Genomic DNA, 115,343 nt, shown 5'->3' on the forward strand with positions numbered 1-115,343 from the left:
GCGGTACCGAAAGCGCCGGCGGCCGCGCCGCTGTCGCTCAACAGCGGCAACTTTGTCGCCCGTTTGTCGATCCCGGCACGCGTCGCCAGCCAGCAGAGCGGCATTCCGCATCAGCTGATTGTGGCGCAGGCGGCACTGGAATCCGGTTGGGGCCAGCGCGAGATCCCGACCGCCGACGGCTCGCCGAGCTACAACCTGTTCGGCATCAAGGCGGGCGGCAGCTGGAACGGCCCGGTGACCGAGATCACCACCACCGAGTTTGAGCAGGGGGCGGCGAAGAAGATCAAGGCACGGTTCCGGGTTTATGGTTCTTACGTCGAGGCGATTGCCGACTACGTCAAGTTGCTGACCAATAATCCGCGTTACGCCGATGTGGCCGCCGCCCGCAGCCCGGAGCAGGCGGCGCATGCGCTGCAACAGGCCGGATACGCCACCGACCCGCAATACGCCAACAAGCTGGTCAGCGTGATCCAGCAAATGAAGAGCGCCGGCGAGCAGGTGGTAAAAGCCTATACCCACGACCTGAAGGATCTGTTCTAGTTTTCGGGTGCGGCATGTAACGCCCCTACGCGATAAGCAGCATTAAAACGTAGGAATTCAGCATGCTGAACCCGGTTTTTCCTCTCAAGTTTCCCCCGTTTTTGCCGATAACACAGACAGGCTGGGCGAACGGCTCGGCAGATTCATTGACTCCTGTGGGCCACCGGCACCGCAGCAAAAGGAACTTCTATGTCCAACAGCTTAATCAATACCGCCATGAGCGGGCTGAATGCGGCGCAGGTGGCGCTCAGCACCGTCAGTAACAACATTTCCAACTACAACGTGGCGGGCTATAACCGGCAAACCGCGATCCTGGCGCAAAACGGCGGCATGAGCACCATGAGCGGTTTTATCGGCAACGGCGTCACCGTCACCAGCGTTAACCGCGAATATAACCAGTTCATCACCAATCAATTGCGCGGTGCACAAAGCCAGGCCGGAGCGCAGAACGCCTATTTCGAAAAAATCTCGCAGATTGACAACCTGCTGGCCAGCAAGACCAACACCTTGTCGACCAACATGCAGGATTTTTTCAGCAACCTGCAAAACCTGGTCAGCAATGCCGGCGATGACGCCGCGCGGCAAACGGTGTTGGGCAAAGCCAATGGCCTGGTCAATCAGTTCAACAATACCGACAAATACCTGCGCGATATGGACAGCGGCGTGAATCAGCAGCTCAGCGACAGCGCGCAGCAGATCAACAGCTACAGCCAGCAGATCGCCAAACTGAACGAAGAGATCACCCGTTTGCGCGGCAGCGGCGGCGAGCCCAATGCGCTGCTGGACCAGCGCGATCAACTGGTTACCGACCTGAACAAAGTGGTTGGCGTGCAGGTGACCCAGCAGGACGGCGATGCCTACACCGTCTCGTTCGCCAACGGCCTGACGCTGGTGCAGGGCAACAATGCTTATCAGGTCGCGGCGGTGCCTACCAGCGGCGACCCTTCCCGCCTGACTATGGGTTATGACCGCGGCAACGGCGCCAGCGAAATACCCGAAGGCCAAATCACCAGCGGCAGCGTCAGCGGCGTGTTGAAATTCCGCAGCGAATCGCTGGACAGCGCCCGCAACCAACTGGGGCAGCTCGCACTGGCGATGGCAGACAGCTTTAACCAGCAGCACCGCGCCGGGTTCGATCTCAACGGCGACGCCGGCACGGACTTCTTCAGCTTTGGCGGCGCCCGCGCAGTGGACAACAGCCGCAATACCGGCGATGCCGCGCTGTCGGTGTCCTACACCGACACCGGCAAGGTGAAGGCCAATGATTACCGGGTGGAATTTGACGGCAGCAACTGGCAGGTGAGCCGCCTGCCGGACAACGTCAAAGTTAACGCCACGGCGGGCACTGACGCCGCCGGCAATCCGACGTTGAGTTTTGATGGCCTGAAAGTCGGCATTGACGGCACTGCGCAAAAGAATGACAGCTTTACCGTCAAGCCGGTCAGCGACGTGGCGGGCAGCCTGAAGGTCGCCATCACCGATTCTGCCAACATCGCTGCTGCAGGCAAAGATGACAGCGGCCGTGGCGACAATGAAAACGCCAAGAAGCTGCTTGATCTGCAAACCCAGAAGCTGGTGGATGGCAAGGCTACCCTGAGCGGCGCTTACGCCAGCCTGGTGAGCAGCGTCGGCAATCAGACAGCGTCCGCCAAGGTGAGCGCCACCTCGCAGGGTAACATCGTCAAGCAGTTGGAAAATCAGCAGCAGTCGATTTCAGGCGTTAACCTTGATGAAGAATACGGCGAATTACTGCGTTTCCAGCAATATTATCTGGCTAACGCGCAGGTAATTCAGACCGCCAGCTCGCTGTTTGATGCGCTGCTGAATATCCGTTGATTTTCACTTTAACCGGAGCCCTGGCGGCTCCGGTCGCTGATTTTGAGGAACCTGCACCATGCGTATGAGCACCAGCATGATGTACCAGCAAAACATGACCGGCATCACCGGTAACCAGTCGTTGTTTATGAAAGCGGCAGAACAGCTTTCCACCGGCAAAAAGGTCAGCAACCCGTCCGACGATCCGCTGGCGGCGTCGCAGGCGGTGATGCTGGCCCAGTCCCAGTCGGAAAACACCCAATATGCGCTGGCGCGCACCTTTGCCCGCCAGAGCGTATCGATGGAAGAGACGGTGTTGGCCGGGGCGACCAGCACCATCTCGGACATGAAAGCGTTGATCGTCAATGCCGGCGGCACCAAAAGCGACAACGATCGCGATTCGCTGGCTACCCAGTTGCAGGGGTTGAAAGACCAATTGCTTAACCAGGCCAACAGCACCGACGGCAATGGCCGCTTTATGTTTGGCGGCTTTGAGAATGATAAACCGCCGTTTGCGGACAATGGCGGTTCGGTCGGCTATGTGGGTGGCAACACGGCGGTCGAGCAGAAAGTGGATGCCAACCGTACCATGACGGTCGGCCATACCGGCGATACGGTATTCATGTCGTTGACCAGCAACCCCAAGCCGGAGCCGGACGGCAGCGCACCGGTGTCCAACGTGTTTGAAAGCATCGATATCGCGCTGAAAGCGTTGAAAACTCCGCTCGATGGCGCGGACGACGCCACCAAACAGCAGGTCAACGACGCGCTGGCCAAAGCCAATCGGGGGCTGGACAACTCCTATAACAAGGTGCTCAGCGTGCGTGCCGAGTTGGGTAACCAACTGCAGGAAATGGATACGCTGGACAACATCGGCAAGGATCGCGACATGATCAACAAAACGCAAATGAGTGCATTGGTGGATGCCGATCTGACCGAGTCTATTTCGAACTACTTTATGCAACAGGCGGCCTTGCAGGCATCGTACAAAACCTTCGGTGATATGCAGGGGATGTCGCTGTTCCAAATGAACCGATAATTCCCGTCGATACCCGTCGTCTTTCAAGCCGCAGCGTTGTTGGCCGCACGCATGCACTCCAGTCACTTACTTGAGTAAGCTCCTGGAGATGCACGCGTTTGCCGCCTGGCTGCAACTCGAAATCCATAGGGTAGGGTAATAACAAGTTCCGACTCATTCAGCGTCCCTAAAATGCTGAGGGTGAGTTAGCCGGGCGCCTGGCTGCGCTGTACAGGGATGTACAAATACCGTGAGCGCATGGATGCGGCTTGAGCGGCCACTCGAAATCCATAGGGTAGGGTAATAACAAACACTCGTCGTGGAGATATGGCGGGTACCTGGTTGGGTGTGCTTAGAGGACGTTATTGCGCTAAGCCGCGGTAGGGAACGCTTGAAACCGGGCGCACTTTTTTGGCACGTCACTCTTTTCACCCCACGAAGGTTTGAGTGACGTGCTTTTTTTTCGGCTGACGTAAAGTGATGCCTGCCGATATCCGTCTGAGTTAACGTAGGGAAACGTCTGAATATTCAGACGGGATGGGGTAAATAACACCAGAGGTTATATTTTGGATTTATTTATAACATCGTCGTTATTTTTTCTTTTTCACCATGGCCCATTTTTCACCGTTCGGCGAAGGGGATAATGCAATTTGAATGCGGTTGGTTGCCCAGTGTGCCAGGCCCAAGGCTCTGCGTGCTCTTCGGTTGGTTTTGGCTTTCATTTCCATGCTCCTGAGAGTAGAGGTAAACACTGCAAAGAATAACTGTGTTTGTCTCGCCGGCTGACCCCAGAGAGCAAATACGTTTATCCTTGCAGATGACAGATGGATAGAATCTACACTTCACTTTCCGGTGTGTTATTTTATATTTAAACATTCTCCTTTATTTTGCGACGACAAATATTGGCGGTTATTTACTGATGGCTTTTTATTTAACAAGGCCATTCTAAGGGGGGTAATTTATTATTCAAGTCGATAAAGTTAATCGAAGCCAAATAGTGTTAATTTGGCTTTTTCGACTTTTTATAGCGAGAAAGGGATTTTACTGCCCGTTTGTCCGGCGAGGTGCGGTTGCTAAGCCGCATTGATGAGAGTAACGCTAAGGGGTCATGCTGCCGATGACATCGGCCAGACGATCGAAGAACTCACCGAACAGGTGCTCGCAGAACGGCGCCAGCATCGGCATCATCATGCCGAGGGTCATAATGCCGATAGTCATGGTGACCGGGAAGCCGATGACGAATACCGACAGCTGCGGCGTCATGCGGTTGAGCAGGCCGAGCGCCATGTTCAGCGTCAGCAGCAGGCAAATCAGCGGCAGCGCCAGCATCATGCCGTTGATGAAAATCAGCGACCCCACCTGGGTCAATGCCAGAAAACCGTTGCCGTTCAACGGTTCGGGCTGGATCGGCAGAGTATGAAAACTGTCGGCCAGCAGGGAAATCAGCCACAGGTGGCCGTCAAAGCTCAAGAACAGCAGCATGGCCAGCAAGTTGAGCAAGCGTGCCAGAACCGGCGTGTTCGGCCCGCCGCTGGGATCGAAGAAGGTGGCGAACGACAGGCCCATCTGCATGCCGATCACTTCGCCGGCCAGGCGTATCGCCGCAAAGGCGAACTGCATGGTCAGCCCGAGCGCCACGCCAATCAGGATTTGCTGGGCCGCCAGCCACAACCCGGCGGCGGAGAAAATGGGAACGGCGCTGGTGGGTAGCCCAGGGGCGATCAGGATGACAATCAGCCCGCCGAGGCCGATTTTCACCTTTTTGCCGATCTGTTTTTCGCTGAACACCGGCGCGGTGCTGATCAGCGCCAGAATGCGCAGCAGCGGCCAGAAGTAGTGGCTAAGCCAGACGCCGAACTGTGCACTGTCAACGGTGAGCATGGCTAACCAATCAAATTCGGCAGGTTGCTGAACAGCGTGCGCATATAGTCCAGCAGCAGGTTCAGCATCCAGGGGCCGGCGATCACGATGGTGGCGACCACCGCCAGAATTTTGGGGATGAACGACAGCGTCATTTCATTGATCTGAGTGGCGGCCTGCAACAGGCTGACCACCAGGCCGCTGATAAGCGCGGCGAGCAGCAGCGGGGCGGCCAGAGCCAGCGCCACTTTCATCGCCTCGGTACCCAGCGCCATGACCGATTCAGGTGTCATCATGTTTCCTTTGAGGCGGGTTACGAATAGAAACTCTGCGCCAGCGAGCCGAGCAGCAATTGCCAGCCGTCCACCAACACAAACAGCATCAGTTTGAACGGCAGCGAGATGGTGGCGGGCGGTACCATCATCATCCCCAGCGCCATCAGCACGCTGGCGACCACCAGATCGATAATCAGAAACGGAATAAACACCGTGAAGCCGATTTGGAACGCGGTTTTCAGCTCGCTGGTGACGTAAGCCGGCAGCAGAATGCGCATCGGCACCGCTTCCGGCCCGGCCAGCGGCGGCTGGTTGGCGAGCCTGGCGTACAGCGCCAGATCGGTTTCACGCGTCTGGCGCAGCATAAACTCGCGCAGCGGCTGGGAACCTTTATCCAGCGCCGCGTCGAGGCTGATTTTGTCCTGGCTGAACGGCAGATAGGCGTCCTGATAAACCTTGTCGAATACCGGCGACATGATGAAAAAGGTCAGGAATAGCGCCAGGCCGAGCATCACCTGATTCGGCGGCGCCGAAGGGGTACCGAGCGCGTTGCGCAGCAACCCGAGCACGATGATGATACGGGTGAAGCTGGTCATCATCAGCAGCATGGCGGGCAGGAAGCTGAGTGATGTCAGCAGCACCAGCGTCTGTACCGGCAACGACCAGCTTTGGCCGCCATTGGCCAGCGGTTGGCTGATCAGGCCGGGTAACTGCGCCAACGCCGTCGGGCTGACGAGCAGCAGGGCTGCAGTCAGCCAGGGAAGGGCCTTGCCGCCTCGGTAACGCGAGGCGACGCAATAAACGATGGGTTTCATACCGATTTTTCCGGACGTTTCAGAACTTTTTGCATCAACTGGCGAAAATCAGTCGGTGGTGTGGCGTCGGCCGCGCTGCTGTCCTGTGCGGGAACCGGCAACTGGTGCAGCGGGGTGATTTGCTGTGCGGTCACGCCCAGCACCAGCAGGGTATTATCCACTTCAATCACCACCACACGCTCGCGCTGCCCGACCTGGCAACTGGCGCGCAGATTGAGCAGTTTGCTGTTGCGTGCCTGCGGGGCAAACCCCAGGCGACGAAACAGCCAGCCGGCCAGCAGGATCAGCAGCAAAATGCCGCCAAGTGCGCTGCTGACCTGCGTCAGCACTGAACCGGCAGGCAGTGCCGGCTCGGTGGATTGCAAGGTGCCCGCGGTGGGCGTGGCGGCGCCTGGGTTCATCAGCGGCTCAGGCGGCGCATGCGCTCGGAAGGGGTGATGATATCGGTAATGCGCACGCCGAATTTGTCGGCCACCACCACCACTTCGCCCTGGGCAATCAGATAACCGTTGATCATAATATCCAGCGGTTCACCCGCCAGCCCGTCCAACGCCACGACAGAGCCCTGCGACAGGCGCAGCAGTTCCTTGATGGTCATCTTGGTGCGGCCCAGTTCAACGGTCAATTTGACCGGGATATCCAGGATCAGATCAATATCCTGCAGGCTGCCGCTGGTATCCTGCGCCTCCAGCGATTTGAACACCGCGTCGGTTGCTGACGTGCTGTCGGTCGCTTGCTGCTCGTTAAACGCATCAGCCCACAGATCGTCCACGGATTCCTTTCCTTCGCCAGACGGTTGCTTAGGATCACTCATTTGGGCTGTTCCTCACTCAGAGCATTCAAAATAGGGTTAATCAAATGTTCGACACGCAGGGCGTACTGCCCGTTTAACGTGCCATATTGGCTGGTCAGAACCGGTACGCCGTCAACGTGGGCGATCAGGCGTTCCGGTTTATCAATCGGTAATACGTCACCTGGCTGCAGCTTCAGGATTTTTGACAGCCGCATCGGGATATCGACGAAGTTGGCAATCAACTCCAGCTCGGAATGTTGTACCTGTTTCACCAGCGTTTCACGCCAGTGGCTGTCTTCCTGCCGCGAGTTTTCCAGCGGCGGGTTGGTCAGCAGTTCGCGCAGCGGTTCGATCATCGCGAACGGGATGCAGATGTTGAATTCACCGCTCAGCGCACCGATTTCCACCTGGAACGGGGTGGTGACCACGATGTCGTTCGGCGAGGTGGTGATATTGGTGAATTTCACCTGCATTTCGGCGCGCACGTATTCCACATTGATCTTGTAAATCGCACTCCAGGCGTCGCCATAGGCATCCAGCGCCAGGCGCAGCATGCGTTTGATCACCCGCTGTTCGGTTGGCGTGAACTCGCGGCCTTCCACTTTGGTCGGAAAGCGGCCGTCGCCGCCGAACAGGTTATCGACGGCGATAAACACCAGGCTCGGCGCGAACACGAACAGCGCGGTGCCGCGCAGCGGGTTCAGGTGCACCAGATTGAGGTTGGTGGGCACCGGCAGGTTGCGGGCAAATTCGTGATACGGCTGGATCCTGATCGGGCCGACGGTAATGTCCGGGCTGCGGCGCAGCAGGTTGAACAACCCCATGCGGAACTGACGGGCAAAACGTTCATTGATGATTTCCAGCGCGTGCAGCCGTTCGCGCACCACTCGGCGCTGGGTGGTCGGATCGTACGGCTTGACCTCGCTCTCGTTGCTGACCACCGCTTCGGGTTCATCACCCGCGCTGTCGCCGTTGAGCAAGGCGTCGATCTCTGCCTGTGAAAGAATGCTGTCGCCCATAGTGATTACCGCAATATGAAGGCGGTGAACAGCACGTCGCTGACCACCTGCTTCGGTTGTCCCTTAACCAGCGGCGGGCTAAGCACGTCCTTAATCTGCGCCACCAGTTGCTGTTTCCCTTGTTCACTGCTCAGTTGGCCCGCTTCCTGACGGGAAAGCAGCATCAGCAGACGGCTGCGCACTTCCGGCAGAAAATCGTTCAACTGGCGGCGGGTGTTTTCGTCCGGCAAGCGCAACGTCAGGCCGATATACAACACGCGATCCGGGTTGTTGTCCGGCGTAACCAGATTGACGGTAAAAGTGTCCAACGGCATAAACACCGGCGCAGCCGGCGGCAGGGCTTTGGCGACGGGCTGAGCGCCGTCTTTGTGTTGTTTCAGTTGCCACCAGCTGTAGCCTGCCGCGCCGCAGGCGGCGACGGTAATCAACACCAGCAGGATGACCAGGAGGGAGCGTTTCGGTGCTGCCGGTAGGGTGTTTTGAGACATAGCTAAATCAAATTCCTGTAGTGACATACCCTTCGTCTTTCAGGCCGCAGCGTTGTTGGCTGCTCGCACTCACCCCAGTCACTTACTTGAGTAAGCTCCTGGGGACTCATGCGCTGGCCGCCTGGCTGTGCTGTACATGGATGTACAAATGCCGCGAGCGCATGGACGCGCTAGAGCGGCCGACTTGAAATCCATAGGGTATATATCCTTTATTTTTCAAGCTGAAACCTAAGATCTCGTAGGTATTTAGCGTGTGTAAAAGCCGCACGCACGACATATTTACCCAAAATAATTGGAGTGGCATCGCGACGGCAAGTTTGTAAGTCCCCAGGAGCATAGGTAACTATGTGACCGGGGCGCGCAAACGCAGCCAACACAGATGCAGCTTCAAGTATGACGGGTAAAGGTATTATCGCGCCTATTCCGGCGTGCAATAGCCAGAATAGGCGGGGAAAAGCGTGCCAGCTTGGACGTTTGCCGCCGCTCAGGCGAAAATATCGACGCCGCTGACGGCGCGGGCCATCGCCTGCAATTGTGCCGGGGCGATGAGGGTTTCGGTGGCCGGATCGCTCTCGCCGTGGCCATTGCGGTAGGCCGGGCGGCCCTGTTCATCCGGGGCTTGCTGCTGTGCCTGTTGCCACTGCGGCGTGGACTCGCCGCCAACGCTGCTTTGCCCCAGATTGATGCCGCTTTCCGCCAGGGCATGGCGCAGTTGCGGCATGGCGGCTTCCACGGCGGCACGTACCTGGCCGTGCGCGGAAGCGATGTGTAGCTGCGCCTGGTTATCGTCCATTTTGAGGGTGATTTGCAGTGCACCCAGCTCCTGCGGGTGCAGACGCAGTTCGGCGCTTTGCTGGCCGTTGCGATGGAACATCAGCACCTGTTGGTTCAACGCCTGCTGCCACTCCGGGCTGCCAAGCTGGGCGCTTAATTGCGGTGTCGGCGGGGCTGTGACCAGGGAAACGTTCGGCGTTGTCGCCACGACCGGGCTGGCGACCGGCGGCACTATCAGGTGATTGACCGGTGCCTGAGGCTGGGTATCGGCGCCGAATTTAAGCGTTGTTGCATCCGGCTGGTCATGGGGGGCCGCGGTTGGCTGCTGGCCGTCGGTGCGAGCGTCAACGTTCAGCGGTTTTTCGGTCATTGGCGACGTGGCCTTTGGGGGCGGCGTCATTGGAGTGCCTGCGGTATTGGGTTGTTGGTTCAGCGCGGTGCTCAGCAGGGCGGCAGGGTGCGCCGGGTCCGGTTCGTCTTTAAGGTTTGGCCCCGTTGCGCCCGTGATTGGCGTAGCTGGGGTAACGGCCAGCGGCAGCATGGCGAACAGCGCCTGCAACGTGGCGGCGTCGATTTCCCCTGCGGGGCGAAGGGCGGCGGTCTCCGATGTTTCATCCTGCAGTTTGTCATCGCCGATCGACACCGTCGGTGGCTGAATACCGTTCGACAAGGCAGGCGACAACAACCCATCGCGTTTGCCGAAGGCGGCCAGCAGTGGGTTTTGCGAGGAGCGGCTCAGCACCGGTGTGCTGTCATCTTCTGTGTTCAGCAACGTCGGCGGCAGCTTGCCCTCGTCTTTGTCGGCCGGCAGTGTGCGGGCACCGAGCAGCAGGGCAAAGGCCGAGGACAGCGTCGAGTCATCCATTGGCAACTGCGCGTCCGACAGCACGCCGACGTCGCCAGGCGCTAAGCCGCCCGGCACGGCATTCAGATTCATGGGTGTAGATTCCTTTGTGAACTGCGTTGAGCGAACTCATCCATCAGTTTTTGATCCCGTTTGTTCTCCCTCTGCCGTTCCGCGCTTTGGGCGCGGGTATGCAGAGTGTCGAAGGCGTTCAGCCGTTGCTGTTTGTCCTGCCACTGCTTCATCGCGTGGTCCACTTTCTGGCCCCACTGCATCAGTTGGTTGCGATGTTGTTCGATGGCCTGCTCCAGCGTACCGATAAACTGCTGGTAGTTTTGCCAGTGCGAAGAGTCCATGCCGTCGCTCAACTGGTGATTCAGCTTCTGACGGTACTCGTCTTGATAATTGAGCAGCATGGAAAGCTGCTGCTCAGCCGCCTGTTGCGCTTTGCGCACCTGGCCCAACTGTTGCGTAGCCTGTTCCACCGCATCCTGCGCCAGATCGCGCAGGGTAATCAGAGGTGACTGTGGTTTCATCGGGTTCAGCCTTTTGTGACGTTAAACGATCAACTGCTGTAGCTGTTGGCAGGCGTCGTCGTAGGCGCTGCGTTCAAAAATGCCCTGTAGCAGATAGGCCTCCATTTGCGGATACAGCGTCATGGCCTTATCCAGCAGCGGATCGCTGCCCGCTACGTAAGCGCCGACGCTGATCAGATCGCGGTTACGCTGATAGCTGGCCAGCATCTGTTTGAAATTGCGCACCCGGCGGTAGTGTTCTTCGTCGATAAGCGAGGTCATGGCGCGGCTGATAGAGGCTTCAATGTCGATCGCCGGGTAGTGACCCGCTTCCGCCAGCCTGCGCGACAGCACCACGTGGCCATCGAGAATGGCGCGCGCCGAGTCGGCTATCGGATCTTGCTGGTCATCGCCTTCGGTCAGTACGGTATAAAACGCGGTGATCGAACCGCCGCCGCTGATGCCGTTACCGGCACGTTCCACCAGCGCCGGTAATTTGGCGAACACGGAGGGCGGATAGCCTTTGGTGGCCGGCGGCTCGCCGATAGCCAGTGCGATCTCACGCTGCGCCATGGCGTAACGGGTGAGGGAATCCATAATCAGCAGCACGTGTTGGCCGCGATCGCGGAAGTCCTCGGCGATGCGTGTGGCGTAGGCTGCACCCTGCATGCGCAACAGCGGCGAGACGTCCGCCGGGGCGGCGATCACCACCGAGCGCGCTCGCCCCTCGGCACCGAGGATGTTCTCGATAAAGTCTTTGACCTCCCGGCCACGTTCGCCGATCAGACCGACGACAATCACGTCGGCCTGGGTGTAACGCGCCATCATGCCTAACAAGACGCTTTTACCGACGCCTGATCCGGCAAACAGCCCCATGCGCTGGCCGCGGCCGACGGTCAGCAGGCCGTTGATGGTGCGCACGCCGACGTCCAGCACCTGTTCGATCGGCGTACGTTGCAGCGGGTTGAACGGGGCGGTGATCAACGGTGCGCGATAGCCGGTTTCCGGTGCGGGCAGGCCGTCGAGCGGTTTGGCGCTGCCGTCCAGCACCCGGCCCAGCAGCGCCGGGCCGAGCGGCAGTTGCTTGCCGGCGCTTTGCCCTTCCGGCGCAATGCGGGCGTAAACCCGTGCGCCGGGCACGATGCCTTCCACTTCTTCCAGCGGCATCAGGAACAACCGCTGGCCGTTAAAACCGACCACTTCGCTTTCCACCTCCTGCACGTCACCGCCGTTGTGACGTTCGATCAGACAGGTGGCGCCGATCGGCAATTGCAAGCCGGTGGCTTCCAGCACCAGTCCGGTGGCGCGCGTCAGGCGACCGTAGCGGCGAACCGCAGGCGTGCGAGCGATGCGTTTTTCCAGCGTATCCAGCGAGGACAGCCAGCGGCCGAGGCGAGCGGTCATTACACGTCTCCCGGCGCAGCCAGGCGGCAGAGTTCGTGCCAGCGCGTCGCCAGGCTGGCATCGAGATCGCCTTCTTCGGCGCTGACCTTGCAGCCGCCGGGGTGCAGTTGACCGTCCGCCAACAGCCGCCAGCCGTGCAGGCTGAGCGTGGCACCCAGTTGCTGTTCGATACGCTGATAGTCGTCCGGGTGCACGCGCAACTGCGGCTTGCCGCTGAACATCGGCTCTTGCTGGATCAACTGCTGGATCTGCGCCAGCAGGGCGGTACCGTCGCATACCGGCGGTTGACCGAGCACCTGTTTGGCGGCGGTCAGCGCCAACTGCATCAAACGCGAAGCGATCACGCTGTCGAGCGCATCGAGCGTGTGCTGAAACTCGGTGATCAGTTGCTGCCAGTGTGCGGTCAGCGGCTGTTGTTGCTGCTGCGCCTCCAGCAAACCCTGCTGGCGACCTTCTTCCATACCGGCCTGGAGACCCGCTTCATAGCCTTTTTGCTGGCCGTCGGCATAGCCCAGCTGTTGGCCTTGTTGCTCCGCTTGCAGGCGCAACTGGAGCAACTGCTGTTGCCGCTCGGCGCCGTCGTCCAGCGGCAGGGCGTCCGTTTCAACCGGCAGCAAAGGCTCGATTGCCGGTTTCAGCTCCAGCAGATCGTTGAGCGACCAGGGCTGCCACGGCAGGGTGTTGATGCGATCAGACATAGGTGTCCTCGCCACCGCCGATAATCATTTCGCCGCTCTCCGCCAAACGGCGGACAATCAGCAGGATGGCTTTCTGTTCGTTCTCCACCTGCGACATGCGCACCGGCCCGCGGTTGGCCAGATCGTCGCGCAGAATGTCGGCGGCGCGTTGCGACATGTTTCTGAGGAACTTCTCGCGCAGCGGCTGTTCCGCACCTTTGAGCGCGACCAGCAGCGATTCGCCTTCCACTTCCTGCAACAGGCGCTGGATGCTGCGATCGTCGACTTCCACCAGATTTTCGAACAGGAACATCTCGTCGATGATCTTCTGCGCCAGCTCGCCGTCGTATTCGCGCATGGCGTCGATAACGGCTTCCTCCTGCTGGGTTTTCATCAGGTTGATAATCTCGGCTGCGGTGCGTACGCCGCCCATCTTGCTGCGCTTGAGATTCTGGCCGTCGAGCAGGTTGTTCAGCACCTCGGTCAGTTCCGCCAACGCCGCCGGTTGCACACCGCCGAAGGTGGCGATGCGCAGCATCACGTCGTTGCGCAGGCGTTCGTCGAACAGCGCCAGAATGTCTGCCGCCTGGCCGCGCTTCAGGTGGACCAGGATGGTGGCGATGATCTGCGGATGCTCGTCGCGGATCAGGTCGGCGGCGCTCATCGGCTCCATAAAGTTGAGGGTTTCCATGCCGGTGGTGGTCTCGCGCGATTCGAGAATGTCCTCCAACAGGCTGGAGGCACGCTCTTCACCCAAGGCTTTGACCAGCACCGAGCGCAGGTAGTCGCTGGCATTGACGCTCAGCGCCGCGTACTGTTCGGCATCGTCTTCGAACTCGCGCAGGACTTCGCCCAGCTGTTTGTGCGAGACCTGGCTCATGCTGGCCATGGTGCCGCTGAGCTGCTGCACTTCACGCGAGGAGAGGTGTTTGAACACCTCGGCGGCGCGATCTTCGCCCAGCGTCATCAGCAGGATGGCGCTTTTTTCGGTTCCGGTAAGACTCATAATTCGTTACTCATCCATTGGCGGATTACCAGAGCGACCACGCGCGGGTCTTTATCAGCCAGATCGCGGATCCGCTGGCTCTGGACTTCTGCACTGACGCGCTGCTGCGATTTCCGGTGCTGCGCCAGCTCCTCATTGCTCGGTTTATTGCTGTCAACCGGCTTGGCCATCGGCGCGTTGGCGGCGACAAGCGCGGCCTGTTGCACTGCCTGGCGATTTTGCAGTTGCGGGCGTACCAGCTTGCGCCACAGCAGCCAGGCCACCAGCAACACCAGCAGATAGCGGCCGGCGTCGAACAGGCGATCGACAAAGCTCTGGGTTTGCCAGAACGGCAGTTCGCCACCGGTGGCTTCGGTATCGGTAAACGGCGTGTTGACCACGTTCAGGGTATCGCCACGGCTGCTGGAGAAGCCCATGGATTCACGTACCAGCGATTCGATCTGCGCCAGTTGCTCTTTGCTCATCGGCAGCGGTTTGCCGTCTTTATCTACGCCGCGATAGTTGACCACCACCGCCACCGACAGCCTCTGTACCGTTCCTGCTTTCTGCTGGGTATGGCGGATGGTGCGATCGACCTCATAGTTGGTGGTTTCATCGCGACGGGTATTCTGCGGCCCGCTGCCGTTGGCCGCGGTACTGCGGGCGGTGGTGGCATTGGGTTTGGCGCCGTTGGCGTTATTGCCGGCGGCGTTGGGTTTGGCGGTTTCGATCGGCGCGGTAGCCGGTGCGCTGGGTTGATTGGATAGCGCGCCCGGTACGCCGCCGACCTGCGGCCCGCCAAGCTGCTCGCTTTGGCTCATTTGTTGAGAGCGCACGGCGGCCTGATTCGGCAGTTGGTTTGGCTGGTATTCTTCGTCGGTTTGCTCGCGGGTGGCGAAATCGATCTGCGCGGTGACCTGGGCACGCACGTTATTGCTGCCGACCATCGGTGCCAGAATCGCTTCGATACGGCGCTGGTAGCGGTTTTCCACTTCGTTGGCGTACTTCAGCTGCGCCGCATTCAGATCGCGGCCGGTGCCGTCAGACTGGGTCAGCAGGCGACCGGCCTGATCGACCACAGTGACGTTGCCCGGCGGCAAGCCGGCCACGCTGCTAGAGACCATATAAACGATAGCGTTGATCTGGCCGTCATCCAGCGCTCGGCCGGGTTGCAGCGTCAGGGTGACGGAGGCGGAAGGGGATTTCTGCTCGCGGACAAACAGCGAAGGCTTTGGCAGTGCCAGATGCACGCGCGCGTTCTGTACTGGCCCCAGAGACTCGATGGTGCGTGACAGCTCTCCTTCCAGTGCCCGTTGATAGTTGATCTGCTCGCTAAATTGGCTGATGCCGAATTTTTCCTGATCCAGCAATTCGAAACCCACCGCACCGCCTTTCGGCAATCCCTGCTGCGCCAGACGCAGGCGGGTTTCATGGACCTTATCGGCCGGTATCATCAACGCCGCGCCGTTCTCGGCAAACCGATAAGGGATATTCATCTGCGTCAATTGGGTCACTATGGCACCGCCGTCGCGATCGTTAAGATTGCTGTACAGCACGCGGTAATCCGGGCTCTTCGCCCATAACAGCAACGCGACCACGATGGCGATTGCAGCGGAAGCGGCCACCAGCAGCGGAATTTTCGGGTTGGCGCGCAGGCGGTTCCACAAAGCTTGCAGGCCATTTTCGCGGTTTTCGGTGGCGGTTATTGAAGCACTCATTTTATGCCGTGTCCTTCAATGTCGCTCAGGATCCGGTGCAAGCCACGGCGTAGCTCCCTGCCAGGCTGATGGACGATGTGGTTAGCGTTGTGTGGTGACAAAACAGACTCCCTGATACACATATCTTCTAAATAGCGGCGCTCCCATTTCTGGGCGTGCCATTATTTGCCCTTAAGGGTAATTTCGATGGCCCGATAAGCCGGGTTTTTTGCAGTTAATTAGCCGCTTTAGGATAAAAAGGCTGTGGTAGGCTCCTCAGCATCAAAGTAGTGCCTGATGAAAACACGTCCGGTACAGAAGTCTTTATTGAGGTCACAATGGCAATTCAGGGGATTGAAGGGGTATTGCAGCAGTTGCAGGCCACGGCGATTCAAGCGGGGCAGATTAGCCAGGGTTCAGCGACGCAGGGCGTCAGCTTTGCCGGCGAGTTGAAAGCGGCTATCGGCAAGATCAGCGATACCCAGCAGGCTGCACGCAAACAGGCGCAAGATTTCGAGCTGGGCGCGCCGGGCATCAGCCTGAACGACGTGATGGTCGATTTGCAAAAATCGTCCATCTCACTGCAAATGGGCGTGCAGGTGCGTAACAAGCTGGTTTCCGCTTATCAGGAAGTGATGAACATGGCGGTGTGATGAGACTGGCCTAGTACCCGCGGCCAGAAATGAAAGCCTGAATTCTCTGCTGAATAGGGAAAGGCCGCTTAATAACTGACCCTAAATCCACCCACGGTGATTTTTTGCTTTTTAGCGCAAGGTAAATATGGGCTTCGGATTCTGATATGCAGAGTTTTTCTGACGCCGAGACAAGTGTCTGGCCGGGAAGGGAGTCAGTGTGGATATCGAAAATTATTGTACGTTAAGGCTATTTTCTGACCTTCCGACTTTAACTGGTCTCAGACGCCGAAACTTTCTGGAAGCAGGTATCCGGTTGCTTTTCCAGATATAATCACCTGTCAGATTGATGTGCTCCCAGCCTAACGGGGACAAATGCGAGAGTGGTTTCTCGTTGATTTCCATCCCATTACGCTTCACGGCATCGACCGCCCTTTCCATATACACGGTATTCCACAGTGAGATTTCCGCCGCCAGCAAAGTCAGCCCACTGGCCCGATAGCTCTGATTTTCGGTCCCTGATTTCACCCAGTCGATGCATGAATACAGCACGTTTCAGCGCGTAATGGAATTCTCCTTTATTCAGCCCCGCCTGAACCCGCCGACGCAGTGCTGGATCACGGAACCTGTCGAGTATAAACAGGGTTCGCTCGATGCGGCCAATTTCTCTCAGTGCTTTGGCAAGTCCGTTATTTTGCCTCACGGAAACCAAACAACACTACGGCTAACGGGTCAATTCGGTGTATCGGTTCAGCCTTTTAGTCGCATGGCGGCCCGCTTTTCGCTCACCAGAAATAACGAGTTGACGACGATCGCGGTGAGTGTACCCGCTGCCATACCGTTACCCAGTATCATCTGCACTCCGACGGGGAAATTCTGGTACAGACCAGGCACAAGGATCGGCAGCATCCCCATAGCCAGACCAGTGGCTAAGGCATAGGTTTTTCCCGGCTTGTGTAGCGGCTCGCGGGCAATCATATCGATACCGATGACCCCGATGATACTGAAGACAATCACCGCCGTCCCGCAGACTACCGGACCGGGTAGACAGGCGGCAAGGCGCACCAGCGGCGAGAATAGCGCAATCAGGATTAACAGCAATCCGGCAATCGCCGTGACGTGGCGTGATTTGACGTTAGTGGTCCGAACCACGCCGATATTTTCGCCGGAGGTGATGATCAATGAGGTACCGAAAACGCCGCCCAGCAGCGAAATAACGGCGTCGCCGCGGATGGTTCGGGGAATGGCCTGATGGACGTTTTGTGTCGATTTGACGATCTCTGCGGTGGCAATCGTTTGCCCAGTCGCTTCAGCCATAGAAATCACCGCATAAATCAGCAGCGGCAGTGACGCTGACAGATTGAATATTGGCAAGCCAAACGGAAACAGCTGCGGCAGGCTGAACAGCGGCCCGTGGCTGACGCCGCTAAAATCGGCGATGCTCAGCAGCATTGCTAGCAGCGTGCCCGCAAGCAGGCCGAACATGACCGACAGCTGACGTAGGATGCCGCTGAACGCCAGGGCGAAGATCAGCGTAATCAGGATGGTGACCAGCGCCAGAATAATGTTGGTGGGCTGCGCAAAGTGGCTACTGCTCGGCTGACCGATAATGAGTCCGCCATACAGACGAATCAGGTTGATGGAGACCAGCAGCAGCATAATCCCGATAATAAACGGCGGGAAATGGTGCAGAAAACGGCGAAAAACGGGTAGGGCAATAAAATAAAACAGCGATGTTAAGATCACTGCGCCAATTGCCGTCTGGATATTGGTCTGTAAAGCGATAGCGATGAAGATCGCGATAGGCGCGCCGCCCGGCACCATAATAAACGGCAGGCGCGCGCCGAAGCTGCCGATACCGAGGCTTTGCAGGATGGCCCCCAGCCCGCACATTAGAAAGGTGGCGCTTAGCAGCGATGTGGTGACGCCAGAGCTAAAGTGAAGCGCCTGAGCAATAAGAAAAACGGCGGTGATCGGCGTAGCGGCCACGACCAGCACGTGTTGAAGGGCCAGCAGCAGTTTAGTTTGCCAAGGCAAGGCTTCGTTTTCCGGTACGGCGGAGTCAGAATACGGCATAAATTCCTCCCAAAGACGTGAGAACCTCCCCGCCGACCCGCGCCGGCGAAGAGCGATTATTTCAGCCACGGCAGCGCATCGGCCGCGTAGCGGTGCGCGCGGAAGGTGCTGTTCTGCTTACCGGGGATGATCCCCTTGCTAAGATGGTCCGGATATTCATTGAAGTAAGGAATAATGTATTCCCATACCGTTTCTCCCTGCGGAGTCACTTCAAACAGTCGGCCGAAGGCGGACTCGCAGATAAAGGTATTGCCGTTGGCCAGGCGCTGAGCGCTTCCCATATAGGGTGAGAAAAAGGCCGGCGGGAAAATATCGCGATATTGCCAGCGAATAGCCTGGGTGTGCGGGTCGAACTCCAGCACCGTGGAGTGTGGCGAGGTCACGCCGGGGCGCAGGTTGCCGTTATCGAACACCAGAATAGAACCATTTTCCATCTCAATCGGGGTGTGCTGTTGGGCGACGACATCCGGCCCTACGTGCCATACCACGCTGCCGCTCTCTTTATTGACGGCAATCACCCCGGAGGTGGTGCGCAGGCTCATCAACACCAGGCCCTCGCGGGTGACCGACAGACCGTTTATCATCGGCCAGTGGCAGCGGTCGAAGATCTCATGAATCGGGAAATCTTCCGGGGCCAGATGCTCCCAGACGCGCCATTCCCATACCACTTTACCGTCGCGATTGACCTCTTTGACGACATCGCTCTGTATGACGCCGTCCGGCGCATCGCGGCGCGGATCGCCGCCGGTAACGCGAGCGGCAATTTCCGCCGGCAGTGGCACCGCCGCGGTATACAGCAGGTTACCGTTCGCCAGCCACTGCGCGTCGTGGTGATGGAAGATATCCTCATAATGCCAGACCACTTCGTTATCCGGAGTGACTTCATAAAAATCCCCGCCGTGCCAGAGATCCCAGGCCGGATAGAGGTTGGCTGACGTGCTGTGACTACCGTTATAGCCGAGGTTACCGTTAGGCAGCAGCACCGCATCGCGTCCGGCACGAACCGGGAGTTGCCACTGGTGCGCCACTTTTCCAAGCTCATCAACCAGATATACCCGGCCTTCGGCAGTTTGTGGGGCGAAGAGCGTATAGCCGCCGAAGCTTTTCTCCAAATCGGAGAAGATCAGCCCGCTCGGTCGACGCCCGAGGGTGAATGCAGGATCCTGATATAGTTGTGTCACGTAGCCTCCTGAAGCGATTAGTTTCTTGCAAAATATGCCATTAAAACGTTTTAATTAAACACCATTAGACAGGAATGCTTGCCAGTGAGCTACGGTAAATGGCCACTTTCTTCATATGATTTTGTTATGTAATAGCGCCGAAATTCATACACTGGAAATGTGCTAACCTGAGCATAAACTCTCGGGAGGGAACGCCAGCCAGATGACTGCTCAAGATAAAAAACGCGCCAGACTCATTGATGTTGCAAGCCTTGCTGGCGTATCGCCTGGCACTGTATCTAATGCGTTACATCATCCCCGTTTTGTCGAACCTGAGACCCGGCAACGTATTGAGGAGGCGATTCAGACACTGAACTACACGCCGAATATTCGCGCCCGTCAGCTGCGTACCGGCAAAACCAACACTATTGCACTGCTTTCTTCCTTGCCGCTGACCATTGCTTCCGGAGCATCGAAGCTGGGTTTTATGATGGAGGTCGCGCTTACGACGGCGATTATGGCGCTGGAGAAGCAGCATGCGCTGATCCTGGTCCCACCCGGGAAGAACCCGCTGGACATGGTGACCTTTGATGCCGCTATTCTGCTGGAACCCGCCGAAAACGATCCACTGCTGCAGGCTTTGCAACAGGCGGGGATCCCATGCATCACTATTGGCCGCACGCCGGGAACACCGACGCCGCTACCGTGGGTGGATTTGCATTCGGAAGCGACGGCGAAAATGTTACTGACCCACCTGCAGACTGAAGGCGCCGATTGTTGCGCGCTCTTTGTCGGGCATACGCCGCGGACTTCCTCGCTGGAAGCTGAGGCAGCTTATCACCGCTGGTGTAAAGGAAGGCAGGCGCCGGTGATCTATTACCTTGATGAGCAGGAAGGGGAAGCGGCTGGCTATCAGGCTGCGTGTCAGATGTTGCAGGAACATCCCGAAGTCAATGGCGTCCTGGTACTGGTTGATACTTTTGCCTGTGGCGCCGTGCGCGCTTTTCACGATGCGGCGATCGCCATACCGCAGCGGATTCGCTTAGCCACCCGTTATGACGGTATTCGCGCCCGGGAATCTTTGCCGCCACTAACGGCGGTGAACATGCACCTCGATGAGGTTGCCCGTCAGGCCGTCACGCTATTGTTTGAAGTGCTGGCCGGACATAACGTGATCGGCAGTCGCGGGCAGATGCCGGAACTGGTGGTCAGAGCCTCGAGCAAATTGTCGTAAGGGTCAACAAATAGCTTTCACGTACAATAATTTCCGTTTCCCAAACGGATCCCGGAAACGTCAATCACCGGAGGAAGAGGGTAGAAACTACGGTTAAACTCACATTGCCACGGTATTCACGGGGTTATAATTTCCGGGTTAAGGCCGTTTCAATTACCGGATAAGATAATGTGTAGCAAAAGTGAACGCAGATGGCGGTTGTTCAGTATTTTAATTCTGATCGTTTTGGTTGTATTAATAAGCGTTTTAATTAAAGAAAGCTAAAATAACCCGGGCTACTGCGCGTGGCCCTGCCGGCTTATTTCCCCGCCAGCATCCGCATAGCGTCTTCTTCGTACAGCAGACCCAGCAGCCAAAGGCCGATCAGCAACACGGCAAGGGAAAACAGCCATTTTTCGTTGAGCACCGTTGATTCGCCTCTGGCGGTATTAAGGTTCGACGATGCTATCTTACCGGGCTGTTTTCCGCTAACGCCGGGTGCATAAACGGCGAGTTCATTGTGCAACGATTTAATTTGCCGGCGCAGGCATCACTCCGGCACCTCCATCAGACTGAGGCGATAGGGTTGGATCGCACCGGGCTCCATGATCCGCTGATGCCCGCGAATGGCGGTTGGCGCAAAGCCGAAACGTTTGCGGAAACGCTCGGCAAACCGCGAAGAACTCTCATATCCTACGTGTTGAGATATGGCGGATATAGGCCAATCGGTAGATTGCAGCAGCGTCAGAGCGCTGCTCATGCGCACGTCGATCATCAAATTGCGCAACGCGGTGTTCTCTAACGAAAGCTTGCGCCTAAGCACGACTTCGCTCATCGACAGACTTTCCGCCACCTTGGCCGCCGTCCAGATGTTATGCGGGTCGGTCGCCAGGCAGCGGCGCACCCGTTGCGTTAAATCCCGCGCCTCGTTATGAATAAAGCTGATGTTGAATTGCTTTAGCCAGAGCAGGATTTCCAGCATCTTGTGACGGATGATGATGGGAGGGAAACGCTGTTTAAGCGCCAGCGCCAGGCTGGTGGTTTCAAAGCTGTGCATCAGTGCGCAGGGCAGGTTGCGTAAGGCCAACACCGCGTCGAACGGGGCCGGTGGGGCGTTTTCATCGGGAGTGTGCTGCACGTGGAACAATTGCGGATCGCAGATAAGCAATTGACAACTGAATACGCCTTCATCGGAGAGGCCATTAATAATATCCACGGTTTGCCCCCCGTCGATAATCAACAGTTCTCCCGCATGGGCTACCACTTCATGCTGTTGCCAGCGCACGCGTTTGTGGCCTTGCTGTACCAGATACAGATGGGGTTGCTCAAAATAAACTGAAGGGAATAATAATTCAGTATGCTGAATGATGTGCGCAGAGGCACCAATCCCAGGACAAAGATTAATTGTACGTTCCATCGATATTCATTTCGCAGCCATTATCTGGGAATATCTTTACGCTTTGATAGGCGTTGGAGCAACATTTTTCCATCCGTTGTGAAGCACAACGACGTGTTTTATCTATCAAAAATCAATTTCCTGCTGAACAGAAAACGTCCGTGTCGGGGTGATATTTATCCGTATCCCAAGGGCGCTGCATGCTACGCCCGCGTCAGCCGGGGCGAATATATTCACCCCTACGGGCCTGGTGGAAAATATGATGGGCGTGAGCAATTCAAATATCATGGATAAATATCCTGACTTAATTAGGGAAAAATAGCGTATGGTGCTATTTATCCATAAAATGTCGTTATTATAGCCGGGTCACCTGGTTTGCGGTTCTCCTAATAGCAGGGCGCGATCGTGAAACTGACCGTAGGTGCTGTTGACCACGCTTTGGCGCGTCGATTGGCCAATCAATTCTTTCAACTGGTCCATGCGGCGTTGCAACAGACGCTTCAGCTCGTTTTCGTTGTCCAGGATTTGCTGCAGCTTATTGCGCAACAATTCCTGCAGCGCCATTGATGGCCCTGCGTTGCCGGTAAAGTCGGCGGTTTTCTCAACCGCCTGAACGTAGGCAAGCTCCAGCTCGACCAGGTCTTCCCATCTTTCCGTTTGCGCCAGTGCGATCATTTGGCTGCTAAGGGTATAAATTTGCTGATACGCTGCTAGCAGTTGCTGTTGACGTTCCATTAGACGGCGTCCTGCGAAGGGTGATAATTGGGACCAATCTGGCGCCAGGCGTCAGCAATATTTTCCAGCAGCTTGACCACTTCGGCTATCGCCGCTTCGTCGTTATGCAAATTAGCCTGCATCAGGCGACGCTTCATATAGTCATACAGCGCGGCAAGATTATCGGCCATCTCACCCCCTTGCTCGTGGTCGAGGCCGCTTTTCAGGCCGTTATCGATAATATTGATGGCCTTTGACAGAGCCAGTCCTTTGCCGGCGATATCACCCTGATTCATCAGTATCCGTGCGCGTAACAGGGCGCTAAGCGCCCCGTCGAACAGCATCACGATTAACTGGTGCGGGCTGGCGCTCATTACGCCACTTTCCAGACTGACCTGGGCGTAGGCCTGAGTTCCGCTACGGTTATACATGTGATTTTTTACCTGGTTAAAAAGTTCTTACTTGAACTGTTGTTTTAAATAATCACCGGTGCCACTCAGCTTGGACATCATGGTATCCAGTTGGACGAATTGTTGTTTATAGCGATCGATAGTGCTTTGAATGCTGGCTGTCACGGTGGTGATCTTGCTGTTCAGGCGGTCAAGGCTGGTATTGATGCTTTTGGTTGAGTTCTCAATGATGCCGCCGGCCTTGATGTAGCTTTGGATCTCATTGTGGATCTCGGTAGCCATGCCGGTATCTTTGCCGTTGCCGGCGAAGAAGTTGGCAACCTGCTCCGGTTTTTCATCGATGGCTTTGTTGAGCTTGGTGCTGTCGATCTCCAGCTTGCCGGTTTTGGTGTTGGTGGTGATCCCCAGGTTACCCAGCCCCTTCAGTTCCGGGTTGTCCTGCGCGCCGCTGAGCGCACTTTTAATCGAAGACTGAACACCGCGCAGGGTGTTATCCCCTAACAGTGCGCCGTTTTTGGCATTCTGCGTCTCGCCGGTTTTGACCGGGGTATATTTGGTCAGCGAGTTAAAGGTATCCAGCAGCGAGTTATAGTTGTCGACCCAGTCTTTGATTTTGTCGGCGGTGCCGGTTTTATCGGTGCTGATCACCAGGTTCTGCGGCTCATCTTTCTTGGTGACGGTTTTCAGATCGATGGTCACGCCCTGCAGGGCATCGGCAATTGAGTTGGTGCTGCGTTTGATTTTCGTGCCGTTAACCAATACTTCAGCATCCTGACCGGCCACGGTTTGCTTCATTGCGTTGCTTGTGGCAGTGGGGTCGTAGTTGAGGATGGCGCCCAACTTATCGTCATTGCTGACCTGCACCGAAACGGTGTTTTTCTCGCCGGTGGCCGTGGAGCTGATCGCCAATTGATAGTCGTTGTCACCCACCCGCATGATACTGGCGTTGACGCCGGCCTTGGCATTGTTAATCGCATCGCGCATTTCCACCAGCGAGGTTTGATCATCGCTCAGTGGGATCTTCACTTCTTTTTGCGGATCCCCTGCGGTGATGGTGATTGAGCGGTCAATGCTGCCGGGCGTGCCGAGTTTTTCCGTCTGATTGGTAATCGACGCCTGAGTGGTCAACGTTTGCGGCTGTGCCAGTTTTTGAACTTCGACAATGTAGTTACCCGCCACGGCCTTATCGGTAGTGGTGATGGCAAACTGATCGTGTTTGCTGGCGGTGGTGTTATTGAAAAACGTCGGTTTCGCCAGCTCTTTACTGAGGTTATCGAACTTTTCCAGCGAGCCTTTTAACGTGCCGTAGGCGGTCAACTGGGCATTATAGCTGGTCTGCTGGGTCGTGTAGGGCGTCAGACGTTGTTGTTCCGCTTTGGTCAGCTTGTCCAGCAAGCCGTTGAGGTCGAGTCCTGAGCCGATGCCTAATGAACTGATCGATGCCATTCGTAATTCTCCTTAATAATGACTTTATTCGCTTTACGCGTTTATCGGCCCAGTGGAGAAAAAGTTTACCGAAAAGTTTAAAAAACGATGGCGCAATAGAGGAAGGAAAAACCGCGTTATTTCTGCCATTGCGGCGAAGCGAAAAAAAAACAAAAAATTTCTAAAGGTTGCAGGGGGAGGGCCGATACCTGATGGGACGGTGGTTGACGCCGTGGGCAAAGCAGCCCGAACCTTTTAACTACGTTGCGAAAATCGCAACTGACACGTAAGGAAAGCATACAATGGCACAAGTAATTAATACCAACAGCCTGTCGCTGATGGCGCAGAACAACCTGAACAAATCTCAGTCTTCTTTGGGTACTGCGATCGAGCGTCTGTCTTCCGGTCTGCGTATCAACAGCGCCAAGGACGATGCCGCGGGTCAGGCGATCTCTAACCGTTTCACCGCTAATATCAAAGGCCTGACTCAGGCTTCCCGTAACGCCAACGACGGTATCTCTCTGGCGCAGACCACTGAAGGTGCACTGAACGAAGTCAACGACAACCTGCAAAACATCCGTCGTCTGACCGTACAGTCCCAGAACGGTTCTAACTCTTCCAGCGACCTGAAATCCATCCAGGACGAAATCGGCGAACGTCTGGCTGAGATCAACCGTATCTCTGAACAAACCGACTTCAACGGCGTGAAAGTGCTGAGCGGCGACCAGAAGCTGACCATCCAGGTGGGTGCCAACGACAACGAAACCATCCAGATCGATCTGAAAAACATCAACTCTAAAACTCTGGGCCTGGATAAGTTCAGCGTGGCAGACGGTGTTGATACCACTAAAGTTGGCGGAGCAGTAACTACCATTGCAACCGGTAAAGATCTGACTATCACCAATACCACGAACAAACAGGCTAACGGTGCTGCACCAGCCAGCTACCTGAAAGACAACACCACTGGTGACATTTACGCTGTAGGTACCGATGGCAAGAACTACAAAGCTACCATCGACAAAACTTCTGGTGACATCACCGCTATCGCAGCAGCAGAAACCACTGGTTTGACCGATACTGCGGCTACCACTACCGTTAAGGAAGAAGTCACTGCAACGGGCGACACTACGGGTCTGAAATCTTATGACGGCGGCAAATCTTACCTGATCCAGGAAGGTACCGGTGCAGATGCCAAATACTTCAAGGCTACTGCAGACAGCGCAGGTAAAGTAACCAAAGGCGCTGAAATGAGCACCACGCCTAAAACTGCCGATCCACTGGCAACCCTGGACAAAGCGCTGTCTCAGGTTGACGGTCTGCGTTCTTCTCTGGGTGCGGTACAGAACCGTTTCGATTCTGTTATCAACAACCTGAACAGCACCGTGAACAACCTGTCCGCTTCCCAGTCCCGTATTCAGGATGCCGACTACGCGACCGAAGTGTCTAACATGAGCCGTGCCAACATCCTGCAACAGGCTGGCACCTCTGTTCTGGCACAGGCTAACCAGTCTACCCAGAACGTGTTGTCCCTGCTGCGTTAATCGACTCTCCCCGATTAACCTGTCGCAAAAGAACCTCGCTTCGGCGGGGTTTTTTTATGGTCGCGCGCCCGGAAGTTAATGCATGGCGCAAATAAAGCCTATTTTGTACGACTGTTCAGCCGATTGGCATTTTGCCCCCTACGGATAATAGCGCTGACTCTCTTATCCGCAGGTTTTAGACATAGTGAGCGATCTGTATACCGCCGAAGGCGTGATGGACAAAAATTCTCTCTGGCTGCGCTATGTACCCTTAGTGCGCCACGAGGCGTTGCGCCTGCAGGTCAGGCTGCCCGCCAGCGTGGAGCTTGACGATCTGCTGCAAGCGGGGGGAATCGGGTTGTTGAATGCCGTTGAGCGTTATGACGCCCTGCAGGGAACCGCCTTTACCACTTACGCGGTGCAGCGCATTCGCGGCGCCATGCTCGATGAGTTGCGCAGCCGCGACTGGGTGCCGCGCAGCGTACGTCGCCATGCGCGAGAAGTGGCGCAGGTGATGCGGCAACTGGAACAGCGGCTCGGCCGCCCGGCCAGTGAGGTGGAGGTTGCGCAGACGCTGAATATCCCACTGGATGAGTACCGTCAAATTCTGTTGGACACCAATAACAGCCAGCTTTTCTCCTACGACGAATGGCGCGAAGAGCATGGCGAAAGCGCGGAACCGCTGCTGGAAGGGCACGAAGAGACCAATCCGTTGCATCATCTGCTGGAGGGTAATCTCCGCCAGCGGGTGATCGACGCTATCGAAGCGTTGCCGGAGCGCGAGAAAATGGTGCTGACGCTGTATTACCAGGAAGAGTTGAACCTCAAAGAGATCGGCGCCGTGCTGGACGTGGGGGAATCGCGCGTCAGCCAGCTGCACAGCCAGGCGATCAAGCGGCTACGCGCCCGTCTGGCGGCCGAAAACTGAGGCGAATCAACCCTTATTCTTCAACCTGATTACCGTTGCGATAACCGGACAGCTCTTATGCCAGGAATATTATTGAAAAAGCGGCCGCTGAGCCGTTATTTGAAAGATTACAAACACAGCCAAACCCATTGTTCTCAGTGCGGTAAGTTATTGGATCGCATGGCATTGGTGTTCCGAGGCAAGATCATCAACAAAGACGCCATTGCACGCATGGACCAGCCGATTGACGATAACGTCTGGCTGAATGTGCAAAATGAGCTGGCCGCGCTATGCCGTTTTTGCAGTGAGATTTCCTGCAACAGCCACCCGAGCTATTTCGATATTATGGCCTTCAAACAGTATTTGTTTGAGCAAACCGAAATGAGCCACAGCACGATCCGCGAATACGTGGTGCGCCTGCGCCGGTTGGACGAAATGCTGGTGGCGCGCAACTATCCGGCGGACAAATTTGCCAGCAGCAATAACCATCAGCGTATTATCGAGGATTTACCCGGCGCCGCGCACAATAATTACCGCATTGCCCTGCGTAAATACGACCAATACATCGCCTGGCAGAAGAGCTACTGATCCCGTCTCCCCGGCTTGCCGGCCGGGGATTCACCGTTTCCCGCCTCATCAAAAAGAGTGATTAATCAGCTTACATCTGATAAATCTATGCTTTGGATGTTGATACCTGTTCCCTGGGGGACGTTGTGAATCTGCAACAGCAACTGGCGCCATTCCCGCGCCTCGATTTAGTCGGCTCTGCCACACCGCTCGAAAAACTGTCTCGCCTTTCAGACTACCTTGGCCGTGAAATTTACATCAAACGTGACGACGTCACGCCGATGGCGATGGGCGGCAACAAGCTGAGAAAACTGGAATATCTTGCTGCCGATGCTCTGCGGCAGGGCGCGGACACGCTGGTGACGGCCGGTGCCATCCAATCCAATCACGTACGCCAAACTGCGGCGGTAGCGGCCAAACTCGGCCTGCACTGCGTCGCATTGCTGGAAAATCCGATCGACACCCAAGCGGAAAATTACCTCACCAACGGCAACCGTCTGTTGCTCGGGCTGTTCAACGCCGAGGTAGTGATGTGCGAAGCGTTGCACGATCCGCAGCAGCAGTTGGCCGAACTGGCGACGCGTCTCGAAGCGCAGGGTTTCCGGCCTTATGTGGTGCCGGTGGGCGGTTCCAACGCGTTGGGCGCGCTGGGTTACGTGCAGTGCGCATTGGAAATTGCCGAACAAAGCCGACGCAGCGGCGTCGCTTTCAGCTCGGTGCTGGTGGCTTCCGGCAGTGCCGGCACGCACGCCGGGTTGGCGGTCGGCATGCAGCAACTGCTGCCGGAGACGGAGCTGATTGGCGTTACGGTTTCGCGGAAAGTGATCGACCAATTACCCAAGGTTGAGCTGATTCAAAAAGCGTTGGCCTGCTCGTTAGGCATTGAGGCTCTGGCACCAATCCAACTGTGGGACGACTATTTTGCGCCGCAGTATGGCATGCCGAACGAAGAGGGCACGGCGGCGGTGCAGCTGCTGGCACAGCAGGAAGGGGTGTTGCTGGATCCGGTCTATACCGGCAAAGCGATGGCCGGCCTGATCGACGGCATCGCCCAACAGCGTTTTTGCGATGATGGCCCGATACTGTTTATACACACCGGCGGTGCACCGGCGCTGTTTGCCTATCACCCGCAGGTGTGACAGCGGCTTGTTATTCCATTTTGAACTATATTTATAATGTTATATTCCTTTGTGCGACCAAACGCACTGGTAAAGTGCTGATATCAAAAAAGATAAACAACAGATGGGGTGTTTATGATCTTTTCCAAAGTTCGTCGTCAATTGCTGCTGGGCGTGATGACCGTGGCGTTGACCGCCGGTTTAAGCGCACAAACCTATGCCGCCGACAATCTGCTCCAGCAGGTCAAGCAGCGCGGTACGCTGATTGTCGGGCTGGAAGGCACCTATCCGCCATTCAGCTTCCAGGGCGAAGACGGTAACCTGACCGGTTTCGAAGTGGATTTCGCCAACGCGCTGGCGCAGCACCTCGGCGTGAAGGCCAAACTGAACCCGACCAAATGGGACGGAATGCTGGCATCGCTGGAATCGAAACGCATCGACGTGGTGATCAATCAGGTGACGATCTCCGACGAGCGCAAGAAGAAATATGATTTCTCAACGCCTTATACCGTGTCCGGTATTCAGGCGTTAGTGAAGAAGGGCAACGAAGGCACCATTGCCAAGCCGGAAGATCTGAAGGGTAAAAAGGTCGGTGTTGGCCTGGGTACCAACTACGAGCAATGGCTGCGTGAAAACGTGCAGGGCGTTGACGTGCGTACCTATGATGACGACCCGACCAAGTACCAGGACCTGCGTATTGGCCGTATCAACGCCATTCTGGTTGACCGTTTGGCGGCGTTGGATTTGGTGAAGAAAACCGGCGATACGCTGGCGGTCGCCGGCCCGGCGTTCTCTCGTCAGGAGTCCGGTGTTGCGCTGCGTAAAAACAACCCGGAACTGTTGGCCGCGATTGACCAGGCGATTGCCGAGATGCAAAAAGACGGCACGCTGGCGAAGATTTCCGAGAAATGGTTTGGCGCGGACGTAACTAAATAATGCACGAAAGTATTCAACTGGCGCTGGATTCAGCGCCATTTTTATTGAAGGGCGCGATACTTACCCTCCAGCTTAGTCTGGGGGGGATGGCGCTCGGTTTACTGCTTGGTTTTCTGTTGGCGCTGATGCGCCTTTCGCCATTATGGCCGCTGTCGTGGCTGTCGCGCATTTATGTGTCGCTGTTTCGCGGCACGCCATTGATCGCACAGCTGTTCATGATTTACTACGGTCTGCCGCAGTTCGGCATAGAATTTGATCCTTTCCCGGCGGCGCTGATTGGCCTGTCGCTCAACACGGCGGCCTACACGTCGGAAACGCTGCGTGCGGCGATTTCGTCGATTGAGAAAGGGCAGTGGGAAGCGGCAGCCAGCATCGGCATGACGCGCTGGCAAACCTTGCGCCGGGTGATCCTGCCGCAGGCGGCGCGCACCGCCTTGCCGCCGCTCGGCAACAGTTTCATCGGCCTGGTGAAAGACACCTCGCTGGCGGCGACCATTCAGGTACCGGAGCTGTTCCGTCAGGCGCAGTTGATCACCTCGCGTACGTTGGAAGTGTTTACCCTGTATCTGGCGGCATCGTTGATTTACTGGGTGATGGCGACCCTGCTGTCGGCACTGCAAAATCGCCTGGAAGCCCACGTTAATCGTCAGGATCAGGAGTAACGCATGAGTGCCATCGAAGTGAAACAACTGATCAAGCAGTTTAACGGCCAAAGGGTACTGCACGGGATTGATCTTGAGGTTAGCGCCGGTGAAGTGGTGGCGATTATCGGGCCGAGCGGCTCGGGGAAAACCACTTTGCTGCGCAGCATTAATCTGCTGGAGGTTCCGGATTCCGGCACCATTCGCGTTGGCGATATTCAGATCGACGGGTCGAAGTCGCTGAGCAAACAGAAGAAACAGATACGGGCGTTGCGTCAGCAGGTGGGCTTCGTGTTCCAAAACTTCAATCTGTTCCCGCACCGCTCGGTGCTGGAGAACATTATTGAAGGCCCGGTCATCGTTAAAGGCGAGAGCAAAGCCAGCGCCGAACAGCGCGCCCGTGCGCTGCTGGCCAAAGTCGGGCTGAGCGGTAAAGAATCCGCTTATCCACGCCGTCTTTCCGGTGGGCAGCAGCAACGTGTGGCCATTGCCCGCGCGCTGGCTATGCAGCCGGAAGTGATCCTGTTTGATGAACCCACCTCGGCGCTCGATCCAGAGCTGGTGGGCGAGGTGCTCAACACCATTCGCTCGCTGGCGGAAGAGAAGCGCACCATGGTGATCGTGACGCATGAAATGAGCTTTGCCCGCGACGTTGCCGACCGTGCCATTTTTATGGACCACGGGCGCATCGTTGAACAGGGGCCGGCCAAAGATCTGTTTACCAACCCGCAACACCAGCGCACTCAGCAATTCCTCGACAAGTTTTTGAATCAATGAAAAAGGGGGGCGTTTTGCCCCCTGACTCTCGACTAACCGGCTTTCAATAATTCGTTACGGGCGGCGGCGGCCAAAAAGGCGCTGCGGCTTCCATAGCCGGGATGCTGTTGCACCAGTGAATCAATGCGGTTCAGCAAGCGGTGCGGCAGGGTGATATTTATCCGTTCTGCACGGCCATCGAACTTATCCATATTGATATCGACCAGCAGCCACTGCCCGCCGTTCAGGGTGTCGCTTGCCTGTGCCAGGTGGAAGGAAACGGCCTGCGGGCGCGGGATGGCCTGGTTGTCTTCGCTCAGCAGTTCGAAATGCGCGTCCAGCGCGCTTTTGGCGTCTTCAAAGGCGAGATCGAGGGTATCGCCGGCAAAATAGCAGCCCGGCACATCGGGGAAGAAACCGCTGGCGCTGCCGTCGTGGTCTGAATGTACATAAGCAGGGTAGAACATAATTTCTCCTGTTAACTCATGGCACCGGGTCAGCACAGCCCGGCATCTCTCATGATTTGGCGCAGCGTTCCCGGCTTCAGATCTTTACGCGGATGTGGAACGGTGATCACCAGGCGTGATCTCGGGTGTTTAAACTGATGGTGACTCCCCTTTATCCGCTCTAAAACCCAACCTTCCCGCTCTAACAGCCTGATCGGTTCTGCACTTTTCACGCACTTATCATCCCTTTATGATACACATCATACACACTTTATGGCGACGAGATTAATACGCTAGCGTGCCGCTTTTGTGCAGACAATAAAAAACCCTGCACGAGTGCAGGGTTTGCGAGGCTGATAGCAGAGTGGATTACAAACGGCTGCAATCCCTCTTTAAAGGTTAACCGATGGTCATCAGGCTGGCGTTACCGCCGGCGGCAGCGGTGTTGACGCTGAGCGAACGTTCGATCAACAGGCGTTCCAACAGGATGTTGGTTTCACCGTGGGCAAAGCCCTGCACCGAGACGATCGCGCCGCTGCGTTGGGCGATCTGCTCACACAGGGTACGCAACTGATCGGCATCGCCGTGGTAAATGGCGGCGTCGAACTCCACCTTATCCTGCTGCCAGTCCTTGCTGAAGCTGATACGCGCCTGAACCGCGGCCGGCAAGCGGCGGTACAGGGTGCGTTGCAGCTCGGCTTCCGGCCACAGCACGCTGCTGCCAACCGCCAGTACGGCTGCCAGTTGAGTCAGCGCATCGGCCTCGTTGTCCGCCAGGCACAGTACGCGCTCGCGCGGCAGCAGGGCGTAGGTGTTGCGTTCACCGGTAGGGCCCGGCAGCGGTCGAACGGTACCGCCCTGGCCGAGCTCGGCGTAACGTTGCGCCAACTGAACCAGATCGCTGTGTTTCTCGGCAACCGCCCACTGTTCGAGTGCGTGGTGGGCATTGAGCAGCAGCGGCCGCGCAGTGGCCTCCAGCGGGCGTTCGTCGTCCTGGCGGTTCAGCGTGCGCAGGACGGCGTCGTCCGGCCGGTTGGCCAGCAGGCGGTACAGATACAGCGGGCCACCGGCTTTCGGGCCGGTGCCGGACAGGCCTTCGCCGCCGAAGGGTTGCACGCCGACGACCGCGCCAACCATGTTGCGGTTAACGTACAGGTTGCCCACTTTGGCGCGTTCGGTAACGCGGGCGATGGTTTCATCGATGCGGGTGTGAATGCCCAGCGTCAAGCCATAGCCGGCGGCGTTGATCTGATCGACCAGCGACTCCAGATTGGTACGCTGGAAGCGGACCACATGCAGCACCGGGCCGAAGATCTCTTTTTGCAGCTCGTCGAAGCTGTCCAGTTCGATCAGCGTCGGCTTGATAAAGGTGCCGCGTGACCACTCTTTCTCATCCTGCGCATTGCCTTTTGCCGCCTGATAGACTTTGCGGCCCTTGGCGCGCATCGCCTGGATATGACGTTCGATGCCGGTTTTGGCTTCGGCGTCGATCACCGGGCCAATGTCGGTAGACAGGCGTTCCGGGTTACCCATGCGGCATTCGGCCATCGCGCCGCGCAGCATTTGCAGCGTATGTTCCGCCACGTCTTCCTGAATGCACAGGATACGCAGCGCGGAGCAGCGCTGGCCGGCGCTGTCGAAGGCTGAAGCGACGACGTCGGTCACCACCTGTTCGGTCAGGGCGGAAGAGTCGACAATCATGGCGTTCAGGCCGCCGGTTTCGGCGACCAATGGCGTTGGGCGTCCCTGCGGATCCAGGCGGCCGGCGATGCTGCGTTGCAGGATACCGGCAACGTCGGTGGAACCGGTAAACATCACGCCACGCACGCGGGCGTCGTTGACCAGCACCGAACCGACGCTCTCACCCTGGCCCGGCAGCAGTTGCAGCACGCCCTGAGGAATACCGGCTTCCAGCAGAATGCGCACCGCTTGTGCGGCGATCAGCGGGGTTTGCTCTGCCGGTTTGGCCAGCACGCTGTTGCCTGCCGCCAATGCCGCGGCAATCTGGCCGGTAAAGATCGCCAGCGGGAAGTTCCACGGGCTGATACAGACCACCGGACCCAGCGGGCGATGGCTGTCGTTGGCGAAGTCATCGCGCACCTGGCCGGCGTAGTAATGCAGGAAATCGACCGCTTCGCGCACTTCGGCGATGGCATTGTTAAAGGTTTTACCCGCTTCGCGCACCAGAATGCCCAGCAGGCTTTGCAGTTGGCCTTCCATCAGTTCCGCGGCGCGCTCAAGAATGGCGGCACGTTCGGAAGGCGGAGTAGCGAACCAGATTGGGCCGGCGGCTGCGGCGGCGTCGAGCGCCCGGCTGACTTCCGCTTCGGTAGCTTCACGCACGTAACCGACCACATCGCCCGGCTCGGCCGGGTTAATCACCGGCTGTTCCGCGCCCTGATCCAGTTCGGCGTCGATAATAGGTTCTGCGCGCCATGGCTGGGTGGCGCTGGTCAGCAGTGCGCTGGACAGCGAGGCCAGACGCTGTTCGTTGGACAGATCCAGGCCGCTGGAGTTGATGCGTTTCTCGCCATACAGCTCACGCGGCAGAGGAATGCGCGGGTGCGGCAGGCCAATCTGGCCTTCGTTGGCGGCCAGGGCCTCGACTGCGGTGACCGGATCGGCAACCAGCTCGTCGAGCGGCAGGGTGGCATCGGCAATGCGGTTAACGAACGAGGTGTTGGCACCGTTTTCCAGCAGGCGACGCACCAGATACGCCAGCAGCGTTTCATGGGTGCCGACCGGCGCATAGATGCGGCAAGGGCGGTTCAGTTTGCCGTCGGCCACTTTGCCCACCACTTGTTCATACAGCGGTTCACCCATGCCGTGCAGGCACTGGAACTCATACTGGCCCGGATAGTAGTTATTGCCTGCCAGATGATAGATCGCGCTCAATGTGTGAGCGTTATGGGTGGCGAACTGCGGGTAAATCAGGTTGGGTACCGCCAGCAGTTTGCGGGCGCAGGCCAGGTAAGACACGTCGGTGTAGACCTTGCGGGTGTATACCGGATAGCCTTCCAGCCCGTCCATTTGGGCGCGTTTGATCTCGCTGTCCCAATAGGCGCCTTTCACCAGGCGGATCATCAGGCGGCGGCGGCTGCGTTGTGCCATGTCGATAACCGCGTCGATGGCGAACGGGCAGCGTTTTTGATAAGCCTGGATCACGAAACCAATGCCATTCCAACCGGCCAACTGCGGCTCAAAGCACAGCTTCTCCAGCAGATCGAGCGAGATCTCCAGACGATCGGCCTCTTCGGCGTCGATATTGATGCCGATGTCATACTGCCGTGCCTGCAAGGTCAGCGACAGCAGGCGCGGGTAAAGCTCTTCCATTACGCGCTCGTACTGCGCGCGGCTGTAGCGCGGATGCAGCGCCGACAGCTTGATGGAGATGCCTGGGCCTTCATAGATACCGCGGCCGTTAGAGGCTTTGCCGATGGCGTGGATAGCCTGCTGGTAGGACACCAGATAAGCCTGCGCGTCGGCTTCGGTCAGCGCCGCTTCACCCAACATGTCGTAGGAATAGCGGAAGCCTTTGTCTTCGAGTTTGCGTGCGTTGGCCAGCGCTTCGGCGATGGTTTCGCCGGTCACAAACTGCTCGCCCATCAGGCGCATCGCCATATCCACGCCTTTGCGGATCAGCGGTTCGCCGCTTTTGCCGATGATGCGGTTCAGCGAAAGAGACAGATTGGCTTCGTTATGGGTCGATACCAGCTTGCCGGTGAACAGCAGGCCCCAGGTAGCGGCGTTAACGAACAGCGACGGGCTGCGGCCGAGGTGGGAATGCCAGTTGCCGTTGCTGATTTTATCGCGGATCAGCGCATCGCGAGTTGGCTTGTCCGGAATGCGCAGCAGGGCTTCCGCCAGGCACATCAGCGCCACGCCTTCCTGCGAGGAAAGCGAGAATTCCTGCAGCAGACCTTGCACCATGCCGGCGCGGCCGTTCGCACTCTTTTGGTTACGCAGCTTCTCGGCAATATCGTAAGCCATCTTGTGGGTAGCTTTGGCAAGATCGGCAGGTAATCGCGCCTGTTCGAGCAACATCGGCACCGCTTCGGTCTCCGGGCGGCGATAAGCGGCGGTAATGGCGGCCCGGTTGACCGACTGCGGCAAAATTTGTTCTGCAAATTCAAGGAATGGCTGGTGGGACTCTTCCGGCGCTTGCGGCATAATGTCGTCCGCTTCGGCCTGGGCCGCGGCGGCAAGTGCTGGAATTTCAGGAATATCGGAACCGTTCTCGAGACGCTCGAGGTAATTGAAAATGGCCTGCTTGATGAGCCAGTGCGGCGTGCGATCGATACGCTGTGCCGCGTCTTTAATCCGGTCGCGTGTTGCTTCGTCGAGCTTCACGCCCATTGTGGTAGTGCCCATGCCAATCCAACTCCTGTGTTAAAGAACCTATCCCATCAGGCTATACAAACTCTGGGCCACATAGGCTGTTGGGATAGGTTCGTACGTTATGCGGTGTGAATAATGCAGACAATATCCAGCATGTTGCAACTTTGTGCAACCGTGTTAAATCAGGCCGATGAGCGAAGTGTGAGTTCCATCGATTTTTTAACATCGGCAACCGGCACGATTCTTGCTGGGTTCTCTGCCAGGGAGTGCAGAGGTTGGCTGTTTGAGTCTGTTATCCCCAGCAAAATAAGGGATAAACGCAGGGTTGTTGGAGGTGCAACTCGATTTGGGAGTGAATGGTGCAACCGTAAAAACGGTTAAATGTGACGCAGGGTAAACTTTGTGTAACTTTGTTGTTAAATATCTTGTTGAATAACGAACGGGTCATCTAGGATAGCCGGCGGTCAGACAATTGCGGGAGGAAACTATTTTCACTCGCGGCCTGTTCGTCATTTCGCCTCGTTCCGGCGGATCGGCAAGTAGCAAATATCGCAATACAGCGCGAAATAATAATGAGAGTGGAGAATTTCATGACAATGAGCACACCTATGCTGGTGACCTTCCTGGTGTATATCTTCGGGATGGTGTTAATCGGGTTGCTTGCCTACCGGGCAACCAATAACTTCGACGACTATATTCTGGGCGGCCGCAGCCTGGGTAGCGTGGTGACCGCGCTCTCCGCAGGCGCATCGGATATGAGTGGCTGGTTGCTGATGGGCCTGCCGGGCGCCATCTTCCTGTCCGGCATCTCGGAAAGCTGGATTGCCATTGGCCTGACGATCGGCGCTTACCTCAACTGGAAGCTGGTGGCGGGGCGGCTGCGTGTACATACCGAAGCCAATAACAACGCCCTGACGCTGCCGGATTATTTCACCAGCCGCTTTGAAGACAAGAGCAAGTTGCTGCGGGTGATCTCCGCCATTGTTATCCTGGTGTTCTTCACCATCTACTGTGCATCCGGCATCGTGGCCGGAGCGCGCTTGTTTGAAAGCACCTTTGGCATGAGTTACGGCACGGCGTTATGGGCCGGTGCGGCAGCCACGATCATTTATACCTTCATCGGCGGATTCCTGGCGGTGAGCTGGACCGATACCGTGCAGGCCAGTCTGATGATTTTCGCGCTGATCCTGACGCCGGTGTTCGTGATCCTGGCGGTAGGGGGTATCGACACCTCGATGCTGGTGATTGAAGCGAAGAACCCGGCCAACATCGACATGCTGAAAGGCCTGAATTTTGTGGCTATCCTTTCGCTGCTGGGTTGGGGATTGGGTTACTTCGGTCAGCCGCACATCCTGGCGCGTTTCATGGCGGCGGATTCCCACCGTACCATCCGCAGCGCACGCCGCATCAGTATGACCTGGATGATCCTGTGCCTGGCGGGCACTATTGCCGTCGGTTTCTTCGGTATTGCCTACTTCGCCAACAATCCGGATCAGGCGGGTAACGTATCGCAAAACGGCGAGCGCGTATTTATCGAGCTGGCGATGATTTTGTTCAACCCGTGGGTGGCGGGCATTCTGCTGTCGGCGATCCTGGCGGCGGTGATGAGCACCCTGAGCTGCCAATTGCTGGTGTGTTCAAGCGCGATTACCGAAGACCTGTACAAGGCTTTCCTGCGTAAGGGTGCCAGCCAACGCGAGTTGGTGTGGGTCGGCCGCATCATGGTGCTGGTCGTGGCGCTGGTGGCGATCGCGCTGGCCGCCAATCCGGAAAACCGCGTGCTGGGCCTGGTAAGCTATGCCTGGGCCGGCTTCGGCGCCGCCTTTGGCCCGGTAGTGCTGATCTCGGTAATGTGGTCACGCATGACCCGCAACGGCGCATTGGCCGGTATGCTGGTTGGTGCAGCGACGGTAATTGTCTGGAAACACTTCGCCTGGCTGGGTCTGTATGAAATCATCCCGGGCTTCCTGTTTGGCTGTATCGCCATTGTGGTGGTGAGCTTGATGGGCCGTCAGCCTTCTGCCACCATGACCGAACGTTTCGACAAGGCGGAAGCTGAGTTCAAAACGGTTTAACCCGCTCACACCGTGAGTCTTAAAGGGCGCTTGATGCGCCCTTTGTCATTTTTTCACTTTGTCGTTTTCTGCCCTCTGCCGGAAACACCTGGCGACATTTGATTAGAAAAAATCACCCTTGCTCCCCTTGTATTTCTTTCTGGCAGAATGATAATCACTATCGTTGTGTTTTACTTTTCTTTACATTAGCGCTGCGGCCATTCCTGGCGTGCTGACGCTTCGCGGCAGAAGCCTTTTTAGGGGTTATTACTTATGTTTGTTCCCTTCCTTATCATGTTCCGTGAGGGGTTGGAGGCTGCGTTGATCGTCAGCCTGATCGCCAGCTACCTGAAACGCACCCAGCGCGGTCAATGGCTGGGCGTGGTGTGGATAGGAGTGATTGTCGCCGCTGCCCTGTGCCTGGCGCTCGGCATCTTCATTAATGAGACCACCGGCGAATTCCCGCAGAAACAACAAGAGCTGTTCGAAGGCATCGTCGCGGTGATTGCGGTGCTGATCCTCACCTATATGGTGTTTTGGATGCGTAAGGTCTCCAAATCGGTCAAGGTGCATCTGGAAGGCGCTATCGACAGCGCGCTCAATTCCGGCAAAGGCCAGGGTTGGGCGCTGGTGGCGATGGTGTTCTTCGCCGTGGCCCGCGAAGGGCTGGAGTCGGTGTTTTTCCTGCTGGCTGCCTTCCAGCAGGACGTAGGTATTGAAGCGCCGATTGGCGCGGTGCTCGGCCTGGTCGCCGCCATCGTGCTCGGCATGGCCCTCTACTGGGGCGGCGTGAAGCTGCACCTGGCCAAATTTTTCAAATGGACCAGCCTGTTTATCCTGTTCGTTGCCGCCGGCCTGGCCGCCGGGGCGATCCGCGCTTTCCACGAAGCCGGGCTGTGGAACCATTTCCAGGATATCGCGTTTGATCTCAGCAACCATCTGTCCACCCATTCGCTGTTTGGCACCCTGCTCGAAGGCATCTTCGGTTACCAGGAAGCGCCGACGGTGAGCGAAGTGGCGGTCTATTTCCTGTATCTGATCCCGGCGCTGATTTTCTTTTTCCTGCCGCAGCGTGCGGAACCGGCAGCGGTTTCGGCGCAACGTAAAATCAATCATTAATTTTAATAGGGAATCTTGTATGTCTACTCCGTTATTCCGCCGCAAGGCGTTGCACGCAGCATTACTGGCTATCCCGGCGTTCGCGCTGAGCATCGATGCCCTGGCGGCGGACGTGCCGCAGGTGAAGATTACCGTTAACGACAAGCAGTGCGAGCCGATGCAACTGACCGTGCCGGCCGGCAAAACCCAGTTTGTGGTGCACAATACCAGCCAGAAAAACGTGGAATGGGAAATCCTGAAAGGGGTAATGGTGGTGGAAGAGCGCGAAAACATCGCGCCGGGTTTCACCCAGAAGATGACCGCCAATCTGGAAGCGGGCGAATACGATATGACCTGCGGGCTGCTCAGCAACCCGAAAGGCAAACTGACCGTTACGGCGGGTGCGGCTACCGATGGCAAACCCAACGCGCTGGATCTGGTTGGGCCGATTGCCGAGTATAAGGTTTACGTCACTAAAGAAGTGGAAGGGCTGGTCAAGCAGACCAAGCTGTTCACCGACGCGGTAAAAGCCGGCGATGTCGCGCAAGCGCGCAAACTGTATGCGCCGACCCGCCAGCACTACGAGCGTATTGAGCCGATCGCCGAACTGTTCTCCGATCTGGACGGCAGCATTGACGCCCGCGAAGACGACTACGAGAAGAAGGCAGAAGATCCGAACTTCACCGGTTTCCACCGTCTGGAGAAAGCGCTGTTTGCCGACAATACCACCAAAGACATGAGCAAATACGCCGATCGCCTGTACAACGACACCGTTGAACTGCAAAAGCGGGTGAACGATCTGACCTTCCCGCCAAGCAAGGTAGTGGGTGGCGCGGCCGGCCTGATCGAGGAAGTGGCGGCGAGCAAAATCAGCGGTGAAGAAGACCGTTACAGCCGTACCGACCTGTGGGATTTCCAGGCCAACGTCGACGGTGCGCAAAAAATCGTTAACCTGCTGCGTCCGCTGCTGGTTAAGGCTAACAAACCCTTGCTTGACAAGATTGACGCCAACTTCAAAACCGTTGATGGCATTTTGGCAAAATACAAAACCAAAGACGGCTATGAGTCTTACGAGAAGCTGACCGATGCCGATCGTAACGCAATGAAAGGGCCGATCACTACCCTGGCGGAAGACCTGTCACAACTGCGTGGCGTATTGGGTCTGGATTGAGGCAAGCACTATGAGCAACAAGATCGGCCCGGGTAACGGGCCGCATCCGCAATCAACAGGTGCGGCGTCGCCGTCGCGCCGTCGTTTGCTGCAGGGGTTGGGTCTGGGTGTTCTGGCACTGGGCAGCAGCCGTTTGACGCAGGCATCAGAGAAGGGCGCCGATACGCTGGCGACGCCGCAGGACGAGCGTTGGCAGAAACAGCCGTTCTATGGCGTGCATCAGGGCGGGATCCTCACATCGCAGCAGGCGGCGATGATGCTGGTGGCTTTTGACGTGCTGGCAAGCAACAGGCAGGATCTGGAGCGTCTGTTCCGCTTGCTGACCAACCGCATTGCGTTTCTGACCAGCGGCGGCAAGGCGCCGGAGGTTGATCCCAAGCTGCCGCCGCTCGATTCGGGCATCATGGGGCCGGAGATTTATCCGGATAACCTGACCATCACGGTCTCAGTGGGTACCTCGCTGTTTGACGAACGTTTCGGCCTGCAGGCGCAAAAACCGCTGCGGCTGCAAAAGATGACGCGCTTTCCCAACGACTCGCTGGACGCCAGCCTGTGTCATGGCGATCTGGTGTTGCAAATTTGCGCCAACACCAATGAAACGGTAATCCACGCGCTGCGCGATATCATCAAGCATTCGCCGGACTTGCTCAGCGTGCGCTGGAAGCGGGAAGGCTTTATTTCCGCCCACGCCGCGCGCAGCAAAGGCAAAGAAACGCCGATCAACCTGCTGGGCTTTAAAGACGGCACCGCCAACCCGAAAACCGGCGACAAGCCGTTGATGGATCAGGTGGTGTGGGTGGCGGACAACGCCGGGGAACCTACCTGGGCGGTAGGCGGCAGCTATCAGGCGCTGCGGATTATCCGTTTCCACGTCGAGTTCTGGGACCGTACCCCGTTGCAGGAACAGCAAACCATCTTTGGCCGTGAAAAGCACAGCGGTGCGCCGCTCGGCATGAAGCATGAACACGATGAGCCGGACTACGCTAAAGATCCCGAGGGTAAAACCATCCCGATGGATGCGCACATTCGCCTGGCGAACCCACGCACTCCGCAGACCCAGAGCAATCTGTTGCTGCGCCGCGGTTACAGCTATTCGATCGGCGTGTCCAATTCCGGCCAGCTGGAAATGGGGCTGCTGTTCGTCTGTTATCAGGCCGATCTGGAAAAAGGCTTCCTGACGGTGCAAAAACGCCTGAACGGTGAGGCGCTGGAAGAGTACGTGAAGCCGATCGGCGGCGGGTACTTCTTTGCGCTACCGGGGGTGAAAGACGGCAATGATTACCTTGGCAGCGGTTTGCTGAAAGCATAGTCATATTCAATCTGGCGGGTTCATCCCGCCTTTTTTCATCGGCCCTCCGCACCGAACCGATCTTATTTAAATATTCCGTGGCCTTGCGCAACCGGGAATCCGGGTTTTTAATTATGGCTAACTGTTTTCATTTGTTTGTTAAAAGTATTAACATGCCAGCCATTTTGTTCCAGACGGTTCAGATTTCCCGATCCCTTTAACGGCATTCTCCTGATGAAAAACACCCGTAAAAACACGCTGGCGTCCGCCATCGTTATTCCCGCCTTATTGCCCCTTTCGTTCTGTTATGCGCAGGACAAGGATGGGGAACAGACTATGGTGGTGACCGCCAAACGCAGCGGCCTTTCCGAACTGTCGACGCCTGCCGCCGTCAGCGTGGTGAACGGCGATCAAATCCGTGATGCCAAGCCTCAGATCAACCTGTCTGAAAGCCTGGGCAGCGTACCTGGCCTGCAAATTCAGAACCGCCAGAACTATGCGCAAGATTTGCAGCTATCGGTACGGGGCTTTGGTTCTCGTTCTATGTATGGCGTGCGGGGCGTGCGGATTTATGTGGATGGCATCCCGGCTACCATGCCGGATGGGCAGGGGCAAACCTCCAATATCGACCTGAACTCGGTCGAAAAGGTGGAAGTGCTGCGCGGGCCGTTTTCCGCGCTTTACGGTAATTCCTCCGGTGGCATGGTGAATGTGGAGACCGAAACCGGCCAACAACCCAATCGCCTTGAGGCGAGCAGCTATTTTGGCAGCTACGGCACCTGGCGCTATGGTGTCAAAGCCACCGGGGCGACCGGGGATGGCAGCCATGCCGGCGACGTTAACTACACCATTTCCGGTACCCGTTTTACCACTCAAGGGTTCCGCGACCACAGCGGTGCGCAAAAAAACCTCGGCAACGCCAAGCTGGGCGTGCGTATCGACGATGTCAGCACGCTTACGTTGTTGTTCAACAGCGTGGATATCAATGCCAACGACCCCGGCGGCCTGACGTCTGCCGAATGGCACGACAATCCACGCCAGGCACCGCGAGCCGATCAATACAATACGCGCAAAACCACCTCGCAGACCCAGGCAGGATTGCACTATGAGCGCCAGATGGGGGCTAATGATGACCTGAGCGTCATGATGTACGCCGGCGAGCGCGAAACCACCCAATATCAGTCGATCCCGGTCGCGGTACAGCAGCGCAGCGCGCAGCACCCGGGCGGGGTGATTGACCTGACGCGTCATTATCAGGGGATTGATACGCGCTGGACCCACCGTGGCGAACTGGCGGCGGTGCCTTATACCCTGACCGGCGGCCTGGACTATGAAACCATGACCGAACAGCGTAAAGGGTATGAAAACTTTACCCAGTCCAACGGCGTGACCGAGTTGGGCACCCAGGGAGCGCTACGCCGCAACGAGCGCAACCTGATGTGGAATGTGGACCCTTATCTGCAAACTTCATGGAAACTGACCCCGCAACTGACGTTGGACGCCGGGGCGCGTTACAGCACCGTCAATTTCGATTCCAACGATCACTACGTCACCGGCAGCAATGGCGATGACAGCGGCAGCGCCAGCTATCATCAGTGGTTGCCGGCCGGTTCCCTCAATTATGCCGTCAGCCGCGGCTGGAATCTGTATTTGTCCGCCGGCCGCGGTTTCGAGACCCCGACCATCAACGAGTTGTCCTATCGCCCCGGCGACCAAAGCGGGCTCAATTTCGGCCTGAAACCGTCAACCAGCGATACGGTGGAGTTTGGCAGCAAAACCCGTATCGGCAATGGGTTATTGACCGCCGCCGTTTTCCAGACCGACACCAAGAATGAAATTGTCGTCGATGAGAGCAGCAACGGACGCACCAGCTACAAAAACGCCGGGCAGACCCGTCGGCGCGGGCTGGAGTTGGCGTTGGATCAGCAGTTTGCCTACGATTGGCGGCTGCAACTGGCCTGGACGCTGCTGGATGCGCGCTACCGGGATGACGTGTGCGGCGACAGCCAGTGTTCGGCGGATAATAAGGTGCCAAGCGGCAATCGCATGCCGGGCATTGCGCGCAATATGGGATTCGCCTCCTTCGCCTGGGCCCCGCCTGAAGGCTGGTATGCCGGCGCTGAGGTGCGCTATATGAGCGACATCCAGGTGAATGATGAAAACACCGAACAGGCGCCGTCCTATACCACCGTGGGGTTGAATACCGGTTACCGCTATCCGGTAGGGAACTGGATGCTTAACGTTTTCGGCCGCGTGGACAACCTGTTTGATCGCCAATACGTTGGTTCGGTCATCGTCAATGAAGGCAACGGCCGTTATTACGAACCGGCGCCGGGCAGGAACTGGGGCGGCGGGGTGAGCGTCTCTTACTCCTTCGAGTAAAGGCATTTTCGGCCCGGCGACGGGCGAGTAAACCCAGTACTTCAGGGCGGGAGATTTCCCGCCTTTTTTATTAATAAAGTACGGCGCCAGGGGGACAGCGTGGCGGCGTGCCGCTAAAAATGCGGACAATACCGCGCTTTTTGTTTGTGCAAAATTTAATCAGGAAACCAAAATGTCATCCGCTACTTTTAATCATAACTATTTGATCTGGCTGGGTGATAAAATTTCTCTGGAATGGCGTAAACAGCGTGATATAGTGTTCTTGCGTTATCTGAAAACAAAAAAGATTAAAATTTTTTACATTTTAGTAACGCGATGGGTTTGAATGTCATTATACTGTAATCATCTGGCGGTAGTTTTCACAAGGTGCACAGCGGAAGCTGTAAATAACACTGCGGGGATCGCTAATGGTAAAGTCCTTGGTTGGGCTGGAAAGAAAAAACAATACACCTTCTCTGATTTCTCGTTGTAACGAGGGTTCTCTCTCCGACTCTCTTTTCCTGGCAACTCCGCATTCTCGGCACGACAAATTCTTGTCACTTTTTACTCCGCAATTAATTACGCAACCGCGTTATCCCGTGAAAAAACGGCGCGCCGCAACGCCCGCGTATTCACTTCGTCTATTGGCTTTTATTGGCTCTGAAGGAAGCCAAAACCTAATCCGTGTGTGAAACATAATCGCGCGGCCAGGCCGCTGCGGTAGGTGAAACAAACTGTAAGGTGCCACTATGAGACAAAAAGCAGTGATCAAAGCACGTCGTGAAGCGAAACGCGTTATTCGTCGTGACGCTCGTAGTCATCGCCAGCTGGAAGAAGAGTCCGTAACCTCGCTGGTACAAATGGGTGGAGTTGAGTCTATCGGCATGGCGCGAGACAAGCGCGATAGCTCTCCCATCGAGGCTAGAACCGAAGCTCAGGGTCATTACTTAATCGCCATAGATAAAAAGCAGTTGATATTTGCCACCGGCGAAGCCGGCTGCGGCAAAACATTCATCAGCGCCGCGAAGGCGGCAGAAGCCCTTATACATAAAGAAGTGGATCGGATTATTGTTACACGTCCGGTTTTGCAGGCGGATGAAGACCTCGGTTTCTTGCCCGGGGATATTTCTGAGAAGTTCGCCCCTTATTTCCGCCCGGTGTATGACATTCTGGTGCGCCGCTTGGGATCGTCCTTTATGCAATACTGCCTGCGCCCGGAAATCGGCAAGGTAGAGATCGCGCCTTTCGCCTACATGCGCGGGCGTACCTTCGAAAATGCGGTCGTTATCCTGGATGAAGCCCAGAACGTGACCGCCAGCCAGATGAAGATGTTCCTGACCCGTTTGGGTGAGAACGTAACGGTAATCGTCAATGGTGACGTAACCCAGTGCGATTTGCCGCGCGGCGTGAAGTCCGGCCTCAGCGATGCGATGGAGCGCTTCGAGGAGGATGAAATGATCGGCATCATCCGCTTTGATAAACAAGACTGCGTCCGCTCCGCCCTGTGCCAGCGCACGCTCAACGCCTACAGTTAACCTGCCTGCTACGACGAGGCCGCTTCGGCGGCCTTTTTCTTTTCTGCCGCTCATCCCCGCCTGCCAATTCGCCATGTAAATTATTGTAGGTTTTTGTATGGATTTTAGTTGCATTAGCGTTAATGATTAGTGGTGTTCCAAATGGGCGCCAGCCTTTACCTGGCAAACGGAATAGTTGCGTTGTGCGCCGGTTTGGCGCGCAGGTGTTGGGCTTCTCACAGCGGTTCAGTCATGAAATATATTATTTTAATTTTATTTATTTTATGTGTGGTCTATATCCATTATCGCGGCCGGGTGCGTTATACCTTCTGGCGGCAGCTTTCCGATCATTCCACCTTTACCGCGCCGCTGAACGTTTTTATGTATCTGTTCTCGCGCGTGCCGATAACGCCTTATCTGCAACCGGAGCAGTTTCCCGAACTGGCGGTATTGCGGGATAATTGGCAAACCATCCGCGAGGAAGGGCAGCAGTTGATGGCGATCCAGCAAATTAAAGCTTCGGATCAATTCAACGATGCCGGCTTCAATTCGTTCTTCAAAACCGGCTGGAAACGTTTCTATTTGAAATGGTATGAAGACAACCATCCGTCGGCGATGAGCCTGTGTCCACAGACCACCGCGCTGCTGCGCGGCCTGCCTTCGGTCAAGGCGGCGATGTTTGCCGAACTGCCGGACGGTAGCCGCCTGCCGCGCCACCGCGATCCGTACGCCGGTTCGCTGCGTTACCATCTGGGGCTGATTACGCCCAATGACGATCGCTGTTTTATCGAGGTCGACGGCGAACGTTACAGCTGGCGTGACGGCGAAGGGGTGATGTTTGATGAAACCTATCTGCATTACGCCGAGAACCAGAGTGGGCAAAACCGGTTGATTCTGTTTTGCGATATCGAGCGGCCGATGCGTTATCGCTGGGCGCAAAGCGTCAACCATTGGTTGGGGCGTAACCTGATGAGTGCGGCCACTGCGCCAAACGAAGAGGGCGATCGTACCGGCGGCGTTAACAAGCTGTTCAAGTATATTTATGCGGTACGCAAAGTGGGGAAACGGTTAAAGGCATGGAACCGCACCGGTTATTACATCATTAAATGGATTCTGTTCGGCGGGATCGCGGCGGGCATTTTCTTCGCGGTATAAATCCTGGCGGTGCAGGCGGTTTAAGAAGAGGGGCGCAGAGTGCGCCCCTCGGTCATTCAGGAAAAGATGGTCATCATGTAGGCGGCAAACAGCGCCAGGTGCGCGGTACCGTTCAGCACGTTGGTGCGCCCGGTGGAGAACGACAGCTGGCACAGCAGCAATACCGTCAACATCACCACGATATGCGGCGTCTGCAGGCCGAAGATCAGTGTCTGGCCGGTGAGGGTAGCGATGATGGTTACCGCCGGCACCGTCAGGGAAATGGTCGCCAATACCGAGCCGAAGAACAGGTTCATGGCGCGCTGCACCTGATTGTTCAATACTGCGCGCAGGGCGCCCAGACCCTCCGGCGACAGGATCAGCAGCGCCACCAGGAAGCCGGTAAACTGCGCCGGGGCATTCACTTTGGTCAGCAAACCTTCCAGCGGGTTGGCGTTGAACTTGGTCACCGCGATCACCGCAATCAGATGCACGACCAGCCAGGCCGCATGCCAGGCGCTGCTGTGTGAGGAAGGCTTGCCGTGGTGCGGGTCACCGTCGTCATCTTCATGCTCGTACACGAACAGGCTCTGGTGGGTTTTGGTCTGGATCACCAGGAACACGCCATACATGGCGGCAGAAATCACCGCGACCAACAGTGCCTGACCGGTGCTGAAGTTACCCCCCGGCAGCGCGCTCGGGAACACCAAAACGATGATCGCCAGCGGGAAAATCGCCATCAGGTACTGTTTGATACCGCCAAGGTTGACGTACTGGGTGGCGAACTTGCGGCCACCGAGCAGCAAAGCGACACCCACCAACCCGGCGGTAACGATCATGATGATGGAATAAAGCGTATCGCGCATCAGCGCAGGAGCCGCGTCGCCGGTAGCCATGAGTGCTGAAATCAGGCTCACTTCGAGAATAACGACCGACAGGCTGAGGATCAGCGAGCCGTAGGGTTCCCCCAAACGGTGAGCCAGTACGTCCGCATGGCGTACCACGCTAAAGGCGCTGCTGAGAATACCGATCAGGGCGATAATGTTAATGCCGACGATCAAGGGAAAGTTGCCGGTGCTGCCCCATAGATTCAGAACTACCAGGGCGGCGATGGGGAAAATCAGCGAATATTCGGTGTGGCGGGATTTGGATCGGCCAGGATCGTGTTGCGACTTCATTTTGATGGTACTCCTTCTCAAACAGCGTGGACCCGTCATCGCTGACTGCCGTGGTACGGCAACTCGCGTATCCAGAATGTCTACCCGCCGCCTTTCACGCTGCCGCATTGTTGGCCGCAGTTTGAAATCCATTGGGTATATTTATATTTAATAATAATAGGATACACCCTGTGTCTTGTGGCGGGTAATGATGTGATGTTGTTTTACTTGAAAAAGCAATTGCTTGCTTTGTGTGACAAGGTTAACAAAAAAACCGCATCTGATGCGGTTTTATTTACTTACTTTTACGTAGTGGGATTAATTTTTCGCATCAATGGCGCATAAATTGCAGTTACCTACGCATTGCATGGTTAATAAACGGGAAAATTCCCATTAGTCGTCAATATTATCCATGATTTCATGCCGTTTATTATGATAACCCTCTTCATTTAACCCTTCACGCCAGTAAGGTACGGCATAAAGCTGATTACGGTCACATTGACGATCGCGGCGCAGGTAACGACGCAGTTCGACCACCAGGCGATCCTCACCCGCCAGCCAGAACTGGGTTGCGGCCTGCGGCAGGGGCAATGCGCAAAATTGGGTTATCAGCTCCGGCGTTTTTTCGGTGCCGCCGATAATCCAATTCAGCTCGACGCCGGCAGGTTTTTTCAGGCTGATAACGTCGGCGGCTGTATCCACGCGGATAAAAGCCTGGCCTTCGCTGCTCGCCGGCAGCTGTTCCAGCAACGCGGCCAGCGCGGGCAAAGAGGAAGGGTCTCCGGCCAGGCAGTAGAAATCGGCCGGCGGCAGCATCGGTTTGGGTCCACCGGGGTTGCTGATGCCAATTTTATCGCCTGCTTTAGCCTGGCGCGCAAAGTTTACCGCCGGGCCGCTATGATCGTGAATGGCGAATTCGATGTCGATCTCGGCCAGCTCCGGGCGCACGGCGCGCACCGAATAGGTGCGGATAATCGGGCGCACCGCATCCGCTGCCCAAACCGGGCCGTTGGCGGTCAACGTTGGGAGATCCGGTTGCTGTTGGCCTGTGAGCGGCAGGAAAACCTTGATGTGCGCGGCAGCGGCTTGCGCCGGGTAATAGCGCAGGTCTGGCGCGCTAAAAGTGATGCGACGCAGGTGCGGCGTAATGTCACGGACAGCGGCGACTTCAATCAGGTAAGGCGCGCGTGAGCGGGGGGCATCGGTATTCACGGTGATCTCCTTATGTTCGTTTGGCGCCGAGTATATCATGTCATTTGATAATGAGAATCGTTTGCTTGGTTGAGGTCGCTGGTGGTGTTGACTAGGCTTATAAGCTCATACGTCGCTACGGGAGAAAAGTTATGCCGTATAAAAGTAAGAGCGCCTTACCCGACAATGTGAAGAATGTGCTGCCGGAACACGCGCAAGAGATCTATAAGGAAGCGTTTAACAGCGCCTGGGATCAATATCGGGATCCGGATGACCGCCGCGGCGATGACAGCCGCGAAGAAACGGCGCATAAAGTCGCCTGGGCGGCGGTGAAGCAGACCTATCGCAAAGGTGACGACGATCGTTGGCATAAAAAGTAGCTTTAAATCCCGGCATAACGTGCCGGGAAAATCACAATATCTGCATAGCTAAGCATGCAGTTAATATTATTGCTCCTGCGTACAAATACTTTTTCACTTTATCTACGTTTTGAAACTTGATTGCGGATCGAGAAAAGAATAAGGTCATTATTATCGTGGAGTGACTTATACCCTTCATACTTGAAACTGCATCTGTGTTGGCCGCGTCCGCGCACCCCAGTCACTTAGTTTACTAAGCTCCCGGGGATTTACGGTCTTGCCGCCTTGATGCAGCTCCAATTATTTTGGGTATATTGAATTAATAAAATTCCGCATCCAATAAATAAAAATTCCAGAGATCGCAGTGGCGAGGGAGTATGAGTGTCCTATTCCCAGGAGGTTGTTAAGGTGTTAACGCGAGATTTTCTGCAAAAGGCAGATTGCAAAACAGCATTCGGCACAATTGAGGAGTCGCTGTTACTGACATCAGAGCAGCGTGCGGCCTCGCTGAATTGTACTTTATCCCGTCGTCCGGATAACAGCCCGGTTTGGGTATTCGGTTATGGCTCGCTGATGTGGAACCCGGTATTCGAATCTGAAGAGGTTCGTCCGGCTACGTTGCAGGGGTGGCACCGTGCGTTTTGCCTGCGGTTAACCGCAGGGCGCGGCACCCTGCATCAGCCAGGGCGCATGCTGGCGCTGAAGGAGGGCGGCCATACTACCGGGCTGGCGTTCCGCCTGCCGGAAGAGAAGCTGCGCGAAGAGCTGGAACTGCTGTGGAAACGCGAAATGGTGACCGGCTGTTATCTGCCGACCTGGTGCGATCTCCAGCTTGCCGATGGCAAAGTGGTCACCGCGCTGGTGTTCGTGATGAACCCGCAGCACCCCTTGTTTGAAGAAGACACCAGCCATCAGGTGATTGCGCCTCTGATAGCCAGCGCCAGTGGGCCGTTGGGCACCAACGCCCAATACCTGTTTGCACTGGATAACGAGTTGAAGAATCACGGCATGAAAGATGATTGCATCGGCGATTTGGTCAACTACGTGCAGCAGTGGCTGCAACAGAACACCTCCGGTCCTATTGGCGGCGAAGCGACCGCCTGATCTCTGGGCCGAAACATCCTTTCCAAACGGGCTCTGCATGCAGGGCCCTTTTTTATATATCCAATGCCTATATTTAATAACTTTATTTCGCAGGAATATTTAACCCACAGTTAGTGAGTGGTTTTCTATCTTGTTAATATTAAAGGTATTCGTTATTTTATCTTGAAAAAGCAGTTAATTCGCGACCCTCAAAAATTCACTTAGCATGAAAATGCATAAGTAAAGGTTATTTCTTATTTGTTCCCTCCCACCAGACTCAGTATCACTGTCGTTAACACTATTGCTCGACAGGGGGGAAGGGATGAACTTTCAACAACTAAAAATTATTCGTGAATCGGCGCGTTGCAACTACAACCTGACCGAGGTCGCCAACACTTTATTTACCTCGCAATCTGGGGTTAGCCGTCATATTCGTGAGCTGGAAGAAGAGCTGGGCATTGAGATATTTATCCGCCGCGGGAAGCGTTTATTGGGTATGACCGAACCGGGTAAAGAGCTGCTGGTGGTGGCGGAACGCATCCTGAATGACGCCAATAATATCCGCCGCCTGGCAGACGTATTCAGCAGCAACGACTCTGGCCAACTGCATATCGCCACGACCCACACTCAGGCGCGCTACAGTCTGCCGGGGGTGATTAAAGAGTTCCGCGCGTTATATCCGCGGGTGAGAGTGGTGCTGAACCAGGGCAGCCCGGAGGAAATTGTCGCCATGCTCGCTTCCGGCGAAGCCGATATCGGTATTGCCAGCGAACGACTGATGAGCGACGAATCGCTGGCGGCATTTCCCTACTACCGTTGGCATCACACCATTTTGGTGCCGGAGGGGCATGAACTGACGCGTCAGCCACAGGTCACGCTGGAGATGCTCAGCACGCTGCCGCTGATCACCTATCGGCAGGGCATCACCGGCCGTTCGAAGCTTGACGCCGCTTTCAAAGCGGCGGGACTGACGCCGGACATCGCATTGAGCGCACAGGATTCCGACGTGATTAAAACCTATGTCGAGTTGGGGCTGGGGGTGGGTGTATTGGCGGATATGTCGTACGAGAAAGAGCGTGACCGCGGGCTGGTCAGCCTCAATGCGGAACACCTGTTCGAACCCAATACCGTGTGGCTGGGGTTGAAACGCAGCCAGTTACAACGTAACTATGCCTGGCGGTTTATCCAGCTGTGCAACCCGACGCTGTCACTGACCGAAATCAAGGACAAGGTGTTCTCCTCACAGCTGGATGCGGTGATCGATTACCAGATTTGACCCGGCGAGAAACATGAAAAGCCGGGCAGGTTGCCCGGCGATAGAGGAGCCTAAAGCTGCTTTTTCAATAGCTTTCTAACCCGACGGCGTTTGTTTTTTCCATTTGATCATCCCCAATCTTGGCCAGCCGCACGCTAATCGCAGGCCAGGGGCAATGCAAAACGCGTTTTTCAGATGCGCATCATCACGCAAGAGACGTTATTGGCGACAAAGTGTGCGCACGCCGTTGCGGACAACATCGTGGAACTTAGCCTGCTTAATAATCAAAATCTCATCTATAGATATAAAAAGAATATCTATAGTTATTTAAGTACCTTCGCCTGCCGAATGCTCTCACATACACTCGCGAAATTACTATAAATTCCATCCGCTTGGAGAGTTTCTGATGAAAGCGTTCGTTCCTTCTTTGCTATTTTTGGCCGTAGCGGCCAGTTTCAACACGCAGGCGGCGACCCCGGCGAATACGTTGGTGATTGCCCAGTCAATTGATGACGTTGTCAGCTTTGACCCTGCCCAGGGCTTTGAATTAACCACGGTACAATCGTTCAACAGCCTGTATCAGCGCCTGATCCAGTCGGATCCGCAGAACCCTATCGACCTCAAACCTACTCTGGCCAGCGAATGGCAGGCGGGCAGCGATAACCGTAGCCTGACCTTCAGCCTGCGGCCGGACGCCAAATTCTCCAGCGGCAACCCGCTGCGTCCAGAGGACGTGATCTTCTCGTTATCAAGGGTGGTGAAGCTGAACCTGGAACCCTCGTTTATCCTCACTCAACTGGGTTGGAATGCTAAAAACGTCGACCAGCACCTGAGCAAGGTGGACGATAACAAGGTGAAAATAAGCTGGAGCGAAAACGTCAGCCCGGCGTTCGTGCTCAGCCTGCTGTCGGCACCGGTGTCGTCGATTGTCGATGCCAAAGAAGCGCTGGCGCACCAGCAGGGCGATGATTTGGGGCATCAGTGGCTGAACAGCCATTCGGCCGGCAGCGGCCCGTATAAAATCCGTACCTATGTGCCGCATGAAGTGGTGGTGCTGGATGCCAATCCAACCTCACCGGAAGGCGCGCCAACGCTGAAAACCGTACTGATCAAGAACGTGCCGGATCCGGCTGCGCGCCGTTTGCTGCTGGAGCAGGGCGACGCCGATATTGCACGTAACCTGGGCGCAGATCAGATGGCGGCGCTGAAAGACAAGCCAGGCGTAAAACCGTTGGCCATCCCTTACGCGTCACTCTACTTCCTGCAGTTCAACGCCAAGGCGTCACCGGCACTGAGCAATCCGGCGTTCTGGGAAGCGGCGCGCTGGCTGTTCGACTATAAAGGCATTGCCGACGATCTGCTGAAAGGCCAGTTCCAGAACCATCAGGCCTTCCTGCCGGAAGGCTATCTGGGCGCGCTGAAGGACCGGCCGTACAGTTTTAATCCGCAAAAAGCCAAAGAAATCCTGGCGAAGGCCGGCCTGAAAAACGTCAGCTTTAAGCTGGACGTCAACAACCAACCGCCGTACCTGGATATCGCCCAGGCGTTGCAGGCCAGCTTCGCCCAGGGGGGCGTGAAGGTGGATCTGGTGCCGGGGCTAAGCGCGCAGGTGTCCACCAAGGTCAAAACCCTGAACTATGATGCGGTCCTGACCTCGTGGGGGCCGGATTATTTTGACCCGAACACCAACGCCGCCGCCTTCGCCTATAACCCGGAAGACGGCAGCAAAACCCTGGCCTGGCGCGCCAACTGGCAAATTCCTGCGCTGAGTAAACTGACGCTGGCGGCCACGGCGGAGAATGACACCGCCAAACGGGTGGCGGATTACCAGCAGTTGCAGAAATCCGTTCAGCAAAGCTCGCCGTTTGTTATCGGCCTGCAAGCGCGCAGCCTGATCGCCGTGCGCGACAATCTGAAAGGCTACGTGCAGGGTATCAATCCCGACATGGTGTTCTACAGCAAGGTCAGCAAGTAATGACAACCCGTTCTTCCTCTGCCGGGTTCGCCCGGCACAGCTGGCACTGGGGCCGCAGGCTGTTTACCGGCGTGTTGTCCCTGGCGCTGACGCTGCTCGGCCTGTTGCTGTTCACCTTTATGCTCTCGCATCTGGCGCCTATCGACCCAACGTTGCAAATTGCCGGCGATCACGCCAGCGAAGCCACTTACGCCCAGGTGCGCCACGATCTGGGGCTGGATCAGCCGTTGCCTGTGCAGTTCTGGCGCTATCTGGTGCATCTGGCGCACGGCGATATGGGGATATCCCGCATCACCTCGCAGCCGGTGCTTAGCGATCTGCTGCGTACTTTCCCGGCGACGGTAGAGCTGGCCACCTGCGCCATTATCCTCGGCGCCTTCGGCGGCATTACGCTGGCGTTTCTGGCGGTGCTCAAACCGGGCAGCTGGCTGGATAACGCGGCACGCCTGCTGTCGCTGATAGGCTATTCGGTACCGATCTTCTGGCTCAGCCTGCTGGGCCTGCTGCTGTTTTATGCCACGCTGCATTGGTCTGCGGGGCCGGGGCGGCTGGATGATATCTACCTTTACAGCATGGAGCCGCGCAGCGGATTTGTGCTGATTGATAGCTGGCTGTCCGGCGATCGCGAGATGTTTTACAACGCCATCAGCCATCTGTGGCTACCGGTGGTGGCGCTGGCGCTGCTGTCGATGGCGGGCATCACCCGGCTGCTGCGTGCGGCGATGCTGGAAGAGTGCAACAAAGAGTACGTCACCCTGGCGCGATCCAAAGGTGCCAGCCGCGTGCGCATTCTGTTGCGTCACGTGTTTCCCAACGTGCTCGGCACGCTGATCACCGTCTTGTCGCTGTCCTACGCCAGCCTGCTCGAAGGCGCGGTACTGACCGAAACGGTGTTCGCCTGGCCGGGCGTCGGGCGTTATCTGACCACCGCGCTGTTTGCCGCCGATACGCCGGCCATTCTTGGCGCTACGCTGCTGATCGGCACCTGTTTCGTAGTGCTTAACGCACTGGCCGACGCGCTGACTTATTTAGTGGACCCGCGAACCCGATGAGCCAATACCTTTCAGAACATGAGCCCCAGGGCGAACCGGCTACCGGCTACCGCTCACGCCGTCGGCTGACGACGTTGACGATTGGCGCGACGCTGGTGGCGATCCTGATCCTTACCGCACTGTTGGCCCCGTGGCTGGCGCCGTTCGATCCCAACCTGCAACACATTGAGTTGCGCCTGCTGCCGCCTTCCTCCGGCCATTGGCTGGGCACCGACGGTTTTGGCCGCGACTTGCTGTCGCGGGTGATCTACGGCGCGCGCCCGACGCTGATTCTGGTATCTCTGATCCTGCTGCTGACCATTCCTATTGGCCTGCTGGTGGGTATCAGCGCCGGTTACCTCGGTGGCTGGGCGGAGCGTATTTTGATGCGCGTGACCGACATTTTTCTGTCGCTGCCCAGCCTGGTGATTGCGTTGGCGTTTGTTGCGGTGCTTGGCCCTGGGTTGATGAACGGCGCGCTGGCGTTGGCATTGACCAGTTGGCCCGCTTTCGCTCGTCAGGCGCGGGCGGAAACCCTGGCATTGCGTCGCAGCGACTATCTGGCGGCGGCGCGCATGCAGGGTATCGGCGGCCTGAGGTTGATGGTCGGCCATATTTTGCCGCTGTGTCTGCCGAGCGCAGTAGTTCGCGCCGCGCTGAGCCTGGGCGGGATTATCCTGTCCGCCGCCGGTTTGGGTTTTCTCGGCATGGGCGTTGCGCCGCCGACCGCCGAATGGGGGTCAATGGTGGCCGAGGGCAGTAAAGTGATTTTCGATCAGTGGTGGGTTGCCGCCGTACCGGGCGGGGCGATCCTGTTCGCCAGCCTGGCTTTTAACCTGCTGGGCGATGGCCTGCGCGATAAAATGGATCCTCGTCATGGGCATTGATAACCGCTTATTAATCGCCGACCGATTGTCGGTGCTGCTGCCGGCACCACAGCCGGTTGCGCTGGTAAAAGAGATTTCTTTCAGCATGGGGCAGGAGCGGCTGGCGCTGGTCGGTGAATCCGGTTCCGGCAAATCCTTGACCGCCCGTGCGTTGATGGGGCTATTGCCCCCGCCGTTGCAAGTGCGGGCGCAGCGCCTGACGTTGGGCGGGGACGAACTTACGCGGCTGAACGAGCGCCAGTGGAACCGGCTGCGTGGTACAAAAGTGGCGATGGTGATGCAGGATCCCAAGCATGCGCTAAACCCCACCCAGCCGATAGGCAAGCAGGTGGAGGAGCCGCTGTTGCTGCACACTCGCCTGGGCCGGGCCGAACGGCGGGAAAAGGTGCTGGACATGCTGGCGGCGGTAGGCTTGCCCGATCCGGCGGCGCTGCGTCAGCGCTACCCGCATCAGCTTTCCGGCGGCATGGGGCAGCGGGTGATGCTGGCGATTGCGCTGATTAACGATCCGCAACTGCTGATTGCCGATGAACCGACTTCCGCGCTGGATCACCAGATGCGCGATCAGGTGTTGCAACTGATCGAAAATCTGGTGGAGCAGCGCAATATGGGGCTGATTCTGATTAGCCACGATTTGCAGCAGGTGGCGCACTACTGCGAACGGGTATTGGTGATGTACAAGGGGGAACTGCTGGATCAACTGCCCGCCGACCAGTTGGCCTCGGCCACGCATCCTTATACCCGCACGCTATGGTCGTGCCGACCCAGCCGGGAAACCCACGGCAAACTCTTGCCGGTATTGGATCGCGCGCTGCTGGAGGCGCTGAAATGAGCCTGATTACTTTGGAAAATCTGAGCGTCAGCCACCGTCAGGGCTATGAGCTGCGCACGGTGGTGCATGACGTCAATCTGCATATCGAACGGGGCGAGTGCTTCGGGCTGGTCGGTCCCTCAGGCTGCGGTAAATCCTCGCTACTGTGGGTGCTGGCCGGGTTGAACGAGAACTGGAGCGGCGGTTTCCGTCTGCTGGGCCAGGATCTGCAGCCCGGTCGGCCGTTCACCGGCACGCTGCGACGTGAGGTGCAGATGGTGTTTCAGGACCCTTATGCTTCGTTGCACCCCAAGCACCGGCTGTTGCGTACGTTGGCGGAGCCGTTGAAGTTGCTGAAAGAGCGCGATATCGAACAGAAAATCAGCGCCGGTTTTCGGCAGGTGGGGCTTGACCCTCTCTTGCTGGATCGCTATCCGCACCAGCTTTCCGGCGGCCAGCGCCAGCGGGTGGCGATAGTGCGGGCGCTGCTGCTAAAACCGAAACTGCTGCTGCTGGACGAGCCGACGTCGGCGCTGGACATGTCGGTACAGGCGGAAATCCTTAACCTGCTCAACGATCTGAAGCAAGCGGGCGATCTGACCATGATCCTGGTCAGTCACGACGCCGACGTCATCGACCACATGTGCGATCGTGCGGTGGCGATGGCGCACGGCCGGTTGGTGAGTTGAGAGAATACCCGCCGCTCTGCCGGTGGGTATATTCATCTGTGTAATAAATAAAGCAATTTATAGTCGTTCTTCTTATAAGCTCGCCCCCCTACACTCGAAAAATAACGCATCCGCGTGATTGATGGAGAGTGTATCAATGAAACGTCTCATCCCAACGTTAGTGTTCAGCGCCCTGGCAGCGAGCTTCGGCGCGCAGGCCGCCACTCCGCAAGACACGCTGGTCGTGGTCAGTTCGCTGGAGGGGATTATCAGCCTCGATCCGGCCGAGAGTTTTGAAACCGTCAGCTCAGCCAACCTGGTCAATCTGTATCAGCGGCTGCTGGCACCCGATCGCGAAACGCCGGAAAAGCTGGATCCGGAACTGGCCAGTGGCTGGCAGGCGGGCGCAGATGGTCACAGCCTGATTTTTACCCTGCATGACAATCAGCGCTTTGCCTCCGGCAACCCGGTACGGCCGGAAGACGTGATCTTCTCATTGGTGCGCGCGGTGAAACTGAACAAGGCGCCGTCGTTTATTCTCGGCGAATTCGGCTGGACGCCGGACAACGTCGCAAGCCAGTTGAAAAAACTCAACGACAACCAGGTGCAACTGAGCTGGCCGGCGAATATCGGCAGCGAACTGGCGCTGCGATTGCTGACTGCGCCGGTGGCGTCGATCGTCGATGAGAAACTGCTGAGCGAACACAGCCAGGCGGGGGATTTCGGCAATGCCTGGCTGCGCTCGAACTCCGCCGGTGCCGGCCCTTACCGGGTCAGCAACTATGTGCCGCACGAAGCGCTGTTGTTTAGCCGTAACGATTACGCCCAGCCAAAAGCGCAGCTGAAAACGGTGTTGCTGAAGAACGTCAGCGACGCCGGCACCCGCCGCCTGCTGCTGCTGAAGGGCGACGCCGACGTGGCTTATGATTTGGGTGCCGATCAGTTCAACTCGTTGCGCAATGAAAAGGGCGTGCGTATTGAGCAGCATGACTCGGCAAATGTGTATTACCTGGGTTTCAATACCGGCAACCCGCAGCAGCCGGCGTTGGCTAATCCGGCGCTGTGGCAGGCGGCGCGCTGGCTGGTGGATTATCAATCCATCGCGAAAAATCTGCTGAAAGGGCAATATCGCGTCCATCAGGCTTTTCTGCCGGTCGGGCTGGACGGTGCCGTCTCGGACCAGCCGTTCAAACTTGACGTGGCAAAGGCCAGGCAGATCCTGCATGACGCGGGTATCGCGGAGGGCACTCGCATCGATTTGATCGTCATTAACCAACCGCCTTATACCGATATCGCCCAGGCGCTGCAGGCCAGCTTCGCCAAGGCCGGTTTGCAGCTGGATATCCACCCGGTGGTAGAAAGCGATCTGTGGGGCAAGATGCGCGGCCGCGATTTCCAGGCGATCTTCACCTATTGGGGGGCCGACTATCTGGATCCGAACACCAACGCCAGCGCCTTTGCTTACAATGTGCCGAACGGGCCGAAAACCCTGGCCTGGCGCACCCAGTGGACGATACCGGCGCTGAGTGCGGAAACCCGTGCGGCGGCGGCAGAAGGCGATGGGGTAAAACGCGCCGCGCGTTACGCAGCCTTGCAGCATGAAGTGCAGGCCAGCTCGCCGTACGTTGTCGCGCTGCAAGGGCAAACGCTGGTGGCGCTGCGCGACAACGTCAAGGGTGCCACGCTGAACATCGCCAACAGCATGCTTTATCTGGATCGCGTGAGTAAGTAACGCTACGGCACGGCTTTTGCAGGATCCGCCTATTTACCGTAACGGGGATCCTGTCATGAGCCGTAATAGCGCTTTCCCGCCCAGTGCCGGCGATTTTCTGCTGGCATCCAAACGCTGCGAAATCACCGTGCTGCAACAGCTGCTGCAGATGGGCCAGTTGGTTGGCCGGGTGAGCCAACTGATCCATGTGCTTCAGCGGGAGCGCGGCACCGTCAATATTTATCTGTGTTCGCAGGGCGCGCTGTTCGGCGAACGGTTGCCCGGCAGAACGCAGGACGTGGAGCAGGCCGAACTGGCGGTGCAACGGCAACTGGCGCAGTTGGATGCCGCCACGGCACCGCTGGCCAGCGCCAGCCGCCTGTTCAGCCGCATCGCCTGTGCGTTGCACAACCTCACCGCCTTGCCCGCGCTGCGCCGCCAGGTGCAACAGCAACAGGTCTCGCAGCCTGCCGCCATGGACACCTTCAATAACATCATTCACAGCCTGCTGGCGCTGGTGTTCGAGGCGGCGGATGCCTGCGTTGAGCCCGCCATGACGCGAGCGTTGATCGCCATGTTCAGCTTTATGCAGGGCAAGGAGCTGGCCGGGCAAGAACGGGCAATAGGTTCGGCCGGTTTTGCCGCCATGCATTTCAGTGAAGCGTCCCATGAACAGCTACTGATGCTGATCGAAGGGCAAGAGCGCTGTTTTCATACCTTCGGCGAGTTTGCCGACGAACAGTCGCTGGCTCAGTGGCGGCGCATACAGCAGCAGGATGACCGCGAGTTTGAACGCCTGCGTCGCATCGCCTGTACGCAATTGCAGTTGAGCGATCGCGCCGACACCAGCCTGCGCTGGTTCGAGATCACCAGTGCGCGCATCGACCTGATGAAACAGATAGAGGATCGGCTGGAGGAAGCGCTGATGGCCAGTTGCCGCCACAGCCTGGCCGAGGCCCGGCGCTCGCTGGAGGTAGATTACGTCGGTTACGTGCCGCCACAGGCGAGAGAAAGCTATGCGGTGTTCGTGGCCACCCCGCTGGGGGAGGCGTCGCCGCTGATGGGGGACGGCATCAATCCGCGTCTGGGCCGTTCCATGATGGAGTTGATTCAGCAGCAGTCGCAGCGGTTGCAGATTTTGTCAGAAGAGTTGGCGACGGCGCGCGCGACGCTGCATGAGCGCAAGCAAATTGAACGTGCCAAAGGGCTGTTGATCAGGCATCGCGGGTTGACCGAGGAGGAAGCCCACCGCTTGTTGCTCAAGATGGCCATGAATCAAAACAAGCGGCTGATTGATATCGCCAATGCCATGCTGGCGGTGGCGGATATTTTACCCTCCACCGGGGATACTCCTTAAGGAGTATATGCACACAGTCAGTGCAGTTAATGCCTTGCCGTTGTGCAACGTACCCCGTCGCCTTTCAAGCTGCAGCGTTGTTCCTGCTTGCAAGATCCATCCAAGGGCCTTGCCCCTTTGGGGCCGCTGCAAGCAGCGTTCAAATCGGTTCCCGACAGATTTGTCACTCACCCCAGTGACTTAAGTAAGCGCCTGGGGATGAGCGAGCTGGGCGCCTGGCTACAACTCGAAATTCATGGGGTACATATTGGTGGGTTTAAAATGACAGATTTGGCGATTTGGCACGCAAGCTGCATTAACTAAAACGTAACCCGGCCAATGGCGGCCGGATTGCCAACAAGAATTTGGATAAAGGCGTCCTTTCAGCATGTTCACCCCAATGGTGGAATGTGCTGATGGGACGCCTTTTTTATTTTTATCGCCTGATTGAAGGACTTGCTGATGACGCATACCAAACACCCTGGGCTTGAGTTGACGCGCCGCCGCTTTTTGGCCGGCAGCGCGGCGCTGGGCGGCAGCATGTTGCTGCCTGGCCTGATGAATACGGCCTGGGCGGCAGGCTCTGACGCACCGGAGAAAAAAGAGATCCGCGTGGGCTTTATCCCGCTCACCGACTGCGCCTCGGTGGTGATGGCGGCGGTGAAAAAGTTTGACGAAAAATACGGCATCAAAATCATTCCCAGCAAAGAAGCCAGTTGGGCAGCGGTACGCGACAAGTTGCTGTCCGGCGAGCTGGATGCGGCGCACGTGCTGTACGGCATGGTGTATGGCCTGCAATTGGGCGTAGCCGGGCCGCAGCACGACATGGCGGTGCTGATGACGCTCAACAACAACGGTCAGGCGATCACGCTTTCCAACCAGTTAAAGCAGGCCGGCGTCACCGATGCGGCCACGCTGAAAAAACACGTCGATGCCAGCGCCAAGGGGACTTACACCTTCGCCCAAACCTTCCCGACCGGTACCCACGCCATGTGGCTCTATTACTGGCTGGCGAACGCCGGCATTCATCCGTTTGACGACGTGCGCAACGTGGTGGTGCCGCCGCCGCAGATGGTGATGAACATGAAGATCGGCAACATGAGCGGTTTCTGCGTCGGGGAGCCGTGGAACCAGCGCGCCATCGCCGAAAACATCGGTTTTACCGCCGTCACCACCCAGGAAATCTGGCCCGATCACCCGGAAAAAGTGTTGGGCACCACGGGGAATTGGGTGGCGGCCAACCCGAACAGCGCCCGCGCGCTGACCGCCGCCGTGCTGGACGCCGCACGCTGGATAGACAGCTCCGACGCCAGCCGCGAGGAGACTGCCCAGGTGGTGGCAGGGCGCGCCTACATCAATACCAAACCGGAAGTGATCACCGGCCGCATGCTCGGTCAATACCAAAACGGTCTGGGCAAATCCTGGCAGGACGCTCATGCGATGCGCTTTTTCCATGATGGCGAGGTGAGCTACCCGTATCTGTCTGACGGCATGTGGTTCCTGACCCAGCATCGCCGCTGGGGCCTGTTGAGCGCCGAACCGGACTACCTGGCCGTTGCGCAAAAAATCAACCGTACCGAGATCTACAAACAGGCGGCAAGCGCGGTGGGCGGGGTGAATCTTCCCGGCAGCGACATGCGTGCCAGCACGTTGTTTGACGGTAAACGTTGGGACGGCAGCAATCCGGCGGAATACGCCAACAGTTTCTCTTTAAAGCGCTGAGGTAACCGATGAAAAATCTCGCTGAACGTATTGATATTCAAACGCCGACCAGTGCGGAAATCCTGCCGCTGAAAATCCCGGCCGCCGCGAAGCCGCAGCCCAAACCGCGCTGGAGTTTGCCTTTACAAAGCGCTTTTCGCCGTGCGGTGCCTGCTGCATTGGGACTGGTGTTGACCCTGGTTATCTGGCAGATCGCCGCGCTCAACAGCAAGGGCTTTCCTACGCCTCTGGCGACCTGGCAAGCGGCGCTGACGCTGTTTGCCGATCCGTTTTATTCCGCCGGGCCGAACGATCAGGGGATCGGCTGGAACGTGCTGGCCTCGTTGCAGCGTGTAGCCACCGGTTTTGGGCTGGCGGCGTTGGTCGGTATTCCGGCCGGGTTCCTGCTGGGGCGCTTTGCCTTTCTGGCGAACATGCTTAACCCGATCATTTCGCTGCTGCGCCCGGTCAGCCCGTTGGCCTGGCTGCCGATTGGCCTGCTGCTGTTCCAGCGTGCGGAGCCGGCATCAACCTGGACCATTTTCATCTGCTCCATCTGGCCGATGATCCTCAACACCGCAGAAGGCGTCACGCGCATTCCGCAAGACTATCTCAACGTGGCGCGGGTGCTGAAGCTGTCTGAGTGGACGGTGATGCGCAAAATCCTGTTCCCGGCGGTGTTGCCGTATGTGCTGACCGGCGTGCGCCTGTCCATCGGCATCGCCTGGCTGGTGATCGTGGCGGCGGAAATGCTGACCGGCGGCGTCGGCATCGGTTTTTGGATTTGGAATGAATGGAACAACCTCAACGTCGAAAATATCATTATCGCCATCATCGTGATCGGCGTAGTGGGGCTGCTGCTCGAGCAGGGGCTGATGTTACTGGCAAAACGTTTTAGCTATCAGAACCGTTAAGGAGCGCGCCATGAAACCGATTATTCAGGTCCAGAACGTCAGCCAGCGCTTTGCCACCCCACAGGGGGAGTTCATCGCGTTGGATCGGGTAAGTTTCGATATCCAGGCAGGGGAAACCGTCAGCCTGATCGGCCATTCCGGCTGCGGCAAGTCGACGCTGCTGAATTTGATCGCCGGGCTGACCATGCCCAGCGACGGCGTGCTGTTGTGCGATAACCGGCAAATCACCGGGCCGGGGCCGGAGCGCGGTGTGGTGTTCCAGAACCATTCGCTGCTGCCGTGGCTGACCACCTACGAAAACGTGGCGCTGGCGGTGCATCAGGTATTCCGGCGTGAAATGACGCGCGGCGAAATGCGCGAGTGGATCGAACACAACCTGGCGTTGGTGCATATGAGCCACGCGCTGCACAAGCGACCGCATGAAATCTCCGGCGGCATGAAACAGCGCGTCGGCATCGCCCGTGCGCTGGCGATGAAGCCCAAAGTGTTGTTGATGGACGAACCCTTCGGTGCGCTGGACGCCTTGACCCGCGCCCATCTGCAGGATGCGGTGATGGAAATTCAGCAACGGCTGAACACCACCATCGTGCTGATTACCCATGACGTCGATGAAGCGGTGCTGCTGTCCGATCGGGTAATGATGATGACCAACGGCCCGGCGGCCACCGTCGGTGAAATTCTTGAGGTGAAGCTGCCGCGTCCGCGTTCACGGGTGGCATTGGCTGACGACCCGGATTATCACCATTACCGTCGCCAGGTGCTGAAGTTCCTCTACGAGAAGCACGCGAAAGCGGCATGAGAGCCGGATGATGGACAAAACTCAACTGGTGGTGATTGGCAACGGCATGGCCGGGATGCGGCTGGTGGAGACGCTCTGCCGGCTGGCACCGGCGCGTTATGCCATCACGGTGATTGGCGAGGAGCCGCGTGGCAACTACAACCGTATTCTGCTGTCGCCGGTGCTGGCGGGGGAAAAGGCGTTCAGCGAGACCCTGTTGCACGATCTTGACTGGTATCACCGGCACGATGTGCGGCTGCTGGCCGGTGAACCGGCGCTGGCGGTGGACCGGCAGCAAAAGCGAGTGATGACTGCCCGGCATGAGGTGCCCTATGACCTGCTGGTGTTCGCCACAGGTTCGCGTCCGCTGATGCCGCAACTGCCCGGCGTGACGCTGAACGGCATTTACGGTTTTCGCACGCTGGACGACGTTGAAGCCATGCTTGACCGCTGTCGGCCAGGGCGGCATGCGCTGGTGGTAGGGGGCGGCGTGTTGGGGATCGAGGCCGCCGCCGCGCTGATGCAGCGCGGCATGACCGCCACCGTGGTGCACCGAGGCACACACCTGATGGAGCGGCAGCTGGATGCCCGTGCCGGGCGGATGCTGCAACACAACCTGTTGCAGCGCGGTATCGAATGTCGGCTGGCCTGTGAGGTCAGCCGGTTCTACGGCACAGAGCAGGTTCGCGCCGCCACGCTGAGCAATGGCGAGCAGCGCGACTGCGATTTGGTGGTGATCGCTGCGGGCGTGCGGCCTGAAATCAGCCTGGCGCAGGCCGCCGGGCTGGGTTGTGAGCGCGGCATTTTGATCGACGATCGGATGCAGACTGAGGATCCGGCGATCTTCGCCATCGGCGAATGCGCTCAGCTTGGCGACATCACCTTCGGCCTGGTAGCGCCCTGCTGGCAGCAGGCGGGGTTATTGGCGCAGCGGCTGAGCGGTGAGCAGGTGCCGGGCTACCGGCCGGCACCACTGCATACCCGCCTGAAGGTCAGCGGTATCGACATGTTCAGCGCAGGCGAAATGATCGCCGACGCGCAAACCGAGCTTCACCATGCCGAAGACCCGCAGGCGCAGCATTATCGCCGCCTGCTGGTGCGCGACGGCAGATTACAGGGCGTGTTGCTGTATGGCGACGCCCAGGACAGCCCTTTTTATCTGCAGCAGTTGGGTCAGCCGGTGAACCAGCCGGAAGCCCTGCTGTTTGGCAGTAGCGAACCCGAGGCGCCGCAGGCGTCTGACGAGAGGACATCTGATATGCATAAGCCCGTTTTGCTGGTTGCCGGACACGGCATGGTCGGTCATCACTTCCTGGAACAACTGGTCGCTCGCGAACTGCATCAGCAGTATCACATCGTGGTCTTTGGCGAAGAGCCGGTGGCGGCTTACGACCGGGTACACCTGTCGGAATTTTTCTCCGGTCGCAGCGCCGACTCATTGTCGATGGTGGAAGCGGGCTTTTTCGAGCGTTCCGGTATTGAACTGCGGCTGGGGCAGGCGGTTTGCGCCATCGATCGCCGGCGCAAATGCGTGATCGACGCCGAGGGGCGTGAAACGGCCTACGACCACCTGGTACTGGCGACCGGCTCTTATCCATTTGTCCCGCCGATCCCCGGCAACGATCGCCCCGGCTGTCTGGTTTACCGCACGCTGGAGGATTTGGCGGCGATTGCCGAATGCGCCGCCAGCGCCAGCGTGGGCGTAGTCGTTGGCGGCGGTCTGTTGGGGTTGGAGGCCGCCAATGCCTTGCAGCAGCTTGGGCTGAAAACCCACGTGGTGGAGTTTGCGCCGCGCCTGATGGGGGTGCAGCTGGATGACGGCGGCGCGGCGATGCTGCGTAAAAAGATTGAGGCGCTGGGTGTGAGCGTACACACCGGTAAGCAAACACAGGCGATTATCGAGGGTTCATTACACCGTCACAGTATGAGTTTCGCCGACGGCGAAACCCTGGACGCTGATTTGATTCTGTTTTCCGCCGGTATCCGGCCGCGTGACCAGCTTGCCCGCGCCGCTGAACTGGAGGTCGGTCCACGCGGCGGCATCGTGATTGACAGCCAGTGCCGCACCAGCGATGACGCTATCTATGCCATCGGCGAATGCGCTTTATGGAACGGGCAAATTTTCGGGCTGGTGGCACCGGGGTATCAAATGGCGCGCACGCTGGCGGATCTGCTGGCCGGGCGGGAAAACGTGTTTTGCGGCGCAGACATGAGCACCAAGCTGAAGCTGCTGGGTGTAGAGGTGGCGTCGATCGGGGATGCACAGGGTCATACGCCCGGTAGCCAAAGCTACAGCTGGGTCGACGGCCCGGCGGAAGTGTATAAAAAACTGGTGGTTGATGCCGGCGGCAAACGGCTGCTGGGGGCGGTATTGGTCGGCGACAGCAGCGAATACAGTACGTTGCAACAAATGATGCTCAATGATCTGCCGCTGCCCGCCGCACCGGAAAGTCTGATTCTACCGGCCTCGGTCGGCGGCGCGCCAAAAGCGCTGGGCGTATCGGCGTTACCGGCCACGGCGCAGATTTGTTCTTGTCATAACGTCAGTAAAGGCGATATCAGCTGTGCGGTGGAGCAAGGCTGCGGTGATTTGGCGGCGGTGAAGGCCTGCACCAAAGCCGGCACCGGCTGTGGCGGTTGCGCCGCGCTGGTGAAACAGGTGATGGAGCACGAACTGCAGCAGCGTGGCGTGGTCGTGAAAAAGGACGTATGCGAGCATTTCGCCTATTCGCGTCAGGAGCTGTATCACCTGGTGCGGGTCGGCAATATTCGCACCTTCGACGTTCTGTTGGCCCGGCATGGCCATGGGCGCGGCTGCGAAGTTTGCAAACCGCTGGCGGGATCGATTCTGGCGTCGTGCTGGAACGAATACCTGCTGAAGCCGCAGCACTTGCCATTGCAAGACACCAACGATCGTTTTTTCGCCAACATTCAAAAGGACGGCACCTATTCGGTGGTGCCGCGTGTGCCGGCCGGTGAAATTACCCCGGCGGGGCTGATCGCCATCGGTCAAATCGCCCAGCGCTATCAGCTGTACACCAAAATTACCGGTGGCCAGCGGGTCGACCTGTTTGGCGCCCGGTTGGAGCAACTGCCGGAAATCTGGCAGCAGTTGGTCGACGCCGGGTTTGAAACCGGCCATGCCTACGGCAAGTCGCTGCGTACGGTGAAATCCTGCGTCGGCTCAAGCTGGTGTCGTTATGGCGTGCAAGATTCTACCGCGCTGGCGATTGAACTGGAGCATCGTTACAAGGGATTGCGATCGCCGCACAAAATCAAGATGGCGGTATCCGGCTGCACGCGCGAGTGCGCAGAAGCGCAAAGCAAGGACGTAGGGGTGATCGCCACCGACAAAGGCTGGAATCTGTACCTGTGCGGCAACGGCGGTATGAAACCCCGTCACGCGGATTTGTTCGCCAGCGATCTCGACACCGCAACGCTGATCCGCATGGTCGATCGTTTCCTGATGTTCTATGTCCGCACCGCCGATCGTCTGCAGCGCACCAGCACCTGGATGGATAACCTCGAGGGCGGGCTGGATTACCTGCGTGAGGTGGTGCTGGAGGATAGCCTGGGTATCGCCGCCGATCTGGAAAACGAAATGCAGGCGGTGGTCGGCAGCTACCAGTGTGAATGGCAGACCACGCTCGCCAGCCCGGATCGTCTTAAGCTGTTCCGCGCCTTTGTGAACAGCGATCGACCGGACGAAGCCATTGTCTGGCAGCCGGAGCGCGGCCAGCGCCGCCCGGCCAGCGGAGGGGAACGCGGGCAGGTTATCGAAGTGCAACCGGCCTCGGCCGCAGGCGATCAGTGGCTGGATGTCTGCGCGCTGACGGACATCCCCGCCAACGCCGGCATTGCCGCACGCCTGGGGCAACGGCAGATTGCGCTGTTCCATCTGCCGGACAGCGGCGTTTATGCGCTGGCGAATCAGGAGCCGGACAGTGACGCCAACGTGCTGGCGCGCGGGCTGCTGGGTGACGTAGCCGGTGTGCCAGTGGTGATATCCCCATTGTACAAGCAGCGTTTTCGCCTGAGCGACGGCCGCTGTGTGGATAATGGGCAACGTGGCGTCACCGCCTGGCCGGTGCGGGTGACGGCGGGCAGAGTCTGGGTATGCAGCCAACCGCTGGCGGTGCAGGCCGTCATGCCGGAAGCGACCGGTGCCGCATCATGACTGCCGCGCACTGCACCACCTGTCCTTACTGCGGCGTTGGCTGCGGCGTCGCCGTCGAAAAGCGCGGCGACGGTGCGGTAGTCGTCAGTGGCGATATCGCGCATCCGGCAAATCAGGGGCGATTATGCGTGAAAGGCAGCGCGTTGGGAGAAACCCTGGATCTGACCGGCCGGTTGCTGCAACCGCAGGTTGACGGCCGAACGGTGGGTTGGGACGAGGCGTTGGAGCAGGTGGCGCTGCGTTTTAGCCGCGTAATTGAACAGCATGGCCCGCAGGCGGTGGCATTTTACGCTTCCGGCCAGTTGTTGACCGAAGATTACTACGTCGCCAATAAGCTGATGAAGGGCTTTATTGGCGCGGCCAATATCGACACCAATTCCCGGCTGTGCATGGCATCGGCGGTGGTGGGTTACAAACGGGCGTTCGGCGGCGATGCGGTGCCTTGCTGCTATGAGGACATCGAGCAGGCGGATCTGGTGATCCTGACCGGCTCCAACACCGCCTGGGCGCACCCGGTGGTATATCAGCGGATGGTGAAAGCGCGCCAGCAGCGCCCGCAAATGCGTGTGGTGGTGATTGATCCGAGAGAGACGGCGACCTGCGATATCGCCGATCTGCACCTGCCGCTGCGTCCCGGCAGCGACGCCGCGCTGTTTACCGGTGCGCTGCGTTGGCTTGCCCAGCACGATGGCGTGGATAACGCCTTTTTACGCCGGCACGCCAACGGTGTGGAAGAAACCCTGGCGGCGGTGGCTGACTGGACGCCGGAGCGGGTAGCGGATTTTTGCGGGCTGCCGCTCAGAGACGTACTGGCATTTTTCAATCTGCTGAAAACATCGCGCGATTGGGTGACGTTGTATTCCATGGGGATCAATCAGTCCTCAAGTGGTGCGGATAAATGCAACGCAATCATCAACCTGCACCTGGCGGGTGGACGCATTGGCCGACCGGGCAGCGGTCCGTTTTCCATTACCGGCCAGCCGAATGCGATGGGCGGGCGCGAAGTGGGCGGGCTGGCTAATCAGTTGGCGGCGCATATGGGGTTCAGCAACGAGGATACCGACCGGGTGCAACGTTTCTGGCAGTCGCCGTGTATTGCCCGCCAACCGGGCCTGAACGCGGTGGAACTGTTCCAGGCGATGGCCGCCGGGCAGGTGAAAGCGGTGTGGATCATGGGCACCAATCCGGCGGTGTCGCTGCCGGATGCCGACGCGGTACGACAGGCGCTGAAGCAGTGCCCGCTGGTGGTGGTGTCGGAAGTGATGGCGGCGACCGATACCGCAGAACTGGCGCATATCCGCCTGCCGGCTCTGGCCTGGGGCGAAAAAGAGGGCAGCGTAACCAACTCCGAACGTTGCATATCCCGCCAGCGCGCGTTTTTGCCACCGCCGGGAGAGGCGCGGGCCGACTGGTGGATCCTCAGCCAGGTGGCTCGGCGCATGGGCTATGGGGCGGCGTTCGGCTACCGGCACCCTTCGGAGATTTTCAGCGAACACGCCGCGCTTTCCGGCTTTGAAAATGACGGAACGCGCGCCTTCGATATCAGCCTGCTGGCGCAGTGGGATCGGGAGCGGTGGTTGCATATGGCACCCGTACAGTGGCCGGTGAATACCCATCACCCAGACGGTTGTCGGCGTCTGTTCGGCGATGGCCGCTTTTTCCACGCGGACGGCAAAGCGCAACTGCTGCCGGTGACGCCGCGTCTGCCGCAAAATACGGTATCGCCGGGTTACCCGTTGGTGCTGAACACCGGCCGTATTCGCGATCAGTGGCACACCATGACGCGTACCGGCAAAGCGACGCGCCTGATGCGCCACCTTAGCGAGCCGTTCTGTGAAATGCATCCGCAGGATGCGGCGGCGTTGGGCATCGCCGATAACGCACTGGTGCGGCTCAGTTCGCCCTACGGCTGGATGCTGGCGCGGGCCCAGTGTCATCCGGGGCAGCGGCGCGGCAGCGTATTCGCGCCTATGCACTGGAATGGTCAGTTTACCGCTCAGGGCCGGGTCGACAGTCTGATCCCGCCGGTGGTCGATGCTCATTCCGGCCAGCCGGAAAGCAAACATGCGCCGGTACGGGTCAGCCCGTGGCCGACGAGCTGGCAGGCGGAGATTTTCCTGCGCGCCGAGGTGGCGCCACCGGCGGGCATTTACTGGAGCCGGGTAGCGCAGGATGGCCTGACCCACTACATCATGGCCGGGCAACAGCCGATCGAAGACTGGCAGGACTGGTTACGGCGGCATTTTCCCTTGGCGGGGCTGACGCTGCAAACCGCGCAACTGGCCCAACGCGGTTTGCACGTCATTGGTTGGCGTCAGAACGAGGTGCAACTGGCGTTTTATGTGCGCCAACAGGCTCCGATGCTCGATCGACCGGCAATTCTGAGCGCTTTTGCACAACCGCCGGTCAGCGGGCCGCAACGGTTGGCGCTGTTGGCGGGGCGAGGGGGTGCGGGGCAGCCGGCGGCCGGGGCGACGATTTGCAGCTGCTTCGGCGTGGGCGAGAACCGCATTATTGCGGCGATTCAGGCGGGCTGCCACAGCGCCAGTGAACTGGGCGATCGTCTGCAATGCGGCACCAACTGCGGTTCTTGTTTGCCGGAACTGAAAAAGTTGATTCAACAGCATGCGGCCCAACGGGTGGCATAGCGGAGGTGATGCAATGAAGGCACTTGAAATGCTGATGTTGGCCGGCGATTGTCGCCAGCCGGTGCGCCGGGGTGAAGTGTGGTTGGTCGGTGCCGGACCGGGGGATGCCGAGCTGCTGACGTTGAAGGCGCTGCGGGTGATCCGGCAGGCGGACGTGGTGGTGTTCGATCGTCTGGTTTCCCCGGCGGTGATGGCGTTGCTGCCTGCGGAGGCGCTGCGTATCGACGTGGGTAAATCTCTGCGCTGTCATACCCTGGCGCAATCGGAGATCGAACAACTGCTGGTTGAGCTGGCGCAGGCCGGTAATCGGGTAGTGCGGCTGAAGGGTGGTGACCCTTTTATTTTTGGTCGCGGCGGCGAAGAGATGGCCTGGTTGCAACGTCATGGCGTAGCCTGCCATGTGGTGCCGGGCATTACCGCCGCCAGCGGTTGTGCGGCGGCGAGCGGCATTCCGTTAACCCACAGGGATTATGCGCAGTCGGTGCGTTTTTTCACCGGCCATAGCCGGAGCGGCGATGTGGATCTGGACTGGCCGGGATTGGTCAGTTCGGGGCAGACGCTGGTGTTTTATATGGGGTTGGCCTTGAGTGAAACCATCGCCGCGCAGTTGCTGCGCCATGGCATGTCGGCGGGAATGCCATTGGCGATCATTGAACGCGGCACCCAGCCGCAGCAGCGGGTATTGATTGGCACTCTGGGTGAACTGCCGGCGATAATAGCCCGGCAGCGGCCGGTTTCACCCAGCCTGCTGGTGATTGGCGAGGTGGTCAGCCTGTACCGCGCTCAGGCGCTCACCGCCGAGACCCCGGCGGAGGCTGCCACCGCCTGAGCGGCTATTGGCCGAAGCGGCCGATAATCCCCGCGCCGCCCTTGGCGTGGCCTTGCAGTTTTTCCAAGAGTTGTTCGCGCGTCAACCCTGGGCCAAATGCATGGGGAGGGAGATCGGTAGCAATCAGCACGAAGGTATAGTGGTGCAACCCTGAGCCTGCCGGTGGGCAAGGGCCGTGATAGACCCCGGTACCCGGCGAGTTTTTACCTCCGACAAAGCCTTTGCCCAGGGTGAGATCCCCTTCGGCAAAGCCGCTGGCCGATACGGGAATGCCGTAGGCCACCAAATGGCTGACGCCAAGGCCGCTGCGTCCCTCGGGATCGGACAGCAGCAGGGCGAAACTCTGGGTGCCTGTCGGTGGGTTGCTCCAGTTCAGCGGCGGCGAAACGTTATCGCCAGTGCAACTGGCGTTGCCCGGCGTCGCGCCGGCATATTTCTGCGCCAGCATCCCGCCGTCCTGAAACGCCGGCGAGGTGAGGGTAAAGGTGCCGGCGGCCTGCGCTGCGAATGACAGTGACCCCGTCAATAATGCCGCGCCGAGCGCGAGTGCGAATAAACCACGATCGATCATACAACCTCCTGTGTTGATTTTGGCTCAGCCAAAGGATAGTGGTGCAGACGGGGACTCGCCATAACAGTCGTACCGACAGCGGGCTATAACAGCGGCAAAATGGCCTTGGGCCCACCCGCCGCCAGAGTGAAATAAGGTGAAACCAAGCGTTATGCCCCGTTGACGGAGCTATTCGCCGCCAGCCGCCGATAACAGCAACGGCCAGGCGGCAGCCGCCAGGTACAGGCCGAACGGCAGCGGGGCTTGCCAACCGGGTTTGCGCATCAGACAGGCAATGGCCGCTGCGCATAATCCCGTCGCTGCCGCCCCGGTGACCAGCATCGGCAGGGCGGGCCAGCCGACCCAGGCACCTAATGCCGCCAACAGTTTAAAATCCCCTTGCCCGATGCCATCCCGTTGATGGCGGTGGCGATAGGCTGCGTTGAGCAGCCACAGCGACAGATAACCGACGACAGCCCCGGATACCGCCTCTGCCGGCGAAGTGAAATAGCCTTGCTGATTAACCAGCAGCCCGGCCCATAGCAGCGGCTGCGTCAGGCGATCCGGCAACAAGCGGTACTGCCGGTCGATAAACGCCAGCGCGAGCAATACCGACGCCACCGGCAATAACATTAAGCGTTGCAGGAGCGGCATACCGAAAGGCAATGCCGCCAACCCGGCGCAGATGGCAGCCCATATCACCCAGCGTGCCTGCTCGGATTGCGGGGTTATCAGGCTTGCCGATACGCAGCGAATCAGCCGCGTAGCGAGGGCTGCCGCCAACAGCAGAGCCGGTATAAACAGGCAGCGATGCCAGAGATCGAATTGTGTGCCATCGAGCATAAAGCGTCCTTGCTGAGCTGAAATTAGCGTTCAAAATAACGGCAAAATGTGGCTGTCAGGGAAAAATGATGCCATCAATGGCCGGTATTGCGAGCCTGGCTGCAAAGTGTTGGTCAACGGCAGGGTGAATCGCAAAAAATTGCGTATTGCTGCGTATAATCAATGTGTTATTGGCTGCATTGATTTCTTGTTGCCGTTTTTTTTGGCAAAATTTCAGGTGAAATAAAGTGAATTCATCCCCTTTGGTGGCCTGGAAACGAGCATTTTTATGTCCGCTGACGCAGGGTCTGCCGGAGATAACGTGGTTGTTACGTTGTCACTTGATAAACTGGGGTTTATCCGATTGTTTCTCATCAGAAATCCATTAGGCTTTAGCTTTCAGGATGCGCTTTGGCGCCGGGCCACCCGAAAGGGGGAATGAATGCCCTGTGCTATAGTTTGCAAAAGTCGAGTTGTCTGCGGTCCGGAGTGGCCGCAGCAAAAAAAGGTTGATGCGCCGTGCCCTTCGGATGTGGGGATGGCGACAGAGTAATGACTGACGTTATACAAAAAACACGTTACAGAGTGAAAAAAGCCGTTCATTTTCTTCCTCGCCTTACCGGCAGTTTACCGTTGGCGTTGCTGGTGTGGCCGTTTGCCTGGCTTTCCGGCACTTTGCCCGCTCAGGCTGAATCCCCTCCGGCACCCGCTTCCGTCGCTCGCTCACCGGGCAATGATTTGCCCGAACTTGGCGGCAACGCCCAGGACGACGCGGCGCGTGAGAAAGAGTGGGCCACCATGGCCAAACAGCTGGGCGAACGTAATTTGAATAACGTTTCCGGCCAGCAGGTGCGCACCCGTGCCGAGAACTATGTGTTGGGCCAGGCAAACGACGTGTTGCAACAGCAAGCGCAGGAACTGTTATCGCCGCTGGGCACCGCCAAACTGTCGCTGGTGATGTCCAACCAGGGGGATTTTGCCGGCAGCAGCGGCCAGTTGTTCAGCCCGCTGTATGACGTAAACGGCTTGCTGACTTATAGCCAACTCAGTCTTCTGCAGCAAAACGACGGTTCGCTGGGCAACCTGGGGATTGGGCAACGCTGGGTCGCCGGGGATTGGCTGCTGGGGTACAACACGGTGCTCGACAGCGATTTTGAACGTCGCCACAATCGCGCCAGCGTGGGTGCGGAAGCCTGGGGCGATTTTCTGCGTTTTTCCGCCAACTATTACTATCCGCTGTCGGCGCTGGCGCAACAAAAAAACGACGCGGTGTTCCTCAGCCGGCCGGCGAGCGGCTATGACGTTACCACCCAAGGGTACCTGCCGTTTTACCGCCAGATTGGCGGTTCGCTCAGCTACGAGCAGTACTGGGGGGATAATGTCGATCTGTTCGGTAGCGGTAAAAAACAAAACGATCCGCGCGCCATGCAGTTTGGGGTGAATTACACGCCGGTGCCGTTGGTGACGGTGAAAGCGCTGCACAAGATGGGCGAAGGCGGGGTGAGCCAGGAGCAGGTTGAGCTGGCGCTGAGTTACCGGCTCGGCGTGCCGTTGGTGAAACAGATATCGCCGGAGTATGTGGCGCAGGCCAAGTCGCTGCGCGGTAGCCGCTATGACAATATCGAACGCAAAAATATACCGGTGCTGGCGTTCCGGCAGCGTAAAACGCTGCAGGTGTTTTTGGCTACGCCGCCCTGGAGCCTGCGCGAAGGGGAAACGCTGCCGCTGGTGCTTGAAATCAAAGCGACCAACAAAATCGCCCGCGTCAGTTGGCAAGGAGATACCCAGGCTCTGAGTCTGACGCCACCGCACAACGGTAACGATCCGCATGGCTGGAGCCTGATTGTGCCGAAGTGGGATGCAGCCCCGGGCGCAAACAATAACTACCGTTTATCGGTCACGCTGGAGGACGATAAGCACCAATTGGTCACTTCCAACTGGATTGACCTGCAGGTGGCGCCGCCGCTGACGCTGGTTTCCGGCGCCGACGAGGGGCTACCGCCGGCGAAAATCTTGCAAACACCGACGATACCGGCGCAGACCGGGCCATTGAGCGGCGGCGATTAACCGTTTTTGCCCTGCAACACCCAGACGGCTGCTTCAACGCGCGATTTCAGCTTCATTTTTTTCAGCAGGTGTTTGACGTGTACCTTGACGGTACTCTCGGTGATGGTCAGCTTGCGGGCGATCATTTTGTTCGGCAGGCCCTGGGCGATCAGTTTCAGAATATCGCGTTCACGCGGCGTCAGTTGCTGGATATCGCGTTCGGCGCTGGGGCGGTTCTCACGCAGGCTGGCGGCCAGGATCGGCGTTAGCGCTTCGCTTAACACCATCTGACCCGCGGCCGCCTGATGCATGGCCTTCAGCAGATCTTCCGGTTCCATGTCTTTCAGCAGGTAGCCGTCGGCGCCGCGTTTCAGCGCGTTGACCACGTCATCTTCGTGATTTGAGACGCTAAACACCACGATGCGGCCGGAGAGCGCGGTCATACGCAGGCGATCCAGCGTCTCCAGGCCGTTGATGCCCGGCATGTTCAGATCGAGCAGGATGAGGTCCGGGTCATGCTCTTCAGCCAGCGAGACGCCCTGTTCGCCATTGCCGGCTTCGGCAATCACCTGCAGGCGTGGATCCATGCCGATCAACTGCTTTACGCCGTTGCGCAGCATCGGATGGTCGTCAATCAGTAAAATGGTGGCGGCGGTTTCGGTCGTCATGGTTTCTCCCATTAATCAATGGCGTGGTTGTCCGGTTTGAATACCACCCGGACTTCAGTGCCGCCGCCGCTGCAAGGTAACATCTCGCAGTGGCCGTGCAGGCTTTTGGCGCGATCGCGCATAATGATCAGGCCGTAGTGATCGGGGCGAGCGGTCTCTTCCGGCAGCCCGCGCCCGTTATCGCAGACGCTCAGGGTAACTTCACCTCGCCGATTGACCACCTGAATGCTCACCCGGCTGGCCTGGGCATGCTTGTGAATGTTGCTTAACGCTTCGCGGGCAATCTGCAACAGGTGAATCGCCTGATAAGAAGGCACCGTGCGCGGCGTCAATTGGTAATCGAGATCAATGGCGACACCGAGCCGTTGGCTAAACTCCTGCACCGTCGACTGCAGCGCTGCCAGCAGCCCCGGCTCGGTCAGCCGCAGGCGGAACGTGGTCAGCAGCTCGCGCAATTGGCGGTAGGCGATGTTCAGCTCTTCGCGCATTTGTTGCACCAGCGCCAGGTTGGCGGGCGAGAGCTCCGCGCCCTGCATTTGCAGGCAACTGGTCTGCATTTTCAGACAGGACAGCGACTGGGCAATGGAGTCATGCAACTCTCGCGCTATCGCCGCGCGTTCTTCCATCAGCATCAACTGTTGCTGATGATCCACCTGACGTTCAATCGCCAACACGCTGGTCAGCTGTTCTACCAGCGTGTTAATCAACTGATGATGATCGTCATTCAGTGGCCGTTGCGGCGGGTGTTGTGCGACGAGCACCCCGTAATCCCCCAATTTGTCACTTAAACTCCAGCTCAGGGAAGGGTGATGGGCGTGTTGTTGACCGTCATCGTTCAGGCAGGCGCTGCAGACCGGGTTGGTGCAATATTCTGGCCGTAGCGGCAGGTTACCGCTCAGTTGCACAAATTGTTCCTGGCTGTTGTTTTCGTACAGGCGTACCTGAATGGCGCGCAGCGGCGTCAGGGTTTGCAACTGATTGAGTATCGGCGTCAGGCGGCTGCACAGCGGCTCATTGCCGTGCAACTGGCGGCTGGCTCGATAGAGAAAGCTCAATACCTGATTTTTTTGTTGCAGGTCGGCGGTCTTTTCCGCCACCCGCTGTTCCAGCCCGTGGTACATGGCGGAAAGCTCATCGGACATCCTGTTTAACGCGCCGCCGAGCGAGGCCATTTCATCCTGATGGCCCCGTTGGGCAAAGCGCCGGCTGAAATCGCCGCGGCCCGCCGACAGCGCCATTGCCACCAATTGCCGCCACGGGTGCAGCAGGCGGTTGCGCAGGTAACAGATGGTGCCGACCAGCAATAAGAGCGTCAGGGCGATAAACCCCGACTGCACCAGCGTCACCATCAACAACCGCCGTTCGGTCTGGCGGTCGATGCCGGAAACCAGCTTATCCAGCAGGGTGACGAAATGCGCAACCTGGGGGGCCGCATCGGCCGGCTGCCGGGCCTGACGCAATTGCGGCATCAGGGTGAGCTGCCAATAATCATGCAGCGTCTGAAATTGTTCCGTCAGCGCTTCCTGTTCCACCGAGCGCTGAAGATCGGGGTTGTCTTGATCCTGATCCAGTTCGCGGACCAAGGCTTCGTTGCGTGCATCCAGCGGAACCTGTGACAGCAGGCGATAACTCTGCATACGCAACGAGCCGGCTTTGTTGATGGCATGCGCGTTGCCCTGAATGCTTTGCGACATCCAGGCAGAGATGCCCATGCCGGCAATACCCAATATGCCCAGCAGTATCATCAGTACGGCGACCTGGTTAACGATGGAAAGTGGAGCCAACAGGCGTTTCATGTAGCTTGGATCCCCGGCGGTAGAGCATGGCAACGGCTGGAAACCCGTGGGCGAAAGCAGGCGGTGCCAGCGAAGGCGGTAACGATTCAGCGTTATTTTTCATCATACTTGCACATAACCCCATACCTCTAACGAAGTACCCATTAGTTTCCGATCGTGGCTGCGGGCAGGCGACAGCGGCAGAGGGATTGCATCAAACGATTGATTTATAGTTATTTTGACTGGTATGGCAGTTTACTCATAAAGGGATGTCGGCACTTTTCCAGCATATGACTACCTGCATCCGGGTTGATTTACATCAACTTTGCTCGGGAGGGGGCCACCTAGGGTGTGCGAAGTTATCACCCTGTCTCTGAGGTTTTTATGTCGCAATCTGCAACGTCACCATCAAAAAAAACAGGTGCGGTTATTCAGAACTGGCAACCTGAGGACGCCGCGTTCTGGCAACAGCGTGGCCAGGCGATCGCCAGCCGCAACCTGTGGATTTCCATTCCTTGCCTGTTATTGGCTTTCTGCGTCTGGATGTTATTCAGCGCGGTCGCGGTCAATCTGAACAAGGTTGGTTTCAATTTCACCACCGACCAGCTTTTTTTGCTCACCGCGCTGCCTTCCGTTTCGGGCGCCATTCTACGCGTGCCGTATTCGTTCGTTATCCCGATGTTCGGCGGCCGCCGCTGGACGGCAATCAGCACCTGTTTCCTGCTGGTGCCCTGCCTGTGGTTGGGGCTGGCGGTTCAGGATACTTCCACTACCTACGGCGTTTTTGTCATTATCTCTCTGCTGTGTGGGTTCGGCGGGGCCAACTTTGCCTCCAGTATGGCCAACATCAGCTTCTTCTTTCCGAAGGCCAGGCAGGGCGGCGCGCTAGGCTTGAATGGCGGGCTGGGCAATCTGGGCGTCAGCGTGATGCAATTGGTGGCTCCGCTGGCGATCTCCATCGCCATGTTCGGCGTATTTGGCAGTACCGGCCAGGCACAGCCGGACGGCAGCCAGTTGTGGCTGGAGAACGCCGCGTGGATCTGGGTGCCTTTCTTGCTGATCGCCACGTTGGCGGCCTGGTTCGGCATGAACGACCTGGCAGCGTCGAAGGCCTCGCTCAGCCAACAGCTGCCGGTGCTCAAGCGTGGCCATCTGTGGGTGCTGAGTCTGTTGTATCTTGCCACCTTCGGATCTTTCATCGGTTTTTCCGCCGGTTTCGCCATGCTGTCGAAGACGCAGTTTCCGGACGTGGTGATCCTGCATTATGCCTTCTTCGGCCCATTCCTCGGCGCCCTGGCGCGGCCGGTAGGCGGTGCGCTTTCCGATCGGTTTGGCGGTATTCGCGTCACGCTGATTAACTTTGTGTTGATGGCGGTGTTTGCCGCGTTGTTGTTCCTGACTTTACCAGGGGCGGGGCATGCGGGCTCATTTATCGCGTTTTACGGCGTCTTTATGCTGTTGTTCCTTACTGCCGGTTTGGGTAGCGGTTCGACCTTCCAGATGATCGCCGTGATCTTCCGTAAAATTACCGTTGAGCGAGTTAAGGCTCGTGGCGGGAGCGATGAAAGCGCACAGCGTGAAGCGGTCACCGATTCCGCAGCCGCTCTGGGCTTTATCTCGGCGATTGGCGCCATCGGTGGTTTCTTTATTCCGAAAGCCTTTGGCACTTCCCTGGCGCTGACCGGTTCGCCGGCGGGCGCGATGAAAATTTTCCTGGTGTTCTACGTGTTATGCGTGGCGATCACCTGGGCCGTGTACGGTCGTAAAAAAACGGCTTGATGCTGTCTGTTCCTCCCCGGCAGGGGAGGGACTGTTTCTTGCTCTCACCACGTAGTCTGTTTTTTCCGCAGTGAAATTTCCCGCCTTTAGGTAATATTCTTATTTGCAGATGCTGAATTTTCCTTTGTTTATAGGTGCATCTCTCAATTCATGTTTGTTTATGAACAATATCCCGTGTTATTACGCTTGCTGCGTTTTTCATTTCCTTGTCGGAATTTTTACAGAAATAAAGCATACCGGCGACATAGCCTGTTATGATGAATGACATAACCCTTCATTATTTGGTGTGGCTTGGAGTCAAATTTAAAATATGTCTTTGTATTTGGTGCTATGTTTCAAGGAATGATTAAATCAGATAACTCTCATTCTGTTTTTGCTGGCTTTTTGTAGGCTATCTGGCAATCGGATTAGGTGGAAAAGCAGGTGATATTTGCCTGCCTGAAGGTGAAATTTCACAATTTCACTTAACCAACAAAGTGATAACATATATTAGTTTTTTGTTTTAAATCAGCTTGTTGGCTGGTTTTTGTTGTCGGTAACCATGATAAGAAACCATGTTACCAACAGGGAAAAAGTGACATTCAGAGAATCGAATTCTCGCTATTCGAGATGATGTAAAAAATGAAATCAGCAAATTTTTATAAAAATAAACATCTACTGAATGCAACCTGTTGAGTTTACATTTAATTTCTTGAACATTTTTTCATATTTCTATACAAAGTGTGCAGGACAGGCACGTTAAGGAAATTAAAAGTGAATCTTGATAAAAGAATAAAGATTAGGAATCTAGATGTTCTGACCCCCTCCAGGGAAAAGTTTCGCCTGCGTTGGAAGGAGTATCAGATACTTTCACTTCTGGTCGCCAGATCCCCTGAACTGGTTAGTCGTACGGAAATTATAGAGAATATATGGAAAGGAACATATTGTTCAGATTCGACGATAAATCAAACAATTAAATCAATTCGTCAAAAGATCGGTGATGTCGAACATACGCTTATCAGAACGATTCCGCGCCTGGGCTATAAGGTGGAAAACAAGGCTGCGTTTCACTTTATATCGGAGGAAGATGAATATGTCTCCGACGAAATATGGAACGTTCCCGGGGATATTAACGAAGAATTTCAAGCGGAAATTTCTGAAAGTGGAAATAAAGATGATGAAATTAACGCGGAGACAATAGATACGCAGACGGAAGAGATTACGGCTTCCGTGCCTTCTACGGCTCCACCGCCGTTGAAAAATACAACAATAAAAAATAAAACGCCTGCATCAGCGGGTTTTTTCTCCGTTCCCGCCGTCAGAGTGGTGAAGTACCTGTCGGTGTTTGTGTCATTGCTGATTATTTCACACTTTTCCTATGTGCTGGGGAACCAAACTCGTCCGCCGATTATCAATGATATACAGAACAATACCCGCGTTGTGCTTACCCTGACGCTGAACAACCCTCTGACTAACAACCCGCAGACCCTGCTTTGCCTGTATCAGGGGGAAAGTCTGGAGCAGGCGACCATCGAGTGTGTCGATCCCAAGCAGGGGCAGTTGAAACATCCGGTGAAATACGAAATTTCAGAGGCCAAGGGTAAAGGTGAGATTAATCTTATCCTTCCGAATAAAACCATGCAATATCAGGTCGCTTACGAAATCAAAAATTAGCCTGCGATGACATTTCATCTTTCCCCATAATTTTACATTCGGCAAATATTGTTATTTCATTATTTGTTATTTGAAAGCATGGGCTGATTTGTCCAGTCTGGTTTCCATGATCTAACGCGTATTAAGCGTCTCGCCCCAAACCTGCGGCGGGTATTAATGGAAAACTTGGCTGAGTGACAAATTATGGATAAGCGTAAAGTAGCTATCATCGGGGGTTCCGGTTTTATCGGAACGCGTTTGGTTAAGCGCCTGAGTGCACGTAACGATCTGACGTTGACGATCGTAGACAAGAAACAGAGCGAACATTTCCCGGAGCTCTATCAGTTTGGCGATGTAACCCAGCCGCAGACTTTGCTGCAGCCACTGGCGGGGTGTGATGCCGTGATTAATCTTGCGGCAGAGCATCAGGACAATGTTGACCCGATCTCGCTGTATTATCAGGTTAATGTAGAGGGTGCCCGTAATGTCTGCATGGCCGCTTCCTCGCTGAATATCAAGCAGATTATTTTTACCTCATCCGTGGCGGTCTATGGCTTCGTGACCCAGGAAACCGGTGAAGAAGGGCGTTTTGAACCCTTTAACCATTACGGTAAATCCAAGCTGGAAGCCGAGTATGTCTACGAAGCCTGGCGCAAGGCCGACGGTGATAATAAATTGACCATTATTCGTCCGACGGTGGTGTTCGGCGAAAATAATCGCGGCAACGTTTATAACCTGTTCCGTCAGATCGCCAGCGGTCGCTTCGTGATGATTGGCAGCGGCAATAATATGAAATCCATGGCTTATGTCGAGAATATTGCGGCGAGGCTGGAGCATGCGCTTGACCAGCAGGCCAGTTATCAGGTCAGCAATTATGTGGATAAGCCGGATTTCACCATGAACCAACTGGTCGACGTTATTTCGTCTTCCTTGGGCAGAGAGAATAAGACTATTCGCATTCCTTATATATTTGGGATCTGCGGTGCGACGGCATTGGATGTGGTGAGTAAAATAAGTCACCGTAAATTCCCAATTAGCCGGGTTAGGGTGCAAAAATTCTGTGCCAGAACGCAATTTAAAAGCAATGTGCAAAATGATTTCGAAGCGCCGGTTGACCTTAATTTGGCAATCGAAAGAACTATTAAACATGAATTTTCCTAGAGATATATTTCTCACACGCTAACGTTTTTTATTTTTCGGATAAATCCGTATTTAACAGGATGAGCGGATGCTGACCTATATCCTGGGGATGTCAATTTTGTTTTTGTTAATAGCGCATTGGGAGCTGTAACTCAAGGGCGGTAGCGTGCTTATTCGCTGGAGGAACAATGTTATATCAACTGAGCATGATATTTATTTTGGCGGTGACGCTGGTGATTATTGCGCGTCGTGCTGCGCTGGCGGTGGGATTAGTGGATAAACCCAATGCCCGCAAGCGTCATCAGGGCCATATACCGCTGGTTGGCGGTATCGCCATTTACCTCACCATTATGCTGGTGACGTTTTGGCAACCGGAATGGTTGCCGCACAGCAATATCTATCTGTTGTGCGTTACGGCGTTAGTGGTGCTGGGCGTGCTTGACGACCGTTTTGATCTGCCTGTGGCGCCGCGCGTCATTGTGCAGGGAGGGATCGCGCTGGCGATGATGCTGGCGGCAGGGATGCAACTTACTTCCTTTGGCTACTTGTGGGGCCATCAAGAGCTGATGCTGGGTTACGTCGCCTTACTGATCACGCCGTTGGCGGTATGGGGAGCGATCAACGCTTATAACATGGTTGACGGTATCGACGGTCAGCTTGGCGCGCTGTCCTGCGTCACCTTTATGGCCCTGGCCATTCTGTTTGGTCTGGCGGGGCACGGTGCGCAAGCGCTGTGGTGCCTGAGCCTGATCGCGGCATTGGCGGCCTATCTGTTGTTCAACCTCAGCATGTTCGGCTCGCGCAACAAGGTTTTCATGGGCGATGCCGGCAGCATGGTGATCGGTTTCAGTGTGCTGTGGCTGCTGATCGTCGCCACCCAAGGCCAGGACGCCGTTATGCGGCCGGTCACCGCGCTGTGGTTGATCGCAATCCCGCTGATGGACATGGTGACGGTGATGGTTCGCCGGTTGCTGCGCCGCCAGAGTCCGTTCAAGGCTGGGCGTGATCATCTGCATCACATCCTGATGCGGCGTGGTCTCAATGCGCGCCAGGCGCTCGGCATGAGCTGCATGCTGGCGGTGACGCTGGCCTGTGTCGGGATCTGCAGCGAAGTTCTGCAATTGCCGGACCAGCGGATGCTGATGGCTTTTGTACTTTGCTTCTTCGGTTATTTTGCCCTGCTGCATGAACCGCGCCAGGCGCCGATCTTTACCGATAACCCTACCGCCGATCGTTAATCCTCCCACGGGCCGCAACGGCGGCCCGTTTTTTCACGGTACTGTCATGAACCTTCACTTACCTCATTTGATGCCGCTGGTGCTGTCCACCGCGTTGCTTAGCGGCTGCACGACGTTTCCGGGGTCGCACCTGCCTACTCATGGGAAAACAAAAGTTACCCAGCAGGATGAAGACTTCGATTTGGATAAGCAGGTCCAGGTGTATCGCGTAACGCCGATGCTGCTGGAAAAAATGCGCCGCGTGGAGCCTGTCGCGCGGCCAAACCCGGCGCTGGATCAACGCCTTCAGAGCTACCAATACCGCATTGGCGTCGGCGACGTGCTGAACGTCACCGTTTGGGACCATCCGGAACTGACCACGCCTGCCGGGCAATACCGCAGCGCCAGCGATACCGGCAACTGGGTACATGCCGACGGGGCGATTTTCTACCCGTATATCGGCCGGGTGCAGGTGGTGGGAAAAACCGTCAGTGAAGTGCGCAATCAGATAGCCAACCGGCTGGCGCACTATGTGGAAAGCCCGCAGGTTGACGTCAGCATCGCCGCTTTCCGTTCGCAGAAAGTGTATGTGACCGGCGAAGTAAAAACGTCGGGGCAACAGGCGGTGACCAATGTGCCGATGACCATTCTCGATGCGATCAACGCCGCCGGCGGCCTGACGGATAACGCCGACTGGCGCAACGTGGTGCTGACTCATCAGGGCAAGGAACAGCCGATCTCCCTGCAGGCGTTGATGCAACGCGGCGATACCGGCCAGAACCAACTGCTGCAGCCGGGCGACATTCTGTATGTGCCGCGTAATGACGAGCTGAAAGTGTTTGTGATGGGTGAGGTCGGTAAACAGGCGACGCTGAAAATGGACCGCAGCGGCATGACGTTGACGGAGGCGTTGGGCAGCTCCGAAGGCATCAGCCAGACGGTGGCCGATGCTACCGGTGTGTTCGTGATCCGCCCGAACGGCGGCAAACAGCCGCAGCGGCTGGCGTCGTTGTACCAATTCGACCTGTCTGATGCCGCCGCACTGGCGATGGGCACGGAATTCCAGCTGGAACCTTACGACGTGGTGTATGTCACCGCAGCGCCGATCGCGCGCTGGAACCGTTTGATAAGCCAGCTGGTGCCGACGATTTCCAGCTTTAACGACCTCAGTGAGGCCACGTTGCGGGTGCGTAACTGGTAACCCCGCAACGCTGAAAAGGAACACCGATGATGAAGAACAATGCAATGCCGATTGTGATGGCCGAGCAGGACGAAAAACTGGAATGGGAGCGGCTGATTGGCCCGCTGTGGGACAACCGCTGGCGCATTTTGCTGGTGACCGGCGTCGCCGGTGTCCTGGGCTGCGCCTATGCCCTGATGGCGACGCCGATCTATCAGGCGACTGCACTGGTGCAGGTGGAAAAGCAGCTTTCGGGGGATTCGCTATTGCGCGAGACGCTGGACAACTCGATGGGGTCGGCTGGTCAGAACTCGGCGACGCAGGATGAGGTTTCGCTGGCGAAATCGCGTTACGTGATTGGCAAAACCGTGGACGATCTCGGTTTGACGGTGCACATCAGCCCGGATTACTTCCCGCTGTTCGGCAAGGGCCTGGCCCGCCTGAGCGGCGAACCGCCACCGGTGCTGCGTATCTCCGGCATGAGGGTACCGGCGGCGATGCAGGGCCAGGAACTGACCCTGACCGTGCAGGATAAGCAACGTTATAGCCTGAGCCATGAAGGCAAGAACCTGTTCAGCGGCACCGTCGGGCAACCGCTGAAGCAGGGGGCCTGGGCCATGAACGTCGCTGAGCTGGAGGCATTGCCGGGCACCGTTTTCACCGTGGTCAACGTACCGCGCCAGAAGGCGGTGGACGATCTGCGCAACCAGCTTGACGTTGCCCCCGGCGGCAAGGAAAGCGGCATTATGACGTTCAACCTGGCCGGTGAGGATCCGCAGCGCGCCGAAGCGGTGCTCAAGAGCATCACTGATAACTACCTGCAACAGAATGTGGATCGCAAAACCGAGGAGGCGCAGCGCATGCTGGCCTTCCTGCACGAACAATTGCCGCGTACCCAGACGTCGCTCAACAACGCCGAAAATCAGCTTAATCAGTTCCGCCAGCAGAACGATTCCGTGGACCTGACGCTGGAAGCCAAATCGGTGCTGGATACCCAGGTTCAACTGGAAGCTCAGTTGAATGAGTTGACCTTCAAAGAAGCGGAAATCTCCAAGCTTTACACCCGCGCGCACCCGGCTTACCGCGCACTGCTTGAAAAACGCACGACGCTGGAGACGGAAAAGGCGCGGCTCGGCAAACAGGTGCAAACGCTGCCGAAAACGCAGCAGGAAATTTTGCGTCTGACCCGCGATGTACAGGTGGATCAGCAGGTATACATGCAACTGATGAACAAGCAGCAGGAATTGAGCATCAGCAAAGCGGGTACCGTGGGCAATATCCGCATTATCGATGAAGCGGAAAGCGGCCTGCGACCGGTAAAACCGCAGAAAGCGATGATCGTGTTCTTCGCGCTGTTAATGGGGGGCGTGCTGTCGGCATCGGTGGTGGTGTTGCGCGCCGCGCTCCATCGTGGCATCAGCGACACCGAGGCATTGGAAAAGCGCGGTATCAACGTGTATGCCACGGTGCCGCTGTCGCCTTGGCAGCAAAAGCGCAACCGCGCTCAACAGCTGCAACTGGTCAAAAGCGGCGGCGACATGTTGCCGATTCTGGCGAAGGAAGAGCCGGGGGATTTGTCCGTCGAGGCGATCCGCAGCCTGCGCACCAGTTTGCATTTCGCCATGATGGAGGCCAAAAACAACATCCTGATGGTCTCCGGCGCCAGCCCCGCCAGCGGTAAAAGCTTTACCAGCACCAATCTGGCGGTGGTGATTGCCGAGGCGGGCCAGCGGGTGCTGCTGATCGACGCGGATATGCGCAAAGGATTCCTGCACCGCTGGTTCAACAACAGCGCCAAGGGCGGTTTGTCAGACATGCTGTCCGGGCTGATTGCGCCAGACCAGTCGGTGAAGAAAACCACTATCGCCAATCTGGATTTCGTGCCGCGTGGCCAGGTGCCGCCAAATCCGTCTGAACTGCTGATGCATCAGCGTTTTGCCGACTTCCTGCAGTGGGCGGGGCAGCACTACGATTTGGTGCTGATCGACACGCCGCCGGTGCTGGCGGTGACCGATGCCGCCATCGTGGGTCACCATGTCGGTACCGCGCTGATGGTGGTGCGTTTTGAGGTCGATACCGTTCGGCAGATCGAAACCAGCATTCGTCGTTTCGAACAAAACGGCGTGGCCATTAAAGGGGTGATCCTGAATGGCATGGTGAAAAAAACCGCCACCGACGCCGGCTATTACGCCTTTGCTTATCCTAGCCACCAGGAAAAGGTTTAGTCGCGCATGAAAGCGATGCTGATGAACTCCCTGTGGCTGATGTTGGAACGGATATCGTTGAGCCTTTCGGGGATTTTCGTTTCGGTGTACGTAGCGCGTTATCTGGGGCCGGCGCAATACGGGTTGATTAACTATCTGCTGTCGGTGATCGCCATTGCCGTACCGCTGGTGCAATTGGGTGCGGATGCGGTGTTGTTTAACCGCGTCGCCAAGCGGCGGCGCAGCGGCATCCGGCTGATGGTGGCCTCAATGCGTCTGCGGCGCCAGCTTTTTGCGCTGATTGCCGTGCCGTTGATGGCCTGGGCAGTGCTGACGCAGGATCGCACCAGCCAGATCATGATGTCGTTGATGCTCATCAGCGCCTATTTTTCCATTCAGGACGTCTACAAGATTTATTACGACGCCCTGTTGAAATCGAAGCTGAACACGCTGATCAACAACCTGGCTCTGTTGTTGTCAATCGTTCTGCGGTTGGCGCTGGTGCATGCCAAACTGCCGCTGGAGTGGTTTGCTGTGCCGTACGTTTTTAGCAGCCTGATCCCGTACGCAGTGCGCTGGGTGCTTTTTCGCCGCGAGCAGGGCGGTATGCGGAAGATTAGTGGGCGTCACAAACGGCGCTACGGCCGCTATCTGTTAAAGGTGGGATTGCCGCTGGCGGTCTCCGGGTTGTCGATTGTCATCTACACGCGTATCGATCAGATCATGATCGGCAACGTTCTGGGGGAGCACAGCGTTGGGTTGTACAGCGCGGCGATTACCCTGAGCCAGGGATGGATATTCGTGCCGATTGCGCTGATCACCTCGATGATGCCGGGCGTGGCGAATGCCCGAACGCTGGGCGAACAGGAAGGTCGCATCCGGCTGCTGTATCTGGTGGTGTTGTTGCTGTCCATGCCGGTGATTTTGCTGCTGTCGTTGTTCCCCGGCCCGATCGTTGCGCTGATGTTTGGCGACAGCTACCGCGAAACCGCCACTATTTTGGCGCTGTGTTCGGTAACGTCGCTGTTCTCGGTGATGGGCACCGTATCTTATCGGGCGATAGTGCTGTTTGGCGGCTATCGATTCATAGCGATAAAAATGCCGTTGGCCGCGTTAGCCAACGTGCTGATGAATCTGGTGTTGATACCGCGTTACGGCTTGGTGGGCGCTGCGGTTTCAACCCTGATAACGGAGTTCATTTCATTCTTTGTACTTAACGGCTTCTTCAGAAGAGGACAAATTACGCGGCTGCAGGTGACCTGCTACCGTTGTTTACCTCAGCTAATAGGGAAGGTGCGAGAAATTTATGTTAAATAATCTGGTGAAGGGTTTTTACCGCAATATGCCCGATGCACTATATCATCAGTTAAAATACGCCCTGTTTTTTCGGAAAATACCGCATTTGGCTCAGCCTATGGGGTATAGCGAAAAATTAATGCGCAGGAAGATCTATCCATTGGCGATATATACTCAACTGTCCGACAAGTATCGGGTGCGCGATTATATTGAAAAACTGTGGGGGAAAGAGTACCTGATTGAGCTTTACGCGCATGGCAATAAGTTAACCGAGGAAATGTATCAGGCATTACCTGACGTCTTCGTGATTAAGGCAAACCACGGCAGCGGTTATAACAAACTGGTGTTCGATAAAAGCCAAACCAGCTTCAATGAGTTACGGGTGTTGACCAACAGCTGGCTGAGGCAGAGTTTTTATCAGGTTTACCGCGAGCGTCATTATAAGGATATTCCGCCGTGCATCATGGTCGAGAAAATGCTGCTGGAAGAGGGGAAAACGCCGAATGACATCAAAATCCATTGCTTTAACCAGAATGGGGATATTCGGTTTTTCATCCAGATTGATTACCAGCGTTTTATCGATCATCGGCGAGATTTTTTTGACGCCGACTGGAACCGCACCGAGATCCGCATGGGCGTGCCAAACAGCGAGGTGCCGATGGATAAACCGAGCAGGTTGTCGGAGATGCTGCTCCTGGCGCGTCAGGTGGCGGAGCAGTTCTCTTATGTGCGCGTGGATTTTTATCAGGTGAAAGAGAGCATCTATTTTGGCGAGTTGACGTTTACCCCCGGTGCGGGGTTACAAAAACTGACGCCGGAAACCATTGAACAGGAGTGGGGCAGTTATTTTCAGGATTAATTAAATGACCGGTAGGCTGCGCGTATTTTAATCGCTGCAGGATGGGGGGGGTAATAACCGGGCAAGGATATGCTGGGATAACAAACTATTCCGCTGGCATTACCGCTGTTTTGCCAGATGATAATATATTGTTGAGGTAGTAAATGGACTTATCAATTGTCATGCCCGCTTTTAATAATTCAGCCAGTCTGGCCGCTACATTAGTCCGTATGACGAACGCCTGTTCCGGGTTCGATTATGAAATTATTGTGGTTGACGATGCGTCAGAACCCGAAGAGCTGGAGAAAATGCGCAGCCTGTTGGCCGCCAATCGTCGCGCACGTTTGCATGAAAATAAAGTGCGCAGTAATACGGCGGCGTCCTGTAATACCGGTTTTCTCTTGGCGCGTGCGGACGTGGTTTTCTTTCTGGAACCGGAGGATTCCTTCAGCACCAATTATATTATTCGCCGTCTGAAACGCCACCAGGATACCCGGCTGGACATTATTTTCGGCAATTACAGTACGGTGAATGACAAGAATATCCGCAGTTACAGGTTTGATTACAAAGAAGGGTCGACAGGCGCGGACTTTTTATTTCTCGATATGGGCGATATCCGCACTTCTGCCATCAGTCTGCGTAAAAAAGATGACCGGCGTTTTTTGTTTCCCGAGTTTCTTTACAAGTATCAGGACTGGGGATTTTTGGTCAATGCCACCAATCTGGGTGCCAGGGTGGCTTTTGACGAAGGGCGAGGGGTGTTCATCCGTTGCGGCGATGCCGAGACGGATCGCTGCCGGATGAACATCGACGCCAGTGAACAGTTTATTGATGCTTACCTGAACGCCAGCGGCCGTTATATCAGCGGGTTTGCCTGCAAACACCTGCTGGCTTCGCTCTACAGCGAGAACCTGCAGGCGTTCACCTATTACTCATCGCGCACGGAGCACCACGCCCTGAGCAGCAAGTTCAAGGCGATCAAACTGTACGGCGACTGCCTGGCCAAACTGGGGCTGTTTCCGTTAGGGGGACGCCTGTTGCGCACTGCCCGCGAGGGGTTTCGGAGATGACATGCAGCAACGGAAAGTAGCGATTGTGATTGAGAACATCGCCGAAAAAGGCGGTACCGAGCGGGTGGCCAGCAGTCTGGCCAACGCACTGTCGACGCGTCTGGGCCATCAGGTAGATCTGGTGTCCATCAGCGGCGATCGGGCGTTTTACCCGCTCGAACCCGAGGTGAGGTTGCGTTTTATGTCTGGCAGAACGCTGCTGTGGCCCTGGCGGCTGGCGCGGTTTCTGCGGCGCGGCCGCTATGACGTGATAGTCACCGTTTCGATGGGCAAACTCTCGTCGATCATGGTGCCGTACCTGCGGTTGTTGTGCCCGCACAGCCGCCTGGTGCTGAGTGAGCACGTCAGCTTCCACCAGTATGCCTGGCCGATGAAGTGGCTGAAGGTGTTGGTCTACCGGCTGGGCGACCGCACCGTGCTGTTGACCCGGAAAGATCTGGCCACCATCAGCCGCTGGGTGCCCGAGCATAAATGCCGGGTGATCGAGAACGTTTCACCCTTCCCGATACAACCGCCGCAGCAAGAGCCGTTGCCGGTGGCGTTGGCGGTTGGGCGGCTGTGTTACCAGAAAGGCTTTGACCGCTTGATCGCGGCCTGGCAGCGGGCGGCGCCGCAAACGGCGGGTTGGCAGTTGCATATCGTCGGCGATGGCCCGGATCGCGCCGCCTTGCAGCAGCAAATCGATACAGCCGGCCTTGGCGAACAGGTGAAGTTGTTGCCGGCGACCCCGGATATCGCCAGCCATTATCGCCAGGCCGGGATGCTGTTGATGACGTCCCGCTATGAAGGCTTGCCGATGGTGCTGATTGAAGCGATGAGCTTTGGTCTGCCGCTGGTGGCGTTTGATTGTCAGACCGGCCCCGCCGAGCTTATTGACGATGGGGGCAACGGTTATCTGGTACCGGAAGGGGATCTCGATGCCTTTAGCCAACGCACCCTGGCGCTGATCGCGGACGGCGAGCTGCGTAAACGCTTTTCACTGCACTCGCTGGAGCGGGCGCAACAGTACATTCCCGAACGTATATATCCCCAATGGCAACAGCTTATGGCTGGAGGTTAAGATGGAAAAGGTGTCAGTAATCATGCCGGCATACAACGCAGCCGGTTTTATCAAAGAGTCGATCCTGGGCGTGTTGAACCAGACTTACCAGGATTATCATTTGTATGTGATCGACGACGCTTCGACGGACAACACGGCTGAAGTGGTTAAACCCTTCATTCACGATCGTCTGACTTATATTCGCAACAACACCAACCAGGGCGTGGCCGAAACCCGCAATATCGCCATTGAGGCGGCCCGCGGCGACTATATCGCCTTCTGCGACAGCGACGATGTCTGGCGTGAAAACAAGCTGGCGCGCCAGGTCGGTATCCTGAAGACAAACCGTTACGACGTGGTGTGTTCGCACTATTACACCTTCGAAAATGATCCGGCGCTGGTGAAGAATTACCGTGGCGCCGGCGAGATTATCGCCTACAAGGACATGCTGAAAAGCAACTGGATCGGTAACCTGACCGGCATGTATAACCAGCGCCGGGTGGGCAAGGTCTATCAGAGCAAGGTGGGGCATGAGGATTACGTGATGTGGCTGTCGGTGTTGGAAAAGGCGCGCAACCATCTGGCGTATTGCATTCCCGAACCGCTGGCCTTTTATCGCCTTTCCGCCCAGTCGCTTTCCGGCAACAAAATCAAGGCGGCGGACTGGCAGTGGCAGATCTACCGCCGCCATCTGGGGTTGTCCTACCAGAAGTCCTGCTACTTGTTCTTCTCCTATCTGTACAGCGCAGTGATGAAACGACAATGAACATCAGCAAGCTCTCCTTCGCCTGCCTGTTGGCGGGCGCCGGGCTGGCCGCGCCGACCCAGGCGGCCCCCTGCGGCGACAACCTGTTGGCCAACCCCGGCTTTGAGCAGGGCGGTACGGGCTGGTCGCTGGCTTCCGCAGAGGTGGTGTCCGGCGGCCATACCGGGCAGGCCAGCCTGTTTTACCAGAATCACAATCCGGCCAACTATCACAACATGCTGCAGACGCTGTCGGTCAAAGCGGGCCAACAGCTGGCTTTCGGCACCTGGGTGCGCGGCGAGAACCTGAAGGGTAAGGGCGACAACCAGGGCGCCGGCGTTTTTGTGGAAAGTTACGACGAGCAAGGGCGCTTTCTCGCGGGCAGCTACCCGCAGGGCGTGCTTGGCACCAGCGGCTGGCAACCGGTCACCGGCGACTTCAGGGTGCCGGCGCGGGCGGTGAAGGTGGTGCTGGGGGTTTATCTGCGTCGCGGTACCACCGGCAGCGCCTGGTTTGACGACGTTTACGTTTGCCGGCAGCCGGTTGCGCCGGCGCTCTACCAAATGCGCGCCGGCAATGGCGCGGCATCGAGCCTGATCGAAGTGGTGGATCCGCAGCAGGTGCAAGTGGACAGCACGCTGGTCGACGGGAAAAGCGCCGCCGTGAAAACCGACAGCCGCCGTTACCGCATCGAAGGGAAACAGCAGGTGGAGTTCTCGCTGCCGGCCGGCCTGGCCGCCGGAGAATATCGCCTGCAACAGCAGGTGACGGACGTGGCCTCTCAGCGCAGCCAGCGCAGCGAGATGCCGATAAGCGTCGGCCGCCCGCAACCGAAAGTGGCGCTGGATGCCCAGGGGTATACCCTGAAACAGGGTAAGCGTTTCTTCCCGCTTGGCATTTACATGTACGGCGAAATGGCGACGGACGAGCATCTGGCGCGTATTCGCGATGCCGGCTTCAACACGTTGCTGAATTACAACTATGGCACCGTGGGCGATCCGAACCGTTATTTCCGCAAAACGCAGCAGTATGGCCTGCAGGTGATTTTCTCGCTGAAAGACCTGTATCCCGGCACCCGATTCGCACCGGAAAGCAAAATGAGTTACCCGCAACTGACGGCGAGCTACGTCGAAAAGTTCAAACATGAACCTAACCTGCTGGCCTGGTACATCAACGATGAACTGGGGCCGGAGTATGTGCCGCAGATTGAAGAAAAACACCTGCAGGTGAAACGGCTGGATCCGGATCACCTGACGTTCCAGGTGCTGGACAAGACCGGCACGCTCAACGCCTATTTCAACAGTTCTGACGTGCTGGCCAGCGATCCTTACCCGGTCGGCAGAGATGCCGATCTGACGCGTACCCTGGAATATACCCGTATCACCAGCCAGGTGGCGCGTCAGGTCAAAGGAGCCTGGCTGGTGATGCAGATCATGGATCACGCCGCTTACGCGCCCAAACGTAAAGCGCGCCAGCCTACCGAGGCGGAGATGCGCAACCAGGCCTGGCTGGGCCTGATTGGCGGTGCCAAGGGCATCCTGTTTTATTCCTATACCGATTTGTTCTACAAGCGCCAGCGCGGCGGCTTCAGTCAACAGGAGTTCGAGACCATTTGGCGGGGCGTAGCCAGCGTGGCGCAGCAGATCGTCAGCTTTAACCCTTACCTGCTGTCCGGCGAAAGCGTCTTGCTGCAGGGCAACAATACCGCTATCCCGGCGCGGCTGTTTATCAACGGCGAGCGGGGCCTGGTGTTGATCGCCAACCCTTACTACCGGCCGATGTCGGCGCGCTTCGATCTGCCTGCGGGCTGGCAGGCGCAAGGGAAGGCGCAGATCGACGCGCCGCTGTCTTCGATGGGCAGCCTCGCGGTAGAAGTGCAACGTCAAACAGAAAAGAAAGGATAACCCAACATGAAAATCACCCTGAGCCTGATTATTCCGGTCTATAAGGTCGAGGCTTACATTGAGGCGTGCCTTTGCTCGGTGCTGCAGCAGCTGCCTGATTGGGCGGAGGTGATCATTGTGGATGACGGCAGCCCGGACGATTCCATCGGCATTGCCGAAGAGGTGTTGTGCCGTTACCCGCAGCTGAAACCGCAGGTCAGCATCCTGCGGCAACCTAACCAGGGGCTGAGTGAGGCGCGCAACAGCGGCATTGCCCATGCCGAGGGGCAACATGTCGGTTTTCTGGATTCCGACGATGTGTTGCTGGAGGGGTATTTCAGCATTCTGGGCCGCCTGTTGGCGGATAACCCGCAGGCGGACATCGTGGCATTCAATGCCCAGCGATTTTCCGTGATGCACAACGGTAAAATCCAGCCGGACTGCACCCTGGCCATCGTGCCCGGCAATGCAGCCCCACAGGATCGCGACACGCATATGGCGCTGCTGGCGGACAGCTTTAACCGTAGCCTGTGGTTTGCCTGGGCGCGTATTTACCGCAAAACGTTATTCGACGAGATGCGTTTCCCGCAGGGACGCAATTTTGAGGATATTCAGTTAATTCCGCAGCTGTACCTCAAGGCGCAACGTATCGTGATGTGCGATACGCCGCTGGTGGGATATCGCGCCAACCCGAACGGTATTACGCGTGCGCCAAAGCGGCGCGATCTGGATGACCTGGATTACGCGATAGACGGTGCCGACAGCGGACGACGTCAGGGGACGGGGAGTGGGCTGTATTCGATTCTTTATGTCACCACGCTGAAAGCGCGTTTGCTGGTGGGGCTGGATTTTTTCGGGCTGCGCGACGCACTGCGGGAAACCGGCGAGCTGAAACGCCGTTATTCCGGTTTACGCGCAGAGGAGCGCAAACTGTTGAGCCGCAAGAACCGGCTGTTCTATCGCAGTCCATTGGCTTATTACCTGATGGCCCGGCTCTATAGCCTGCGCGGATAGCGGCGCCGTATTCACCCATTCCCGGATCGTGTAGGGGCGCCGCATGCTGCGCCCATGTTAAACGGGGCGAATGTATTCGCCCCCCCACAGGCAGAATAAGACAATGGACATCAAAGTCAGCGTTATCATACCTACCTATGGCCGCAGCGAGTTGCTGGCGCGCGCCATCGACAGCGTGCTGGCGCAAACCCACCGCGCGCTGGAAATCATCGTGGTGGATGACAACCCGGAAGGCGATGCGCACCGCCTGGCGACCCGTGAACGCCTGGCCGGCTATATTGCCGAGGGGCAGGTTATCTATTACCCGCGTCGGCATAACGGCGGCGGCGCGCTGGCGCGCAACAGCGGGATCCTGCGCTCAAGCGGAGAGTACATCACTTTTCTGGATGACGATGATTACTACCATCCGCAGAAGATTGCCCACCAGCTGGCATTTATGCGCCAGGGCGATTATGACGTCAGCCTTTGCGATATGGATATTCTGAAGAACGGGCAGATTAATGCCGGGCATTATTACCGTGCCCGTTGCGACGGCCTGGAAGACTTTATGTTGGCCGGCGTGGCCTATACGCCGATGATCATGATGCGGCGCAGCACGGCGATTGCGGTGCGCGGTTTCTTCAACACCCCGCGTTACCAGGACCATATTTTCCTGTATCGGCTGCTGGCTGCCGGGGCGCGCATCGGCACATTGCATGAGCGCCTGGCGGTACACAATGACCATGACGGCGAACGCATCACCTCCAGCCCGAAAGGCATTATCGGGTATCGCAACAAAATGCAGTTCGAGCGGCGGCTGATGCCGCAGATATCGCCCCGGGCGCGCAAGGTTATGCGTCTGCGGCATACCTGCATCGATTCGCGTATCATCACCGACGGCAAGAGCCGGCTGGCGGGTGTAGCCTACGGTCTGAAGGGCATTATCTACGTAAACAGCGGCCTGATGGCCGGGGTCTACATGAAAAACATCATCCGCAACCTGTTTTTCCGCGGCGTTCCCTTTTGAAGGGGCCTGTGTGATGTACGGTGAATGGCGAACCCATCCAGAGGAAGATTATGCGCTTTGAACGTTCTACGGTGATCGGCAGCGTGCTGTTGTTGACGCTGCCGGTATTTGCTTTGATACAGAGTATCGCCACGTTGCGTGCGGGAAAGAAAAACTCGATGGCCTATCTGCTGATAGCGCTGTGCTTTTTTTTCTTTTTCATCAAGATCCCGCCATTGGCGGATCTCTATCGCCACTTTGCCAATTACGCGGCCATTACCTCGGCCACCACGCTGGGTGACGTGATCCAGGGTAAAGTGGACATCGTTCTTTATGCCAACTTTTACATTTTTAAAACGCTGGGCATTCCCTTTTTCGTCATTCCGGGGCTTTACACCGCGCTGTCGGTCTACTGTTATCTCAGCGCGCTGAATATTGTGATGCTGCACTCCGGCAAGACGTTTTCCCCCCGGCAGTTTGTCCTGCTGCATGTGGCGGTGCTGTTTTTGATCAACCCGTTTATCATCGCCATGGGGCTACGCTTTGGTTTCTCTATGGCCGTGATGACTCTGGCCATGACGCTGTTTTGCCATAAGAAAAATCAAACGCTCGCCCTCTGTTTGATGCTGTTTGCCATGTTGACCCACTTTTCCAGCATGCTGCTGGTCGGGGTTTTCCTGTGCAGCAGGCTGATGCGTCTGAACCGCCCGCTGACGGTGCTGTTCAGCGTCATTGCACTGGTGACCGCCAAGTTCGCGCTGCCGTTTATCCTGTCGCATATTACGATTTCCGGCATCAACAGTTACTCGGACGTCTATACCTCGGGCATGTATGCCGGCGACTATCTGACCAGTGGCAACGCCAACGGGATGATTAACTTCCTGATTATCCTGTTCCCGGCGCTGTTCCTCGGCGGGTATATGTTGGGCAACCCGATGCGCAACCAGGCCGGGGATATCAAAAACGCTGCGGCCTGGCTGGTGATATTCGTTTTCCTGTGTTCCAGCTCGTTGCAGGCGGCGAGTCGCTATGCGAGCGTGGCGTCGGTGTTCCTGTTGTTTTACTACGTGGCTCACCAGGGGTCTTTCCTGCGCGGCAGATTCAACTACTTCTTCCTGTGTTTCATGCTGATGGCCACCGGCTACAACCTCATCGAGAATATCTATGTTCCGCGCCGCCCCATCATGCTGGGGGAAATGTGGCAGTCGTTCTACAAGACGCCGCTGCTGAACCTGTTCTACGGTGAAGAAGAGTACGAGCAGTATCTGCGCTTTATTAACCGCGACAGCGGCGAGTGGATAGGGCACGAAATGGATCTCGGTTAACGTCGACGGATGCGGGCATCGCCCCGCATCCTACCCCCAAATACCCCAGCCCGGTTTGCCACTCCTCCCATCAAACGTAATTCCTCATTTTTCATTTTTATTTTCAATAAATTAGCCTTTATTCCCCTGATGATACTTTAGGGGTAGTTATGCCTGTCCCTCCGTTTATCTCCCTCGATTCCCTTGATCGCAATCAATTTGCCGCCTTTGCCGCATCAGTAGGCTGGCGGCAGATCGAGCAATGTCATTTACCCGCCGTATTTCAAGCCGCAGCGTTGTTGCCTGCACTCGAAATCCATCGGGTAAAAAATATTAAAAGCCTTCAGGAGAACTCCGGATGAGCAAGTTTCTTGACCGTTTCCGCTATTTTAAGCAGTTGGCGGAACCCTTTTCTGGCGATCATGGCCAGACATTGAACACCAACCGCGACTGGGAAGACGGCTACCGCAGCCGCTGGCAGCACGACAAGATTGTGCGCTCGACCCACGGGGTGAACTGCACCGGCTCATGCAGCTGGAAGATTTACGTCAAAAACGGCCTGGTGACCTGGGAAACCCAGCAGACCGATTACCCGCGTACCCGCCCCGATCTGCCCAACCATGAACCGCGTGGCTGCCCGCGCGGTGCCAGCTATTCCTGGTATCTGTACAGCGCCAACCGGCTGAAATACCCGCTGATGCGTAAACGCCTGATCACACTATGGCGTGAGGCGAAGGCGCAGCACAGCGATCCGATCGATGCCTGGGGCTCCATCGTCTCCGACCCCGAAAAGTCCAAGAGTTATAAGGTCGCTCGCGGCCGCGGCGGCTTTGTGCGCTCCAGCTGGCAGGAGGTGAACGAACTGATAGCCGCCTCCAACGTCTATACCGCCAAAACCTTTGGTCCGGACCGCATTATCGGTTTCTCGCCGATCCCGGCGATGTCGATGGTGTCCTATGCCGCCGGCGCCCGTTATCTGTCGCTGATAGGCGGCACCTGCCTGAGCTTCTACGACTGGTACTGCGATCTGCCGCCGGCTTCGCCGATGACCTGGGGCGAGCAGACCGACGTGCCGGAGTCTGCGGACTGGTACAACTCCTCTTATATTATCGCCTGGGGCTCCAACGTGCCGCAGACCCGCACCCCGGATGCCCATTTCTTCACCGAGGTGCGCTACAAAGGCACCAAAACCGTGGCGGTGACGCCGGACTACGCCGAAGTGGCCAAGCTGTGCGACCAATGGTTGAACCCGAAACAGGGCACCGACAGCGCAATGGCGCTGGCGATGGGCCACGTGATGCTGAAAGAATTCCACCTGGATCGCGAGGTCGGCTATTTCCGCGACTATGTGCGCCGCTATACCGATATGCCGATGCTGGTGGTACTGGAGCCGCGTGAAGAAGGGTATTACGCCGCCGGCCGCTTGCTGCGCGCCGCCGATCTGGTGGACGGGCTGGGGCAGGAAAACAATCCGGAGTGGAAAACCGTCGCTATCGATCAACGCAGCGGTGAGCTGGTGGCGCCGCAAGGGTCGATCGGTTTCCGCTGGGGCGAGCAGGGCAAATGGAACCTGGAACAGCGCGAAGGTAAAGGCCGACTGGAAGTGGAACTGCAGCTCAGCCTGTTAGGTGCCCATGATGAGGTCGCCGAGGTGGGCTTCCCGTATTTTGGCGGCATAAAAGCCGAGGGTGAGCACTTCAATAGCGTGGCGCTGGATGAGATCCTGCTGCACAAGCTGCCGGTAAAACGCCTGCGCCTGGCGGACGGCAGCGAGGCGTTGGTCACCAGCGTCTACGATCTGACTTTGGCCAACTACGGGTTGGAACGTGGCCTGGACGACGCCAACTGTGCCGCGAACTACGACGACGTCAAAGCTTACACGCCGGCCTGGGCCGAGCAGATCACCGGCGTGTCGCGCCACAACATTATCCGCATCGCCCGCGAGTTCGCCGACAACGCCGAGAAAACCCGTGGCCGCTCAATGATTATCGTCGGTGCCGGTGTCAACCACTGGTACCACATGGACATGACCTACCGCGGCCTGATCAACATGCTGATCTTCTGCGGCTGCGTTGGCCAAAGCGGCGGCGGCTGGGCGCACTATGTCGGCCAGGAAAAACTGCGGCCGCAAACCGGCTGGCTGCCGCTGGCGTTCGGTCTCGACTGGCAACGCCCGCCGCGCCACATGAACAGCACCTCGTTCTTCTATAACCACTCCAGTCAATGGCGGTATGAAACCGTCGGAACCGAAGAGTTGCTGTCGCCGCTGGCGGACAAGTCGCGCTTTGGCGGCAGCCTGATCGATCTCAACGTGCGCGCCGAGCGCATGGGTTGGCTGCCTTCCGCGCCGCAGTTGGGGACTAACCCGCTGCATCTGGCGGCGCAGGCGAAAGCAGCAGGACAATCGCCGGTGGATTTCACCGTCGACGCCCTGAAGACGGGGCGGCTTGGTTTCGCCGCCGAGCAGCCGGACAACCCGCAGAACTTCCCGCGTAACCTGTTCGTCTGGCGCTCCAACCTGTTGGGTTCCTCCGGCAAGGGCCATGAGTACATGCTCAAATACCTGCTGGGTACCGAAAACGGCATTCAGGGCAAGGATCTGGGCCAACAGGGGGGCGCCAAACCGCAGGAAGTGGAATGGCTGGATAACGGCGGTGAAGGCAAGCTGGATCTGGTGGTGACGCTCGATTTCCGCATGTCCAGCACCTGCCTTTACTCTGACATCGTGCTGCCGACCGCCACCTGGTACGAAAAAGACGACATGAATACCTCGGACATGCATCCGTTTATTCACCCGCTGTCGGCGGCGGTCGATCCGGCCTGGGATTCCAAGAGCGATTGGGAGATCTACAAGGGTATCGCCAAAGCCTTCTCCGAGGTGTGCGCAGGGCATCTGGCACAGGAAACCGACGTGGTGACGCTGCCTATCCAGCACGACTCCCCGGCAGAGCTGGCGCAACCTTATGGCGTGAAAGACTGGAAGAAGGGCGAATGTGAGCTGATCCCCGGTAAAACCGCGCCGCACATCTTAGTGGTGGAGCGCGACTACCCGGCTACCTACGAACGTTTTACCTCGCTGGGGCCGTTGCTGGACAAGCTGGGTAACGGTGGCAAGGGCATTAACTGGAATACCCAGACCGAAGTCGACTTCCTGAAAAAGCTCAACTACGTGAAAACCGAAGGCCCGGCGGTGGGCCGGCCGAAGATTGAAAGCGCCATCGACGCCGCCGAGGTGATTTTGTCGTTGGCGCCGGAAACCAACGGGCAGGTGGCGGTCAAGGCATGGGAAGCGCTGGGCAACATTACCGGCCGCGATCACCGCCATCTTGCGTTGAACAAGGAAGACGAAAAAATCCGCTTCCGCGATATCCAGGCCCAGCCGCGCAAAATCATCTCCAGCCCCACCTGGTCAGGGTTGGAAGATGAACATGTGTCCTATAACGCCTGTTACACCAACGTGCATGAGCTGATCCCTTGGCGCACCCTCAGCGGTCGCCAGCAGCTGTATCAGGATCACGAATGGATGCGCGCCTTTGGCGAAAGCCTGCTGGTGTATCGCCCGCCGATCGACACCCGCGCCGCGCAGCCGCTGCTGAACCGGACGCCGAACGGCAACAAGGAGAAGGCGCTGAATTTCCTGACGCCGCACCAGAAATGGGGCATTCACTCAACCTACAGCGACAATCTGCTGATGCTGACCCTGTCGCGCGGCGGGCCGATTGTCTGGATGAGTGAAGACGACGCCCAGGATCTGGGCATCAAGGACAACGACTGGATCGAGGCCTTTAACGCCAACGGCGCGCTGACCGCGCGTGCGGTGGTCAGCCAGCGCATTCCGTCGGGCATGACCATGATGTACCACGCGCAGGAACGCATCGTGAATATTCCCGGTTCGGAAATCACCAGCCAGCGCGGCGGCATCCACAATTCGGTGACCCGCGTTTGCCCGAAACCGACTCACATGATCGGCGGTTATGCGCAACTGGCCTACGGTTTCAACTATTACGGCACCGTCGGCTCCAACCGCGACGAGTTCGTGGTGGTGCGTAAAATGAACCGGATCGACTGGTTAGACGGTGAAGGCAACGACGACTCGCAGGGCAGCCAGCAGGAGAAAGCAAAATGAAAATTCGTTCGCAAGTCGGCATGGTGCTGAACCTGGACAAATGCATCGGTTGCCACACCTGCTCGGTGACCTGCAAGAACGTCTGGACCAGCCGCGAGGGCATGGAATACGCCTGGTTCAACAACGTGGAAAGCAAACCGGGCGTCGGCTATCCGCACGCCTGGGAAGATCAGGAAAAATGGAAGGGCGGCTGGATCCGCAAAATCAACGGCAAACTGGAACCGCGCATGGGCAGCCGCGTCGGCCTGCTGTCGAAGATTTTCGCCAACCCGGACGTGCCGGCGCTGGACGATTACTACGAACCGTTCGACTACGACTACCAGAATCTGCATACCGCGCCGCAGGGCAAGCATCAGCCGATCGCCCGGCCACGCTCGCTGATCACCGGCCAGCGCATGAAGAAGATCGAAAATGGCCCGAACTGGGAGGAGATCCTCGGCGGCGAATTCGAAAAACGCTCGCAGGACAAAAACTTCGACAACATGCAGAAGGCGATGTACGGCCAGTTCGAAAACACCTTCATGATGTATTTGCCGCGCTTGTGCGAACACTGCCTTAACCCGGCCTGTGTCGCTACTTGCCCAAGCGGCGCCATCTACAAGCGTGGCGAAGACGGCATTGTGCTGATCGATCAGGATAAATGCCGCGGCTGGCGCATGTGCCTGACCGGCTGTCCGTACAAGAAAATCTATTTCAACTGGAAGAGCGGCAAGTCCGAGAAGTGCATCTTCTGCTACCCGCGTATCGAATCCGGCCAGCCGACGGTCTGTTCGGAAACCTGCGTTGGCCGTATTCGCTATCTTGGCGTGTTGCTGTATGACGCCGACCGCATTGAGCAGGCCGCCGCCGCCGAAAACGAACAAGATCTCTATCAGCGCCAGTTGGATATCTTCCTGGATCCGCACGACCCGGCGGTGATTGCCCAGGCGTTGCAGGATGGCATTCCACAAGGGGTTATCGAGGCCGCACAGCAGTCGCCGGTCTATAAAATGGCGATGGACTGGAAGCTGGCGCTGCCGCTGCACCCGGAATACCGCACGCTGCCGATGGTGTGGTACGTGCCGCCGTTGTCGCCGATCCAGTCCGCCGCCGATGCCGGAGAGCTGGCGCACAGCGGCGTGTTGCCGGATGTGGAAAGCCTGCGTATCCCGGTGCAATATCTGGCGAACCTGCTGACTGCCGGCGACACCGGGCCGGTGCTGCTGGCGCTGAAACGCATGCTGGCGATGCGCCACTACAAACGGGCGGAAACCGTGGACGGCGTGGTGGACACCAGCGCGCTGGAGCAGGTGGGGCTGAGCGAGGCGCAGGCGCAGGAGATGTATCGCTATCTGGCGATCGCCAACTACGAGGACCGTTTCGTTATCCCGTCCAGCCACCGCGAATTGGCGCGTGAGGCTTTCCCGGAAAGCAAAGGCTGCGGTTTCAGCTTTGGCGACGGTTGCCACGGCAGCGACGGTAAATTCAATCTGTTCAACAGCCGCCGCATCGACGCCATCGACATTACCCGGAAAACCGGCCGCCGGGAGGATATCTCATGATCAGCCTGAAAGTGATTGCTCGTCTGCTGGATTACCCGGAGCAGGCATTGTTTGACCACCGGCAGGCGCTGATGGAGGCGCTGGAGCCGGCCAACGAGCTGGATTTGCACCGCAGCGCTCAGCTGATTTTGTTTATTCGCCGCTTCTGCGCCCGCCCGTTGCTTGACGTGCAGGCCGAATACTGCGAGCTGTTCGATCGGGGCCGTGCTACCTCGCTGTTGCTGTTTGAGCACGTGCATGGCGAGTCACGCGATCGCGGTCAGGCGATGGTCGATCTGATGGCGCAATACCGCACCGCCGGGCTGGAGATCGACAGCCGTGAGCTGCCGGATTTCCTGCCGTTATATCTGGAGTATCTCGCCAGTCGCAGCCGGGCGCAGGCCGTTGAGGGGTTGCAGGATATCGCCCCGATTCTGGCGCTGCTCGGCGCCCGGTTGCAGCAGCGCGAAAGCCCGTATGCGGTGCTGTTTGATCTGTTGCTTATGCTGTCCGGCACCGGCGTCAACAGCGCCAGCCTGGAGAGCCAGGTAGCGGGTGAGGCCAGGGACGACACGCCGCAGGCGCTGGATGCGGTGTGGGAAGAGGAACAGATCAAGTTTTTAGGTGAGCAGGGCTGCGCTTCGGCACAGCAGACGGCGCACCAGCGGCGTTTTGCCGGCGCCGTGGCGCCACAGTACCTGGACCTGACGCAGGCGCTAACCGGAACCAAAGGACGCTAATCATGCAATTTTTGAATCTGTTCTTCTTCGATATTTACCCCTATCTGGCGGGCGCGATTTTCCTGCTCGGCAGTTGGCTGCGCTACGATTACGGGCAATACAGCTGGCGCGCCGGATCCAGCCAGATGCTGGATAAAAAAGGCGTGCGCCTGGCCTCCAACCTGTTTCACATCGGCATTCTGGGCATCTTCGCCGGGCACTTTCTCGGTATGCTGACGCCGCACTGGATGTATGAGTCCTTCCTGCCTATCGATGTGAAGCAGAAATTGGCGATGATCGCCGGGGGGGCCTGTGGCGTGATGACGTTGATCGGCGGCGCGCTGCTGCTGAAACGCCGTCTGACCAATCCGCGGGTGCGCGCCACCAGCAGCGTTGCCGATATCATGATCCTGACGTTGCTGGTAGTGCAGGTATGCCTTGGCCTGCTGACCATTCCGTTCTCCGCACAGCATATGGACGGCAGCGAGATGATGAAACTGGTGGCCTGGGCGCAGGCGGTAGTGACTTTCCATGCCGGAGCGTCGCACTACCTGGAGGACGTTGCGCCGATCTTTAAACTGCATATGGTGCTGGGCATGACGCTGTTCGTGCTGTTCCCGTTCTGCCGTCTGGTGCATATCTGGAGCGTGCCGGTGGAATACCTGACTCGCCGTTACCAACTGGTGCGCAACCGCCGCTAAGCATCGCAACACCAGAATCAATACGGCAAGATCCCTCTTGTCACCAACACAAATGCACCTTAATCGGTGCATTTTTGCTTTCTTGCTCTGACGTCAATATCTCAGTATTGTTACATTCACTGCCAGCGGATGCCGGTTAACAGCTATCATAATTACAATCAATAATCCCTCTGCCGAGGGACACTTTGGGGCTTAAAACCGGGGATGACCTGCCGCTGTCGCCATGCCGACAGTGCCGGGAGATCGCTTTATGGATATTCAGGTTACCTATTAATAACAATGACAATACACTCTGGCTCACCCGCTTTGTTACCTCTCAAAGTCATCGCCACCGGCGTGGCTTTACCGCCAAACTGCGTAGCATCCTCCGTGCTGGACAACCTGTTGGGCAAACCGACCGGTTATGTTGAAAAACGCTCGGGCATTGTTCACCGATTTCATGCCACCGATGACGCCAGCCAGGCCGAACTGGCCGCTGCCGCATTGCATGACGCCCTGGCCCGCAATTCGCTTCACCCACAATCGGTCGACCTGCTGATTTCCGCCTCGGCGATTTCGGTCCAGGCGCTGCCTTGCACCGCCGCACACATTCTAAAAGTGGCCGGACTGGCACCGGGCACCCCAGGTTTTGACATCAACAGCAGTTGCGTGAGCTTTATCTCCGCGTTGCAGGTGGCTGCCGGACTGCTGAATGCCGGCACCTACCGGCGCATTGCCATAGTGTCGGCGGATTTAGCCTCGCGCGGCATCGATTGGGAGCACGAGGAATCCTCGTTGATCTTTGGCGACGGCGCGGCCTGTGCCATTGTCGAACGCGGTGACGGCACCAGCGGTATTCTGGCGAGCCTGGTGGAAACCTATCCTGAAGGCAGCGAGCTGTGCGAGATCCGCGCGGGCGGCACCCGCCGTAATCCGCGCGCCGGCATGACCGGTAGCGATTTTCTGTTCCATATGCAGGGCAAACAGTTGTTCAGGCAGGCTTCGGCGCTGATCGAGGACTATCTTGCCCGCCTGCTGGCGTCCTGTGGGTTGACGCTGGCGCAGATAGCCACCGTGGTTCCGCATCAGGCGAGCCATCTTTCGCTCGAACACATGCGCAAGCGCCTGCACGTTGCCAACGAAGTGCTGGTGGATATTTATCCCTACCACGGCAATCAGGTCGCGGCCTCCATTCCTACGGCGTTGCACGCGGCCGTCACCCAGGGCCGATTCAACCCCGGCAAGCCGGTTATGCTGATTGGCACTGCCGCCGGGTTGTCGCTGGCCGGCATGGTGTTGCTGCCATGAAGGTGCTGGTCACCGGGGCCACCAGCGGCCTGGGGCGCAATGCGGCGCAGTGGCTGCTGGAAGCGGGGCATCAGGTGCGCGCCAGCGGGCGCGATAGCCTGGCTGGGCAGAGGTTGCGTCAATTGGGTGCCGAGTTTTCCCCGCTGGATTTGGCGCAGGCCACGGCGGAACAGTGTCGACAACTGATGGCCGACTGCGATTGGGTTTGGCACTGTGCGGCAAAATCTTCACCCTGGGGCGGCAAAGACGAGTTCTATCAGGCCAATGCCACCGCGACGGAAAAACTGGCGGAGGCGGCCGGTCAGTGCGGCATCCGGCGCTTTATTCATATTTCCACCCCGGCGATTTACTTCGATTTTCGCCCGCATCAGGATGTTGATGAGAGTTACCGTGCCCGACGTTTCGCCAACCATTATGCCGGCAGCAAGTATGCCGCCGAGCAGCAGTTGCAGGCCCTGGTACCAAACTACCCGCAAACCACTTACGTTATTCTGCGCCCCAGAGGTCTGTTTGGGCCGCACGATCGGGTGATTGTGCCGAGGTTGTTGCAACAGCTCGAGCGTGATGGCGGTGTGCTGCGGTTGCCCAGCGGCGGACGGGCGATGCTGGACCTGACGTTTGTGTTGAACGTGGTGCATGCGATGGACCTGGCCAGCCGCCAGAGCCGCTTGGCATCAGGCGCGGTTTACAACATCACCAATCACCAGCCGCAGCGGCTGGCGGACATGCTGCATGCCTTGTTGCACCAGCAACTGGGGCTTAACTATAGACTGCAAGCGGTACCCTATCCGTTGCTTTACGCGTTGGCCGGTGGGCTTGAACTGCTGGCTCGCTTTACCGGCAAAGAACCGCTGCTGACACGTTACAGTGTGGCGGCGGTGCATTTCGATATGACGCTGAGCCAAATCCGCGCCGTGGAAGAGCTGGGCTATCGGCCGCGCTATTCGATGGAGGAGGGGATCCGCCTGACCGGCGAGTGGCTTAGGAGGTTGAACGATGGCTAAGATCACTGCCTTTGAAGTGGGCTACTGCACTCACATTGGTTGCATGGCGCTGCGCGGGGCGGGTTTGCGGGTGTGTAAATTCCCGGCACGCGCTTACCTGCTGGAGGTAGGGAACCGCCGCTGGCTCTGGGATACCGGTTATGCGCATTATTTCCAGCAGCAGACGCAGTCGGGCATTTTTCGCCTGTACCGCCATATGACGCCGGTCTATTTCGATCCCGCAGAGTCGCTGGCGCAGCAGTTGCGCGGCGCCGGTTATGCCGCCAATGATATTCAGGCGCTGATTGTTTCGCACTTTCATGCCGATCACATTGCCGGGTTGCGCGATTTTAATCATCTCGAGTTTATCTGCTCTGGTGAAGGCTGGCAGCAAACCCGCATGCTGCGTGGCTTCGCTGCGTTAAAACGCGCTTTTATCCCTGGTTTGATCCCCGACGATTTCGAGAGCGGCCTGCAATTTATCGAGGGTTTTCCGCAGGTGAGTTTGCCTGCACAACTGGCACCTTTTGATTGGGGATATGCGCTGCCGGGCAGCGAAGGGCAGATCCTGCTGGTGCCGTTACCCGGTCACGCGGCGGGCCATATCGGCGCATTTATCCTCACCGAGAGCGGCTGGACGCTGTTGGCCAGCGACGCCGCCTGGTCGCCATCGAACTACCGACAATTGCGTGGGCCTTCGGTGCTGGCCAATCTGGTGATGGACGATCCCAGGGAGTATTACCGCACGCTGGAACGGCTGAATCAGCTTTGGGCGGGTGGCGACGTGAACATTCTTCTGTGCCACGAGGGGGATCTATGATCCCGTTAATGACGCTGTGGCACTATTTTCGCGCCCGGCGCTTGATTTTTGCCGATCGCGCGGCACTGGAGGCGCATCAGGCCAAACGGCTTACCGTCTTCGCCCGCCGGGTGCTGGCGAGAAGCCCTTACTTCAGGCACTTCAGCCGGCAACCGATCGCCGCCTGGCCGCTGATGGACAAGGCGCTGATGATGGCGCAGTTCGACCAAATGAATACCGCCGGGTTGCAGCGCGACACGTTGCTCGCCTGCGCGCAGCGCAGCGAGACTGAGCGGGATTTCACGCCGAAAATCGGTAAATACAGCGTTGGGTTGTCTTCTGGCACTTCTGGTCAGCGCGGCATTTTCGTCGTCGGTCCGCGCGAGCAGCAAGTCTGGGCCGGCGGCATGTTGGCGAAGATGCTGCCGGATGGGCTGTTTGCGGGCGAACGCGTCGCGCTGTTTTTGCGTGCGGACAATAACCTCTATCAGAGTGTCAATAATCGCTGGCTGAGCCTGGAGTTCTATGACCTGTTTGCCCCGTTTAGCGCACAGTTGCCGCGCCTGGAACAGCAGGCCCCCACCCTGATTGTGGCACCGGCCCAGGTACTGCGCGCGCTGGCTTTGGCGGTGCTGAATAAACAGATCGTCCTCAACGTTAAAAAAGTGATTTCGGTGGCGGAGGTATTGGAGGAACAGGATCGCCGCTTGCTGGCGCAGGTTTTTCCGACGGTGGGCGAGGTGTATCAGGCCACCGAGGGCTTCCTGGCCGCCACCTGCGCGCACGGCACGCTGCATCTGAACGAAGAGTTTTTGCATATTGAACCGCAGTGGCTCGATGAGCACCGCTTTACGCCGCTGATCACCGATTTTACCCGCAGCACCCAGCCGATAGTGCGTTATCGGCTGGATGACGTGCTGGTCAGGCGGCCCGAACCTTGCCCGTGCGGGCAGCCGACGATGGCGCTTGCCCGCATTGAAGGGCGCAGGGACGATCAACTGGTTCTGCCGGATAGGCAGCAGCGACTCAAGGTGATCTTCGCCGACTTGTGCAGCCGGGCCATCGCCAATGCGTTGCCGCTAACCAGCGATTATCGGCTGATTCAACACGCACGACGGCGTTTGCAATTGATTGCCGATTGTACCCAGGATGAGTTGGCGCATTGTCAGGTGCACCTGGTCAACGTGCTCGGCGAACAAGGCATTGCTACCGACCTGCTGGAGTGGCAATTGACGGTACAGGCGGTGATGCCGGAATTCGATCGAAAAAGACGGCGGATCATCCGTTTGGCGGAGATAGCATGAAAATAATCCTGTTTCGGCTAGGGCAAATGTTGTTGGGCTGGGGATTTGTCGGGGTGATTTATTCCAGCACCGATCGGTGGCAGGGGGCGGGAAAACTGATATCGCCTTCGGCTATTGATCGCTGGATCCCCTTTAGCCCGGCCGCCATTTGGCTATACCTGTCTTTCTTTATCCTCATTCCGCTGGGTTATTTGTTGGCACCGATTCATCGGGTTAAATGGCTGGCAACGGCCATGCAGCTGACCGCCCTGGGGGCTGGCGCTATATATCTGCTGTGGCCGACCACCATGGCGTACCCGGTGGATAGCGGCACCGGTGCAAGTTCCGACGTGCTGGCGGCACTGATTGGGGTAGATTCACCGCAAAATTGCCTGCCCTCGTTGCATATGGCGCTGACGGTGCTGGCGGTTTGGGCGCTCAGTGACTGGAAACGTAAGCTGAGGACGGCATTTTTCGTGGTTTGGGCGGTGGCGATCGCCGTTTCAATTTTGCAATTGCGCCGCCATTTGTTTGTCGATCTGGCCTGCGGGGCGCTACTGGCATTGCTGGCCGGCTGGCTGGCCCTGCGCATTAAAGGTGCCCGGCGATATGCGGTGAAAGGAGACGCGGGATGAGCGATTTGGCCATGCCTATAGTGTTCATGCTGTTGGTCGTCGTCGGCGAAGCCTGGGTATTGCAGTGGGTGCAACGGCAGCGGGTTAACTGGCATGACGTGGTGTTCAATTTGAATTCCGGTCATATCATGCTGTGGCTGTTTCGCGGGCTGGAGATCACCTGCTACGGCTATGTGGCCGCGCATTTCAGCTTAGGCCTGCTGGATGCCTGGCCGCCATTGTTGATGTGGCTGTTTGCGCTGCTGGCGTGGGATTTCGGCTTTTACTGGCTGCACCGCTTGCACCACTATTTGCGGGTGTTATGGGCGGTACACGTGGTGCATCATCAGGGCGAGCATTTCAATCTGTCGCTGGGGGTACGTAACTCCTGGTATTCGTCGCTGACCTCGATACCGTTCTTTTTAGTGCTGGCGCTGATGGGCGTGCCGCTGACGGTGTTTGTCACGGTTTCGATCCTGCATTACGGCATCCAGCTGTTTAACCATAATGCTCTGACGCCCCGGCTTGGCGTGCTGGAGAACATTCTGGTCACTCCGGCCCACCACCGGGTGCATCATGTCAAAGACTTGGCCTATTCGAACAAGAACTTCGGTGGCAGCTTTATTTTCTGGGACAAGCTGTTCGGCACGTTTTGCCCGAGCCTGCCTGAAACGCCGTTTGTCTATGGTGTCAGTGGGGATAAAGCGTCCGCCAACCCGTTTTGGGCCAGTAACCTGCCTTTCCTGCGTTATTTCCGCCTTGCGTGGCGCCCGGCAGCGGCGAGCGAGCGCTTCCGCTGTTCGGCATTCAGCCTGTTCAGCGGCGCGATGCTGCTATTTACCCTGGTGATTGGCTATGTCTACCAGTATGGCTACGGCTACGCTGATATTCACTGGCCGCAAATGGCGCTGCTGGCGTTGCTGGCACTGGGATCTGTCGCGTTGGGAGGGATGTCGGAAGGGCGCGGCTGGGCAATTATCGCTTGGTTGTCGGTGACGTTGGGGATTGCGCTGCTGTTTATTGGTTATCTTGGCTGGTCGCAACGCTATTGGCACATCACCATGGCGGCTACCGCGCTGCATGCCCTGTGCGTGGCGTTGGGCTGGGGGCGGAAAGCGGCACCTGTCCCGGAGGAGAAATCCGATGGCTGACACCCTCCCGCCGCTGAGTTTTCCCGCTGCCGGGGAACAGGCGTTTCATCGTGCGCTTAAACGTGCGGCGCATGCTTATCTGGCGGATGATCATCGCTACGCCGACGCTTGGCGGCTGGCGTTGGCGGCACTGCTGCTGGCGTTGTGCGCCGGTTTTTATGCCCTGGCGCTGATGCAACAACAGGCGTGGGCGTTTTTCGGCTGCTATTTCCTGTTTGTGATGATGGGGATGCTGCTTAACGTTAATGTGAATCACGATGCCTCGCACAATGCCTTCCTGCGCGCCCCCTGGGCTAACCGCCTGGTGGGGCGGCTGGTGACGCTGCCGCTCGGGGTGGATCCGGATTACTGGCGGGTACGCCATGTGGAGTATCACCATGTTTACGCCAACGTTGAACATTATGATCTGGATACCGAAGAGAACGGTTTCTTCCGCCAGACGCCGTTCCAGCGCTGGCGCAAACATATGCGTTATCAGCATCTTTACTGGCCGCTGATCGCCGCGCTCTCCTTGCCTTATATCGCCTGGATTTTTGACTGGTCGGATCGCCTGGGCAGAACCCCGTTGCATGAAAAGAACATTTTGCCGGGGCGCGGCGGCTGGGCGGTGTTTGTCCTGTGCAAGATGGGGCATCTGCTGTTGGTGTTGGCCGTGCCGCTGGTGCTGTGCCAGCACAATGGCATTGGCTGGCCGTGGGTGTTGCTGACCTATGCGCTCAGCCAGATGTGCGCCTCGCTGTTGGTGGTGTTCTTGTTACTGGGCACCCACTGGGCGCAGGCCGAGTTTTACCCTGCACCTGAGGGTGCGAGCATGCCGCACGGCTGGTATCGACACAATTTCGCCACCGCCTGCGACTGGCAGACATCCCCACGCTGGCTGCAACATTTGACCGGCGGGCTGAATTATCACCTGACCCACCATCTGTTCCCCGGCTGGAATCATCGCCATTATCCGGCGCTGGCTAACATTGTGGCGCAGTTGGCCGCACAGCACGGCATGGAATACCGCTGTATCGGCTATCGCGAACTGCTGGCGCAACAACAGCAGTTTTTACGCCGCATGGGGCAGCCATGAAGCCGCTGCGTCCGCTGGCTTTTCGGCGCGATGACACCGGGCTGCATCGTGCATTGATGCAGGCGGCCCATGACTATCTGGCCGTCAATCGTGACCACCGTTTTGCCGATGTCGGCATGTTGGCAAAGGTGGCGGTGCTGCTGGCGCTGTGCGCGTTCTGTTATGTTGTTGGCCTGCAGCAGCGGAACGTCTGGGCCTATTTCGCCTGCTATTTCGGTTTTATCTTTATCGGCATGTTTCTGACGGTAAACGTGGTGCACGATGCTTCGCACAACGCGTTTTTCAAACGGCCCTGGGCCAACCGCTGGTTGAACGGCCTGGTCAGCATTCCACTCGGGCTGGACTCTGATTGCTGGCGGGTGCGGCACGTTATTTTTCATCATGCGCATAACAATATCGAACACTACGATCCCGATATCGACGCCAACGGCGTGCTGCGGCAGACGCCGTTCCAGCGCTGGAAACCCTTTATGCGCGCACAGCGATATTACTGGCCGTTGGTGGCGGCCATGACCTTCCCGTATTACATCTGGCTGTTCGACTGGCTGGATCGGGCGGGAAGAACCCGGGTGGCGGCACGGATGGCGCAGCAAGGGGTGCACGGCTGGGGCATTTTTCTGGCGGGTAAAGCGGCGCATTTTCTTCTGGCGCTGGCGATCCCGGGTTATCTGCTGCCACCGGAGATCGGCATCAGCGAGATCCTGCTGGTTTATCTGCTGAGCCAGATGCTCTCTTCTCTGCTGTTCGTGATGCTGATCATCGGTACCCACTGGGCCAAGGCGAAATTTTATCAGGCACCGGAACACGGGGGGTTGCCGCACGGCAGGTATCACCACGTGTTCGCCACCACCTTTGACTGGTGCACCCGGCCGCGCTGGCTGGGGTATTGGCTGGGCGGGGCGAATCTGCATCTGACGCATCACCTGTTCCCGCACTGGAGCCACCGGCATTATCCGGCGTTGAGCCGCATCATTGCCGAGGTGGCGCCGCGCTATGGTATCGACTATCGGGTGCTTGAACTGGGGGAGTTGCTGCGGTTACAGCAGCGTTTCCTCAGCGAGATGGGGCGAAAGCCGTCCGAGTCATGATGTTGTCGCAACCTGCTGAATTTGCGAGACGTTACGCAGTTCACTAATTGAACGATGTGTGCCGGTAAAGTAGACTCTATACCACTGACGGACAGCCACAGGAGGTGGAATATGCGTAGTTTGCCGATTCGTTTATCAAATAAGATTGATGATGATCTAAACGATATAGCCCGGCGTCATGGGATGGAGAAAACCGATGTGATCAAGATGGCTTTTGCGCTGATCGCCATTGCCGACAAGCACTGGATGAAACAGGATGGGACGTCCCTTGGCATCGTGCGAGAGAAGGGAGAACAGCTGGAGGCCGTAGGGCAAGTCGTGGGGATCTTTCCATGAGCGCAGAAGACACAAATCTGCGGGATGAGGCTGGCAGAGTTTACCTGGGACAGGTGTTGGTGTTTGACGAAATGGAGCGGCTGCGGTTGGCGCGCCTGGTGCTGTACGGTATTTTTGTGATAAGCGTGGGCGTTTTTATTGCCTACGCTTATTGGGATCAAAGCGAGCCTATCAGGCAAGTGTTCGAGCTGTTGAAGATCGGTGCCTTGCCTTTGGTCACGCTGGTGATTTCCTTTTACTTTCCTAACAGCGCGACCCGATAAACCCTATCGGTCAGTGCGACTTCATGCCCGCCGCGGTCATCAGCAGGCGGAACAGCGAGGCGACCAGGAACAACCCCAGCACGCTGGCGCTCCAGATGATCACCAGCCAGCCGACGCGTTTCCACCAGGGAGTGGGTGCGGTTGCTGTTTTATCGTTCATGCTCTCCTCCCTCATCAGTGATAGCCATGTTCATGGCTGACCTTGCCCCGGAATACGTAGTAGCTCCAGAAGGTGTAAACCAAAATAATCGGGATGATAAACAACGCGCCAACCAGCATAAAGCCAAGGCTTTGCGGCGGGGCGGCCGCGTCCCACAGCGTGATGGACGGAGGGATCAACAGCGGCCAGATGCTGATGCCCAATCCGCTCAGGCCGAGGAATACCAGCAGCAGGGTCAGCATAAACGGCGAATAGTGCGCGCCGCGTTTCACCCCGCGCTGGATGCCCCAGGCGCTGAGCAGCACCAGTACCGGCACCGGCAGCAGCATGAACAGGTTTGGCAGCGTAAACCAGCGGCCGGCGATCTCCGGGTGAGCAATCGGCGTCCAGATACTGACCACCGCCAGCACCAGCAGCAACGTCGCCAGCAACGGCGTCGCCAGCCGGTACATGCGCGCCTGCAGGTCACCGGCGGTTTTCATTACCAGCCAGGTGCAACCCAGCAGCGCATAGGTCACCACCAATCCCAGCCCGCAAAACAGCGCGAACGGCGTCAGCCAGTCCAGGGCTCCGCCGGCATAGCTGCGACCGCTGACCGGAAAACCGTTGATGATGGCACCCACCACGACTCCCTGGCTGAAGGTGGCGAAGATCGAACCCCAGATAAACGCCTTGTCCCAGATGTGGCGCTTCTCTTCGGTCGCCTTGAAGCGGAACTCAAAGGCTACGCCGCGGAAGATCAGCCCGAACAGCATCAGCGTCAGCGGGATAGCCAGCGCGTCGAGGATCACCGCGTAAGCCAGCGGGAAGGCGCCGAACAGCGCCGCACCGCCCAACACCAACCAGGTTTCGTTGCCGTCCCAGACCGGGGCGACGGTGTTCATCATCACATCGCGGTCACCGCTGTCCTTAACCCACGGGAACAGGATGCCGATACCCAAATCAAAGCCGTCCATTACCACGTACATCATGGTGCTGAACACGATGATCACAAACCAAATCAGCGGAAGATCGATGCCCATGCTCAGCTCCTGTCATCCAGAGTTTCTTTCACCGCAGACAGCGGACGCGCCGGCCGGCCTTCGGTGTCATCTTCTTTATGTTCATGCTGTTGCGGTCCTTTACGGATCAAGCGCATCATGTAGGAATACCCCACGCCGAACACCGAACAGTAAACGACGATAAACGCCAGCAGGCTGATGCTCATGTGCAGGTCGCCGTGCGCAGAAACGGCGTCCTTGGTGCGCAACAGGCCATACACCACCCACGGCTGCCGCCCGATTTCGGTGGTGAACCAGCCCGCCAGCAGCGCCAGCAGCCCGGAAGGCCCCATCCACAGGATGAAATAGAGGAATGGCCGTGACTGGTACAGCCCGCCGCGCCAGCGCAGCCACAGGCTCCATACCCCGGCGAGGATCATCAGCATGCCGAGCGCCACCATGATGCGGAACGTCCAGAACACCACGGTGGAGTTCGGGCGATCTTCCGGCGGGAAGGATTTCAGCGCCGGCACCTGCTCGGTCAGGCTGTGGGTCAGTATCAGGCTACCGAGATAAGGCACCTCCAGTTTGAAACGCGTTTCTTCGCGCTGCATATCCGGCCAGCCGAACAGGATCAGCGGTGTGGCCTCGCCAGGCGGGTTTTCCCAGTGGCCTTCAATGGCGGCGATCTTCGCCGGCTGATGTTTCAGCGTATTCAGACCGTGGGCATCGCCGATCATCGCCTGCACCGGTGCGACGATCAGCGCCATCCACATCGCCATCGACAGCATTTTGCGCATGGCCGGCGTATCACGCCCGCGCAGCAGGTGCCAGGCGGCGGAAGCACCGACAAAGAAGGCCGAGGACAGGAAAGCGGCGGTCGACATGTGCAACAGACGGTACGGGAACGATGGGTTAAAGATCACCTTAAGCCAGTCGACCGGCACCACCTGGCCGTTGATGATTTCGTGCCCCTGCGGGGTTTGCATCCAGCTGTTGGAAGCCAGGATCCAGAAAGTGGAAATCAGCGTGCCGAGGGCTACCATGCAGGTAGCGAAGAAGTGCAGACCAGGGCCGACGCGGTTCCAGCCGAACAGCATCACCCCCAGGAAACCGGCCTCAAGGAAGAAGGCGGTGAGCACTTCATAGGTCAGCAGCGGGCCGGTTATGCTGCCGGCGAACTCGGAGAAGAAGCTCCAGTTGGTGCCGAACTGGTAAGCCATCACCAGACCGGAAACCACGCCCATGCCGAAGTTGACGGCGAAAATCTTGGACCAGAAATGGTACAGATCGCGGTAGGCTTCATTGCGCGTTTTCAGCCACATGCCTTCCAGCACGGCCAGATAACTGGCCAGGCCGATGGTGATGGCGGGAAAAAGGATATGGAAAGAGACAGTGAAGGCGAACTGTATTCTGGCAAGTTCCAGTGCATCAAGACCCAGCATGGCGCCTCCTTGGGTTGAACATAAAATAACCTCTTCAGTATAGCGGTAATTTTTCTGGTGAAAGCTTGGCGTTAAGTTAATCACGGAGTACAGTGACTATAATAGTGACAGTTATTTCACTTTTTTATATAACAGTTAGGGCTTATGACCAGATACGAGCAGCTTGCGCAACAGATTCGCGAACAAATTCAGAACCGGGTGTGGCGGGCGGGGGACAAGCTGCCGTCGCTACGCGAAAGCGGCAAACGCGCCGGTCTCAGTTTGATGACGGTGGTGCAGTCGTATCAATTGCTGGAAAGCCAGGGCTGGATCGTCGCGCGGCCGCAGTCAGGCTACTATGTGGCCGCGCGCCCACAGCCGCTGCCGCAGCCGGTGCGTGGCGAGAAGATGTTGTTGAGCGAGCAGGTGGATATCAACACCTTTGTTTTCGACGTGCTGCAGGCGTGCAAAGATCCGGAAATCGTGCCTTTCGGTTCCGCGTTTCCCGACGCCACGCTGTTTGCCCAACCGAAGCTGGCGCGGGCGTTGAGCAGCGTGGCGCGCAAGTTCACGCCGCACAGTTCGCTGGCCAACCTGCCGCCCGGCAACGATGCGCTGCGGCGTAACATCGCCCAGCGTTATGCGTTGAGCGGCATGCAGGTGGCGCCCGACGAGATAGTGATTACCGCCGGTGCAATGGAATCGCTGAGCCTCAGCCTGCAGGCGGTGACCCAGCCGGGCG

Annotated in this window: 99 protein-coding genes and 1 pseudogene (2 of these 100 cut by a window edge); 67 read left to right on the forward strand and 33 right to left on the reverse strand. The window is 57.6% G+C overall.

Going from position 1 to position 115,343, the window contains the following annotated elements:
• The 3 genes from flgJ to flgL form a co-directional block, all read left to right on the forward strand.
• Nucleotides 1–540, forward strand: partial view of a flagellar assembly peptidoglycan hydrolase FlgJ gene (gene flgJ / locus QZQ97_RS02945; RefSeq protein ID WP_311992182.1) — the 3' portion only. 402 nt of this gene lie to the left of the window's left edge; only the last 540 of its 942 coding nucleotides appear in the window; its start codon lies beyond the left edge, outside the window; its stop codon occupies nucleotides 538–540.
• 189 nt (nucleotides 541–729) lie between these two features.
• Nucleotides 730–2,376: a flagellar hook-associated protein FlgK gene (gene flgK / locus QZQ97_RS02950; RefSeq protein WP_311992183.1), complete on the forward strand. Its 1,647-nt coding sequence runs from the start codon at nucleotides 730–732 to the stop codon at nucleotides 2,374–2,376.
• Nucleotides 2,377–2,434: 58 nt separating this feature from the next.
• Nucleotides 2,435–3,394: a flagellar hook-associated protein FlgL gene (gene flgL / locus QZQ97_RS02955; RefSeq protein ID WP_311992185.1), complete on the forward strand. Its 960-nt coding sequence runs from the start codon at nucleotides 2,435–2,437 to the stop codon at nucleotides 3,392–3,394.
• Between the two features lie 569 nt (nucleotides 3,395–3,963).
• Here the strand turns inward: flgL and sra are convergent.
• From sra to fliF, 14 genes are all read right to left on the reverse strand, one after another.
• Nucleotides 3,964–4,095: a stationary-phase-induced ribosome-associated protein gene (gene sra, locus QZQ97_RS02960; protein ID WP_311992186.1), complete on the reverse strand. Its 132-nt coding sequence runs from the start codon at nucleotides 4,093–4,095 to the stop codon at nucleotides 3,964–3,966.
• A gap of 376 nt (nucleotides 4,096–4,471) precedes the next feature.
• On the reverse strand, nucleotides 4,472–5,254 hold the full coding sequence (fliR, locus tag QZQ97_RS02965; protein WP_311992187.1) for a flagellar biosynthetic protein FliR: 783 nt from the start codon (nucleotides 5,252–5,254) through the stop codon (nucleotides 4,472–4,474).
• A 2-nt stretch (nucleotides 5,255–5,256) separates the two neighbouring features.
• A complete protein-coding gene (fliQ, locus tag QZQ97_RS02970) occupies nucleotides 5,257–5,526 on the reverse strand; it encodes a flagellar biosynthesis protein FliQ (RefSeq protein ID WP_006321429.1) in 270 nt (89 codons plus the stop codon).
• 20 nt (nucleotides 5,527–5,546) lie between these two features.
• On the reverse strand, nucleotides 5,547–6,323 hold the full coding sequence (gene fliP, locus QZQ97_RS02975) for a flagellar type III secretion system pore protein FliP (protein WP_311992188.1): 777 nt from the start codon (nucleotides 6,321–6,323) through the stop codon (nucleotides 5,547–5,549).
• A complete protein-coding gene (gene fliO / locus QZQ97_RS02980; RefSeq protein ID WP_311992189.1) occupies nucleotides 6,320–6,724 on the reverse strand; it encodes a flagellar biosynthetic protein FliO in 405 nt (134 codons plus the stop codon). The genes fliP and fliO overlap by 4 nt, the downstream gene beginning before the upstream one ends.
• Nucleotides 6,724–7,137, reverse strand: a complete 414-nt coding sequence (fliN, locus tag QZQ97_RS02985) for a flagellar motor switch protein FliN (RefSeq protein WP_311992190.1) — start codon at nucleotides 7,135–7,137, stop codon at nucleotides 6,724–6,726. Before fliN ends, fliO begins: the two co-directional genes overlap by 1 nt.
• The gene (fliM, locus tag QZQ97_RS02990; RefSeq protein ID WP_006321424.1) at nucleotides 7,134–8,135 is read right to left on the reverse strand and encodes a flagellar motor switch protein FliM; all 1,002 of its coding nucleotides are present in this window, start codon (nucleotides 8,133–8,135) and stop codon (nucleotides 7,134–7,136) included. Before fliM ends, fliN begins: the two co-directional genes overlap by 4 nt.
• A gap of 5 nt (nucleotides 8,136–8,140) precedes the next feature.
• The gene (gene fliL, locus QZQ97_RS02995; protein ID WP_311992191.1) at nucleotides 8,141–8,623 is read right to left on the reverse strand and encodes a flagellar basal body-associated protein FliL; all 483 of its coding nucleotides are present in this window, start codon (nucleotides 8,621–8,623) and stop codon (nucleotides 8,141–8,143) included.
• 484 nt (nucleotides 8,624–9,107) lie between these two features.
• A complete protein-coding gene (locus QZQ97_RS03000; protein WP_311992192.1) occupies nucleotides 9,108–10,334 on the reverse strand; it encodes a flagellar hook-length control protein FliK in 1,227 nt (408 codons plus the stop codon).
• Nucleotides 10,331–10,777, reverse strand: coding sequence for a flagellar export protein FliJ (fliJ, locus tag QZQ97_RS03005; protein WP_212556463.1), 447 nt, complete (start codon nucleotides 10,775–10,777; stop codon nucleotides 10,331–10,333). Before fliJ ends, QZQ97_RS03000 begins: the two co-directional genes overlap by 4 nt.
• A gap of 21 nt (nucleotides 10,778–10,798) precedes the next feature.
• Entirely contained in the window at nucleotides 10,799–12,160 is a 1,362-nt protein-coding gene (gene fliI, locus QZQ97_RS03010; protein ID WP_311992193.1) for a flagellar protein export ATPase FliI, read from the reverse strand.
• Entirely contained in the window at nucleotides 12,160–12,858 is a 699-nt protein-coding gene (gene fliH, locus QZQ97_RS03015) for a flagellar assembly protein FliH (protein ID WP_311992194.1), read from the reverse strand. The genes fliI and fliH overlap by 1 nt, the downstream gene beginning before the upstream one ends.
• Nucleotides 12,851–13,843 carry a flagellar motor switch protein FliG gene (fliG, locus tag QZQ97_RS03020; RefSeq protein WP_311992195.1) on the reverse strand — a complete coding sequence of 331 codons (993 nt, stop codon included), beginning with the start codon at nucleotides 13,841–13,843 and terminating at the stop codon, nucleotides 12,851–12,853. The genes fliH and fliG overlap by 8 nt, the downstream gene beginning before the upstream one ends.
• Nucleotides 13,840–15,540: a flagellar basal-body MS-ring/collar protein FliF gene (gene fliF / locus QZQ97_RS03025; RefSeq protein WP_311992196.1), complete on the reverse strand. Its 1,701-nt coding sequence runs from the start codon at nucleotides 15,538–15,540 to the stop codon at nucleotides 13,840–13,842. Before fliF ends, fliG begins: the two co-directional genes overlap by 4 nt.
• Before the next feature lie 317 nt (nucleotides 15,541–15,857).
• Between fliF and fliE the strand changes: the two genes are divergently transcribed.
• The gene (gene fliE / locus QZQ97_RS03030; protein WP_311992197.1) at nucleotides 15,858–16,172 is read left to right on the forward strand and encodes a flagellar hook-basal body complex protein FliE; all 315 of its coding nucleotides are present in this window, start codon (nucleotides 15,858–15,860) and stop codon (nucleotides 16,170–16,172) included.
• 213 nt (nucleotides 16,173–16,385) lie between these two features.
• On the opposite strand, the pseudogene QZQ97_RS03035 reads toward fliE, so the two are convergent.
• The 3 genes and pseudogenes from QZQ97_RS03035 to QZQ97_RS03045 all read right to left on the reverse strand — a co-directional run bounded on the left by QZQ97_RS03035 (nucleotide 16,386) and on the right by QZQ97_RS03045 (nucleotide 19,408).
• Nucleotides 16,386–16,854 (reverse strand): annotated as a pseudogene (locus QZQ97_RS03035) (Tn3 family transposase).
• 47 nt (nucleotides 16,855–16,901) lie between these two features.
• Complete coding sequence (locus QZQ97_RS03040; RefSeq protein ID WP_311992198.1) at nucleotides 16,902–18,227, reverse strand: uracil-xanthine permease family protein; 1,326 nt, start codon at nucleotides 18,225–18,227, stop codon at nucleotides 16,902–16,904.
• A 56-nt stretch (nucleotides 18,228–18,283) separates the two neighbouring features.
• Entirely contained in the window at nucleotides 18,284–19,408 is a 1,125-nt protein-coding gene (locus tag QZQ97_RS03045) for an aryl-sulfate sulfotransferase (RefSeq protein ID WP_311992199.1), read from the reverse strand.
• 202 nt (nucleotides 19,409–19,610) lie between these two features.
• Between QZQ97_RS03045 and QZQ97_RS03050 the strand changes: the two genes are divergently transcribed.
• Nucleotides 19,611–20,621, forward strand: a complete 1,011-nt coding sequence (locus QZQ97_RS03050) for a LacI family DNA-binding transcriptional regulator (RefSeq protein ID WP_311992200.1) — start codon at nucleotides 19,611–19,613, stop codon at nucleotides 20,619–20,621.
• Nucleotides 20,622–21,150: 529 nt separating this feature from the next.
• Here QZQ97_RS03050 and QZQ97_RS03055 read toward each other — a convergent pair.
• From QZQ97_RS03055 to fliD, 4 genes are all read right to left on the reverse strand, one after another.
• A complete protein-coding gene (locus QZQ97_RS03055; RefSeq protein WP_311992201.1) occupies nucleotides 21,151–22,017 on the reverse strand; it encodes a helix-turn-helix transcriptional regulator in 867 nt (288 codons plus the stop codon).
• 345 nt (nucleotides 22,018–22,362) lie between these two features.
• The gene (gene fliT / locus QZQ97_RS03060; protein WP_311992202.1) at nucleotides 22,363–22,731 is read right to left on the reverse strand and encodes a flagella biosynthesis regulatory protein FliT; all 369 of its coding nucleotides are present in this window, start codon (nucleotides 22,729–22,731) and stop codon (nucleotides 22,363–22,365) included.
• Nucleotides 22,731–23,141 (reverse strand): flagellar export chaperone FliS, encoded by a 411-nt coding sequence (gene fliS, locus QZQ97_RS03065; protein WP_311992203.1) that lies wholly within the window; start codon nucleotides 23,139–23,141, stop codon nucleotides 22,731–22,733. The genes fliT and fliS overlap by 1 nt, the downstream gene beginning before the upstream one ends.
• 27 nt (nucleotides 23,142–23,168) lie before the next feature.
• Nucleotides 23,169–24,566, reverse strand: coding sequence for a flagellar filament capping protein FliD (gene fliD / locus QZQ97_RS03070; protein ID WP_311992204.1), 1,398 nt, complete (start codon nucleotides 24,564–24,566; stop codon nucleotides 23,169–23,171).
• A 281-nt stretch (nucleotides 24,567–24,847) separates the two neighbouring features.
• Here fliD and QZQ97_RS03075 point away from each other — a divergent pair, with 281 nt between their 5' ends.
• The 7 genes from QZQ97_RS03075 (at nucleotide 24,848) to tcyN (ending at nucleotide 31,011) form a co-directional block, all read left to right on the forward strand.
• Nucleotides 24,848–26,086, forward strand: a complete 1,239-nt coding sequence (locus tag QZQ97_RS03075; protein ID WP_122079694.1) for a FliC/FljB family flagellin — start codon at nucleotides 24,848–24,850, stop codon at nucleotides 26,084–26,086.
• Between the two features lie 184 nt (nucleotides 26,087–26,270).
• Entirely contained in the window at nucleotides 26,271–26,993 is a 723-nt protein-coding gene (locus QZQ97_RS03080; protein WP_006321387.1) for an RNA polymerase sigma factor FliA, read from the forward strand.
• Nucleotides 26,994–27,050: 57 nt separating this feature from the next.
• A complete protein-coding gene (gene fliZ / locus QZQ97_RS03085) occupies nucleotides 27,051–27,560 on the forward strand; it encodes a flagella biosynthesis regulatory protein FliZ (protein WP_311992205.1) in 510 nt (169 codons plus the stop codon).
• Between the two features lie 125 nt (nucleotides 27,561–27,685).
• A complete protein-coding gene (locus QZQ97_RS03090) occupies nucleotides 27,686–28,678 on the forward strand; it encodes a D-cysteine desulfhydrase (protein ID WP_311992206.1) in 993 nt (330 codons plus the stop codon).
• A 114-nt stretch (nucleotides 28,679–28,792) separates the two neighbouring features.
• Nucleotides 28,793–29,593, forward strand: a complete 801-nt coding sequence (gene tcyJ / locus QZQ97_RS03095; protein ID WP_311992207.1) for a cystine ABC transporter substrate-binding protein — start codon at nucleotides 28,793–28,795, stop codon at nucleotides 29,591–29,593.
• Complete coding sequence (gene tcyL, locus QZQ97_RS03100; RefSeq protein WP_006321381.1) at nucleotides 29,593–30,255, forward strand: cystine ABC transporter permease; 663 nt, start codon at nucleotides 29,593–29,595, stop codon at nucleotides 30,253–30,255. Before tcyJ ends, tcyL begins: the two co-directional genes overlap by 1 nt.
• Before the next feature lie 3 nt (nucleotides 30,256–30,258).
• The gene (tcyN, locus tag QZQ97_RS03105; protein ID WP_311992208.1) at nucleotides 30,259–31,011 is read left to right on the forward strand and encodes an L-cystine ABC transporter ATP-binding protein TcyN; all 753 of its coding nucleotides are present in this window, start codon (nucleotides 30,259–30,261) and stop codon (nucleotides 31,009–31,011) included.
• A gap of 32 nt (nucleotides 31,012–31,043) precedes the next feature.
• On the opposite strand, the gene QZQ97_RS03110 is transcribed toward tcyN, so the two are convergent.
• The 3 genes from QZQ97_RS03110 to putA all read right to left on the reverse strand — a co-directional run bounded on the left by QZQ97_RS03110 (nucleotide 31,044) and on the right by putA (nucleotide 35,807).
• Nucleotides 31,044–31,457 carry a type II toxin-antitoxin system HicB family antitoxin gene (locus tag QZQ97_RS03110; RefSeq protein ID WP_311992209.1) on the reverse strand — a complete coding sequence of 138 codons (414 nt, stop codon included), beginning with the start codon at nucleotides 31,455–31,457 and terminating at the stop codon, nucleotides 31,044–31,046.
• Between the two features lie 29 nt (nucleotides 31,458–31,486).
• The gene (locus QZQ97_RS03115) at nucleotides 31,487–31,669 is read right to left on the reverse strand and encodes a type II toxin-antitoxin system HicA family toxin (protein ID WP_311992210.1); all 183 of its coding nucleotides are present in this window, start codon (nucleotides 31,667–31,669) and stop codon (nucleotides 31,487–31,489) included.
• A gap of 166 nt (nucleotides 31,670–31,835) precedes the next feature.
• Nucleotides 31,836–35,807 (reverse strand): trifunctional transcriptional regulator/proline dehydrogenase/L-glutamate gamma-semialdehyde dehydrogenase, encoded by a 3,972-nt coding sequence (gene putA, locus QZQ97_RS03120; protein ID WP_311992211.1) that lies wholly within the window; start codon nucleotides 35,805–35,807, stop codon nucleotides 31,836–31,838.
• 557 nt (nucleotides 35,808–36,364) lie between these two features.
• Here putA and putP point away from each other — a divergent pair.
• The 7 genes from putP to lpxO all read left to right on the forward strand — a co-directional run bounded on the left by putP (nucleotide 36,365) and on the right by lpxO (nucleotide 46,415).
• Entirely contained in the window at nucleotides 36,365–37,849 is a 1,485-nt protein-coding gene (putP, locus tag QZQ97_RS03125; RefSeq protein WP_311992212.1) for a sodium/proline symporter PutP, read from the forward strand.
• Between the two features lie 252 nt (nucleotides 37,850–38,101).
• Nucleotides 38,102–38,947, forward strand: a complete 846-nt coding sequence (gene efeU, locus QZQ97_RS03130; RefSeq protein WP_006321371.1) for an iron uptake transporter permease EfeU — start codon at nucleotides 38,102–38,104, stop codon at nucleotides 38,945–38,947.
• A 19-nt stretch (nucleotides 38,948–38,966) separates the two neighbouring features.
• Nucleotides 38,967–40,097 carry an iron uptake system protein EfeO gene (gene efeO / locus QZQ97_RS03135; RefSeq protein ID WP_311992213.1) on the forward strand — a complete coding sequence of 377 codons (1,131 nt, stop codon included), beginning with the start codon at nucleotides 38,967–38,969 and terminating at the stop codon, nucleotides 40,095–40,097.
• A gap of 10 nt (nucleotides 40,098–40,107) precedes the next feature.
• Nucleotides 40,108–41,406 (forward strand): iron uptake transporter deferrochelatase/peroxidase subunit, encoded by a 1,299-nt coding sequence (gene efeB, locus QZQ97_RS03140; protein ID WP_311992214.1) that lies wholly within the window; start codon nucleotides 40,108–40,110, stop codon nucleotides 41,404–41,406.
• 213 nt (nucleotides 41,407–41,619) lie between these two features.
• On the forward strand, nucleotides 41,620–43,767 hold the full coding sequence (gene pqqU / locus QZQ97_RS03145; RefSeq protein WP_311992215.1) for a TonB-dependent receptor PqqU: 2,148 nt from the start codon (nucleotides 41,620–41,622) through the stop codon (nucleotides 43,765–43,767).
• 728 nt (nucleotides 43,768–44,495) lie between these two features.
• The gene (gene phoH, locus QZQ97_RS03150; protein ID WP_004945903.1) at nucleotides 44,496–45,281 is read left to right on the forward strand and encodes a phosphate starvation-inducible protein PhoH; all 786 of its coding nucleotides are present in this window, start codon (nucleotides 44,496–44,498) and stop codon (nucleotides 45,279–45,281) included.
• A 231-nt stretch (nucleotides 45,282–45,512) separates the two neighbouring features.
• Complete coding sequence (lpxO, locus tag QZQ97_RS03155; protein ID WP_311992216.1) at nucleotides 45,513–46,415, forward strand: lipid A hydroxylase LpxO; 903 nt, start codon at nucleotides 45,513–45,515, stop codon at nucleotides 46,413–46,415.
• Between the two features lie 56 nt (nucleotides 46,416–46,471).
• On the opposite strand, the gene chaA is transcribed toward lpxO, so the two are convergent.
• The gene (chaA, locus tag QZQ97_RS03160) at nucleotides 46,472–47,572 is read right to left on the reverse strand and encodes a sodium-potassium/proton antiporter ChaA (RefSeq protein ID WP_311992217.1); all 1,101 of its coding nucleotides are present in this window, start codon (nucleotides 47,570–47,572) and stop codon (nucleotides 46,472–46,474) included.
• A 372-nt stretch (nucleotides 47,573–47,944) separates the two neighbouring features.
• Complete coding sequence (locus QZQ97_RS03165; RefSeq protein ID WP_311992218.1) at nucleotides 47,945–48,763, reverse strand: siderophore-interacting protein; 819 nt, start codon at nucleotides 48,761–48,763, stop codon at nucleotides 47,945–47,947.
• 131 nt (nucleotides 48,764–48,894) lie between these two features.
• Here QZQ97_RS03165 and chaB point away from each other — a divergent pair, with 131 nt between their 5' ends.
• The 16 genes from chaB to cobA all read left to right on the forward strand — a co-directional run bounded on the left by chaB (nucleotide 48,895) and on the right by cobA (nucleotide 70,905).
• Complete coding sequence (gene chaB, locus QZQ97_RS03170; RefSeq protein WP_311992219.1) at nucleotides 48,895–49,122, forward strand: putative cation transport regulator ChaB; 228 nt, start codon at nucleotides 48,895–48,897, stop codon at nucleotides 49,120–49,122.
• A gap of 387 nt (nucleotides 49,123–49,509) precedes the next feature.
• Entirely contained in the window at nucleotides 49,510–50,205 is a 696-nt protein-coding gene (locus tag QZQ97_RS03175) for a gamma-glutamylcyclotransferase (protein WP_311992220.1), read from the forward strand.
• Between the two features lie 301 nt (nucleotides 50,206–50,506).
• On the forward strand, nucleotides 50,507–51,460 hold the full coding sequence (gene cbl, locus QZQ97_RS03180) for an HTH-type transcriptional regulator Cbl (protein WP_212556435.1): 954 nt from the start codon (nucleotides 50,507–50,509) through the stop codon (nucleotides 51,458–51,460).
• A 385-nt stretch (nucleotides 51,461–51,845) separates the two neighbouring features.
• Nucleotides 51,846–53,414 (forward strand): ABC transporter substrate-binding protein, encoded by a 1,569-nt coding sequence (locus tag QZQ97_RS03185; RefSeq protein WP_311992221.1) that lies wholly within the window; start codon nucleotides 51,846–51,848, stop codon nucleotides 53,412–53,414.
• Entirely contained in the window at nucleotides 53,414–54,466 is a 1,053-nt protein-coding gene (locus QZQ97_RS03190) for an ABC transporter permease (RefSeq protein WP_311992222.1), read from the forward strand. Before QZQ97_RS03185 ends, QZQ97_RS03190 begins: the two co-directional genes overlap by 1 nt.
• The gene (locus QZQ97_RS03195) at nucleotides 54,463–55,332 is read left to right on the forward strand and encodes an ABC transporter permease (protein ID WP_311992223.1); all 870 of its coding nucleotides are present in this window, start codon (nucleotides 54,463–54,465) and stop codon (nucleotides 55,330–55,332) included. Before QZQ97_RS03190 ends, QZQ97_RS03195 begins: the two co-directional genes overlap by 4 nt.
• Nucleotides 55,322–56,164 carry an ABC transporter ATP-binding protein gene (locus QZQ97_RS03200; protein ID WP_311992224.1) on the forward strand — a complete coding sequence of 281 codons (843 nt, stop codon included), beginning with the start codon at nucleotides 55,322–55,324 and terminating at the stop codon, nucleotides 56,162–56,164. The genes QZQ97_RS03195 and QZQ97_RS03200 overlap by 11 nt, the downstream gene beginning before the upstream one ends.
• Nucleotides 56,161–56,832: an ABC transporter ATP-binding protein gene (locus tag QZQ97_RS03205; RefSeq protein ID WP_311992225.1), complete on the forward strand. Its 672-nt coding sequence runs from the start codon at nucleotides 56,161–56,163 to the stop codon at nucleotides 56,830–56,832. Before QZQ97_RS03200 ends, QZQ97_RS03205 begins: the two co-directional genes overlap by 4 nt.
• Nucleotides 56,833–56,968: 136 nt before the next feature.
• On the forward strand, nucleotides 56,969–58,543 hold the full coding sequence (locus QZQ97_RS03210; RefSeq protein ID WP_311992226.1) for an ABC transporter substrate-binding protein: 1,575 nt from the start codon (nucleotides 56,969–56,971) through the stop codon (nucleotides 58,541–58,543).
• A gap of 55 nt (nucleotides 58,544–58,598) precedes the next feature.
• On the forward strand, nucleotides 58,599–59,879 hold the full coding sequence (locus tag QZQ97_RS03215) for a nitrate- and nitrite sensing domain-containing protein (protein WP_311992227.1): 1,281 nt from the start codon (nucleotides 58,599–58,601) through the stop codon (nucleotides 59,877–59,879).
• Nucleotides 59,880–60,320: 441 nt separating this feature from the next.
• A complete protein-coding gene (locus QZQ97_RS03220) occupies nucleotides 60,321–61,580 on the forward strand; it encodes a CmpA/NrtA family ABC transporter substrate-binding protein (RefSeq protein WP_311992228.1) in 1,260 nt (419 codons plus the stop codon).
• 8 nt (nucleotides 61,581–61,588) lie between these two features.
• A complete protein-coding gene (gene ntrB, locus QZQ97_RS03225) occupies nucleotides 61,589–62,473 on the forward strand; it encodes a nitrate ABC transporter permease (RefSeq protein WP_311992229.1) in 885 nt (294 codons plus the stop codon).
• A 10-nt stretch (nucleotides 62,474–62,483) separates the two neighbouring features.
• Complete coding sequence (locus QZQ97_RS03230) at nucleotides 62,484–63,272, forward strand: ABC transporter ATP-binding protein (RefSeq protein ID WP_311992230.1); 789 nt, start codon at nucleotides 62,484–62,486, stop codon at nucleotides 63,270–63,272.
• Nucleotides 63,273–63,282: 10 nt separating this feature from the next.
• On the forward strand, nucleotides 63,283–67,428 hold the full coding sequence (nirB, locus tag QZQ97_RS03235) for a nitrite reductase large subunit NirB (protein WP_442995186.1): 4,146 nt from the start codon (nucleotides 63,283–63,285) through the stop codon (nucleotides 67,426–67,428).
• A complete protein-coding gene (locus QZQ97_RS03240) occupies nucleotides 67,425–70,076 on the forward strand; it encodes a nitrate reductase (protein ID WP_311992232.1) in 2,652 nt (883 codons plus the stop codon). The genes nirB and QZQ97_RS03240 overlap by 4 nt, the downstream gene beginning before the upstream one ends.
• A gap of 13 nt (nucleotides 70,077–70,089) precedes the next feature.
• Nucleotides 70,090–70,905 (forward strand): uroporphyrinogen-III C-methyltransferase, encoded by an 816-nt coding sequence (cobA, locus tag QZQ97_RS03245; protein WP_311992233.1) that lies wholly within the window; start codon nucleotides 70,090–70,092, stop codon nucleotides 70,903–70,905.
• A 4-nt stretch (nucleotides 70,906–70,909) separates the two neighbouring features.
• On the opposite strand, the gene QZQ97_RS03250 is transcribed toward cobA, so the two are convergent.
• Both QZQ97_RS03250 and QZQ97_RS03255 read right to left on the reverse strand, forming a co-directional pair.
• Nucleotides 70,910–71,476 (reverse strand): YbhB/YbcL family Raf kinase inhibitor-like protein, encoded by a 567-nt coding sequence (locus tag QZQ97_RS03250; RefSeq protein WP_311992234.1) that lies wholly within the window; start codon nucleotides 71,474–71,476, stop codon nucleotides 70,910–70,912.
• A 168-nt stretch (nucleotides 71,477–71,644) separates the two neighbouring features.
• The gene (locus QZQ97_RS03255; protein ID WP_311992235.1) at nucleotides 71,645–72,298 is read right to left on the reverse strand and encodes a prepilin peptidase; all 654 of its coding nucleotides are present in this window, start codon (nucleotides 72,296–72,298) and stop codon (nucleotides 71,645–71,647) included.
• Between the two features lie 531 nt (nucleotides 72,299–72,829).
• Between QZQ97_RS03255 and QZQ97_RS03260 the strand changes: the two genes are divergently transcribed.
• On the forward strand, nucleotides 72,830–74,344 hold the full coding sequence (locus QZQ97_RS03260) for a YchO/YchP family invasin (RefSeq protein WP_311992236.1): 1,515 nt from the start codon (nucleotides 72,830–72,832) through the stop codon (nucleotides 74,342–74,344).
• Here the strand turns inward: QZQ97_RS03260 and narL are convergent.
• Nucleotides 74,341–74,991, reverse strand: a complete 651-nt coding sequence (narL, locus tag QZQ97_RS03265) for a two-component system response regulator NarL (RefSeq protein ID WP_006321500.1) — start codon at nucleotides 74,989–74,991, stop codon at nucleotides 74,341–74,343. The two genes, QZQ97_RS03260 and narL, sit on opposite strands and share 4 nt — an antisense overlap.
• An 11-nt stretch (nucleotides 74,992–75,002) precedes the next feature.
• Nucleotides 75,003–76,787: a nitrate/nitrite two-component system sensor histidine kinase NarX gene (gene narX, locus QZQ97_RS03270; RefSeq protein ID WP_311992237.1), complete on the reverse strand. Its 1,785-nt coding sequence runs from the start codon at nucleotides 76,785–76,787 to the stop codon at nucleotides 75,003–75,005.
• 363 nt (nucleotides 76,788–77,150) lie between these two features.
• Between narX and QZQ97_RS03275 the strand changes: the two genes are divergently transcribed.
• The 30 genes from QZQ97_RS03275 (at nucleotide 77,151) to QZQ97_RS03420 (ending at nucleotide 112,037) form a co-directional block, all read left to right on the forward strand.
• Entirely contained in the window at nucleotides 77,151–78,545 is a 1,395-nt protein-coding gene (locus tag QZQ97_RS03275; RefSeq protein WP_311992238.1) for a NarK family nitrate/nitrite MFS transporter, read from the forward strand.
• A gap of 753 nt (nucleotides 78,546–79,298) precedes the next feature.
• Nucleotides 79,299–80,198: a transcriptional regulator gene (locus QZQ97_RS03280; RefSeq protein ID WP_311992239.1), complete on the forward strand. Its 900-nt coding sequence runs from the start codon at nucleotides 79,299–79,301 to the stop codon at nucleotides 80,196–80,198.
• 183 nt (nucleotides 80,199–80,381) lie between these two features.
• A complete protein-coding gene (locus QZQ97_RS03285; RefSeq protein WP_311992240.1) occupies nucleotides 80,382–81,338 on the forward strand; it encodes an NAD-dependent epimerase/dehydratase family protein in 957 nt (318 codons plus the stop codon).
• Nucleotides 81,339–81,505: 167 nt separating this feature from the next.
• On the forward strand, nucleotides 81,506–82,555 hold the full coding sequence (gene wecA / locus QZQ97_RS03290; protein ID WP_311992241.1) for a UDP-N-acetylglucosamine--undecaprenyl-phosphate N-acetylglucosaminephosphotransferase: 1,050 nt from the start codon (nucleotides 81,506–81,508) through the stop codon (nucleotides 82,553–82,555).
• A 46-nt stretch (nucleotides 82,556–82,601) separates the two neighbouring features.
• Complete coding sequence (locus tag QZQ97_RS03295; protein WP_311992242.1) at nucleotides 82,602–83,735, forward strand: polysaccharide export protein; 1,134 nt, start codon at nucleotides 82,602–82,604, stop codon at nucleotides 83,733–83,735.
• Between the two features lie 26 nt (nucleotides 83,736–83,761).
• Complete coding sequence (locus QZQ97_RS03300) at nucleotides 83,762–85,939, forward strand: polysaccharide biosynthesis tyrosine autokinase (protein WP_311992243.1); 2,178 nt, start codon at nucleotides 83,762–83,764, stop codon at nucleotides 85,937–85,939.
• Nucleotides 85,940–85,945: 6 nt separating this feature from the next.
• The gene (locus tag QZQ97_RS03305) at nucleotides 85,946–87,235 is read left to right on the forward strand and encodes a flippase (RefSeq protein ID WP_311992244.1); all 1,290 of its coding nucleotides are present in this window, start codon (nucleotides 85,946–85,948) and stop codon (nucleotides 87,233–87,235) included.
• The gene (locus QZQ97_RS03310) at nucleotides 87,225–88,073 is read left to right on the forward strand and encodes an ATP-grasp fold amidoligase family protein (RefSeq protein ID WP_311992245.1); all 849 of its coding nucleotides are present in this window, start codon (nucleotides 87,225–87,227) and stop codon (nucleotides 88,071–88,073) included. The genes QZQ97_RS03305 and QZQ97_RS03310 overlap by 11 nt, the downstream gene beginning before the upstream one ends.
• A gap of 143 nt (nucleotides 88,074–88,216) precedes the next feature.
• Nucleotides 88,217–89,122 carry a glycosyltransferase family 2 protein gene (locus QZQ97_RS03315; RefSeq protein WP_311992246.1) on the forward strand — a complete coding sequence of 302 codons (906 nt, stop codon included), beginning with the start codon at nucleotides 88,217–88,219 and terminating at the stop codon, nucleotides 89,120–89,122.
• A gap of 1 nt (nucleotide 89,123) precedes the next feature.
• Nucleotides 89,124–90,182: a glycosyltransferase family 4 protein gene (locus QZQ97_RS03320; RefSeq protein WP_311992247.1), complete on the forward strand. Its 1,059-nt coding sequence runs from the start codon at nucleotides 89,124–89,126 to the stop codon at nucleotides 90,180–90,182.
• A 1-nt stretch (nucleotide 90,183) separates the two neighbouring features.
• Nucleotides 90,184–90,927 (forward strand): glycosyltransferase family 2 protein, encoded by a 744-nt coding sequence (locus QZQ97_RS03325; protein ID WP_311992248.1) that lies wholly within the window; start codon nucleotides 90,184–90,186, stop codon nucleotides 90,925–90,927.
• On the forward strand, nucleotides 90,924–92,810 hold the full coding sequence (locus tag QZQ97_RS03330; RefSeq protein ID WP_311992249.1) for a carbohydrate-binding protein CenC: 1,887 nt from the start codon (nucleotides 90,924–90,926) through the stop codon (nucleotides 92,808–92,810). The genes QZQ97_RS03325 and QZQ97_RS03330 overlap by 4 nt, the downstream gene beginning before the upstream one ends.
• Nucleotides 92,811–92,816: 6 nt before the next feature.
• The gene (locus tag QZQ97_RS03335; protein ID WP_311992250.1) at nucleotides 92,817–93,803 is read left to right on the forward strand and encodes a glycosyltransferase family 2 protein; all 987 of its coding nucleotides are present in this window, start codon (nucleotides 92,817–92,819) and stop codon (nucleotides 93,801–93,803) included.
• Nucleotides 93,804–93,906: 103 nt separating this feature from the next.
• A complete protein-coding gene (locus QZQ97_RS03340; RefSeq protein WP_311992251.1) occupies nucleotides 93,907–94,809 on the forward strand; it encodes a glycosyltransferase family 2 protein in 903 nt (300 codons plus the stop codon).
• Between the two features lie 50 nt (nucleotides 94,810–94,859).
• Nucleotides 94,860–96,113, forward strand: coding sequence for an EpsG family protein (locus QZQ97_RS03345; RefSeq protein WP_311992252.1), 1,254 nt, complete (start codon nucleotides 94,860–94,862; stop codon nucleotides 96,111–96,113).
• Nucleotides 96,114–96,262: 149 nt separating this feature from the next.
• Nucleotides 96,263–96,454, forward strand: a complete 192-nt coding sequence (locus QZQ97_RS03350; RefSeq protein WP_311992253.1) for a hypothetical protein — start codon at nucleotides 96,263–96,265, stop codon at nucleotides 96,452–96,454.
• Nucleotides 96,451–100,218 carry a nitrate reductase subunit alpha gene (locus QZQ97_RS03355; protein ID WP_311992255.1) on the forward strand — a complete coding sequence of 1,256 codons (3,768 nt, stop codon included), beginning with the start codon at nucleotides 96,451–96,453 and terminating at the stop codon, nucleotides 100,216–100,218. The genes QZQ97_RS03350 and QZQ97_RS03355 overlap by 4 nt, the downstream gene beginning before the upstream one ends.
• Nucleotides 100,215–101,759 (forward strand): nitrate reductase subunit beta, encoded by a 1,545-nt coding sequence (gene narH, locus QZQ97_RS03360; RefSeq protein WP_311992256.1) that lies wholly within the window; start codon nucleotides 100,215–100,217, stop codon nucleotides 101,757–101,759. Before QZQ97_RS03355 ends, narH begins: the two co-directional genes overlap by 4 nt.
• Nucleotides 101,756–102,478, forward strand: coding sequence for a nitrate reductase molybdenum cofactor assembly chaperone (narJ, locus tag QZQ97_RS03365; protein ID WP_311992257.1), 723 nt, complete (start codon nucleotides 101,756–101,758; stop codon nucleotides 102,476–102,478). The genes narH and narJ overlap by 4 nt, the downstream gene beginning before the upstream one ends.
• A gap of 2 nt (nucleotides 102,479–102,480) precedes the next feature.
• Nucleotides 102,481–103,158: a respiratory nitrate reductase subunit gamma gene (gene narI, locus QZQ97_RS03370; RefSeq protein WP_311992258.1), complete on the forward strand. Its 678-nt coding sequence runs from the start codon at nucleotides 102,481–102,483 to the stop codon at nucleotides 103,156–103,158.
• A gap of 279 nt (nucleotides 103,159–103,437) precedes the next feature.
• Nucleotides 103,438–104,445 carry a 3-oxoacyl-[acyl-carrier-protein] synthase III C-terminal domain-containing protein gene (locus QZQ97_RS03375; RefSeq protein ID WP_311992259.1) on the forward strand — a complete coding sequence of 336 codons (1,008 nt, stop codon included), beginning with the start codon at nucleotides 103,438–103,440 and terminating at the stop codon, nucleotides 104,443–104,445.
• On the forward strand, nucleotides 104,442–105,449 hold the full coding sequence (locus QZQ97_RS03380) for an NAD-dependent epimerase/dehydratase family protein (protein ID WP_311992260.1): 1,008 nt from the start codon (nucleotides 104,442–104,444) through the stop codon (nucleotides 105,447–105,449). The genes QZQ97_RS03375 and QZQ97_RS03380 overlap by 4 nt, the downstream gene beginning before the upstream one ends.
• Nucleotides 105,442–106,248 carry an MBL fold metallo-hydrolase gene (locus tag QZQ97_RS03385; RefSeq protein WP_311992261.1) on the forward strand — a complete coding sequence of 269 codons (807 nt, stop codon included), beginning with the start codon at nucleotides 105,442–105,444 and terminating at the stop codon, nucleotides 106,246–106,248. Before QZQ97_RS03380 ends, QZQ97_RS03385 begins: the two co-directional genes overlap by 8 nt.
• A complete protein-coding gene (locus QZQ97_RS03390; RefSeq protein WP_311992262.1) occupies nucleotides 106,245–107,531 on the forward strand; it encodes a F390 synthetase-related protein in 1,287 nt (428 codons plus the stop codon). Before QZQ97_RS03385 ends, QZQ97_RS03390 begins: the two co-directional genes overlap by 4 nt.
• Nucleotides 107,528–108,145, forward strand: coding sequence for a phosphatase PAP2 family protein (locus QZQ97_RS03395; RefSeq protein WP_311992263.1), 618 nt, complete (start codon nucleotides 107,528–107,530; stop codon nucleotides 108,143–108,145). Before QZQ97_RS03390 ends, QZQ97_RS03395 begins: the two co-directional genes overlap by 4 nt.
• On the forward strand, nucleotides 108,142–109,275 hold the full coding sequence (locus QZQ97_RS03400; RefSeq protein WP_311992264.1) for a sterol desaturase family protein: 1,134 nt from the start codon (nucleotides 108,142–108,144) through the stop codon (nucleotides 109,273–109,275). The genes QZQ97_RS03395 and QZQ97_RS03400 overlap by 4 nt, the downstream gene beginning before the upstream one ends.
• Nucleotides 109,268–110,350 carry an acyl-CoA desaturase gene (locus QZQ97_RS03405; protein ID WP_311992265.1) on the forward strand — a complete coding sequence of 361 codons (1,083 nt, stop codon included), beginning with the start codon at nucleotides 109,268–109,270 and terminating at the stop codon, nucleotides 110,348–110,350. The genes QZQ97_RS03400 and QZQ97_RS03405 overlap by 8 nt, the downstream gene beginning before the upstream one ends.
• Nucleotides 110,347–111,438 (forward strand): fatty acid desaturase family protein, encoded by a 1,092-nt coding sequence (locus tag QZQ97_RS03410; protein WP_311992266.1) that lies wholly within the window; start codon nucleotides 110,347–110,349, stop codon nucleotides 111,436–111,438. Before QZQ97_RS03405 ends, QZQ97_RS03410 begins: the two co-directional genes overlap by 4 nt.
• Nucleotides 111,439–111,549: 111 nt before the next feature.
• Nucleotides 111,550–111,774 carry a hypothetical protein gene (locus tag QZQ97_RS03415; RefSeq protein WP_013813399.1) on the forward strand — a complete coding sequence of 75 codons (225 nt, stop codon included), beginning with the start codon at nucleotides 111,550–111,552 and terminating at the stop codon, nucleotides 111,772–111,774.
• A complete protein-coding gene (locus QZQ97_RS03420) occupies nucleotides 111,771–112,037 on the forward strand; it encodes a hypothetical protein (protein WP_311992267.1) in 267 nt (88 codons plus the stop codon). Before QZQ97_RS03415 ends, QZQ97_RS03420 begins: the two co-directional genes overlap by 4 nt.
• 10 nt (nucleotides 112,038–112,047) lie before the next feature.
• Here QZQ97_RS03420 and QZQ97_RS03425 read toward each other — a convergent pair whose 3' ends face one another.
• Genes QZQ97_RS03425 through QZQ97_RS03435 form a run of 3 tightly spaced genes read right to left on the reverse strand, consistent with a single transcriptional unit; the run spans nucleotide 112,048 to nucleotide 114,622 of the window.
• Complete coding sequence (locus tag QZQ97_RS03425; RefSeq protein ID WP_006325988.1) at nucleotides 112,048–112,197, reverse strand: DUF2474 domain-containing protein; 150 nt, start codon at nucleotides 112,195–112,197, stop codon at nucleotides 112,048–112,050.
• Between the two features lie 14 nt (nucleotides 112,198–112,211).
• Nucleotides 112,212–113,219, reverse strand: coding sequence for a cytochrome d ubiquinol oxidase subunit II (gene cydB, locus QZQ97_RS03430; protein ID WP_311992268.1), 1,008 nt, complete (start codon nucleotides 113,217–113,219; stop codon nucleotides 112,212–112,214).
• A gap of 2 nt (nucleotides 113,220–113,221) precedes the next feature.
• Nucleotides 113,222–114,622, reverse strand: a complete 1,401-nt coding sequence (locus tag QZQ97_RS03435) for a cytochrome ubiquinol oxidase subunit I (RefSeq protein ID WP_311992270.1) — start codon at nucleotides 114,620–114,622, stop codon at nucleotides 113,222–113,224.
• Between the two features lie 144 nt (nucleotides 114,623–114,766).
• Here QZQ97_RS03435 and QZQ97_RS03440 point away from each other — a divergent pair, with 144 nt between their 5' ends.
• On the forward strand, nucleotides 114,767–115,343 hold the beginning of the coding sequence (locus tag QZQ97_RS03440; RefSeq protein ID WP_311992271.1) for an aminotransferase-like domain-containing protein. The gene runs 842 nt beyond the window's last position; 577 of the gene's 1,419 nt are visible here — the first part of the coding sequence; its start codon is at nucleotides 114,767–114,769; the stop codon falls past the right edge of the window.

The organism is Serratia sp. root2 (genome assembly GCF_031931805.1).
In the GTDB taxonomy this organism is placed as follows: Bacteria; Pseudomonadota; Gammaproteobacteria; order Enterobacterales; family Enterobacteriaceae; genus Serratia; species Serratia inhibens.

Excerpts from the sequence above, each read along its gene's own strand:
- flgK (WP_311992183.1), top strand. The coding sequence starts at position 730 with ATGTCCAACAGCTTAATCAATACCGCCATGAGCGGGCTGAATGCGGCG.
- flgL (WP_311992185.1), top strand. The coding sequence starts at position 2,435 with ATGCGTATGAGCACCAGCATGATGTACCAGCAAAACATGACCGGCATC.
- sra (WP_311992186.1), bottom strand. The coding sequence starts at position 4,095 with ATGAAAGCCAAAACCAACCGAAGAGCACGCAGAGCCTTGGGCCTGGCA.
- fliR (WP_311992187.1), bottom strand. The coding sequence starts at position 5,254 with ATGCTCACCGTTGACAGTGCACAGTTCGGCGTCTGGCTTAGCCACTAC.
- fliQ (WP_006321429.1), bottom strand. The coding sequence starts at position 5,526 with ATGACACCTGAATCGGTCATGGCGCTGGGTACCGAGGCGATGAAAGTG.
- fliP (WP_311992188.1), bottom strand. The coding sequence starts at position 6,323 with ATGAAACCCATCGTTTATTGCGTCGCCTCGCGTTACCGAGGCGGCAAG.
- fliO (WP_311992189.1), bottom strand. The coding sequence starts at position 6,724 with ATGAACCCAGGCGCCGCCACGCCCACCGCGGGCACCTTGCAATCCACC.
- fliN (WP_311992190.1), bottom strand. The coding sequence starts at position 7,137 with ATGAGTGATCCTAAGCAACCGTCTGGCGAAGGAAAGGAATCCGTGGAC.
- fliM (WP_006321424.1), bottom strand. The coding sequence starts at position 8,135 with ATGGGCGACAGCATTCTTTCACAGGCAGAGATCGACGCCTTGCTCAAC.
- fliL (WP_311992191.1), bottom strand. The coding sequence starts at position 8,623 with ATGTCTCAAAACACCCTACCGGCAGCACCGAAACGCTCCCTCCTGGTC.
- QZQ97_RS03000 (WP_311992192.1), bottom strand. The coding sequence starts at position 10,334 with ATGAATCTGAATGCCGTGCCGGGCGGCTTAGCGCCTGGCGACGTCGGC.
- fliJ (WP_212556463.1), bottom strand. The coding sequence starts at position 10,777 with ATGAAACCACAGTCACCTCTGATTACCCTGCGCGATCTGGCGCAGGAT.
- fliI (WP_311992193.1), bottom strand. The coding sequence starts at position 12,160 with ATGACCGCTCGCCTCGGCCGCTGGCTGTCCTCGCTGGATACGCTGGAA.
- fliH (WP_311992194.1), bottom strand. The coding sequence starts at position 12,858 with ATGTCTGATCGCATCAACACCCTGCCGTGGCAGCCCTGGTCGCTCAAC.
- fliG (WP_311992195.1), bottom strand. The coding sequence starts at position 13,843 with ATGAGTCTTACCGGAACCGAAAAAAGCGCCATCCTGCTGATGACGCTG.
- fliF (WP_311992196.1), bottom strand. The coding sequence starts at position 15,540 with ATGAGTGCTTCAATAACCGCCACCGAAAACCGCGAAAATGGCCTGCAA.
- fliE (WP_311992197.1), top strand. The coding sequence starts at position 15,858 with ATGGCAATTCAGGGGATTGAAGGGGTATTGCAGCAGTTGCAGGCCACG.
- QZQ97_RS03040 (WP_311992198.1), bottom strand. The coding sequence starts at position 18,227 with ATGCCGTATTCTGACTCCGCCGTACCGGAAAACGAAGCCTTGCCTTGG.
- QZQ97_RS03050 (WP_311992200.1), top strand. The coding sequence starts at position 19,611 with ATGACTGCTCAAGATAAAAAACGCGCCAGACTCATTGATGTTGCAAGC.
- QZQ97_RS03055 (WP_311992201.1), bottom strand. The coding sequence starts at position 22,017 with ATGGAACGTACAATTAATCTTTGTCCTGGGATTGGTGCCTCTGCGCAC.
- fliT (WP_311992202.1), bottom strand. The coding sequence starts at position 22,731 with ATGGAACGTCAACAGCAACTGCTAGCAGCGTATCAGCAAATTTATACC.
- fliS (WP_311992203.1), bottom strand. The coding sequence starts at position 23,141 with ATGTATAACCGTAGCGGAACTCAGGCCTACGCCCAGGTCAGTCTGGAA.
- fliD (WP_311992204.1), bottom strand. The coding sequence starts at position 24,566 with ATGGCATCGATCAGTTCATTAGGCATCGGCTCAGGACTCGACCTCAAC.
- QZQ97_RS03075 (WP_122079694.1), top strand. The coding sequence starts at position 24,848 with ATGGCACAAGTAATTAATACCAACAGCCTGTCGCTGATGGCGCAGAAC.
- fliZ (WP_311992205.1), top strand. The coding sequence starts at position 27,051 with ATGCCAGGAATATTATTGAAAAAGCGGCCGCTGAGCCGTTATTTGAAA.
- tcyJ (WP_311992207.1), top strand. The coding sequence starts at position 28,793 with ATGATCTTTTCCAAAGTTCGTCGTCAATTGCTGCTGGGCGTGATGACC.
- tcyL (WP_006321381.1), top strand. The coding sequence starts at position 29,593 with ATGCACGAAAGTATTCAACTGGCGCTGGATTCAGCGCCATTTTTATTG.
- tcyN (WP_311992208.1), top strand. The coding sequence starts at position 30,259 with ATGAGTGCCATCGAAGTGAAACAACTGATCAAGCAGTTTAACGGCCAA.
- QZQ97_RS03110 (WP_311992209.1), bottom strand. The coding sequence starts at position 31,457 with ATGTTCTACCCTGCTTATGTACATTCAGACCACGACGGCAGCGCCAGC.
- putA (WP_311992211.1), bottom strand. The coding sequence starts at position 35,807 with ATGGGCACTACCACAATGGGCGTGAAGCTCGACGAAGCAACACGCGAC.
- putP (WP_311992212.1), top strand. The coding sequence starts at position 36,365 with ATGACAATGAGCACACCTATGCTGGTGACCTTCCTGGTGTATATCTTC.
- efeU (WP_006321371.1), top strand. The coding sequence starts at position 38,102 with ATGTTTGTTCCCTTCCTTATCATGTTCCGTGAGGGGTTGGAGGCTGCG.
- efeO (WP_311992213.1), top strand. The coding sequence starts at position 38,967 with ATGTCTACTCCGTTATTCCGCCGCAAGGCGTTGCACGCAGCATTACTG.
- efeB (WP_311992214.1), top strand. The coding sequence starts at position 40,108 with ATGAGCAACAAGATCGGCCCGGGTAACGGGCCGCATCCGCAATCAACA.
- pqqU (WP_311992215.1), top strand. The coding sequence starts at position 41,620 with ATGAAAAACACCCGTAAAAACACGCTGGCGTCCGCCATCGTTATTCCC.
- phoH (WP_004945903.1), top strand. The coding sequence starts at position 44,496 with ATGAGACAAAAAGCAGTGATCAAAGCACGTCGTGAAGCGAAACGCGTT.
- lpxO (WP_311992216.1), top strand. The coding sequence starts at position 45,513 with ATGAAATATATTATTTTAATTTTATTTATTTTATGTGTGGTCTATATC.
- chaA (WP_311992217.1), bottom strand. The coding sequence starts at position 47,572 with ATGAAGTCGCAACACGATCCTGGCCGATCCAAATCCCGCCACACCGAA.
- chaB (WP_311992219.1), top strand. The coding sequence starts at position 48,895 with ATGCCGTATAAAAGTAAGAGCGCCTTACCCGACAATGTGAAGAATGTG.
- cbl (WP_212556435.1), top strand. The coding sequence starts at position 50,507 with ATGAACTTTCAACAACTAAAAATTATTCGTGAATCGGCGCGTTGCAAC.
- QZQ97_RS03185 (WP_311992221.1), top strand. The coding sequence starts at position 51,846 with ATGAAAGCGTTCGTTCCTTCTTTGCTATTTTTGGCCGTAGCGGCCAGT.
- QZQ97_RS03190 (WP_311992222.1), top strand. The coding sequence starts at position 53,414 with ATGACAACCCGTTCTTCCTCTGCCGGGTTCGCCCGGCACAGCTGGCAC.
- QZQ97_RS03195 (WP_311992223.1), top strand. The coding sequence starts at position 54,463 with ATGAGCCAATACCTTTCAGAACATGAGCCCCAGGGCGAACCGGCTACC.
- QZQ97_RS03200 (WP_311992224.1), top strand. The coding sequence starts at position 55,322 with ATGGGCATTGATAACCGCTTATTAATCGCCGACCGATTGTCGGTGCTG.
- QZQ97_RS03205 (WP_311992225.1), top strand. The coding sequence starts at position 56,161 with ATGAGCCTGATTACTTTGGAAAATCTGAGCGTCAGCCACCGTCAGGGC.
- QZQ97_RS03210 (WP_311992226.1), top strand. The coding sequence starts at position 56,969 with ATGAAACGTCTCATCCCAACGTTAGTGTTCAGCGCCCTGGCAGCGAGC.
- QZQ97_RS03215 (WP_311992227.1), top strand. The coding sequence starts at position 58,599 with ATGAGCCGTAATAGCGCTTTCCCGCCCAGTGCCGGCGATTTTCTGCTG.
- QZQ97_RS03220 (WP_311992228.1), top strand. The coding sequence starts at position 60,321 with ATGACGCATACCAAACACCCTGGGCTTGAGTTGACGCGCCGCCGCTTT.
- ntrB (WP_311992229.1), top strand. The coding sequence starts at position 61,589 with ATGAAAAATCTCGCTGAACGTATTGATATTCAAACGCCGACCAGTGCG.
- QZQ97_RS03230 (WP_311992230.1), top strand. The coding sequence starts at position 62,484 with ATGAAACCGATTATTCAGGTCCAGAACGTCAGCCAGCGCTTTGCCACC.
- nirB (WP_442995186.1), top strand. The coding sequence starts at position 63,283 with ATGGACAAAACTCAACTGGTGGTGATTGGCAACGGCATGGCCGGGATG.
- QZQ97_RS03240 (WP_311992232.1), top strand. The coding sequence starts at position 67,425 with ATGACTGCCGCGCACTGCACCACCTGTCCTTACTGCGGCGTTGGCTGC.
- cobA (WP_311992233.1), top strand. The coding sequence starts at position 70,090 with ATGAAGGCACTTGAAATGCTGATGTTGGCCGGCGATTGTCGCCAGCCG.
- QZQ97_RS03250 (WP_311992234.1), bottom strand. The coding sequence starts at position 71,476 with ATGATCGATCGTGGTTTATTCGCACTCGCGCTCGGCGCGGCATTATTG.
- QZQ97_RS03255 (WP_311992235.1), bottom strand. The coding sequence starts at position 72,298 with ATGCTCGATGGCACACAATTCGATCTCTGGCATCGCTGCCTGTTTATA.
- QZQ97_RS03260 (WP_311992236.1), top strand. The coding sequence starts at position 72,830 with ATGACTGACGTTATACAAAAAACACGTTACAGAGTGAAAAAAGCCGTT.
- narL (WP_006321500.1), bottom strand. The coding sequence starts at position 74,991 with ATGACGACCGAAACCGCCGCCACCATTTTACTGATTGACGACCATCCG.
- narX (WP_311992237.1), bottom strand. The coding sequence starts at position 76,787 with ATGAAACGCCTGTTGGCTCCACTTTCCATCGTTAACCAGGTCGCCGTA.
- QZQ97_RS03275 (WP_311992238.1), top strand. The coding sequence starts at position 77,151 with ATGTCGCAATCTGCAACGTCACCATCAAAAAAAACAGGTGCGGTTATT.
- QZQ97_RS03285 (WP_311992240.1), top strand. The coding sequence starts at position 80,382 with ATGGATAAGCGTAAAGTAGCTATCATCGGGGGTTCCGGTTTTATCGGA.
- wecA (WP_311992241.1), top strand. The coding sequence starts at position 81,506 with ATGTTATATCAACTGAGCATGATATTTATTTTGGCGGTGACGCTGGTG.
- QZQ97_RS03295 (WP_311992242.1), top strand. The coding sequence starts at position 82,602 with ATGAACCTTCACTTACCTCATTTGATGCCGCTGGTGCTGTCCACCGCG.
- QZQ97_RS03300 (WP_311992243.1), top strand. The coding sequence starts at position 83,762 with ATGATGAAGAACAATGCAATGCCGATTGTGATGGCCGAGCAGGACGAA.
- QZQ97_RS03305 (WP_311992244.1), top strand. The coding sequence starts at position 85,946 with ATGAAAGCGATGCTGATGAACTCCCTGTGGCTGATGTTGGAACGGATA.
- QZQ97_RS03310 (WP_311992245.1), top strand. The coding sequence starts at position 87,225 with ATGTTAAATAATCTGGTGAAGGGTTTTTACCGCAATATGCCCGATGCA.
- QZQ97_RS03315 (WP_311992246.1), top strand. The coding sequence starts at position 88,217 with ATGGACTTATCAATTGTCATGCCCGCTTTTAATAATTCAGCCAGTCTG.
- QZQ97_RS03320 (WP_311992247.1), top strand. The coding sequence starts at position 89,124 with ATGCAGCAACGGAAAGTAGCGATTGTGATTGAGAACATCGCCGAAAAA.
- QZQ97_RS03325 (WP_311992248.1), top strand. The coding sequence starts at position 90,184 with ATGGAAAAGGTGTCAGTAATCATGCCGGCATACAACGCAGCCGGTTTT.
- QZQ97_RS03330 (WP_311992249.1), top strand. The coding sequence starts at position 90,924 with ATGAACATCAGCAAGCTCTCCTTCGCCTGCCTGTTGGCGGGCGCCGGG.
- QZQ97_RS03335 (WP_311992250.1), top strand. The coding sequence starts at position 92,817 with ATGAAAATCACCCTGAGCCTGATTATTCCGGTCTATAAGGTCGAGGCT.
- QZQ97_RS03340 (WP_311992251.1), top strand. The coding sequence starts at position 93,907 with ATGGACATCAAAGTCAGCGTTATCATACCTACCTATGGCCGCAGCGAG.
- QZQ97_RS03345 (WP_311992252.1), top strand. The coding sequence starts at position 94,860 with ATGCGCTTTGAACGTTCTACGGTGATCGGCAGCGTGCTGTTGTTGACG.
- QZQ97_RS03350 (WP_311992253.1), top strand. The coding sequence starts at position 96,263 with ATGCCTGTCCCTCCGTTTATCTCCCTCGATTCCCTTGATCGCAATCAA.
- QZQ97_RS03355 (WP_311992255.1), top strand. The coding sequence starts at position 96,451 with ATGAGCAAGTTTCTTGACCGTTTCCGCTATTTTAAGCAGTTGGCGGAA.
- narH (WP_311992256.1), top strand. The coding sequence starts at position 100,215 with ATGAAAATTCGTTCGCAAGTCGGCATGGTGCTGAACCTGGACAAATGC.
- narJ (WP_311992257.1), top strand. The coding sequence starts at position 101,756 with ATGATCAGCCTGAAAGTGATTGCTCGTCTGCTGGATTACCCGGAGCAG.
- narI (WP_311992258.1), top strand. The coding sequence starts at position 102,481 with ATGCAATTTTTGAATCTGTTCTTCTTCGATATTTACCCCTATCTGGCG.
- QZQ97_RS03375 (WP_311992259.1), top strand. The coding sequence starts at position 103,438 with ATGACAATACACTCTGGCTCACCCGCTTTGTTACCTCTCAAAGTCATC.
- QZQ97_RS03380 (WP_311992260.1), top strand. The coding sequence starts at position 104,442 with ATGAAGGTGCTGGTCACCGGGGCCACCAGCGGCCTGGGGCGCAATGCG.
- QZQ97_RS03385 (WP_311992261.1), top strand. The coding sequence starts at position 105,442 with ATGGCTAAGATCACTGCCTTTGAAGTGGGCTACTGCACTCACATTGGT.
- QZQ97_RS03390 (WP_311992262.1), top strand. The coding sequence starts at position 106,245 with ATGATCCCGTTAATGACGCTGTGGCACTATTTTCGCGCCCGGCGCTTG.
- QZQ97_RS03395 (WP_311992263.1), top strand. The coding sequence starts at position 107,528 with ATGAAAATAATCCTGTTTCGGCTAGGGCAAATGTTGTTGGGCTGGGGA.
- QZQ97_RS03400 (WP_311992264.1), top strand. The coding sequence starts at position 108,142 with ATGAGCGATTTGGCCATGCCTATAGTGTTCATGCTGTTGGTCGTCGTC.
- QZQ97_RS03405 (WP_311992265.1), top strand. The coding sequence starts at position 109,268 with ATGGCTGACACCCTCCCGCCGCTGAGTTTTCCCGCTGCCGGGGAACAG.
- QZQ97_RS03410 (WP_311992266.1), top strand. The coding sequence starts at position 110,347 with ATGAAGCCGCTGCGTCCGCTGGCTTTTCGGCGCGATGACACCGGGCTG.
- QZQ97_RS03415 (WP_013813399.1), top strand. The coding sequence starts at position 111,550 with ATGCGTAGTTTGCCGATTCGTTTATCAAATAAGATTGATGATGATCTA.
- QZQ97_RS03420 (WP_311992267.1), top strand. The coding sequence starts at position 111,771 with ATGAGCGCAGAAGACACAAATCTGCGGGATGAGGCTGGCAGAGTTTAC.
- QZQ97_RS03425 (WP_006325988.1), bottom strand. The coding sequence starts at position 112,197 with ATGAACGATAAAACAGCAACCGCACCCACTCCCTGGTGGAAACGCGTC.
- cydB (WP_311992268.1), bottom strand. The coding sequence starts at position 113,219 with ATGGGCATCGATCTTCCGCTGATTTGGTTTGTGATCATCGTGTTCAGC.
- QZQ97_RS03435 (WP_311992270.1), bottom strand. The coding sequence starts at position 114,622 with ATGCTGGGTCTTGATGCACTGGAACTTGCCAGAATACAGTTCGCCTTC.